The sequence below is a fragment of the Leclercia sp. UBA5958 genome, assembly GCF_002430365.1.
Classification (GTDB): domain Bacteria; phylum Pseudomonadota; class Gammaproteobacteria; order Enterobacterales; family Enterobacteriaceae; genus Enterobacter; species Enterobacter pneumoniae.
Genome location: NZ_DJCE01000006.1, coordinates 115344 through 230194, shown reverse-complemented (window position 1 = coordinate 230194; position 114851 = coordinate 115344). Strand labels below are relative to the sequence as shown.

104 protein-coding genes, 1 tRNA gene, 2 pseudogenes and 1 other annotated feature (2 of these 108 cut by a window edge) are annotated in these 114851 nt (G+C 55.3%); of the genes and pseudogenes, 69 read left to right on the top strand and 38 right to left on the bottom strand.

Annotation, left to right across the window (positions count from 1 at the left end; genetic code table 11):
• The 11 genes from mnmG to B2Q93_RS09325 all read left to right on the top strand — a co-directional run.
• A protein-coding gene (gene mnmG, locus B2Q93_RS09375; protein ID WP_046886365.1) for a tRNA uridine-5-carboxymethylaminomethyl(34) synthesis enzyme MnmG crosses the window boundary here: on the top strand, window positions 1-1481 show its 3' portion. The gene continues 409 nt to the left of window position 1, outside the view; only the last 1481 of its 1890 coding nucleotides appear in the window; its start codon lies off the left edge, out of view; its stop codon occupies window positions 1479-1481.
• 102 nt (window positions 1482-1583) lie between these two features.
• Window positions 1584-2207 carry a 16S rRNA (guanine(527)-N(7))-methyltransferase RsmG gene (gene rsmG, locus B2Q93_RS09370; protein WP_286932653.1) on the top strand — a complete coding sequence of 208 codons (624 nt, stop codon included), beginning with the start codon at window positions 1584-1586 and terminating at the stop codon, window positions 2205-2207.
• A 614-nt stretch (window positions 2208-2821) separates the two neighbouring features.
• Window positions 2822-3202, top strand: a complete 381-nt coding sequence (atpI, locus tag B2Q93_RS09365) for a F0F1 ATP synthase subunit I (protein WP_040077701.1) — start codon at window positions 2822-2824, stop codon at window positions 3200-3202.
• 8 nt (window positions 3203-3210) lie between these two features.
• Entirely contained in the window at window positions 3211-4026 is an 816-nt protein-coding gene (gene atpB / locus B2Q93_RS09360; RefSeq protein ID WP_040077702.1) for a F0F1 ATP synthase subunit A, read from the top strand.
• 50 nt (window positions 4027-4076) lie between these two features.
• A complete protein-coding gene (atpE, locus tag B2Q93_RS09355) occupies window positions 4077-4316 on the top strand; it encodes a F0F1 ATP synthase subunit C (protein WP_000429386.1) in 240 nt (79 codons plus the stop codon).
• Window positions 4317-4371: 55 nt separating this feature from the next.
• Window positions 4372-4842, top strand: a complete 471-nt coding sequence (gene atpF, locus B2Q93_RS09350) for a F0F1 ATP synthase subunit B (protein WP_040077703.1) — start codon at window positions 4372-4374, stop codon at window positions 4840-4842.
• Between the two features lie 14 nt (window positions 4843-4856).
• Window positions 4857-5390 carry a F0F1 ATP synthase subunit delta gene (atpH, locus tag B2Q93_RS09345; RefSeq protein WP_040077704.1) on the top strand — a complete coding sequence of 178 codons (534 nt, stop codon included), beginning with the start codon at window positions 4857-4859 and terminating at the stop codon, window positions 5388-5390.
• A 12-nt stretch (window positions 5391-5402) separates the two neighbouring features.
• The gene (gene atpA / locus B2Q93_RS09340; protein ID WP_040077705.1) at window positions 5403-6944 is read left to right on the top strand and encodes a F0F1 ATP synthase subunit alpha; all 1542 of its coding nucleotides are present in this window, start codon (window positions 5403-5405) and stop codon (window positions 6942-6944) included.
• A gap of 50 nt (window positions 6945-6994) precedes the next feature.
• A complete protein-coding gene (atpG, locus tag B2Q93_RS09335; protein WP_040077706.1) occupies window positions 6995-7858 on the top strand; it encodes a F0F1 ATP synthase subunit gamma in 864 nt (287 codons plus the stop codon).
• Window positions 7859-7884: 26 nt separating this feature from the next.
• The gene (gene atpD, locus B2Q93_RS09330; protein WP_040077707.1) at window positions 7885-9267 is read left to right on the top strand and encodes a F0F1 ATP synthase subunit beta; all 1383 of its coding nucleotides are present in this window, start codon (window positions 7885-7887) and stop codon (window positions 9265-9267) included.
• Window positions 9268-9287: 20 nt separating this feature from the next.
• Window positions 9288-9707 (top strand): F0F1 ATP synthase subunit epsilon, encoded by a 420-nt coding sequence (locus tag B2Q93_RS09325; protein ID WP_040077708.1) that lies wholly within the window; start codon window positions 9288-9290, stop codon window positions 9705-9707.
• 303 nt (window positions 9708-10010) lie between these two features.
• Here the strand turns inward: B2Q93_RS09325 and B2Q93_RS09320 are convergent, their stop codons facing one another.
• A complete protein-coding gene (locus tag B2Q93_RS09320; protein ID WP_286932652.1) occupies window positions 10011-12110 on the bottom strand; it encodes a right-handed parallel beta-helix repeat-containing protein in 2100 nt (699 codons plus the stop codon).
• Window positions 12111-12455: 345 nt separating this feature from the next.
• Between B2Q93_RS09320 and glmU the strand changes: the two genes are divergently transcribed.
• The 11 genes and pseudogenes from glmU (at window position 12456) to B2Q93_RS09265 (ending at window position 25863) form a co-directional block, all read left to right on the top strand.
• Window positions 12456-13826, top strand: a complete 1371-nt coding sequence (glmU, locus tag B2Q93_RS09315; RefSeq protein WP_286932651.1) for a bifunctional UDP-N-acetylglucosamine diphosphorylase/glucosamine-1-phosphate N-acetyltransferase GlmU — start codon at window positions 12456-12458, stop codon at window positions 13824-13826.
• 205 nt (window positions 13827-14031) lie between these two features.
• Window positions 14032-15861: a glutamine--fructose-6-phosphate transaminase (isomerizing) gene (glmS, locus tag B2Q93_RS09310; RefSeq protein ID WP_286776536.1), complete on the top strand. Its 1830-nt coding sequence runs from the start codon at window positions 14032-14034 to the stop codon at window positions 15859-15861.
• 299 nt (window positions 15862-16160) lie between these two features.
• Window positions 16161-17201, top strand: a complete 1041-nt coding sequence (pstS, locus tag B2Q93_RS09305; RefSeq protein ID WP_040077712.1) for a phosphate ABC transporter substrate-binding protein PstS — start codon at window positions 16161-16163, stop codon at window positions 17199-17201.
• 79 nt (window positions 17202-17280) lie between these two features.
• On the top strand, window positions 17281-18240 hold the full coding sequence (gene pstC / locus B2Q93_RS09300) for a phosphate ABC transporter permease PstC (protein ID WP_040077714.1): 960 nt from the start codon (window positions 17281-17283) through the stop codon (window positions 18238-18240).
• The gene (gene pstA / locus B2Q93_RS09295) at window positions 18240-19130 is read left to right on the top strand and encodes a phosphate ABC transporter permease PstA (RefSeq protein ID WP_040077715.1); all 891 of its coding nucleotides are present in this window, start codon (window positions 18240-18242) and stop codon (window positions 19128-19130) included. The genes pstC and pstA overlap by 1 nt, the downstream gene beginning before the upstream one ends.
• A 47-nt stretch (window positions 19131-19177) precedes the next feature.
• Window positions 19178-19951 carry a phosphate ABC transporter ATP-binding protein PstB gene (pstB, locus tag B2Q93_RS09290; protein WP_040077716.1) on the top strand — a complete coding sequence of 258 codons (774 nt, stop codon included), beginning with the start codon at window positions 19178-19180 and terminating at the stop codon, window positions 19949-19951.
• Between the two features lie 13 nt (window positions 19952-19964).
• Entirely contained in the window at window positions 19965-20690 is a 726-nt protein-coding gene (gene phoU, locus B2Q93_RS09285) for a phosphate signaling complex protein PhoU (protein WP_040077717.1), read from the top strand.
• 327 nt (window positions 20691-21017) lie between these two features.
• Window positions 21018-22358 (top strand): annotated as a pseudogene (locus B2Q93_RS09280) (PTS transporter subunit EIIC); the annotation flags it as partial.
• Between the two features lie 41 nt (window positions 22359-22399).
• Window positions 22400-23923, top strand: coding sequence for a carbohydrate porin (locus B2Q93_RS09275; RefSeq protein ID WP_286932650.1), 1524 nt, complete (start codon window positions 22400-22402; stop codon window positions 23921-23923).
• Between the two features lie 26 nt (window positions 23924-23949).
• Window positions 23950-25119, top strand: coding sequence for an alpha/beta hydrolase (locus tag B2Q93_RS09270; protein WP_207292677.1), 1170 nt, complete (start codon window positions 23950-23952; stop codon window positions 25117-25119).
• A gap of 21 nt (window positions 25120-25140) precedes the next feature.
• The gene (locus tag B2Q93_RS09265; RefSeq protein WP_286932649.1) at window positions 25141-25863 is read left to right on the top strand and encodes a glucosamine-6-phosphate deaminase; all 723 of its coding nucleotides are present in this window, start codon (window positions 25141-25143) and stop codon (window positions 25861-25863) included.
• Between the two features lie 41 nt (window positions 25864-25904).
• Here B2Q93_RS09265 and yieH read toward each other — a convergent pair whose 3' ends face one another.
• Window positions 25905-26570, bottom strand: a complete 666-nt coding sequence (yieH, locus tag B2Q93_RS09260) for a 6-phosphogluconate phosphatase (protein WP_286932647.1) — start codon at window positions 26568-26570, stop codon at window positions 25905-25907.
• 167 nt (window positions 26571-26737) lie between these two features.
• Here yieH and adeP point away from each other — a divergent pair, with 167 nt between their 5' ends.
• The gene (adeP, locus tag B2Q93_RS09255) at window positions 26738-28075 is read left to right on the top strand and encodes an adenine permease AdeP (protein ID WP_154298909.1); all 1338 of its coding nucleotides are present in this window, start codon (window positions 26738-26740) and stop codon (window positions 28073-28075) included.
• A 72-nt stretch (window positions 28076-28147) separates the two neighbouring features.
• Here adeP and B2Q93_RS09250 read toward each other — a convergent pair whose 3' ends face one another.
• The 13 genes from B2Q93_RS09250 to B2Q93_RS21330 form a co-directional block, all read right to left on the bottom strand.
• Window positions 28148-28714 (bottom strand): NADPH-dependent FMN reductase, encoded by a 567-nt coding sequence (locus B2Q93_RS09250; RefSeq protein ID WP_040077725.1) that lies wholly within the window; start codon window positions 28712-28714, stop codon window positions 28148-28150.
• A 36-nt stretch (window positions 28715-28750) separates the two neighbouring features.
• On the bottom strand, window positions 28751-29500 hold the full coding sequence (locus B2Q93_RS09245; RefSeq protein WP_046886357.1) for a 4'-phosphopantetheinyl transferase family protein: 750 nt from the start codon (window positions 29498-29500) through the stop codon (window positions 28751-28753).
• A gap of 121 nt (window positions 29501-29621) precedes the next feature.
• The gene (gene yidZ / locus B2Q93_RS09240) at window positions 29622-30605 is read right to left on the bottom strand and encodes an HTH-type transcriptional regulator YidZ (protein WP_040077727.1); all 984 of its coding nucleotides are present in this window, start codon (window positions 30603-30605) and stop codon (window positions 29622-29624) included.
• Window positions 30574-31749, bottom strand: coding sequence for an MFS transporter (locus B2Q93_RS09235; protein WP_046886356.1), 1176 nt, complete (start codon window positions 31747-31749; stop codon window positions 30574-30576). The genes yidZ and B2Q93_RS09235 overlap by 32 nt, the downstream gene beginning before the upstream one ends.
• 129 nt (window positions 31750-31878) lie before the next feature.
• Window positions 31879-33129: a low affinity tryptophan permease TnaB gene (tnaB, locus tag B2Q93_RS09230; RefSeq protein ID WP_286932644.1), complete on the bottom strand. Its 1251-nt coding sequence runs from the start codon at window positions 33127-33129 to the stop codon at window positions 31879-31881.
• 92 nt (window positions 33130-33221) lie between these two features.
• Window positions 33222-34637, bottom strand: coding sequence for a tryptophanase (gene tnaA / locus B2Q93_RS09225; RefSeq protein ID WP_286932642.1), 1416 nt, complete (start codon window positions 34635-34637; stop codon window positions 33222-33224).
• Between the two features lie 209 nt (window positions 34638-34846).
• Window positions 34847-34921 (bottom strand): tryptophanase leader peptide, encoded by a 75-nt coding sequence (gene tnaC / locus B2Q93_RS21265; RefSeq protein ID WP_103181005.1) that lies wholly within the window; start codon window positions 34919-34921, stop codon window positions 34847-34849.
• Window positions 34922-35050: 129 nt separating this feature from the next.
• A complete protein-coding gene (mnmE, locus tag B2Q93_RS09220; protein WP_286932641.1) occupies window positions 35051-36415 on the bottom strand; it encodes a tRNA uridine-5-carboxymethylaminomethyl(34) synthesis GTPase MnmE in 1365 nt (454 codons plus the stop codon).
• Between the two features lie 75 nt (window positions 36416-36490).
• Window positions 36491-38134: a membrane protein insertase YidC gene (gene yidC, locus B2Q93_RS09215; protein ID WP_040077734.1), complete on the bottom strand. Its 1644-nt coding sequence runs from the start codon at window positions 38132-38134 to the stop codon at window positions 36491-36493.
• A gap of 2 nt (window positions 38135-38136) precedes the next feature.
• On the bottom strand, window positions 38137-38394 hold the full coding sequence (yidD, locus tag B2Q93_RS09210; RefSeq protein ID WP_001307474.1) for a membrane protein insertion efficiency factor YidD: 258 nt from the start codon (window positions 38392-38394) through the stop codon (window positions 38137-38139).
• Window positions 38358-38717, bottom strand: coding sequence for a ribonuclease P protein component (rnpA, locus tag B2Q93_RS09205; RefSeq protein ID WP_014072458.1), 360 nt, complete (start codon window positions 38715-38717; stop codon window positions 38358-38360). The genes yidD and rnpA overlap by 37 nt, the downstream gene beginning before the upstream one ends.
• A 15-nt stretch (window positions 38718-38732) precedes the next feature.
• Window positions 38733-38873 (bottom strand): 50S ribosomal protein L34, encoded by a 141-nt coding sequence (gene rpmH / locus B2Q93_RS09200; protein ID WP_000831330.1) that lies wholly within the window; start codon window positions 38871-38873, stop codon window positions 38733-38735.
• Window positions 38874-39104: 231 nt separating this feature from the next.
• Window positions 39105-39197 carry a hypothetical protein gene (locus B2Q93_RS21330; protein WP_419395832.1) on the bottom strand — a complete coding sequence of 31 codons (93 nt, stop codon included), beginning with the start codon at window positions 39195-39197 and terminating at the stop codon, window positions 39105-39107.
• Between the two features lie 282 nt (window positions 39198-39479).
• Between B2Q93_RS21330 and dnaA the strand changes: the two genes are divergently transcribed.
• The 12 genes from dnaA (at window position 39480) to B2Q93_RS09140 (ending at window position 53841) form a co-directional block, all read left to right on the top strand.
• The gene (gene dnaA / locus B2Q93_RS09195; RefSeq protein ID WP_040077736.1) at window positions 39480-40877 is read left to right on the top strand and encodes a chromosomal replication initiator protein DnaA; all 1398 of its coding nucleotides are present in this window, start codon (window positions 39480-39482) and stop codon (window positions 40875-40877) included.
• 4 nt (window positions 40878-40881) lie between these two features.
• Window positions 40882-41982 (top strand): DNA polymerase III subunit beta, encoded by a 1101-nt coding sequence (dnaN, locus tag B2Q93_RS09190; protein WP_040077737.1) that lies wholly within the window; start codon window positions 40882-40884, stop codon window positions 41980-41982.
• 147 nt (window positions 41983-42129) lie between these two features.
• Window positions 42130-43203 carry a DNA replication/repair protein RecF gene (gene recF / locus B2Q93_RS09185; protein ID WP_040077739.1) on the top strand — a complete coding sequence of 358 codons (1074 nt, stop codon included), beginning with the start codon at window positions 42130-42132 and terminating at the stop codon, window positions 43201-43203.
• Between the two features lie 28 nt (window positions 43204-43231).
• Window positions 43232-45643, top strand: coding sequence for a DNA topoisomerase (ATP-hydrolyzing) subunit B (gene gyrB, locus B2Q93_RS09180; RefSeq protein ID WP_040077741.1), 2412 nt, complete (start codon window positions 43232-43234; stop codon window positions 45641-45643).
• 197 nt (window positions 45644-45840) lie between these two features.
• Complete coding sequence (gene yidA, locus B2Q93_RS09175) at window positions 45841-46653, top strand: sugar-phosphatase (protein WP_040077742.1); 813 nt, start codon at window positions 45841-45843, stop codon at window positions 46651-46653.
• Window positions 46654-46878: 225 nt separating this feature from the next.
• Entirely contained in the window at window positions 46879-47568 is a 690-nt protein-coding gene (dgoR, locus tag B2Q93_RS09170) for a D-galactonate utilization transcriptional regulator DgoR (protein ID WP_040077743.1), read from the top strand.
• Window positions 47565-48443 (top strand): 2-dehydro-3-deoxygalactonokinase, encoded by an 879-nt coding sequence (locus B2Q93_RS09165; RefSeq protein ID WP_046886351.1) that lies wholly within the window; start codon window positions 47565-47567, stop codon window positions 48441-48443. The genes dgoR and B2Q93_RS09165 overlap by 4 nt, the downstream gene beginning before the upstream one ends.
• On the top strand, window positions 48427-49044 hold the full coding sequence (locus B2Q93_RS09160; protein WP_046886350.1) for a 2-dehydro-3-deoxy-6-phosphogalactonate aldolase: 618 nt from the start codon (window positions 48427-48429) through the stop codon (window positions 49042-49044). The genes B2Q93_RS09165 and B2Q93_RS09160 overlap by 17 nt, the downstream gene beginning before the upstream one ends.
• The gene (gene dgoD, locus B2Q93_RS09155) at window positions 49041-50189 is read left to right on the top strand and encodes a galactonate dehydratase (protein ID WP_046886349.1); all 1149 of its coding nucleotides are present in this window, start codon (window positions 49041-49043) and stop codon (window positions 50187-50189) included. Before B2Q93_RS09160 ends, dgoD begins: the two co-directional genes overlap by 4 nt.
• A 95-nt stretch (window positions 50190-50284) precedes the next feature.
• Complete coding sequence (locus B2Q93_RS09150; protein ID WP_046886348.1) at window positions 50285-51595, top strand: MFS transporter; 1311 nt, start codon at window positions 50285-50287, stop codon at window positions 51593-51595.
• A gap of 14 nt (window positions 51596-51609) precedes the next feature.
• A complete protein-coding gene (locus B2Q93_RS09145) occupies window positions 51610-52554 on the top strand; it encodes a 2-hydroxyacid dehydrogenase (RefSeq protein ID WP_046886347.1) in 945 nt (314 codons plus the stop codon).
• A 60-nt stretch (window positions 52555-52614) separates the two neighbouring features.
• Window positions 52615-53841, top strand: coding sequence for a DUF3748 domain-containing protein (locus tag B2Q93_RS09140; RefSeq protein WP_286932629.1), 1227 nt, complete (start codon window positions 52615-52617; stop codon window positions 53839-53841).
• Here the strand turns inward: B2Q93_RS09140 and B2Q93_RS09135 are convergent, their stop codons facing one another.
• Window positions 53842-54174: a YceK/YidQ family lipoprotein gene (locus B2Q93_RS09135; protein WP_040077750.1), complete on the bottom strand. Its 333-nt coding sequence runs from the start codon at window positions 54172-54174 to the stop codon at window positions 53842-53844. It abuts the gene before it with no gap.
• A gap of 244 nt (window positions 54175-54418) precedes the next feature.
• Window positions 54419-54492 (top strand) — a sequence feature (ROSE (Repression Of Heat Shock gene Expression) occurs in the 5'-region of heat shock genes and acts as an RNA thermometer to modulate expression.).
• Here B2Q93_RS09135 and ibpA point away from each other — a divergent pair.
• From ibpA to B2Q93_RS09110, 5 genes are all read left to right on the top strand, one after another.
• On the top strand, window positions 54486-54896 hold the full coding sequence (gene ibpA, locus B2Q93_RS09130; protein WP_040077751.1) for a small heat shock chaperone IbpA: 411 nt from the start codon (window positions 54486-54488) through the stop codon (window positions 54894-54896). It overlaps the preceding feature by 7 nt.
• Before the next feature lie 136 nt (window positions 54897-55032).
• Window positions 55033-55461: a small heat shock chaperone IbpB gene (gene ibpB, locus B2Q93_RS09125; protein WP_040077752.1), complete on the top strand. Its 429-nt coding sequence runs from the start codon at window positions 55033-55035 to the stop codon at window positions 55459-55461.
• A gap of 177 nt (window positions 55462-55638) precedes the next feature.
• Window positions 55639-57300: a putative transporter gene (locus tag B2Q93_RS09120; RefSeq protein ID WP_286932627.1), complete on the top strand. Its 1662-nt coding sequence runs from the start codon at window positions 55639-55641 to the stop codon at window positions 57298-57300.
• Window positions 57301-57358: 58 nt separating this feature from the next.
• The gene (locus B2Q93_RS09115; protein WP_286932626.1) at window positions 57359-57706 is read left to right on the top strand and encodes a YidH family protein; all 348 of its coding nucleotides are present in this window, start codon (window positions 57359-57361) and stop codon (window positions 57704-57706) included.
• A complete protein-coding gene (locus B2Q93_RS09110; RefSeq protein WP_040077756.1) occupies window positions 57696-58043 on the top strand; it encodes a DUF202 domain-containing protein in 348 nt (115 codons plus the stop codon). Before B2Q93_RS09115 ends, B2Q93_RS09110 begins: the two co-directional genes overlap by 11 nt.
• On the opposite strand, the gene dsdA is transcribed toward B2Q93_RS09110, so the two are convergent.
• Window positions 58027-59316 carry a D-serine ammonia-lyase gene (gene dsdA, locus B2Q93_RS09105; protein ID WP_286932625.1) on the bottom strand — a complete coding sequence of 430 codons (1290 nt, stop codon included), beginning with the start codon at window positions 59314-59316 and terminating at the stop codon, window positions 58027-58029. The two genes, B2Q93_RS09110 and dsdA, sit on opposite strands and share 17 nt — an antisense overlap.
• A 98-nt stretch (window positions 59317-59414) precedes the next feature.
• Between dsdA and B2Q93_RS09100 the strand changes: the two genes are divergently transcribed.
• On the top strand, window positions 59415-60503 hold the full coding sequence (locus B2Q93_RS09100) for a cellulase family glycosylhydrolase (protein ID WP_286932623.1): 1089 nt from the start codon (window positions 59415-59417) through the stop codon (window positions 60501-60503).
• Here the strand turns inward: B2Q93_RS09100 and emrD are convergent.
• The 4 genes from emrD to tisB form a co-directional block, all read right to left on the bottom strand.
• A complete protein-coding gene (gene emrD / locus B2Q93_RS09095; protein WP_286932622.1) occupies window positions 60406-61590 on the bottom strand; it encodes a multidrug efflux MFS transporter EmrD in 1185 nt (394 codons plus the stop codon). The genes B2Q93_RS09100 and emrD overlap by 98 nt on opposite strands.
• A 174-nt stretch (window positions 61591-61764) precedes the next feature.
• A complete protein-coding gene (locus B2Q93_RS09090; protein ID WP_286932620.1) occupies window positions 61765-62598 on the bottom strand; it encodes an EamA family transporter in 834 nt (277 codons plus the stop codon).
• 62 nt (window positions 62599-62660) lie between these two features.
• The gene (locus B2Q93_RS09085) at window positions 62661-63107 is read right to left on the bottom strand and encodes a GNAT family N-acetyltransferase (RefSeq protein ID WP_040077762.1); all 447 of its coding nucleotides are present in this window, start codon (window positions 63105-63107) and stop codon (window positions 62661-62663) included.
• Between the two features lie 64 nt (window positions 63108-63171).
• Window positions 63172-63261: a type I toxin-antitoxin system toxin TisB gene (tisB, locus tag B2Q93_RS09080; RefSeq protein ID WP_040077764.1), complete on the bottom strand. Its 90-nt coding sequence runs from the start codon at window positions 63259-63261 to the stop codon at window positions 63172-63174.
• A 523-nt stretch (window positions 63262-63784) separates the two neighbouring features.
• Here tisB and ivbL point away from each other — a divergent pair.
• From ivbL to nepI, 9 genes are all read left to right on the top strand, one after another.
• Complete coding sequence (gene ivbL / locus B2Q93_RS09075; protein ID WP_088208941.1) at window positions 63785-63883, top strand: ilvB operon leader peptide IvbL; 99 nt, start codon at window positions 63785-63787, stop codon at window positions 63881-63883.
• A 114-nt stretch (window positions 63884-63997) separates the two neighbouring features.
• Window positions 63998-65686 carry an acetolactate synthase large subunit gene (gene ilvB / locus B2Q93_RS09070; RefSeq protein ID WP_040077765.1) on the top strand — a complete coding sequence of 563 codons (1689 nt, stop codon included), beginning with the start codon at window positions 63998-64000 and terminating at the stop codon, window positions 65684-65686.
• A 3-nt stretch (window positions 65687-65689) separates the two neighbouring features.
• Window positions 65690-65977, top strand: coding sequence for an acetolactate synthase small subunit (gene ilvN, locus B2Q93_RS09065; protein WP_040077766.1), 288 nt, complete (start codon window positions 65690-65692; stop codon window positions 65975-65977).
• A gap of 76 nt (window positions 65978-66053) precedes the next feature.
• On the top strand, window positions 66054-66647 hold the full coding sequence (uhpA, locus tag B2Q93_RS09060; RefSeq protein WP_286932617.1) for a transcriptional regulator UhpA: 594 nt from the start codon (window positions 66054-66056) through the stop codon (window positions 66645-66647).
• Window positions 66644-68149, top strand: coding sequence for a signal transduction histidine-protein kinase/phosphatase UhpB (gene uhpB, locus B2Q93_RS09055; protein WP_286775674.1), 1506 nt, complete (start codon window positions 66644-66646; stop codon window positions 68147-68149). The genes uhpA and uhpB overlap by 4 nt, the downstream gene beginning before the upstream one ends.
• Complete coding sequence (locus tag B2Q93_RS09050; RefSeq protein WP_040077770.1) at window positions 68142-69452, top strand: MFS transporter; 1311 nt, start codon at window positions 68142-68144, stop codon at window positions 69450-69452. The genes uhpB and B2Q93_RS09050 overlap by 8 nt, the downstream gene beginning before the upstream one ends.
• Window positions 69453-69594: 142 nt before the next feature.
• Window positions 69595-70992, top strand: coding sequence for a hexose-6-phosphate:phosphate antiporter (uhpT, locus tag B2Q93_RS09045; protein WP_286932616.1), 1398 nt, complete (start codon window positions 69595-69597; stop codon window positions 70990-70992).
• A 229-nt stretch (window positions 70993-71221) separates the two neighbouring features.
• Window positions 71222-71674: a DUF1198 domain-containing protein gene (locus B2Q93_RS09040; RefSeq protein WP_286932615.1), complete on the top strand. Its 453-nt coding sequence runs from the start codon at window positions 71222-71224 to the stop codon at window positions 71672-71674.
• Window positions 71675-71806: 132 nt separating this feature from the next.
• On the top strand, window positions 71807-72994 hold the full coding sequence (gene nepI / locus B2Q93_RS09035) for a purine ribonucleoside efflux pump NepI (RefSeq protein ID WP_286932613.1): 1188 nt from the start codon (window positions 71807-71809) through the stop codon (window positions 72992-72994).
• Between the two features lie 102 nt (window positions 72995-73096).
• Here the strand turns inward: nepI and B2Q93_RS09030 are convergent, their stop codons facing one another.
• The 6 genes from B2Q93_RS09030 to B2Q93_RS09005 all read right to left on the bottom strand — a co-directional run bounded on the left by B2Q93_RS09030 (window position 73097) and on the right by B2Q93_RS09005 (window position 79041).
• Window positions 73097-74002, bottom strand: a complete 906-nt coding sequence (locus tag B2Q93_RS09030) for an EamA family transporter (RefSeq protein ID WP_286932610.1) — start codon at window positions 74000-74002, stop codon at window positions 73097-73099.
• A 152-nt stretch (window positions 74003-74154) separates the two neighbouring features.
• Complete coding sequence (locus B2Q93_RS09025; RefSeq protein ID WP_046886332.1) at window positions 74155-75534, bottom strand: carbohydrate porin; 1380 nt, start codon at window positions 75532-75534, stop codon at window positions 74155-74157.
• A gap of 139 nt (window positions 75535-75673) precedes the next feature.
• Complete coding sequence (locus B2Q93_RS09020; RefSeq protein ID WP_040077777.1) at window positions 75674-75976, bottom strand: PTS lactose/cellobiose transporter subunit IIA; 303 nt, start codon at window positions 75974-75976, stop codon at window positions 75674-75676.
• Window positions 75977-75982: 6 nt separating this feature from the next.
• On the bottom strand, window positions 75983-77371 hold the full coding sequence (locus tag B2Q93_RS09015; RefSeq protein ID WP_286932608.1) for a glycoside hydrolase family 1 protein: 1389 nt from the start codon (window positions 77369-77371) through the stop codon (window positions 75983-75985).
• Between the two features lie 17 nt (window positions 77372-77388).
• Complete coding sequence (locus B2Q93_RS09010; protein ID WP_040077779.1) at window positions 77389-78714, bottom strand: PTS sugar transporter subunit IIC; 1326 nt, start codon at window positions 78712-78714, stop codon at window positions 77389-77391.
• A gap of 12 nt (window positions 78715-78726) precedes the next feature.
• Window positions 78727-79041 carry a PTS sugar transporter subunit IIB gene (locus B2Q93_RS09005; protein ID WP_040077780.1) on the bottom strand — a complete coding sequence of 105 codons (315 nt, stop codon included), beginning with the start codon at window positions 79039-79041 and terminating at the stop codon, window positions 78727-78729.
• Window positions 79042-79333: 292 nt separating this feature from the next.
• Between B2Q93_RS09005 and B2Q93_RS09000 the strand changes: the two genes are divergently transcribed.
• Window positions 79334-80287, top strand: a complete 954-nt coding sequence (locus tag B2Q93_RS09000) for a LacI family DNA-binding transcriptional regulator (protein ID WP_040077783.1) — start codon at window positions 79334-79336, stop codon at window positions 80285-80287.
• 27 nt (window positions 80288-80314) lie between these two features.
• Here the strand turns inward: B2Q93_RS09000 and B2Q93_RS08995 are convergent, their stop codons facing one another.
• Window positions 80315-80611 carry a YicS family protein gene (locus B2Q93_RS08995; protein ID WP_040077784.1) on the bottom strand — a complete coding sequence of 99 codons (297 nt, stop codon included), beginning with the start codon at window positions 80609-80611 and terminating at the stop codon, window positions 80315-80317.
• Between the two features lie 221 nt (window positions 80612-80832).
• On the opposite strand from B2Q93_RS08995, the gene B2Q93_RS08990 reads away from it, so the two are divergent.
• Window positions 80833-81249: a GNAT family N-acetyltransferase gene (locus B2Q93_RS08990; RefSeq protein WP_286932606.1), complete on the top strand. Its 417-nt coding sequence runs from the start codon at window positions 80833-80835 to the stop codon at window positions 81247-81249.
• Here the strand turns inward: B2Q93_RS08990 and B2Q93_RS08985 are convergent.
• Complete coding sequence (locus B2Q93_RS08985; RefSeq protein ID WP_040077788.1) at window positions 81246-81893, bottom strand: TetR/AcrR family transcriptional regulator; 648 nt, start codon at window positions 81891-81893, stop codon at window positions 81246-81248. The two genes, B2Q93_RS08990 and B2Q93_RS08985, sit on opposite strands and share 4 nt — an antisense overlap.
• A 78-nt stretch (window positions 81894-81971) precedes the next feature.
• Here B2Q93_RS08985 and B2Q93_RS08980 point away from each other — a divergent pair, with 78 nt between their 5' ends.
• From B2Q93_RS08980 to B2Q93_RS08955, 6 genes are all read left to right on the top strand, one after another.
• Entirely contained in the window at window positions 81972-83459 is a 1488-nt protein-coding gene (locus tag B2Q93_RS08980; RefSeq protein ID WP_286932604.1) for an MDR family MFS transporter, read from the top strand.
• 92 nt (window positions 83460-83551) lie between these two features.
• Window positions 83552-83734: a hypothetical protein gene (locus B2Q93_RS08975; protein ID WP_286932668.1), complete on the top strand. Its 183-nt coding sequence runs from the start codon at window positions 83552-83554 to the stop codon at window positions 83732-83734.
• A gap of 74 nt (window positions 83735-83808) precedes the next feature.
• The gene (gene nlpA / locus B2Q93_RS08970) at window positions 83809-84609 is read left to right on the top strand and encodes a lipoprotein NlpA (RefSeq protein WP_414672032.1); all 801 of its coding nucleotides are present in this window, start codon (window positions 83809-83811) and stop codon (window positions 84607-84609) included.
• A 349-nt stretch (window positions 84610-84958) separates the two neighbouring features.
• The gene (locus tag B2Q93_RS08965; RefSeq protein WP_286932665.1) at window positions 84959-86596 is read left to right on the top strand and encodes a ShlB/FhaC/HecB family hemolysin secretion/activation protein; all 1638 of its coding nucleotides are present in this window, start codon (window positions 84959-84961) and stop codon (window positions 86594-86596) included.
• Window positions 86597-86610: 14 nt separating this feature from the next.
• Window positions 86611-98901 carry a hemagglutinin repeat-containing protein gene (locus B2Q93_RS08960; protein ID WP_286932602.1) on the top strand — a complete coding sequence of 4097 codons (12291 nt, stop codon included), beginning with the start codon at window positions 86611-86613 and terminating at the stop codon, window positions 98899-98901.
• Window positions 98902-98911: 10 nt separating this feature from the next.
• The gene (locus B2Q93_RS08955; protein ID WP_207292709.1) at window positions 98912-99163 is read left to right on the top strand and encodes a MafI family immunity protein; all 252 of its coding nucleotides are present in this window, start codon (window positions 98912-98914) and stop codon (window positions 99161-99163) included.
• Between the two features lie 55 nt (window positions 99164-99218).
• Here the strand turns inward: B2Q93_RS08955 and B2Q93_RS08950 are convergent, their stop codons facing one another.
• Window positions 99219-99404, bottom strand: a complete 186-nt coding sequence (locus tag B2Q93_RS08950) for a SymE family type I addiction module toxin (protein WP_286807894.1) — start codon at window positions 99402-99404, stop codon at window positions 99219-99221.
• Between the two features lie 536 nt (window positions 99405-99940).
• On the opposite strand from B2Q93_RS08950, the gene B2Q93_RS08945 reads away from it, so the two are divergent.
• Window positions 99941-100189: a hypothetical protein gene (locus B2Q93_RS08945; RefSeq protein ID WP_212478194.1), complete on the top strand. Its 249-nt coding sequence runs from the start codon at window positions 99941-99943 to the stop codon at window positions 100187-100189.
• 352 nt (window positions 100190-100541) lie between these two features.
• Window positions 100542-101033, top strand: coding sequence for a hypothetical protein (locus B2Q93_RS08940; protein WP_286932600.1), 492 nt, complete (start codon window positions 100542-100544; stop codon window positions 101031-101033).
• Between the two features lie 79 nt (window positions 101034-101112).
• On the opposite strand, the pseudogene B2Q93_RS08935 reads toward B2Q93_RS08940, so the two are convergent.
• The 5 genes and pseudogenes from B2Q93_RS08935 to B2Q93_RS08915 form a co-directional block, all read right to left on the bottom strand.
• Window positions 101113-101832, bottom strand: a pseudogene (locus B2Q93_RS08935) (IS3 family transposase); the annotation flags it as partial.
• Between the two features lie 248 nt (window positions 101833-102080).
• On the bottom strand, window positions 102081-103169 hold the full coding sequence (locus tag B2Q93_RS08930; RefSeq protein ID WP_286932598.1) for an AAA family ATPase: 1089 nt from the start codon (window positions 103167-103169) through the stop codon (window positions 102081-102083).
• Window positions 103170-103314: 145 nt separating this feature from the next.
• Complete coding sequence (locus tag B2Q93_RS08925) at window positions 103315-104274, bottom strand: YbgA family protein (RefSeq protein ID WP_286932596.1); 960 nt, start codon at window positions 104272-104274, stop codon at window positions 103315-103317.
• Between the two features lie 126 nt (window positions 104275-104400).
• The gene (gene uraH / locus B2Q93_RS08920) at window positions 104401-104811 is read right to left on the bottom strand and encodes a hydroxyisourate hydrolase (protein WP_040077801.1); all 411 of its coding nucleotides are present in this window, start codon (window positions 104809-104811) and stop codon (window positions 104401-104403) included.
• A gap of 86 nt (window positions 104812-104897) precedes the next feature.
• On the bottom strand, window positions 104898-105623 hold the full coding sequence (locus B2Q93_RS08915; protein ID WP_040077802.1) for a MerR family transcriptional regulator: 726 nt from the start codon (window positions 105621-105623) through the stop codon (window positions 104898-104900).
• A gap of 111 nt (window positions 105624-105734) precedes the next feature.
• On the opposite strand from B2Q93_RS08915, the gene B2Q93_RS08910 reads away from it, so the two are divergent.
• The 8 genes from B2Q93_RS08910 to B2Q93_RS08875 all read left to right on the top strand — a co-directional run bounded on the left by B2Q93_RS08910 (window position 105735) and on the right by B2Q93_RS08875 (window position 113175).
• Complete coding sequence (locus B2Q93_RS08910; RefSeq protein ID WP_040077803.1) at window positions 105735-106259, top strand: lipocalin family protein; 525 nt, start codon at window positions 105735-105737, stop codon at window positions 106257-106259.
• A gap of 87 nt (window positions 106260-106346) precedes the next feature.
• The gene (locus B2Q93_RS08905) at window positions 106347-107348 is read left to right on the top strand and encodes a class I SAM-dependent methyltransferase (RefSeq protein ID WP_046886322.1); all 1002 of its coding nucleotides are present in this window, start codon (window positions 106347-106349) and stop codon (window positions 107346-107348) included.
• 201 nt (window positions 107349-107549) lie between these two features.
• Window positions 107550-108383, top strand: coding sequence for a GTPase (locus tag B2Q93_RS08900; protein WP_080346633.1), 834 nt, complete (start codon window positions 107550-107552; stop codon window positions 108381-108383).
• Window positions 108384-108394: 11 nt separating this feature from the next.
• Window positions 108395-108931: a hypothetical protein gene (locus B2Q93_RS08895; RefSeq protein WP_286932594.1), complete on the top strand. Its 537-nt coding sequence runs from the start codon at window positions 108395-108397 to the stop codon at window positions 108929-108931.
• A 16-nt stretch (window positions 108932-108947) separates the two neighbouring features.
• Window positions 108948-110777 (top strand): dynamin family protein, encoded by a 1830-nt coding sequence (locus B2Q93_RS08890; RefSeq protein WP_286932592.1) that lies wholly within the window; start codon window positions 108948-108950, stop codon window positions 110775-110777.
• 1 nt (window position 110778) lies between these two features.
• Window positions 110779-112428: a GTPase gene (locus B2Q93_RS08885; protein ID WP_286932590.1), complete on the top strand. Its 1650-nt coding sequence runs from the start codon at window positions 110779-110781 to the stop codon at window positions 112426-112428.
• Entirely contained in the window at window positions 112425-112688 is a 264-nt protein-coding gene (locus B2Q93_RS08880) for a YkgJ family cysteine cluster protein (RefSeq protein WP_286932589.1), read from the top strand. Before B2Q93_RS08885 ends, B2Q93_RS08880 begins: the two co-directional genes overlap by 4 nt.
• A gap of 46 nt (window positions 112689-112734) precedes the next feature.
• A complete protein-coding gene (locus B2Q93_RS08875) occupies window positions 112735-113175 on the top strand; it encodes a GNAT family N-acetyltransferase (protein ID WP_286932588.1) in 441 nt (146 codons plus the stop codon).
• A 14-nt stretch (window positions 113176-113189) separates the two neighbouring features.
• On the opposite strand, the gene B2Q93_RS08870 is transcribed toward B2Q93_RS08875, so the two are convergent.
• The 3 genes from B2Q93_RS08870 to B2Q93_RS08860 all read right to left on the bottom strand — a co-directional run bounded on the left by B2Q93_RS08870 (window position 113190) and on the right by B2Q93_RS08860 (window position 114231).
• On the bottom strand, window positions 113190-113489 hold the full coding sequence (locus B2Q93_RS08870) for a helix-turn-helix domain-containing protein (protein ID WP_040077811.1): 300 nt from the start codon (window positions 113487-113489) through the stop codon (window positions 113190-113192).
• A complete protein-coding gene (locus tag B2Q93_RS08865; RefSeq protein WP_207293795.1) occupies window positions 113473-113835 on the bottom strand; it encodes a type II toxin-antitoxin system RelE/ParE family toxin in 363 nt (120 codons plus the stop codon). Before B2Q93_RS08865 ends, B2Q93_RS08870 begins: the two co-directional genes overlap by 17 nt.
• 301 nt (window positions 113836-114136) lie before the next feature.
• Window positions 114137-114231 (bottom strand) — tRNA-Sec (locus B2Q93_RS08860).
• Window positions 114232-114522: 291 nt separating this feature from the next.
• On the opposite strand from B2Q93_RS08860, the gene B2Q93_RS08855 reads away from it, so the two are divergent.
• Window positions 114523-114851, top strand: partial view of a glycoside-pentoside-hexuronide family transporter gene (locus tag B2Q93_RS08855; protein WP_046886314.1) — the beginning only. 1063 nt of this gene lie beyond the right edge of the window; 329 of the gene's 1392 nt are visible here — the first part of the coding sequence; its start codon is at window positions 114523-114525; the stop codon falls past the right edge of the window.

The following is a 114851-nucleotide window of genomic DNA, read 5'->3' as shown; positions in this document are numbered from 1 at the left end:
GTGCCGTAACCCAGATGGGGCTGAAATTCCGCGCGAAATCCGTGGTACTGACCGTGGGCACCTTCCTGGATGGCAAAATTCATATTGGAATGGATAACTACAGCGGTGGCCGTGCTGGCGATCCGCCGTCCATTTCGTTGTCGCGCCGTCTGCGTGAGCTGCCGCTGCGCGTTAATCGCCTGAAAACGGGGACACCGCCGCGTATTGACGCTCGTACCATCGATTTCAGCGTACTGGCGCAACAGCATGGCGATAACCCGATGCCGGTCTTCTCGTTCATGGGCAATGCGGCTCAACACCCGCAGCAGGTGCCGTGCTATATCACGCACACCAATGAAAAAACCCACGACGTGATCCGTAATAACCTTGATCGTAGCCCGATGTATGCCGGTGTGATCGAAGGGATCGGCCCGCGCTACTGCCCGTCGATCGAAGACAAGGTCATGCGCTTCGCCGATCGTAACCAACACCAGATCTTCCTCGAACCGGAAGGGCTGACCTCCAACGAAATTTACCCGAACGGTATCTCCACCAGCCTGCCGTTCGATGTACAGATGCAGATTGTGCGCTCCATGCAGGGCATGGAAAACGCGAAGATTGTGCGTCCTGGCTACGCCATTGAGTACGATTTCTTCGATCCGCGCGACCTGAAACCTACCCTCGAGAGCAAATACATCGAGGGGCTGTTCTTTGCCGGCCAGATCAATGGGACCACCGGTTACGAAGAGGCTGCCGCTCAGGGGTTACTGGCCGGTCTCAACGCAGCCCGCTTCTCCGCCGAAAAAGAGGGCTGGGCTCCGCGTCGCGATCAGGCATACCTTGGCGTGCTGGTGGACGATCTCTGTACGCTCGGGACCAAAGAGCCGTACCGCATGTTTACCTCCCGAGCGGAATACCGCCTGATGTTGCGTGAAGACAACGCTGACCTGCGTCTGACCGAAATGGGCCGTGAACTGGGACTGGTGGATGACGAACGCTGGGCGCGCTTCAACGAGAAACTGGAGCGCATCGAAACCGAACGTCAGCGCCTGAAGTCGACCTGGGTGAATCCGCTCTCTGACTCAGCTGCTGAAGTGAACGCTCACCTAACTGCGCCACTCTCCAGAGAGGCCAGCGCAGAAGATCTGCTGCGTCGTCCAGAGATGACTTACGCACAGCTGATGCAGATGACGCCGTTCGCGCCGGGCCTGGCAGATGCCGAAGCGGCCGAGCAGGTAGAAATTCAGGTGAAATACGAAGGCTATATCGCTCGCCAGCAGGACGAGATTGAAAAACAGCAGCGCAACGAAAACACCTTGCTGCCTGCCGTCCTGGATTACCGCCAGGTTACCGGTCTTTCCAACGAAGTGATCGCCAAGCTGAACGATCACAAGCCGGTCTCAATCGGTCAGGCATCGCGTATCTCTGGCGTGACGCCGGCTGCGATCTCAATTCTGCTGGTCTGGCTGAAAAAACAGGGTATGCTGCGCCGCAGTGCTTAAGATTTGTAAAATTGCCCGGTAAGGCTACGCTTACCGGGCGGATCGAACTTTACAGCAGAGGGAACTGGTCTCCCTCTGACTGCATCTCAACAGGTATTCACCGTGCTTAACAAACTCTCTCGTCTGCTGGATGAAGCAGGTATTTCGCTCACCGATCACCAGAAAAATCAGCTGGTGGCCTATGTCGACATGCTGAACAAATGGAACAAAGCGTACAACCTGACCTCCGTACGCGACCCCAACGAGATGCTGGTACGTCATATCCTCGACAGTATCGTGGTGGCTCCCCATCTGGAAGGGGCGCGTTTTATCGATGTCGGTACCGGTCCGGGTCTGCCTGGCATTCCATTATCCATTGTGCGCCCTGAGTGCCAGTTCACGTTGCTGGATAGCCTTGGCAAGCGCGTGCGCTTCCTCAAACAGGTGCAGCATGAATTGAAGCTGGAAAACATTACTCTTGTACAGAGCAGGGTAGAGGAGTTTCCGGCCGAGCCGCCGTTCGATGGGGTGATCAGCCGTGCCTTTGCTTCCCTGAATGATATGGTGAGCTGGTGTCATCACTTGCCGGGCGAGCAGGGGCGTTTTTATGCGCTGAAAGGGGTGATGCCGGAAGAGGAGATTGCGCTGTTGCCGTCGAAATACGCTGTCGAGAAGAGTGTGAAATTAAAGGTACCGCAGCTCACCGGAGAGCGTCATTTGGTGATAATTAAGCCAAACAATATTTAAAATATTAATAAAAAATGTGGAATTTGTGCTGTTCTTTGGGTGTTAAAAAGGCAGGCGTCATTCGAGAACAGGTCTGCCTTAATTTAACCTTGCTGTTACCGTGGATTTTCTTGCCGTTAACTATGGCATGTAGTTAACCAAAAATATAATCAACAGCGAAAGTATCAGCAGGCTAAAAGTCAAAAAAGGTCACTACGCTTAATGTTAAATATTTATTAAGAATGTCAATAAAAGGTTTTTATTGTGTACTGGCCTGTTTTAAAAATAGTTGGGTAAATTCGCCTTTATTTTCAGAAAGATGAATTAAAGCGTTTTAATTGTTTGATTTAAACGACCTTATCGTAAATGTGTATTTTGTGATCCCGTGCACGCTTTATCACCAACGTTTGCGCGCTGTTTGCAGTTTTGTATCCGCACAGGCTGTTTGTGGAAAAGTTAATAAATAGCGCTGGGGAAAAATATTTAAACATTTATTCACCTTTTCGCTACTTATTGTTTGAAATCACGGGGGCGCACCGTATAATTTGTCCGCTTTTTGATGCTTGACTCTGAGCCTCAAAGGACGTTTTATACGACACGCGGCATACCTCGAAGGGAGCAGGAGTAAATACGTGATGTCTGTGTCGCTCTTGAGTCGAAACGTTGCTCGTAAGCTTCTGTTCATTCAGTTTCTGGCCGTGATAGCAAGTGGATTGCTGTTCAGCCTTAAAGACCCCTTCTGGGGCATCTCTGCGTTAAGCGGAGGTTTGGCGGTGGTTCTGCCAAACATGCTGTTTATGATTTTTGCCTGGCGTCATCAGGCGCATACACCTGCCAAAGGCCGCATGGCCTGGTCCTTCGCTCTGGGCGAAGTGTGTAAGGTGTTGCTGACCTTTGCCCTCCTGGTGGTGGCGCTGGCTGTTTTTAAAGTGGTATTTCTGCCGCTGATAGTGACGTGGGTTTTGGTGCTGGTGGTACAAATTCTGGCGCCAGCTGTAATCAATAACAAAGGGTAAAAGGCATCATGGCTTCAGAAAATATGACGCCGCAGGATTACATAGGTCACCATCTGAACAACCTTCAGATCGACCTGCGTACATTCTCGCTGGTGGATCCGCATAACCCCCCGGCCACCTTCTGGACGATTAATATCGACTCCATGTTCTTCTCGGTGGTACTGGGTCTGTTGTTCCTGGCCATTTTCCGTGGCGTAGCGAAACGCGCGACCAGCGGTGTTCCCGGGAAATTCCAGACTTTCATCGAAATGATCATTGGCTTCGTCCATGGCAGCGTCAAAGACATGTACCACGGTAAGAGCAAGGTTATTGCTCCGCTGGCACTGACTGTCTTTGTGTGGGTCTTCCTGATGAACCTGATGGACCTGCTGCCGATCGACCTGCTGCCGTTTATCGGCGAGCACATCTTCGGCCTGCCAGCCCTGCGTGTGGTTCCGTCTGCTGACGTGAACATCACCCTGTCTATGGCGCTGGGCGTGTTCATCCTGATTCTTTTCTACAGCATCAAAATGAAAGGTGTAGGCGGCTTCGTGAAAGAGCTTACCCTGCAGCCGTTCAACCACTGGGCGTTCATTCCAATCAACTTGATTCTGGAAGGCGTTAGCCTGCTGTCCAAACCGATCTCTCTCGGTCTGCGACTGTTCGGCAACATGTATGCGGGTGAGCTGATTTTCATTCTGATCGCGGGTCTTCTGCCGTGGTGGTCACAGTGGGTTCTGAATGTGCCATGGGCCATTTTCCACATCCTGATTATTACGCTGCAAGCCTTTATCTTCATGGTTCTGACGATCGTCTATCTGTCGATGGCGTCTGAAGAGCACTGATTTTTTTACCAACACTACTACGTTTTAACTGAAACAAACTGGAGACTGTCATGGAAAACCTGAATATGGATCTGCTGTACATGGCTGCCGCTGTGATGATGGGTCTGGCGGCGATCGGTGCTGCGATCGGTATCGGCATCCTCGGGGGTAAATTCCTGGAAGGCGCAGCGCGTCAGCCGGATCTGATTCCTCTGCTGCGTACTCAGTTCTTTATCGTTATGGGTCTGGTGGATGCTATCCCGATGATCGCTGTAGGTCTGGGTCTGTACGTGATGTTTGCTGTCGCGTAGTAAGCAGTATTAAACACCCTAAGCCACAGTTGTAAATTTAAAGAGGTATTGTGCTGTGAACATGAACGCAACAATCCTCGGCCAGGCCATCGCGTTTGTTATCTTTGTCTGGTTCTGCATGAAGTATGTATGGCCGCCTTTAATGGCTGCCATCGAAAAACGTCAGAAAGAAATTGCTGACGGTCTGGCTTCTGCAGAACGCGCTAAGAAAGATTTGGACCTTGCACAGGCCAACGCGACCGACCAGCTGAAAAAAGCGAAAGCGGAAGCCCAGGTAATCATCGAGCAGGCGAACAAACGTCGTTCTCAGATCCTGGACGAAGCAAAAGCTGAAGCAGAACAGGAACGCACTAAAATCGTGACGCAAGCGCAGGCTGAAATTGAAGCCGAGCGTAAACGTGCTCGCGAAGAACTGCGTAAGCAGGTTGCGATTCTGGCTGTTGCTGGCGCCGAGAAGATCATCGAACGTTCCGTGGATGAAGCTGCTAATAGCGACATCGTGGATAAACTTGTCGCTGAACTGTAAGGAGGGAGGGGCTGATGTCTGAATTTGTTACGGTAGCTCGCCCCTACGCCAAAGCAGCTTTTGACTTTGCTGTCGAACACCAAAATGTCGATCGCTGGCAGAACATGCTGGCGTTTGCCGCCGAGGTAACGAAAAACGAACAAATGGCAGAGATGCTTTCCGGGGCTATGGCACCAGAAACCCTCGCCGCGTCGTTCATCGCCGTCTGTGGTGAGCAGCTGGATGACAATGGCCAGAACCTGATTAAGGTTATGGCTGAAAACGGTCGTCTGCGTGTGCTCCCGGATGTTCTCGAGCAGTTTGTGCACTTACGTGCCCTCAGTGAAGCCACCGCCGAAGTTGAAGTCACCTCGGCGAACGAACTGAGTGAAGAACAGCTTGCGAAAATCACTGCCGCGATGGAAAAACGTCTGTCACGCAAAGTTAAGCTGAATTGCAAAATCGATAAGTCTGTAATGGCAGGCGTAATCATCCGTGCGGGTGATATGGTCATTGATGGTAGCGTACGCGGCCGTCTTGAGCGCCTTGCAGACGTCTTGCAGTCTTAAGGGGACTGGAGCATGCAACTGAATTCCACCGAAATCAGCGAACTGATCAAGCAGCGCATTGCTCAGTTCAATGTTGTGAGCGAAGCTCATAACGAAGGTACTATTGTTTCTGTAAGTGACGGTGTTATCCGCATTCACGGCCTGGCCGATTGTATGCAGGGTGAGATGATTTCCCTGCCGGGTAACCGTTACGCAATCGCACTGAACCTGGAGCGCGACTCCGTAGGTGCAGTTGTGATGGGTCCATACGCTGACCTCGCCGAAGGCATGAAGGTTAAGTGTACTGGCCGTATTCTGGAAGTGCCGGTTGGCCGTGGCATGCTGGGTCGCGTTGTAAACACCCTGGGTGCGCCAATCGACGGTAAAGGTCCGGTTGATAACGATGGCTTCTCGCCAATCGAAGTTATCGCTCCGGGCGTTATCGATCGTCAGTCTGTTGATCAGCCTGTTCAGACGGGTTACAAATCCGTTGATGCCATGATCCCAATCGGTCGTGGTCAGCGTGAACTGATCATCGGTGACCGTCAGACCGGTAAAACCGCGATGGCTATCGACGCCATCATCAACCAGCGCGATTCCGGCATCAAATGTGTGTACGTCGCTATCGGCCAGAAAGCTTCCACCATCTCTAACGTGGTGCGTAAGCTGGAAGAGCACGGTGCGCTGGCTAACACCATCGTTGTTGTTGCAACCGCGTCTGAATCCGCAGCACTGCAGTACCTGGCACCATATGCCGGTTGCGCAATGGGCGAATATTTCCGTGACCGCGGTGAAGATGCGCTGATCGTATACGATGACCTGTCTAAACAGGCTGTTGCTTACCGTCAGGTTTCCCTGCTGCTCCGTCGTCCACCAGGACGTGAAGCATTCCCGGGCGACGTGTTTTACCTCCACTCCCGTCTGCTGGAGCGCGCATCCCGCGTTAACGCGGAATACGTTGAGAACTTCACTAAAGGTGAAGTGAAAGGTCAAACCGGCTCCCTGACCGCTCTGCCGATTATCGAAACCCAGGCGGGTGACGTTTCTGCGTTCGTTCCGACCAACGTAATTTCCATTACCGATGGTCAGATCTTCCTGGAAACCAACCTGTTTAACTCCGGTATTCGTCCGGCAGTTAACCCGGGTATCTCCGTATCCCGTGTAGGTGGTGCAGCTCAGACCAAGATCATCAAGAAACTGTCCGGTGGTATCCGTACCGCGCTGGCACAGTATCGTGAACTTGCAGCGTTCTCCCAGTTTGCATCTGACCTTGACGATGCAACCCGTAAACAGCTTGACCACGGTCAGAAAGTGACCGAACTGCTGAAACAGAAACAGTATGCCCCGATGTCAGTTGCACAGCAGGGCCTGGTACTGTTCGCAGCAGAACGTGGTTATCTGGCGGATGTAGAACTGGCGAAAATCGGTAGCTTCGAAGCCGCTCTGCTGGCTTTCGCTGACCGTGACCACGCTCCGCTGATGCAAGAGATCAACCAGTCCGGTGGCTATAACGACGAAATCGAAGGCAAGCTGAAAAGCCTGCTCGATTCCTTCAAAGCAACCCAGTCCTGGTAACGTCTGGCGGTCTGTCTTAGGGCAGACCGCAAGGCATTGAGGAGAAGCTCATGGCCGGCGCAAAAGAGATACGTAGTAAGATCGCAAGCGTCCAGAACACGCAGAAGATCACTAAAGCGATGGAGATGGTCGCCGCTTCCAAAATGCGTAAATCGCAGGATCGCATGGCGGCCAGCCGTCCTTATGCAGATACCATGCGCAAAGTGATTGGTCACCTTGCAAACGGGAATCTGGAATATAAGCACCCTTACCTGGAAGAACGCGACGTTAAGCGCGTGGGCTACCTGGTGGTGTCTACCGACCGTGGTTTGTGTGGTGGCTTGAACATCAACCTGTTCAAAAAACTGCTGGCGGATATGAAAGCATGGACCGAAAAAGGCGTTCAGAGCGATATCGCGATGATCGGCTCCAAAGGTGTGTCTTTCTTTAATTCCGTGGGTGGCAATATTGTCGCTCAGGTGACCGGTATGGGTGATAACCCGTCCCTGTCCGAACTGATCGGTCCGGTAAAAGTGATGCTGCAGGCCTACGATGAAGGCCGTCTGGACAGACTGTACATCGTAAATAACAAATTTATTAACACCATGTCTCAGGTTCCAACCCTCACGCAGCTGCTGCCTTTGCCGGCATCAGAAGATGACGAGTTGAAACAAAAAGCCTGGGATTACCTGTACGAACCGGATCCGAAACCGCTGCTGGATACCCTGCTGCGTCGTTACGTTGAATCACAGGTTTATCAGGGCGTGGTAGAAAACCTGGCCAGCGAGCAGGCCGCACGTATGGTGGCGATGAAAGCCGCTACCGACAATGGCGGCAGCCTGATTAAAGAGCTGCAGTTGGTTTACAACAAAGCTCGTCAGGCCAGCATTACTCAGGAACTCACCGAGATCGTCGGTGGTGCATCCGCGGTATAACCAGGTTAATTCGTAGAGGATTCAAGATGGCTACTGGAAAAATTGTCCAGGTAATCGGCGCCGTAGTTGACGTCGAATTCCCTCAGGATGCCGTACCGCGCGTGTACGATGCTCTTGAGGTTCAGAATGGTAACGAGAGCCTGGTGCTGGAAGTTCAGCAGCAGCTCGGCGGCGGTATCGTACGTACCATCGCCATGGGTTCTTCTGACGGTCTGCGTCGTGGTCTGGAAGTGAAAGACCTTGAGCACCCGATCGAAGTCCCGGTAGGTAAAGCTACACTGGGTCGTATCATGAACGTATTGGGTCAACCAATCGACATGAAAGGCGACATCGGTGAAGAAGAGCGTTGGGCTATCCACCGCGCAGCACCTTCCTACGAAGAGCTGTCCAGCTCTCAGGAACTGCTGGAAACCGGTATCAAAGTTATCGACCTGATGTGTCCGTTTGCGAAGGGCGGTAAAGTTGGTCTGTTCGGTGGTGCGGGTGTAGGTAAAACCGTAAACATGATGGAGCTGATCCGTAACATCGCGATCGAACACTCCGGTTACTCCGTGTTTGCGGGTGTAGGTGAGCGTACTCGTGAGGGTAACGACTTCTACCACGAAATGACCGACTCCAACGTTCTGGACAAAGTATCCCTGGTTTATGGCCAGATGAACGAGCCACCAGGAAACCGTCTGCGCGTTGCGCTGACCGGCCTGACCATGGCTGAGAAGTTCCGTGACGAAGGTCGTGACGTTCTGCTGTTCGTAGACAACATCTACCGTTACACCCTGGCCGGTACTGAAGTATCTGCACTGCTGGGTCGTATGCCATCAGCGGTAGGCTACCAGCCAACCCTGGCGGAAGAGATGGGTGTTCTGCAGGAACGTATCACCTCTACCAAAACCGGTTCTATCACCTCCGTTCAGGCGGTATACGTACCAGCGGATGACTTGACTGACCCATCCCCAGCCACCACCTTTGCGCACTTAGATGCAACCGTGGTACTGAGCCGTCAGATCGCGTCTCTGGGTATCTACCCGGCCGTTGACCCGCTGGACTCCACTAGCCGTCAATTGGATCCACTGGTTGTTGGCCAGGAACACTACGACACCGCGCGTGGCGTACAGTCCCTGCTGCAGCGTTACCAGGAACTGAAAGACATCATCGCCATCCTCGGTATGGATGAACTGTCTGAAGAAGACAAACTGGTGGTAGCACGTGCGCGTAAGATCCAGCGCTTCCTGTCCCAGCCGTTCTTCGTAGCAGAAGTATTCACCGGTTCTCCGGGTAAATACGTTCCGCTGAAAGATACCATCCGTGGCTTTAAAGGCATCATGGAAGGCGAATACGATCACCTGCCGGAGCAGGCGTTCTACATGGTTGGTTCCATCGACGAAGCCGTGGAAAAAGCCAAAAAACTTTAACGCCTTAATCGGAGGGTGATATGGCAATGACTTACCACCTGGACGTCGTCAGCGCAGAGCAACAAATGTTCTCTGGTCTGGTCGAGAAAATCCAGGTAACGGGCAGTGAAGGTGAACTGGGTATTTTCCCGGGTCACGCACCGCTGCTCACCGCCATTAAGCCTGGTATGATCCGCATCGTTAAACAGTTCGGTCATGAAGAGTTTATCTATCTGTCCGGCGGCATTCTTGAAGTGCAGCCTGGTAGCGTGACCGTTCTGGCTGATACCGCTATTCGTGGCCAGGATCTCGACGAAGCGCGAGCTCTGGAATCGAAACGTAAAGCGGAAGAGCACATTAAGAGCTCTCATGGTGACGTGGATTACGCACAGGCATCTGCGGAGCTGGCCAAAGCGATCGCGAAACTGCGTGTTATCGAGTTGACCAAAAAAGCGATGTAACACCGGCTTGAAAAGTGAAAAGCCAGTCTGGAATCCAGGCTGGCTTTTTTTTATGGTTTCGTTTCGGTAAAAATGAAACTGAAATGTCGTTTTATTATTTTGTGATTTACATCACAAAAATGTTGATCGGTTAAAAAATGAGGCGTAGACTCCTTTTTTGTGAAGTGTGTCACAAAATAAACCTCAATAATTCAGGATGCCATCATGAAACTGATCAACAAAATCATCGCTCTCTTCAGCAACATGAACGTCTCTTTCGGTACGTTCAACCACTAATCTGCTGAATGCCGAGTGGCGCTGCGCTTACCGTTGTGTGATAAGCGATGCGCCATCTGGCAGCGCCTCACCCACGCTGTTCACGCTTTTTCCTTTCTCAATAAAGTAGTTCGTCTCATCGATATTACCCACCACTGCATCGTCATACTGCCCCGGCTGTGTGCGCACTGACTTGTTACCTTTGAATACTCCCTGTGTTGACGCATCGCCGTAAGGACTTGGGCGGAAGATAAAGTTGAATCGGTGGTTATCAACGGCCAGGTTATTCTCTACCACTAACTGGCCCGGGTTAAAGTTATCGGTAAATCCATCCAGATGATTCCCTTCCGCTTTACTGTTACGAATCTCGTGTGCCACCGGCTGCCCTTCCCCGCCGAGCTTAAAGCCATTGCTGGTGTTATTGCGGGCAATTGAATTCTCGATCACCACAACGCCATTAGCACCGTCTTCGATTTTATTAAACAGGTCAAAGCCGTCGTCGATATTGTCGTGGGAATAGCAGTTTTCCAGGCGGTTCCCCTCTCCGACCCGCATTTTCACGGCAAAGCCATCAGCATTGATTTTGCCAGGATCTTCATTGGCAAAAGATTCCGCGTTGACGACCCGGTTATAGCTGGCCCAAAGCGGACGGCCAATCTTTTCCGGGGAAGAGATTTGAATGCCGGTGTCGTCGTTACGGTATGCCGTGACCCCTTCAATCAGGTTGTGGCTACCCTGTATGCGCAGGCTTTTAGCGGTAACATCAATCCCTTTGATATGCCAGTAGCTGGCGTCTACAAGCAGCCCGTGCAGAACGGCTTTACCCTCCGCCTCGAGCGCCTTCACCTGCCCAGCGCTGCCGCTGGCGGAGAGTGGAATTTCACTACGGGGGTAGTCACCCGCGGCAAGCGTAATCTTGCCGCCAGGGGCGAGCAGGCTGATGGCGGTGGCGAAATCCATTGGCGAGGCAAGCGTCCCTTTCCCGTCAGCTTTGCCCTCCGGTGCGACATAGAGATGTGAAGCCTCGATGCCGGTGACCTTCTCAACGGAGAAGCGCTGCTCTACGGCTTCGCCGCGGGTGGGGGTGAAGGTGAGGCTGAATAGGTTATTCTCTTTTAGAGTCGCTGGCGCGGAGTACATCTCTCCGGCTTTAACCGGTTTTTCGTTACCGATCACCACTTCGTTCTGGCGCAGGGTAAAAGCACCGTCATAGTTGGCTCGGGCCTGCACCTGATAGGGCTCTTGTACGCTTTTGCTGGCCGAAAGGATCTGCACGACTACCGGCTGCGCTTTGGCCTGCCAGGGCTTACTGGCGACGCTATGCGCAGCGGAAGTGGTCAGCGAGGCATTGGATACGGTAATTTTGGCATTACGCGAGGCAAAAAAGCCGACGTAATAGTGGTCCTGATTCTGTACCGAGATCAGGTCTGCGCGCGGAACACTTTTACTCACCCATTCGTCGCTACCGACAGGTGACCAGGCGGTGATAAAGCCGTCGTTAGTACGTTGTAGCTTCAGGCGAAACTCTGGCGTCTGGTTGAGATCGACCTCCTCTTTATAGCTCTGTTTCACAATGGCCGCACCGGCATTTCCCCAGGGCTGCGAGATCCCCTCGCGGGTGATTGCCTGAAGCTTTATCCGATGATGATCTTTTTTATCCTGCGTCATAATGGCATTCATGACCAGGTTCGAGGCGGCTGGAAATTCTTCATAGCCCTCTTTCAGCGGTTGCTGGCGGGGCACACCAATAACATCACGCACCAGCAGGCCAGCACCCTCCTGCGCGGCGGGTTTTGCGCCATTCTCCGGCCCAAATTGATCAACTCTCACCGTCGCCTGCAGAGTAAAGTTTTCGCTGGTGGGAAGCTCAGTGTAGAAAAAGGTGAGTCCATCATGGGAATTGGCAATTTTGCCGCCCCGGCTCTCAATCACAACGGGTTTAGACAGATCAGCAGCATCCTCCGGCTCGAGAATTTTACCATCGATAGTGACATCATTAACGCCCACCTTTTCCGGCAAAACATTCGAGGAGAAATTGACGTCTGTGGACTGGCCGAACGCAATTGCTCGCCAGACCTGCGGCTGCTCCGCCGCGTTAACAGCACAGGCGCTGCAGATCATTAAGGCCAGAGGTAATTTATAATTCATTTTTATTCTCCTGAGTGATAATTGAGCGCCATTATCATCAGGATGAAACACCGTTTCTTTTTTCTTTGTCACATTATTGGATAATTAAAACGATGTTTTGTTTTTGACTGATCTTTATTTTTGCGGCGAAAAAATAGCTAACCTGTTGTGTGAACAAGAGAGTTCCAGCAATGACGCTATTTTCCGGACGAAAAGTGATTTACTCTGCCCTGAAAAGTATCTTCAAATAGCCCGTATTGACTGATGTTGTGCGTTTTACCGCCGCTCCATTTTTTGGCGCAAAATATGTAGAATTTTCAACGTCAAAGGGTTTTACTTCTCACTCAAATTACAGTCAGGACGTGTATGTTGAACAATGCGATGAGCGTGGTCATCCTTGCCGCTGGTAAAGGCACCCGCATGTATTCCGATCTTCCGAAGGTGCTGCATACCCTTGCAGGGAAAGCGATGGTGCAGCATGTCATTGATGCCGCTAACGAAATGGGTGCCGACCAGGTTCATCTTGTTTACGGTCACGGCGCCGATATGCTGAAACAGACCCTCAGTGACGACAAACTGAACTGGGTGCTGCAGGCAGAGCAGCTGGGAACCGGCCATGCGATGCAGCAGGCTGCGCCGTTCTTTGCTGACGACGAAGATATCCTGATGCTTTACGGCGACGTGCCGCTGATTTCCGTTGAGACTCTTACCCGCCTGCGTGATGCTAAACCGCAGGGCGGCATTGGCCTCCTTACCGTTAAGCTTGATGATCCAACTGGCTACGGCCGCATCACCCGAGAAAACGACACTGTCACCGGTATTGTTGAACATAAAGATGCCACAGAAGCGCAGCGTAAAATTCAGGAAATCAATACCGGTATCCTGATTGCCAACGGCGCGGATATGAAGCGCTGGCTATCGAAGCTGAACAATAATAACGCCCAGGGTGAGTTCTACATCACCGATATCATTGCGCTGGCGCATCAGGAAGGCCGCGAAATCGCCGCCGTCCACCCGGATCGTTTAAGTGAAGTGGAGGGCGTGAACAACCGCCTGCAACTCTCCCGCCTGGAACGCGTTTATCAGGCTGAGCAGGCTGAAAAGCTGCTGCTCGCAGGCGTTATGCTGCGTGACCCTTCGCGTTTCGATCTGCGTGGTGAACTGAACCACGGGCGCGACGTTGAAATTGATACTAACGTTATTCTGGAAGGGAAGGTCACTCTCGGCCATCGCGTTAAGATCGGCGCAGGCTGCGTGATCAAAAACAGCGTGATCGGCGACGACTGTGAAATCAGCCCGTACAGCGTGGTGGAAGATGCCAACCTGGCCGCTGCCTGCACCATCGGGCCGTTTGCACGTCTGCGCCCTGGTGCGGAGCTGCTGGAAGGTGCCCACGTGGGTAACTTCGTTGAAATGAAAAAGGCGCGCCTGGGCAAAGGCTCCAAGGCGGGCCATTTGACCTATCTGGGCGATGCGGAAATTGGCGATAACGTCAATATCGGCGCGGGCACCATCACCTGTAACTACGATGGCGCCAATAAATTCAAAACCATCATCGGCGACGACGTATTTGTAGGCTCGGATTCACAGCTGGTCGCGCCGGTGACCATTGGCAAAGGCGTGACCATTGCCGCCGGTACCACGGTAACCCGCGATGTAGCGGATGACGAACTGGTATTAAGCCGCGTGCCACAGGTGCACAAAAAGGGCTGGAAACGCCCGGTGAAGAAAAAGTAATTACTCCGCATTTTAACCCTCTCTCCTCAGGGGAGAGGGATGATTCGATGCGGTGTGTCGGGTGAGGAGATAAATATATATCCCCCCCAATAGCAGTACCTATAACAATAACCCCACTCTCTACAAGGCTCGGGGCGCCCGTAAAACGGGCAACAACAGGTCAGCGACAACGCATGGCATAACGCCATAATCAGGAAATTTAACTATGTGTGGAATTGTTGGCGCAGTCGCGCAGCGTGATATTGCTGAAATCCTTCTCGAAGGATTACGTCGTCTGGAATACCGTGGTTACGACTCTGCCGGTCTGGCGGTGGTCGATGCAGAAGGTCACATGACCCGTCTGCGCCGCCTCGGTAAAGTACAAATGCTGGCACAGGCCGCGGAAGAACATCCGCTGCATGGCGGCACAGGCATTGCTCACACCCGTTGGGCGACCCACGGCGAGCCCTCTGAAGGCAATGCGCACCCGCATGTCTCTGAACATATCGTGGTGGTGCATAACGGCATCATAGAAAACCACGAACCGCTGCGTGAAGAGCTGAAAGCGCGCGGTTATACCTTCGTCTCTGAAACTGACACCGAAGTCATTGCCCACCTGGTACATTGGGAACTGGCACAGGGCGGTACGCTGCGTGAAGCGGTACTGCGGGCTATTCCTCAACTGCGTGGCGCTTACGGCACGGTGATCATGGATTCCCGCGATCCGTCCACGCTGCTGGCGGCTCGCTCCGGCAGCCCGATGGTTATCGGCCTGGGCATGGGTGAAAACTTCATTGCTTCCGACCAGCTGGCCCTGTTGCCGGTGACACGTCGCTTTATCTTCCTCGAAGAGGGTGACATCGCGGAAGTGACACGCCGTAGCGTGACCGTATTCGATACTAAAGGCGTACAGGTTAAACGTGCTGAGATCGAATCTAACCTGCAGTATGACGCGGGCGACAAGGGCGCGTATCGTCACTACATGCAGAAAGAGATCTACGAGCAGCCAAACGCCATTAAAAACACTCTGACCGGGCGTATCAGCCACGGTGAAGTGGATCTGAGCGAACTGGGAGCCAATGCCAATGAGATGCTGGCGAAAGTTGAGCATATCCAGATCGTGGCCTGCGGGACCTCTTACAACTCCGGTATGGTTTCTCGCTACTGGTTCGAATCGCTGGCCGGTGTGCCTTGTGATGTGGAGATCGCTTCCGAATTCCGCTATCGCAAATCGGCCGTACGCAAAAACAGCCTGATGATCACCCTGTCTCAGTCCGGTGAGACCGCCGATACACTCGCGGCGCTGCGCCTGTCGAAAGAGCTGGGCTATCTCGGTTCGCTGGCAATCTGCAACGTTCCGGGCTCGTCCCTGGTGCGTGAATCCGATCTGGCGCTGATGACCAAAGCGGGCACCGAAATCGGCGTGGCCTCTACCAAGGCCTTTACCACCCAACTGACCGTTCTGCTGATGCTGGTGGCGAAACTGGCGCGTCTGAAAGGCCAGGATGCTTCTGTTGAGCACGACATCGTTCACGGTCTGCAGGCGTTGCCGAGCCGTATCGAGCAGATGCTGTCGCAGGACAAGCGTATCGAAGCGCTGGCTGAAGATTTCTCCGACAAACATCACGCACTGTTCCTGGGGCGTGGCGATCAGTATCCCATTGCGCTGGAAGGTGCATTGAAGCTGAAAGAGATCTCCTACATCCACGCAGAAGCCTACGCAGCAGGCGAGCTGAAACACGGTCCGCTGGCGCTGATTGATGCTGATATGCCGGTTATCGTTGTCGCACCTAACAATGAACTGCTGGAAAAACTGAAGTCCAACATCGAAGAAGTGCGCGCCCGTGGTGGCCAGCTGTATGTCTTCGCCGATCAGGATGCCGGTTTTGTGAGTAACGACAACATGCACATCATTGAGATGCCGCATGTGGAAGAGGTCATTGCACCTATCTTCTACACCGTGCCGCTGCAGCTTCTGTCTTATCACGTCGCGCTGATTAAAGGCACCGACGTTGACCAGCCACGTAACCTGGCGAAGTCGGTTACTGTCGAGTAATACCTCCAGGCTCCACCTTCGGGTGGAGCTTTTCTCCCCGTTTTTTTCTTCTTGTGATGATGACAACCTGTCATCTTCAGCTATTTTTTGAGTGTCATAGAAAGAAAATTTTTCTGCAATCTTACTGTCAAAAAACCCGTCAAATTACTGATAATAAAGAGTTATCTGTTTTAGATTAAAGTGAAATTTTCACTGTAATAAAACTGTCATAATTCGGACATTTATCTGTCACCTGTTTGTCCTATTTTGCTCCTCGTAGCCACTAAACAACGATTTACCAAAATCTTGCAGGAGACATTATGAAAGTTATGCGTACCACTGTCGCAACTGTTGTCGCCGCGACCTTATCGATGAGCGCGTTCTCTGTGTTCGCAGAGGCAAGCCTGACTGGTGCTGGTGCAACCTTCCCTGCGCCGGTGTATGCCAAATGGGCTGATACTTACCAGAAAGAGACTGGTAACAAGGTGAACTACCAGGGTATCGGCTCCTCCGGTGGCGTTAAACAAATTACCGCGAATACCGTTGATTTCGGCGCATCAGACGCTCCGCTGTCTGATGAGAAACTGAACCAGGAAGGTCTGTTCCAGTTCCCGACCGTTATCGGCGGTGTTGTGCTGGCCGTGAATATCCCGGGCCTGAAGTCTGGCGAGCTGGTGCTGGATGGTAAAACGCTGGGTGATATCTACCTCGGCAAAATCAAAAAATGGGATGACGAAGCCATCACTAAACTGAACCCAGGCGTGAAGCTGCCTTCGCAGAACATCGCTGTGGTTCGTCGTGCTGACGGTTCCGGTACCTCCTTCGTCTTCACCAGCTACCTGGCGAAAGTGAACGAAGAGTGGAAATCCAAAGTAGGTTCTGGCTCTACCGTGAACTGGCCGACCGGTCTGGGCGGTAAAGGTAACGACGGTATCGCCGCGTTCGTACAGCGTCTGCCAGGCTCAATCGGCTACGTAGAGTACGCTTACGCGAAGCAGAACAACCTGGCTTACACCAAGCTGGTTTCTGCTGACGGCAAACCGGTGAGCCCGACCGAAGAGACCTTTGCTAACGCAGCAAAAGGCGCTGACTGGAGCAAATCCTTCGCACAGGATCTGACAAACCAGAAAGGTGACGAAGCCTGGCCAATCACCTCCACGACCTTCATCCTGGTTCATAAAGATCAGAAGAAACCTGAACAAGGCACAGAAGTGCTGAAGTTCTTCGACTGGGCATACAAAAACGGCGGCAAACAGGCTAATGACCTGGATTACGCCAGCCTGCCGGACAGCGTGGTTGAGCAGATTCGTGCTGCATGGAAAACTAACGTGAAAGATAGCAGCGGTAAAGCGCTGTACTAACAGGATATTTTTGACGAAGATGGCGGGGGCGCAAGCGCCCGCCACCTTTCGTGAAACGACGTTAACAGAAGAGTAATTTATGGCTGCAACCAAGCCTGCTTTTAATCCTCCGGGAAAAAAAGGCGACATGATCTTCAGCGCGCTAGTAAAACTGGCTGCGCTGATTGTGCTATTGCTGCTGGGCGGCATTATCGTGTCTCTGATTTTCTCCTCCTGGCCGAGCATTCAGAAATTCGGTTTCTCCTTCCTGTGGACCAAAGAGTGGGATGCGCCAAACGAAGTCTTTGGTGCGCTGGTACCCATTTACGGTACCCTGGTGACCTCGCTCATTGCCCTGCTGATTGCGGTTCCGGTGAGTTTTGGTATCGCCCTGTTCCTGACGGAGCTGGCACCAGGCTGGCTGCGACGTCCGCTTGGTATCGCCATTGAACTGCTGGCGGCCATTCCGAGTATCGTATACGGCATGTGGGGCCTGTTTATCTTTGCGCCGCTGTTCGCCACATACTTCCAGGAGCCGGTTGGGAATGTGCTCTCTGCCATTCCGTTTGTGGGCGCGCTGTTCTCAGGCCCGGCGTTCGGTATCGGTATTCTGGCTGCAGGCGTGATCCTCGCCATCATGATTATTCCGTACATTGCGGCGGTTATGCGCGATGTCTTCGAACAAACCCCGGTGATGATGAAAGAGTCGGCCTACGGGATCGGCTGTACCACCTGGGAAGTTATCTGGCGCATCGTTCTTCCGTTCACCAAAAATGGGGTGATCGGGGGCATCATGTTGGGCCTGGGGCGTGCGCTGGGCGAAACCATGGCGGTGACCTTTATCATTGGTAACACCTACCAGCTCGATAGCGTCTCACTTTATATGCCGGGTAACAGCATTACTTCTGCGCTGGCGAACGAATTCGCCGAAGCGGAATCGGGGCTGCACGTTGCGGCGCTGATGGAACTGGGTCTGATTCTGTTTGTTATCACCTTCATTGTTCTGGCGATTTCTAAGCTGATGATTATGCGTCTCGCTAAAAATGAGGGGGCACGCTAATGGCGACTCTCGAAATGCAAAACACCGCTGAGCTGGCGGAATCCCGCCGCAAAATGCAGGCCAGACGCCGCACGAAGAACCGCATTGCGCTGACGCTCTCCATGGGGACGATGGCATTCGGTCTGTTCTGGCTGGTCTGGATTCTTTTCTCCACCGTGGTACGCGGTATCGATGGAATGTCGCTGGCGCTATTCACCGAGATGACGCCGCCGCCGAATACGGCGGGCGGGGGGCTGGCAAACGCCCTGGCGGGCAGTGGCCTGCTGATCCTCTGGGCGACGGTCTTTGGTACGCCGCTGGGCATCATGGCGGGGATTTATCTGGCGGAGTACGGCCGTAAATCCTGGCTGGCTGAAGTCATTCGCTTCATCAATGACATCCTGCTGTCTGCGCCCTCTATCGTCGTCGGTCTGTTTGTTTATACCGTGGTGGTGGCACAGATGGAGCACTTCTCCGGCTGGGCTGGCGTGATTGCGCTGGCGCTGCTTCAGGTGCCTATCGTCATTCGAACTACCGAGAATATGTTGAAACTGGTGCCGGACAGCCTGCGTGAAGCGGCTTACGCGCTGGGAACGCCAAAGTGGAAAATGATCTCCGCGATTACGTTGAAAGCGTCTGTCTCCGGGATCATGACCGGTATCCTGCTGGCCGTTGCCCGTATCGCCGGTGAAACCGCCCCGCTGCTGTTTACGTCTCTCTCCAACCAGTTCTGGAGCACGGACATGATGCAGCCGATCGCCAACCTGCCGGTGACGATCTTTAAATTTGCGATGAGCCCATTCGTAGAATGGCAGCAGCTGGCCTGGGCCGGGGTGCTGATCATCACGCTTTGCGTACTGTTGCTGAACATTCTGGCGCGCGTCATTTTCGCGAAGAAGAAACACGGTTAATTTTTTACGGCGCGGCACATCGCGGCGCCGAATGAGGAAAAGAGTCAATGAGTATGGTTGATACTGCCCCGGGTAAGATTCAGGTTCGTGATTTGAACTTCTACTACGGTAAATTCCATGCACTGAAGAATATCAACCTGGATATCGCCAAGAACCAGGTTACGGCATTCATCGGTCCGTCTGGCTGTGGGAAATCCACGTTGCTGCGTACCTTTAACAAGATGTATTCGCTCTACCCAGAGCAGCGCGCTGAAGGCGAAATCATCCTGGACGGCGAAAACATCCTGACGCATGCCCAGGATATCGCCCTGCTGCGCGCGAAAGTGGGCATGGTATTCCAGAAGCCGACCCCGTTCCCGATGTCGATTTATGACAACATCGCCTTTGGCGTGCGTCTGTTTGAGAAACTCTCCCGTGCCGATATGGACGAGCGTGTGCAGTGGGCCTTGACCAAGGCCGCATTGTGGAACGAAACCAAAGATAAGTTGCACCAGAGCGGGTACTCTCTCTCCGGTGGTCAGCAGCAGCGTCTGTGCATCGCCCGCGGTATCGCTATTCGCCCGGATGTATTGCTGCTGGACGAGCCGTGCTCGGCGCTGGACCCTATTTCAACCGGGCGCATTGAAGAGCTGATCACCGAGTTGAAGCAGGATTACACCGTGGTGATCGTGACCCACAACATGCAGCAGGCTGCGCGTTGTTCCGACCATACGGCGTTTATGTACCTGGGCGAGTTGATTGAGTTCAGCGATACGGACGCGCTGTTCACCCGCCCCGCGAAGAAACAAACTGAAGATTATATTACTGGCCGCTACGGTTGATTTGGAGTGAACCATGGACAACCTCAATCTTAATAAACATATTTCCGGCCAGTTCAACGCAGAGCTGGAAAGCATCCGCACCCAGGTGATGACCATGGGCGGTATGGTGGAACAGCAGCTGACCGATGCCATCACGGCGATGCACAACCAGGACAGCGAGCTGGCGAAGCGCGTTATTGCTGGCGATCAGAACGTCAACATGATGGAAGTGGCCATCGACGAGGCCTGCGTGCGCATTATTGCCAAGCGTCAGCCAACGGCGAGCGACCTGCGTCTGGTGATGGCGATCATCAAAACTATTGCCGAGCTGGAACGTATTGGCGACGTGGCGGATAAAATCTGCCGCACCGCGCTGGAGAAGTTCTCCCAGCAGCATCAGCCGCTGCTGGTGAGCCTGGAGTCGCTGGGCCGCCACACCGTGCAGATGCTGCACGACGTGCTGGACGCCTTTGCACGTATGGATCTGGACGAAGCAGTACGTATCTACCGCGAAGATAAGAAAGTCGACCAGGAGTATGAGGGCATTGTGCGTCAGCTGATGACCTACATGATGGAAGACTCCCGCACCATTCCCAGCGTTCTGACCGCGCTGTTCTGTGCTCGCTCTATTGAGCGTATCGGCGACCGTTGTCAGAACATCTGTGAATACATCTTCTACTTCGTGAAGGGGCAGGACTTCCGTCACGTAGGCGGAGATGAGCTGGATAAGATGCTGGCGGGTAAAGATCCGAAAGAGTAATATTATTAACGCCAGCAAAGCTGGCGTTATATTTTTATAGAATCCATTCCCCATATAAATAACACCTGATGTATTTTTTGCCGGTGCGCGAATTAATTAGGCGTTAGTCACATTTTATCCTCCACTGAATTGTTTTTATTTTTGCTCTGGAATAAAAAAGAGCGGCGCAGTTGTGTCATCAGACGCTATTTTTAGTTAATACCTTAAACATTGATAACTGGATTGTTACCGTCAACGTACGGGCAAAACCTGAAAGAGGTCCTCTCTGCATAGAGGTGCCTTTTTCAGGTTTTTTTTATTTCCCGGCGGCGGTTAAAGGATGAACAAATGGAATTAGCCGAAAAAATTGTCACAGGCGTAGGGGGCAAAGAAAATATTCTGAGCTTGCTTCATTGTGCAACCCGCCTGCGTTTCAGATTAAAAGAGAGAGATAAAGCTACGCCTGAGATCTTAAAAAATACGCCGGGTATCATCATGGTCGTTGAAAGCGCCGGTCAGTTTCAGGTCGTGATTGGCAATCATGTTCATGATGTTTATAACGCTATCAATGCCCTTATCGGGGAGAAAGCACCTGCCAGTATGGACACGGCGACGGGCAACCTTATTAATCGTTTTATTTATACGGTATCCAGTATTTTTACCCCGTTAATAGGCGTGATGGCGGCAACCGGCATACTGAAAGGGGCCCTGGCAGCCGGGGTGGTCTTTGATGTGTTAACAGAGCAGAGCGGGACTTATCGCATTCTGTTCAGCGCCAGCGATGCCCTGTTCTACTTTTTCCCGGTTATTCTGGGCTATACGGCCGGTAAACAATTTGGCGGTAATCCTTTTGTCTCGATGGCCATTGGTGGCGCATTAATACATCCCACCATCATTCAGTCTCTGGGAAGTGCGGCTACGCCACATGAATTTATGGGTTTACCCGTTACGTTTATCAATTATAGCGCTTCCGTCATCCCGATAATCTTCTCTGCCTGGTTTTGTGGCGTCGTAGAGAAACGCCTTAATAACTGGCTCCCTTCATCAATGAAAAATTTCGTCACGCCGCTTCTTTGTCTGATGGTGACGACCCCTCTGGCCTTTCTGGTTATTGGGCCACTCGCCACCTGGATAAGTAAAGGCATTGCACAGGGTTATTTGGCGCTCTACGGCTTTGCTCCGGGGGTTGCTGGCATCGTTATGGGCGGATTATGGCAAGTGTTTGTCATGTTTGGCCTGCACTGGGGGCTGGTGCCGTTATGCATTAATAACTTCACGGTGCTGGGATATGACTCGCTCCTGCCTTTGCTGGTGCCTGCCATTCTGGCGCAGGTTGGCGCTGCGCTGGCCATGTTCTGCTTTGAACGCGACCCGCAAAAGAGAGTGGTTGCCGGATCGGCTGCAATCACCGGGCTCTTTGGTATCACCGAACCGGCCGTTTATGGCGTTAATTTACCGCGCAAATATCCCTTTTATATCGCCTGTATCAGTGGCGCCTGCGGAGGGCTGTTGGTCGGCCTCGCGCAAACCAAAGCCTGGTCTTTTGGGATGCCAGGCATCTTCACCTTTATGCAAATTCTTCCCCCCGGCGGGGTGGATTATAGCGTCTGGGCTTGTTTGTTGGGTTCAGCCCTCGCTCTCGCCGCGGCTTTTATTGCCTCTTTGCTCTTTTGCTATTTCGCGGATAAGGCATCCGCCGTCGCTTAATTCATTTGAAAAAGGAATTCATTATGTTCAGGAGAAATATCATAGCCTCTGCGCTTGTCATGATACTGCCGGGTGCGAGCTGGGCGGGCTCATTGACGGTCGAACAACGCCTGGAGATGCTTGAAAAAGCGTTAAAGGAGACGCAGGCCGAATTACAGCATTACAAAAATCAGGCCGTCCCCGTTCAGGTCGCCGATAAACCGGCGAAAAAGCCGGCCACCGTGCTGGTGAAAAATGAGAGCAAAGATGTATCTGCTATCACAATGAAGGATTTCAGTAAGTTTGTTAAAGATGAGATTGGCTTTAGCTATAACGGCTATTTCCGTTCCGGCTGGGGCAGTGCGTCTCACGGCTCGCCCAAATCCTGGGCCATTGGCTCTCTCGGGCGACTGGGTAATGAATATACCGGCTGGTTTGATTTACAGCTGAAACAGCGTGTCTGGCATGAGGGCAACAAACGTGTCGATGCGATCGTTATGCTGGATGGCAACGTCAGTCAGCAGTACTCCACCGGCTGGTTTGGTGACAATGCGGGTGGCGAAAACTATTTACAGTTCTCCGACATGTACGTCACCACGCAGGGTTTCCTGCCATTTGCGCCGGAAGCCGACTTCTGGGTGGGTAAACATGGCGCACCGAAAATCGAAATCCAGATGCTGGACTGGAAAACACAGCGTACGGATGCTGCCGCAGGGGTGGGGCTGGAAAACTGGAAAGTGGGCCCCGGCAAGGTGGATATTGCGCTGGTGCGTGAAGATGTGGATGACTACGACCGCGATCTGAATAACAAACAGCAAATCAATACCAATACCGTCGATCTTCGCTATAAAGAGCTCCCTCTGTGGGATGACGCCACGCTGATGCTCAGCGGGCGCTATGTGGCGGGTAATCAGAGCGCCAGCGAGAAAAGTAATCAGGATAATAATGGCTATTACCGCTGGAAAGACACCTGGATGGTGGGCAGTACCCTCACGCAGAAACTCTCTGACGGCGGCTTTAATGAGTTTTCGCTGCTGGTTGCGAATAACTCCATAGCCAGCAGTTTTTCACGTTATGCGGGCTCCAGCCCGTTCACCACAAATAATGGCCGTTACTATGGTGACCATACTAACGGGACAGCTGTCCGTCTGGCCTCACAGGGAGAGATGTATCTCGGCGATAAGGTGATTGTCGCCAATGCGCTGGTCTACTCCTTCGGCAACGACGTCTACAGCTATGAAACGGGTGCCCACAGCGATTTTGATTCGATACGTGCCGTTGTCCGTCCGGCCTGGATCTGGGATAACTTCAACCAGACCGGCGTAGAGCTCGGTTACTTCAGACAGAAAAATACCGATCTGAGCGGCAAGAACTATTACGAGTCGGGTTATAAAACCACGCTGTTCCACACCTTTAAAGTCAACACCAGCATGTTGACCTCCCGTCCCGAAATCCGTTTTTACGGCACCTACATTAAAGCGGATGAGACCGATTTAGATCACTTCACTTTCGAAGACCAAAAACAGGACCAGTTTGCGCTCGGTGCGCAGGCTGAAATCTGGTGGTAACAGGCTACTTAACAAGGATGAAACTGATGAACAAAATGAAGACCGCTTTATCCATCATTACGCTTTCAGTTTGCTTCGCTCAGCAACTTTACGCGATGCCGCTACCTGCGATGCCGGATCCCGCGCAGCCCGTGAACCGGTTTGTTACGCAGGTGAATGCGGATAATTCCATTACCTTTCGCTATTTTGCACCACAGGCAAAAAGCGTCTCTGTGGTGGTGGGCATACCTACGCCAGAGAGCATCCACCCCATGACCAAAGACAGTACCGGTTTATGGAGCTGGCGCGGGCCGGTGATGGAGCCCAATTTGTATGAGTATTTTTTCAACGTTGACGGCGTGCGCAGTATCGATACCGGCACGGCGATGACCAAGCCGCAGCGCCAGGTTAACACCAGCATGGTGCTGGTGCCTGGTAGCATGCTGGATACCAATCCGGTACCGCATGGTGATCTGATAACGCTGACCTACCACTCGGATGCGTTGAAATCAGAACGGCAGCTCTTTGTCTGGACGCCGCCAGGCTACAGCGGACAGGGTGATCCGCTACCGGTGCTCTATTTTTATCACGGGTTTGGCGATACGGTACGTTCCGCGGTCGACCAGGGGCGTATCGCGCAGATCATGGACAATTTGTTAGCGAAAGGGGCAATTAAACCGATGCTGGTGGTGGTACCGGATACCGAAACGGACGCAGAGGGCATCGTTCCTGAAACCTTTGTGCCCGCTGAACGGCGGAAAGTGTTCTACCCCCTGAATGCTAAAGCCGCTGACCAGGAGCTGATGACCGACATCATTCCATTAATCAGTAAGCGCTTTCATGTACGAAACGATGCCGAAGGGCGCGCGCTCGCCGGGCTCTCCCAGGGAGGATACCAGGCGCTCGTCTCTGCCCTTAACCACCCCGAAAGTTTCGGCTGGCTTGCATCTTTTAGTGGCGTGACCACCACCACGGTGCCTGATGCAGGCGTTAGCGCACGCCTGGATGACCCGACCTCGATTAATCAACAGCTACATAATTTTACCCTGGCGGTGGGCAGCAAGGATGACGTGACCGGGAAGGATATCGCCGGGCTGAAGGCCGAGCTGGAAAAGCGGAATATCCGTTTTGAATACCATGAGTATCCGGGGCTTAACCATGAAATGGATGTCTGGCGCCCGGCCTACGCGCAATTCGTGCAGACAGTATTCAAATAACTTTTGGATCAGGATGATCACATGAAACTTATATTGACCGACGATTACGAACAGATGAGCCAGGCAGCCGCGCAACATCTCCTGAGCTATATGACCAGACCGGGCCGGGTGAATCTGGCCATCACCGCCGGGAAGACCCCGAAACGCATGTATGAGTTGTTAATCCCGATGATGAAGAGCAAGCAGGGGATAAATAGCCATTTTTACAACTTCGACGAGATCCCTTTTCGCGGCAAAACAGGCGATGGCGTGACAATCACCAATCTGCGTCGTCTCTTTTTTACCCCGGCGCAGATAGAGGAATTCCGCATACACCCGCTGACGGTTGAAAACTATCAGCAGCACGACGCCACTCTGGCCGCAGAGGGGGGGCTTGATCTGGTGGTGATGGGGCTGGGGGCTGACGGCCATTTTTGCGGGAACCTCCCCGGGACCACCCACTTCCATGAGATGACCACCAAAGTGGCGATTGAAGGGGAGATGGTCGCGATGGTGGCTCATGGTGAACTGGGGGGCGATTTTTCGCTGGTACCGGATTGCTATGTCACGATGGGGCCAAAAAGCATTATGGCCGCGAGAAATTTACTGCTTATCGTCAATGGCGCAGCGAAGGCGCAGGCGTTAAAAGGGGCGCTGGAAGGGCCAGTGAGCGAGCGCCTGCCTGCATCGGTGTTGCAGCTTCACCCCTCGCTGACGGTCATTGCAGACAATGCCGCCGCCGCGGCGCTCTCGTCCAACGCCTGAGCAACGCTAAAGCCCCGCCGCGGCCTGCGGCGGAGCTGATCTTAACGGGTAATATTCCAGCCGCGCGCTTTCCACAGGCCGGGCAATTCTGCCAGATCGGTAAAGGTGGTCACCTTAGGATGGTGGATCGGCTTGTTATGCGGGTCGGCACAGAAGTAAAACACCTCCATCCCCGCATCAATCCCCGATTGCGCGCCCGCGGAGGAGTCATCCACCAGAATGCAATTTTCCACGTTTACATTCATCGCTTTTGCCGCGTGAAACATCAGGGCCGGATCGGGCTTCCAGCGCTGAATATCGTAACCGCTGAACAGTTTTTCCGGGAAGTGGTGCAGCATCTCTAGCTTACCGAGTGAATGCTGCATTTTGCTGACCGGGCCGTTAGAAACCACGCACATTGGCACGGTCATCGCCTCCAGCAAGGCGTTTGCGCCTGCGATCACCTCAAGTTCCGCATCGAAAAGGCGTGCGACCTCGGCGCGGTAAACCGGTTCGAGATCGGCTTTCGCCAGATCAACGCCGTGCTCAGTATTAATAATGTCGATAATTTCGTAGAGCTTAACGCCTTTAAAGCGTTTAAAAATCTCGTCGAGATCGAGCGTAATGCCAAACTCCTGGAACATGGCGACATACGCACAGGCGCAAATGACCTCACTGTCGACCAGCGTACCGTCGCAGTCGAAAAATACCGCTTCAATCTGAGACATGCCTTTCCCTTTTTAACAGGTTTAACGTTTACGTACTGATTGTTTGTGGCACGCAATCGTTGCCGTATAAGCAAAATCAATGAAAAAAAGTACGCCACAAACACCCCTATTGTCGCATTTTGGTATAGGATAGCGACGGATTTTCCCTCCCTGTTCGGAAATAGATGATGAGTCAACAACATACTACCCAGGCATCTGGCAAGGGTCTGCTTGAGCGCGTGTTTAAACTGCGCGAGCACGGTACAACGGCGCGCACCGAAGTGATCGCGGGTTTTACCACCTTCCTGACAATGGTCTATATCGTTTTTGTTAACCCGCAAATTCTGGGCGTGGCTGGCATGGATACCAGCGCCGTCTTCGTTACCACCTGTCTGATCGCCGCGTTCGGCAGCATTTTAATGGGGCTGTTCGCCAACCTGCCGGTTGCGCTGGCTCCGGCGATGGGTCTGAACGCATTCTTCGCCTTCGTCGTGGTTCAGGCCATGGGCTTGCCATGGCAGGTCGGTATGGGTGCGATTTTCTGGGGCGCAGTCGGTCTGTTGCTGCTGACCATTTTCCGCGTACGTTACTGGATGATTGCCAATATCCCGGTGAGCCTGCGCGTGGGCATCACCAGCGGTATCGGTCTGTTTATCGGGATGATGGGGCTGAAAAATGCTGGCGTGATTGTGGCGAACCCGGAAACCCTGGTCAGCATCGGTAACCTGACCTCCCACAGCGTGCTGCTGGGCATCCTGGGCTTCTTTATCATCGCTATTCTGGCGTCCCGTAACATTCATGCTGCGGTACTGGTGTCGATCATCGTAACCACGCTGCTGGGCTGGATGCTGGGCGACGTCCACTACAGCGGCATCATCTCTGCGCCGCCGAGCGTCAGCACCGTGGTCGGTCACGTGGATCTGGCCGGCTCCCTCAATCTGGGTCTGGCAGGCGTGATCTTCTCCTTTATGCTGGTGAACCTGTTCGACTCCTCCGGTACCCTGATTGGCGTGACCGATAAAGCGGGCCTGGCAGATGAGAAAGGCAAATTCCCGCGCATGAAGCAGGCACTGTTCGTGGATAGCGTCTCCTCGGTAACCGGCTCTTTTATCGGTACCTCTTCTGTTACCGCTTACATTGAGTCCTCTTCAGGCGTGTCTGTGGGCGGTCGTACCGGCCTGACAGCGGTTGTTGTGGGTCTGCTGTTCCTGCTGGTTATCTTCCTTTCGCCGCTGGCGGGGATGGTGCCACCGTATGCGGCCGCAGGTGCGCTGATTTACGTGGGCGTACTGATGACCTCCAGCCTGTCGCGCGTGAAGTGGGACGACCTTACCGAAGCAGTACCGGCGTTTATTACCGCGGTGATGATGCCGTTCAGCTTCTCGATTACCGAAGGTATCGCGCTGGGCTTTATCTCTTACTGCGTGATGAAGGCGGGCACCGGACGTTTCCGTGAAATTAGCCCGTGTGTGATCGTGGTAGCGCTGCTGTTCGTGCTGAAGATTGTCTTTATCGATGCAAAATAAACAGCAAGCCCTTTTCTAAACGGGCTTGCTGGTTTGTGTCCTCTCCCGGCGGGAGAGGACATCAGGCTGTGCTTACGCCTTCACCCGCTTGATGTAATCACCAAACGCGGTCAACTGCCCTGAGAGATGGTCCAGCGTGCTCTGGTCAATCACTTCACCTGTTTGTGGATCGACCTTGTTCTGAATCACGCCGCCCATAAATTCCGGTTTGTTCATGACCATCGCGTCGAGGAACACCAGGATCTGACGCAGATGGTACTGGCAGCGCGCGCCGCCGATGGCACCCATGGAGCTGGTCTGAATCAGCACCGGTTTACCCGCCAGCGGCTGTTCCGGCAGACGAGAGAGCCAGTCGATCGCATTTTTTAATCCACCCGGTACCGAGTAGTTATATTCCGGGGTCACAATCACCACCCCATCTGCCTGGCGAATCTGTTCAGCCAGCGCTTCAACGCTTTGCGGGAACCCCTCTTCTTGCTGCACATCGGCATCGTACAGCGGGATATCCCCAATAGACGGCAGGGCGTCGACCGTCATCCCCTCTGGCGCCAGTTTCGGCAGCGTACGGGCAACCATCCCGTTAAATGAACCTTTGCGCAGGCTTCCCAGTAACGTAACAACTTTCAACGTATCAGACATGATTACTCCTGTTTCATCATGATGGCCCTGGACGGGTCAGCTAAGGGTAAATGCTTTCTCTGCGGGTAAACTGGTTAATCTCATCAGACGCGTGGCGGGTTCGTTGGCACGCTCGGGAACGTCCGCCAGGCTATTCCAGCCATGCTTGCTGTCAAATTCCCAGATATTCAAACGCTCAATCGCGGGCGTAACGGCGAGAGACCAGATCAGCACATCTTCTGCGTCGCTGAGGGCCTCTACAAGCGTTGCCTGGGTGGCGCGAAGTCGTCCGGAACCTGGAAGCAATTGTAGCAGCCGGGCATCGTCAGAGGCGCATCCGCAGAGTTTACGGATACTTTGGCGCAGGGTAATAAGCTGCGCCTTGGCTTCATTGGGATCGTTTTGATTACGCACCCACAGCAGTTCATTGCTGGATAACGGATAGGTGTCGTGGGCATGCGGCCCGCCGTGGAAGCCACGAATAGCGCGCTGCAGTTCCATATCCAGACCACAATCGCCCTCTGTCGTGAGCGCTACACCGACAATATTCCCGGTATAGGCGATGGAAAAACGAGGCAGTTCAGGGTTGGCAAATACAGGGCGCCCCTCCGGCAGGGTGATGATATCCGGTAGCTCAGTGGTGCCGTAAAGCATAAACAGCAGTTCGGCGAGCAGGGCTCTTGAGGCGATAAAACGTGAGCGGCGATGTTCCGGCAGTATCCGTGCTTCATCATGACAGGCGGGGGAGAGCCTGGTAGAGACAAGATGTCCCTGGGTAAGTATCCCTCTAGCAAAGTGCGTTGCCATTTTTCGCTCCGTGATAATGGTTTGTGCCTGGTTAAACGGTTACATCATTATCGCTTAACTCTTCCTCAGTTTTAATCCGTAAAGTTGATTATTAGAAGTCCCGACACCGAACTTTACATTTTCAGATATAAAAATCGGATTCCTCGCGCAGTGAATCGCGATAGAGGGCCTTGATCGTCTCTTTAAGCCAGATGATTTTCGGGTTATGGCTGTTACGTTTGTGCCAGATTAGCGTAAAGGGCACGGTAAGTTTTTCCGCCATCGCTTCGTCGATAGGGATCGGACGCGTCACCAGCTTACGCTGGTGGAGATGATTATAGTGCCGGCAGTAGTGCGGCGCGGTCGCAATGTAGTCATGGTGCGGCTGCGCAGCCATAAACATCGACTGCTCAAACCCCGGCAGGCTCATAGCGATATTGCGCGTCAGCCCCATCTCATTTAACACCTCGTCCAGCGCCCAGGTGTCGCTACGCTCCCAAAAGATACTGATATGGGGATAGCGGAGAAACGTCTCGAGATTCCACTCCTCCTGAAGCGCCGGATGGCCCTCACGCAGGTAGACGCAGGGACGGTCGGAAAAGAGAATTTCATGGTCGATAAACCACGGCAGCAATTTCAACAGTTCGCGGGAGCGAGGATGGGTTTCGCGACCGGTAAAGCCGATATCCACTTCACCCCGGGTTATGGCATCCAGCGAGTCGTAGTCCCAGTGGCGCATACGCACCGAGGCCTGGGGGTAGCGCTGGTTTATCCTGTCCAGTAGCGCGTTAAAGCGGATCAACATTAACGGCGTTTCTGCCGCCAGTTCAAACTTCATCCCCCCCGGGGAGTCATTGTGTGACTTGTCGAGGATCTGATTGCCTATCTGCATCCAGTCGGCAAGATCGTGCTCCAGGCTTACCGTCAGCGGCGTTGGCAGTAACCCGAGCGGGGTTTTCACAAATAACGGATCATCGAACCAGGCGCGCAGCTTTGCCAGCGCTTTGCTGACCGCGGACGGCGTGATGTTCATTCGCTTCGCCGCCCGGGTAACGCTTCGCTCCTGCAACAACAGTTGCAGGGTGAGTAACAGATTAAGATCCAGACTGCTGAGGGGCTTCTTCATAATGGGCTATGGGCCGAATCGCCAGAAGGAGAACAATGCAGAGAATGCTACAGCCAATCAGAATCCCGATCAGCATATTCAGCGCATTAAGGCCGAGCACGGCGGCGAGCCAAATCCACAGCGACGAACCGCATACCTGCGCGATACCCAATACTGAACTGGCCACGCCTGCCCGCAACGAAAAGGGTCCTAACGCCTGACTCATCGCTACGCCAAAGCCGACGGAGAAACCTGCGCAAATCAGCGTAATGCCCGCCAACATCAAAGAGTGCGAACTTGCCGATGCGAGCAGCACGCCTGCGGCCAGGAACAGTACCTGTGAGGTCAGCATCAGGGTGCGCTGGCTAAAGATATTTAGCGCAAAAGGAGTAGAGAAGGAGACGGCCATACTTACCAGCGCGGTAGAGGCCATCACTGTAGAGTATTCGCCGCGATCAAAGCCCATGGTTTCCATCAGTAATACCGGGGAAACGTTTACATAGGTCAGGATCACCGCCACGCTGAGGGTCGTGACCAGCAGTCTGCTAATAAAAAATCGGTTTAGCAGTTTTTCCGCCGGATGGAAGGTAGTCCCCGTCCGGGAGTGTTGTGAACCCGGGTGGGTCTCTTTCAATACCGCAATAGAGAGGAGGAAGACCAACATCCCCATTACCGCCATGGTCCAGAACAGGCTTTGCCAGGGCAATTTGAGCATAATCAGATAACCGATGACCGGCGCCAGTACCGGAATAATGCAGGTAATGCCGTTAAGCATCGAGAGCACTTTCGCACGGCGTTGGGCGCTTAACGTATCGCGCAGAATAGCAAACGCCACCACGTAGCAGCCGCCAGCGCCAACGCCCTGAATGAAGCGTCCTATCAGGAAGAGGGTGCTTTCTTGCGCTTGTGAACAGAGTACTGACGCGAGGGCAAAAATCACGGCGCCGGTAATCGCCACGGGCTGACGTCCTGCTTTATCGGCAATTTTCCCGGCAAACACCATTGAGGAGGCCATTCCCGCGAGGTAGGCCGAAAAGGCAATGTGCAACTGCGCTTCACTGGCCCCCAGGTCGCGGGCGATATGCGGCAAACCGACCAGATACATATCAATGCCAGACGGATAAAGCAGAACCAGTGCAAAGCTACAAAACAGAAAACGAGCCATAGATCCCCCATAGATGCAGGCAAGCAGAATAGGGGTTGGGAAGGGGATAAGCGAGTTGCCATTTGGACAAAGGTGATTTCCTGTCAGGAAAGCCACCCGGGCGGGTGGCGTAGACAACGAGCGCGGACGTTAACCGAAGCGTGGCAAAACGTTAAAGGTGCTGCCGAACCAGCAGAGAATAACCGCAATACCAAACAGAATGACCAGGCCCGGAATAAACAGCCCTCCCCAGACGGTGAAGGTTTTTTCGGGAAACTTTTTTCTCGCTTTTAATGCCAGCACGGCAGGAACAATCACGGCCCAGATGGTTGCGCACAATCCCGCACCGCCAATGCCATAGATAAAGCCATTCGGGAAGATGAGATAGAGAATGGCGGGTGGCAGAAAGGTTAACAAAACCGTTTTCAGGCGTCCGACAGGAGAGTTATCGATGTTAAAGAGATCGGCAAGATAGTCGAACAGCCCCAGGGTGACGCCGAAGAAAGAGCTGGCGACCGCAAGGTTAGAGAAGACCAGCAGGCAAAATTCGATCACGCCGTGCTGTCGGGTGCCGAGGAATGATTTCACCAGCGAATCGACATTGCCGCCTGAAGAGATGATCTCGTTAAAGCTCTCGCGGGTAATATTGCCCATCGTGCAGTACAACCAGAACAGATAAATGAACAGGGCCAGCAGCGAGCCAAAGACAATGCTTTTAATCAGCTTATCTTTTCGTTTGCCGTAGCAGATGATTAAGCTGGGGATGTTGCCATGAAAACCAAACGACGCCAGACAGACCGGCAAGGCCATAAAAATATAGGGGAAATAGGCTGTGTTGCTGGTGGTACTGACATTAATGTCCCGTAAAATGGCGTAGTCCACCTGGAAGAAAAACGACCCAAAAACAATAATAAACGCAATGATCTTAACTCCCAGGAAAAGCGAGGTAATACGGCTGGCCGCCAGGGAACTGACCCATAATACCGCCGCAACAAAGATCGCTGTACCTATCCCTACGAGGCGCGGATTAACATGCGTTCCCTGGTTCATGGCAATGGTTTCGCTAATGATCGCGCCATTGGCAGAGATATACGCATAAGTAAGAATATACAGAACAAAGGCGACCGTGAAGCCACTCACCACATTCCATTTATTGCCAATCAGATCTTTGGTGATGGTATTAAAGCTGGAACCGACAGGATAATTTAAATTGGCCTCTAACAGTAATAATCCTGAGTGAAGCATTGAAAACCAGGCGATGATTAAAATAAATGCGCCCCAAAAAAACCACGAGCCTGCTAAATCCACGGGTAAAGCAAACATTCCCCCGCCAATAACCGTACCTGCTATTACCATGACACCCCAAAACGAGGAGTGTTTAGTCTTTAAACTGTTATCCATGGTGCACCCATTAATTATGGTTAGCCTGATATTGTTGGTGTGTAATGAATTCCGGGTGACTAACAGGGTGTTAGTCACCCGGAAGGTGCGGGTTAAACTTCTTTCAGTTTGGCAGTGAAGTGACGTAAAACTTTCGGTTCGTAGGTGAAGGTTAACCCCTTAATATTGCTGGCGTTCTCTTTCACATGTTTAAAGGCTTCGACAATAAAGTCCATGTGCGTCTGCGTGTAGGTCGCGCGTGGAATGGTTAAACGCAGTAACTCCGCCGGGCAGGGCAGCTGTTTGCCGGTTTTAGGATCGCGGCCTAACAAGAACGACCCGATTTCTACCGCCCGAATGCCCGCCACCTTATAGAGCTCGCAGGCTAACGCCTGTGCCGGGAACTGATCAGCCGGAATATGCGGCAGTAGTTTTCCTGCATCAACAAATGCCGCATGCCCTCCCGCCTGCTGACACACTACACCGATGGCTTCCAGGCCATCGACCAGGTATTGCACCTGATTGATACGGTACGCCAGCCAGTCCGGATTCATGCCATCATGCAGACCGACGGCCAGGCGCTCCATCGCACCGCCTTCAAGGCCACCGTAGGTCGGGAAGCCTTCCTGCACCACGCAAAGGGTTCGGCATTCGGTATAGACGTCGAAGAAGCGGTCATCCTTAATACACAGCAGGCCGCCCATGGGTACCATCGCGTCTTTTTTGGCCGACATCGCCAGCATATCGGCGTATTTATAGGTTTCACGGGTGATGTCTGAAATGCTCCAGTCGCGGTATTCCGCTTCACGCTTCTGGATAAAGTAGGCGTTCTCCGCGAAGCGCGCGGAGTCCATTACCACCGGAATGTCATATTTTTGCGCGATGGCGTACATCCCCTTCAGGTTGGCCAGCGAGACCGGCTGGCCGCCGGCGGAGTTGCTGGTAATGGTTGCGACGATATAAGGCACATTATTGGCGCCCACCTCCTGAATGCCGCGCTCCAGTCCTTCGAGGTCAAAGTTGCCTTTAAAATCGTAACGAATACCGGTATCAAACGCCTCTTTGATATAGACGTTACGCACCGTGCAGCCATTAATCTGGCTATGGCCCTGAGTCGTATCAAAGAAATAGTTGGAGAACGCGACCATTTTGCTGCGGTCCAGCCCTTTTTCCTGCTCGCGTTTTTTGATCAAGACCGGAATGTAAATCTGTTCAGCGCCCCGCCCCTGGTGAGTCGGGATAGTGTATTGATAGCCAAAAATGGTTTTCACCGCATCGGAGAGCGCGTAATAACTGCGGCTGCCGCTGTAGGCTTCGTCCCCACGCAACATAGCGGCCTGCATATTTTGTGTGACTGCCCCGGTACCGCTGTCGGTCAGCAGGTCAATAAAGACATCTTCGCTATCAAGCAGAAACGGGTTCATGCCCGATTCAACAATGGCATTTTCCCGGTGCTCGCGGGTGGTGCGTTTCACTGGCTCAATAACACGAATACGGAAAGGCTCAGGTAAATGTTTGAAGTTTTCCATTTGTTCATCCTTTTTGCACGCAGCGGTGCTGAGGGCTATTTAATAACCCTAAGTACAGAGATGTATATGCCAGCCATCATTTAATGCCGCCTGTGGAAATAAACCATGCAGACGATCGGAGCTGGCAAGAATATATTGCAGACATACCAAATAAGCAGATTAATAAACCTGGTTAGTTAGCATTTAGCAAAGGACGAGCAAAGGGGGGATTATGGGTGGTGATTGACAATTTTATTGTCAATATTAAACCACTTAGAAGTGATGTATGTATTTAAGATAATCATCATTGATTTATCCTCATTAGACACTCAGCTACATTATTATAATGAGAATTACGGGTCTATCTGCAGGATAATTAATTGTGAGTGTAATCACAGCCACAATAACCTGACGATTACTGTGGCTGTGCAGGGTTATTTCCCGATACAGAAGCTCGAGAAGATGCGGCCCAGCAGATCGTCCGAGGAAAACTCCCCGGTGATCTCACTCAGATTCTGCTGCGCCAGGCGCAGCTCTTCCGCCAGCAGCTCACCCGCCCAGGCGCCAATCAGCTGCGCTTTCCCCTGAACAAGATGGTTCGCCGCCTCTTCCAGCGCCTGCAGGTGACGACGGCGCGCCAGGAAGCCGCCCTCCATGCTGGTATCAAAGCCCATGCTCTGTTTGAGGTGGTTACGCAGGTCATCCACGCCTTCGCCGGTACGTGCCGAGAGGCGAATAAGTGAGTGACCATTTACTTCACTCATACCCAGCGTCTCGCCCGTCACATCGGCTTTGTTACGCACAACGGTGATCGGCAGTTTAGCGGGCAGACGGGCGATAAAGTCCGGCCAGATATCTGCGGGATCCACCGCGTCAGTGGTGGTGCCGTCTACCATAAATAGCACGCGGTCAGCCTGCTCAATCTCCTGCCAGGCGCGCTCGATACCGATACGCTCTACTTCGTCGCTGGCATCGCGCAGACCCGCGGTGTCGATAATATGCAGAGGCATGCCGTCGATGTGGATATGCTCGCGCAGTACGTCGCGGGTGGTGCCGGCGATATCAGTAACGATGGCAGCCTCACGGCCCGCCAGGGCGTTCAGCAGGCTCGATTTACCGGCATTAGGGCGGCCGGCAATCACCACCTTCATCCCTTCACGCAGCAGGCTGCCCTGGCGCGCTTCGGCACGCACCGCGTCGAGATCGGTCATCACGCTGTTGAGCTGGGCTTCGATTTTGCCATCGGAAAGGAAGTCGATCTCCTCATCCGGGAAATCAATCGCCGCCTCCACGTAGATCCTGAGGTGAGTAAGTGCTTCCACCAGATGGTTTACGCGGGCAGAAAATGCCCCCTGCAGCGAGTTGAGCGCAGAGCGGGCCGCCTGCTCAGAGCTGGCGTCGATCAGGTCAGCAATCGCCTCGGCCTGCGCCAGATCGAGTTTATCGTTCAGGAAGGCACGCTCAGAAAACTCACCCGGCTTCGCAATGCGCAGGCCCGGCAAGGTCAGAATACGTTTTAACAGTAAATCGAGGATCACCGGGCCGCCGTGGCCCTGAAGTTCGAGCACATCTTCGCCGGTAAAGGAGTTTGGCCCCGGAAACCACAGCGCAATGCCCTGATCCAGCGCGGTACCGTCGCTGTCTTTAAACGGCAAATAATCGGCGTAGCGCGGCTTCGGCAGTTTCCCCAGTACGGCTTCTGCTACCTCGTGCGCCTTCTGGCCGGAGATGCGCAGTATGCCCACACCACCGCGTCCCGGTGGGGTTGCCTGGGCGACGATAGTGTCGTTATGGCTCATGGTTTTTCTCAACTGTGTTGCAATAAAAAAAGGCGGTCATTTGACCGCCCTTATTCTAGCTACTGCTCAACCGAATCAGGAACTTTTCTTTTCGCGGCTATGCAGGCCACGTTTTTCCAGACCACGGTAAATCAGCTGCTGCTGGATAATGGTCACCAGGTTGCTGACGATGTAGTACAGCACCAGACCTGACGGGAACCACAGGAAGAACACGGTGAAGATGACCGGCATGAAGGTCATGATCTTCTGCTGCATCGGGTCGGTCACGGTGGTCGGCGACATCTTCTGGATGAAGAACATCGTCACGCCCATCAGGATCGGCAGGATGTAGTACGGGTCCTGTGCAGACAGGTCATGGATCCACAGGGCGAACGGCGCATGGCGCAGCTCAACGGAACCCATCAGCATGTAGTACAGCGCAAGGAAGATTGGCATCTGAATCAGCAGCGGGAAGCAACCACCCAGTGGGTTCACTTTCTCTGCTTTATACAGGGCCATCATCTCCTGGCTCTGACGCTGTTTGTCATCGCCCAGACGCTCACGCATCGCCGCAATCTTCGGCTGCAGCATGCGCATCTTCGCCATGGAGGTGTACTGCGCTTTAGTCAGCGGGTACATGATGCCACGAACGATAAAGGTGATAACGATGATGGAGAAGCCCCAGTTACCCAGGAAGCTATGGATCCACTTCAGCAGCTTAAACAGCGGCTGAGAGATGAACCACAACCAGCCGTAATCCACGGTCAGATCCAGGTGCGGCGCTACTGCAGCCATTTTGTCCTGAATTTCCGGGCCGACCCACAGGGTGCTCGCCAGCTTACCGGTTTGACCCGGCTGCACCAGAACCGGCTGAGATTTGTAGCCGATAGCTGCAATACCGTTGCCGAGGTTCGCGGTGTAGAAGTTGTTGGTACCGTCGTTATTAGGCACCCACGCCGTTGCGAAATACTGTTGCAGCATCGCGACCCAACCGCCTTTAGCGCTGACGTTCAGGTTTTCGTTATCCGCGATAGTATCGAATTTATATTTCTCATACTTCGAATCTGGCGTGGAGTACGCTGCGCCACGGAAGGTATGCAGCGCGAAGTTGCTGCTTCCGGTGTCACGATGAGACGGCAGATCGATGGATTGCTTCAGCTGACCAAAGGTCGAGATTTCCAGCGGTTTCTCGCTGGCGTTCTGCACGCTGTAGCCAACGTTCACCGCATATTCACCGCGTTTCAGGGTGAAGGTTTTGGTGAAGGTGTTGCCTGCGGCGTCGGTATAAGTCATCGGGATAGCCAGCTCGTTCTGACCATCAGCCAGCACAAAGGTATCACTCTCGACGTTATACAGTGGACGCGCACCGTTAGCCGGGTTATCCGGGCCATCACGACCGGTCAGACCGCTCTGCGCCTGATAAAGGAACTGCGGTGTGGTTTCCAGTAACTGGAACGGTTCGGTAGACTTCAGCTCTTTTGGGTAGGTCAACAGCAGCGCCTGCTCAACATCACCACCACGGGTGTTGATAGTCAGCTCAAGCACATCGGTCTTAACCGTAATCTGTTTCCCCTGGCCACTGGCCGGTACGCCCTGGTCGGCGGCGCTACCCGCTGCGGTGGTCGTGGTCTGCGTGGTCTGCTGCTGGGGTTGAGGATTTTTATCCTGCTCCCATGCCTGCCAGATCATGAAAGACACGAACAACAAAGCGATGATAAGAAGATTGCGTTGCGAATCCATCGTTAGTGTTCTCTGGTATCAAAGGGTCCGGGGGGGACGGGATCGTCTCCACCTGGGTGTAAAGGGTGGCATTTTAATACGCGTTTCACCGTCAACCAACTGCCTTTTATCACTCCAAACCTGCGCAATGCCTCAATTCCATAGCTTGAGCATGTCGGTGTGAAACGGCAGTGCGGCCCGAGTAGCGGACTAATCAGGCGTTGATAGACCCTAATGAGGGCTATCAGGACCCGTGAGCCAGGCGACAGTGGCGGCGCCATAATTTTTCCAACGCTTCCGAGAGAGCACGGTTATCGAGGTCGGCAACCCCTTTTTTCGCCACCACCACAAAATCCATCGAAGGGAGTTCATGTTGACGTAAACGGAAGCTTTCACGCGTCAGACGTTTAATCCGGTTGCGTTCATGCGCACGCTTAACGTTTTTCTTGGCGACAGTAAGACCGATACGGGGATGCCCCAGCGAATTTTGGCGGCCGAGGATGGTGATTTGCGGCGTGCCAGCCCGTTGTGGCTGCTGGAAGACGAAAGTGAAATGAGTGGGAGTTAACAAACGTAACTCCCTGGGAAATGCGAGCTTAACCACCAGGGGTTAGCTTTATTACTTGGAAACGGTCAGACGAGCGCGGCCTTTAGCACGACGACGTGCCAGAACCTGACGACCATTTTTAGTAGCCATACGAGCACGGAAGCCGTGAGAACGGTTGCGCTTCAGTACAGACGGTTGAAAAGTGCGTTTCATGGCGATTTCTACCTAAACTTGAATAAATTCAATGGCTTTTTACGATGCCCGAACGAATATCGCACGACGGACGCCGAAGCCATGGGTGATTAAAGAGGCCGGATTGTAATAATTGTACACTCCGGAGTCAATTCTCTTTCCTTATTTCCCGCGTAAATTCACACGATTTCGCATGCAAAATGAACAGCGTTAAACGCGCGGGAAGCCGAGCATTACGCGACGGGTGGAGGATTATACGACCTCACCGGTAAAGCGCAAGGATCGTCCAGGATCTTCGTTAGATCTTTTAAGCAAAAATTTGTCACGACTCAGTAATTTTTCCAATATGCGGCCTAAATCCCGGGGCAGGCTAACCAGGATCGATTACACTTACCCGGTTTCGGATCTTCCTGTGGATAAATCGGGAAGAATCTGTGAGAAACAGAAGATCTCTGGCTCAGTTTAGGCTATGATCCGCGGTCCCGATCGGGATCCCAGCGGTTACGATCGGGTATAAAACCGCAGACAGCGGTTCGCACGTCCCCCTTATGCGCAGGGCTTTTCGACGTGCGTCTACAATCATGACTATTCAATAGCTTTCTTTTTATTGTTCGAGTGGAGTCCGCCGTGTCACTTTCGCTTTGGCAGCAATGTCTTGCCCGATTGCAGGATGAGTTACCAGCCACAGAATTCAGTATGTGGATCCGCCCGTTGCAGGCGGAACTGAGCGATAACACGCTGGCTTTGTATGCGCCAAACCGTTTTGTGCTCGATTGGGTAAGGGACAAGTACCTTAATAATATCAATGGACTGCTAAACGATTTTTGCGGTACCGATGCCCCACAGCTGCGTTTTGAAGTGGGCACCAAGCCGGTCACCCAAACCCTTAAAGAGACCGTTAACGTTGCCGCCCCTGCGCAGGCGACACAGGTCCATCAGCCGCGCGTCGTACCTGCGGCACGCTCAGGCTGGGATAACGTTCCGGCCCCGGCGGAGCCGACCTACCGTTCCAACGTTAACGTGAAACATACCTTCGATAACTTCGTAGAAGGTAAATCAAACCAGCTGGCCCGTGCGGCAGCCCGTCAGGTAGCGGATAACCCCGGCGGGGCGTATAACCCCCTGTTTTTATATGGCGGTACCGGTCTGGGTAAAACGCACCTGCTGCATGCCGTGGGCAATGGCATCATGGCGCGCAAGCCAAACGCCAAAGTGGTGTATATGCACTCCGAGCGCTTCGTTCAGGACATGGTAAAAGCCCTGCAAAACAATGCGATCGAAGAGTTTAAACGCTACTACCGTTCCGTTGATGCCCTGCTGATCGATGACATTCAGTTCTTCGCTAATAAAGAACGATCCCAGGAAGAGTTTTTCCACACCTTCAACGCTCTGCTGGAAGGTAATCAACAGATCATTTTGACCTCGGATCGTTATCCAAAAGAGATCAACGGCGTTGAAGATCGTCTTAAGTCCCGCTTCGGCTGGGGGCTGACCGTGGCGATCGAACCGCCGGAGCTGGAAACCCGTGTGGCGATCCTGATGAAAAAGGCAGATGAAAACGACATTCGCCTGCCGGGTGAAGTGGCATTCTTCATCGCCAAGCGCCTACGCTCTAATGTGCGTGAGCTGGAAGGGGCACTGAACCGCGTCATCGCCAACGCCAACTTTACCGGCCGGGCCATCACCATTGATTTCGTGCGTGAAGCGCTGCGCGATCTGCTGGCGTTGCAGGAAAAACTGGTCACCATCGACAATATTCAGAAGACGGTGGCGGAGTACTACAAAATTAAAGTGGCCGACTTATTGTCGAAACGCCGTTCACGCTCGGTAGCCCGACCTCGCCAGATGGCGATGGCGCTGGCAAAGGAGTTAACCAACCACAGTCTGCCGGAGATCGGCGATGCGTTTGGTGGCCGTGACCACACCACCGTGCTGCACGCTTGTCGTAAAATCGAGCAGCTGCGGGAAGAAAGCCACGACATAAAAGAAGACTTCTCCAATTTAATCAGAACATTATCATCGTGACGCTATGAAATTTACCGTTGAACGTGAACATTTATTAAAGCCGCTACAACAGGTGAGTGGCCCATTAGGCGGCCGCCCGACGCTGCCTATTCTTGGTAACCTGCTGCTGCAGGTCGCAGACGGTACGCTGTCGCTGACCGGCACCGATCTGGAAATGGAGATGGTTGCGCGGGTGACGCTGACTCAGCCGCACGACGCAGGCGCCACCACGGTTCCGGCCCGTAAATTCTTTGATATTTGCCGTGGCTTGCCTGAAGGGGCAGAGATCGCCGTGCAGCTCGAGGGCGACCGCATGCTGGTCCGCTCTGGCCGCAGCCGTTTCTCTCTCTCTACCCTGCCAGCCGCGGACTTCCCGAACCTGGATGACTGGCAGAGCGAAGTGGAATTCACCCTGCCACAGGCGACGATGAAGCGTCTGATTGAAGCCACGCAGTTTTCTATGGCGCATCAGGATGTTCGCTACTACTTAAACGGCATGCTGTTTGAAACCGAAGGGGAAGAGCTGCGTACCGTTGCCACCGACGGACACCGCCTGGCGGTCTGCTCTATGCCAATTGGCGTTAGCCTGCCAAACCATTCGGTGATCGTGCCGCGTAAAGGGGTGATTGAGCTGATGCGCATGCTTGACGGCGGTGATACTCCGCTGCGCGTGCAAATTGGCAGCAATAACATTCGCGCCCACGTGGGGGATTTCGTCTTCACCTCGAAGCTGGTTGACGGGCGTTTCCCGGATTATCGTCGCGTATTGCCGAAGAATCCCGACAAGACGCTGGAAGCGGGCTGCGACAGCCTTAAGCAGGCATTTGCCCGTGCGGCCATTCTCTCCAACGAGAAGTTCCGCGGCGTGCGTCTGTATGTGAGTGAAAACCAGATCAAAATCACCGCGAATAACCCGGAGCAGGAAGAGGCAGAAGAGATTCTGGACGTCACCTACGCCGGCGCAGAGATGGAAATCGGCTTTAACGTTAGCTACGTGCTGGACGTACTGAATGCACTGAAATGCGAGAACGTTCGCATTCTGCTGACCGACTCTGTATCGAGCGTACAGATTGAAGATGCTGCATCCCAGTCCGCTGCTTATGTTGTTATGCCAATGAGACTGTAGTGATAACTATCGGGCTATCTTACTTGCCATTTTCAACCTGGGCTGTGCTCGCCCCTGTCACGTACTGCGTGTACGCGCCAGGGTCTGCGCGCAGTCCGCGTTGATACTGGCTGCGCCGATTACGCCCTGGCCCGAAGAAATTCAGATATGTCACTGACGCGCCTTTTAATCAAAGATTTCCGTAATATTGAAAATGCGGATCTCGCTTTATCCCCCGGCTTTAACTTCCTGGTTGGCGCAAACGGCAGCGGCAAAACCAGCGTGCTGGAAGCCATCTATACGCTTGGCCACGGTCGGGCGTTTCGCAGCTTGCAAATTGGCCGCGTCATTCGCCACGAGCAAGAGTCCTTTGTTCTGCATGGGCGTCTTCAGGGCGCAGAGCGTGAAACCGCCGTCGGCCTGACCAAAGACAAGCAGGGTGACAGTAAAGTCCGCATTGATGGTACCGACGGGCATAAGGTGGCCGAACTGGCGCTCTTGATGCCGATGCAGCTGATTACGCCCGAGGGGTTTACTTTACTCAACGGCGGCCCCAAATACAGAAGAGCGTTCCTTGACTGGGGATGCTTTCACAATGAAGCGGGATTCTTTAACGCCTGGAGCAACCTCAAGCGTTTGCTCAAGCAGCGCAATGCCGCGCTGCGCCAGGTAACGCGCTACGCCCAACTGCGCCCGTGGGACAAAGAGTTGGTCCCGCTGGCGGAACAAATCAGCACCTGGCGTGCCGAATACAGCGCAGGTATCGCCGAAGATATGGCCGACACCTGCAAACAGTTTTTACCGGAGTTCTCTCTCACCTTCTCCTTCCAGCGTGGCTGGGAGAAAGAGACGGATTATGCCGAGGTGCTGGAGAGAAGCTTCGAGCGCGACCGCCTGCTGACCTATACCGCGCATGGCCCGCATAAAGCGGATTTCCGCATTCGTGCTGACGGTGCGCCGGTAGAAGATACATTATCGCGTGGGCAGCTTAAGCTCCTGATGTGCGCGCTACGGCTGGCACAGGGGGAGTTTCTCACCCGCGAGAGCGGCCGACGCTGCCTGTATCTGATAGATGATTTTGCCTCGGAACTCGACGACGCGCGGCGAGGGCTGCTAGCCAGCCGCTTAAAAGCCACGCAGTCGCAGGTTTTCGTCAGCGCGATTAGCGCTGAACACGTTATGGACATGTCGGACAAAAATTCGAAGATGTTCACCGTGGAAAAGGGTAAAATAACGGATTAACCCAAGAATAAATGAGCGAGAAACGTTGATGTCGAATTCTTATGACTCCTCCAGTATCAAAGTCCTGAAAGGGCTGGATGCGGTGCGTAAGCGCCCGGGTATGTATATCGGCGACACGGATGACGGCACCGGTCTGCACCACATGGTATTCGAGGTGGTAGATAACGCTATCGACGAAGCGCTCGCGGGTCACTGTAAAGACATCGTGGTGACGATCCATGCGGACAACTCCGTATCCGTCACCGATGATGGTCGTGGCATCCCAACCGGTATTCACCCGGAAGAGGGCGTATCTGCTGCGGAAGTTATCATGACCGTTCTGCACGCAGGCGGTAAATTCGATGATAACTCCTATAAAGTCTCCGGCGGCCTGCACGGCGTAGGCGTCTCCGTGGTTAACGCCCTGTCGCAGAAGCTGGAGCTGGTTATCCAGCGTGAAGGCAAAGTTCACCGCCAGATCTATCAGCATGGTGTGCCGGAAGCGCCGCTGGCTGTCACTGGCGATACCGAAAAAACCGGTACCCTGGTGCGTTTCTGGCCGAGCCTGGAAACCTTCACCAACGTCACCGAATTCGAATATGAAATTCTGGCCAAACGCCTGCGTGAGCTGTCGTTCCTGAACTCCGGCGTCTCTATTCGTCTGCGCGACAAACGCGACGGCAAAGAAGACCACTTCCACTATGAAGGCGGTATCAAGGCGTTCGTTGAGTATCTGAACAAGAACAAAACGCCTATTCACCCGAATATCTTCTACTTCTCTACCGAAAAAGACGGTATCGGCGTGGAAGTGGCGCTGCAGTGGAACGACGGTTTCCAGGAAAACATCTACTGCTTCACCAACAACATTCCACAGCGTGACGGCGGTACGCACCTGGCGGGCTTCCGCGCGGCGATGACCCGTACCCTGAACGCCTACATGGACAAAGAAGGCTACAGCAAGAAAGCGAAAGTCAGCGCCACCGGCGACGATGCTCGTGAAGGCCTGATTGCCGTGGTCTCTGTTAAGGTGCCGGATCCGAAGTTCTCCTCTCAGACCAAAGACAAGCTGGTCTCCTCTGAGGTGAAATCGGCGGTTGAACAGCAGATGAACGAACTGCTGAGCGACTACCTGCAAGAAAACCCGTCTGATGCGAAAATCGTGGTCGGCAAAATTATCGATGCGGCACGTGCCCGTGAAGCGGCGCGTAAAGCCCGTGAAATGACCCGCCGCAAAGGCGCACTCGACTTAGCAGGCCTGCCGGGCAAACTGGCAGACTGTCAGGAGCGCGACCCGGCGCTGTCCGAACTGTACCTGGTGGAAGGGGACTCCGCGGGCGGTTCTGCGAAGCAGGGCCGTAACCGTAAGAACCAGGCGATCCTGCCGTTGAAGGGGAAAATCCTCAACGTCGAGAAAGCGCGTTTCGACAAGATGCTCTCTTCGCAGGAAGTGGCAACGCTGATTACCGCGCTCGGCTGCGGCATTGGTCGCGACGAATACAACCCGGACAAGCTGCGTTATCACAGCATCATCATCATGACCGATGCGGACGTCGACGGCTCGCACATCCGTACGCTGCTGTTGACCTTCTTCTATCGTCAGATGCCGGAAATCGTTGAACGTGGCCATGTCTACATTGCGCAGCCGCCGCTGTACAAAGTGAAGAAAGGCAAACAGGAACAGTACATCAAAGACGACGAAGCGATGGATCAGTACCAGATCTCTATCGCTCTGGATGGCGCAACGCTGCATGCGAACGCCAGCGCTCCGGCCCTGGCCGGCGAGCCGCTGGAACGTCTGGTGTCCGAGTTCAACGCTGCGCAGAAGATGATTGGCCGTATGGAGCGTCGTTATCCGAAAGCGCTGCTGAAAGAGCTGGTGTATCAGCCAACGCTGACCGAAGCCGATCTGAGCAGCGAGCAGACGGTCAGCCGCTGGGTCAACGCGCTGGTAAGCGAGCTGAACGAGAACGAACAGCACGGTAGCCTGTGGAAATGCGATGTTCAGCAGAACGCTGACCAGCTGTTCGAGCCGATCGTTCGCGTGCGTACCCACGGTGTGGATACCGACTATCCGCTGGAGCACGAGTTTGTGACCGGACCGGAATACCGTCGCCTCTGCACGCTCGGCGAAAAGCTGCGCGGTCTGATCGAAGACGATGCCTACATCGAACGTGGCGAACGCCGTCAGCCGGTTGCCAGCTTCGAGCAGGCGCTGGAGTGGCTGGTGAAAGAGTCCCGTCGTGGTCTGGCAATTCAGCGTTATAAAGGCCTGGGCGAAATGAACCCGGATCAGCTGTGGGAAACCACTATGGATCCGGAAAGCCGCCGTATGCTGCGCGTTACCGTAAAAGACGCGATTGCAGCGGATCAGCTGTTCACCACCCTGATGGGCGATGCGGTTGAACCCCGTCGTGCCTTTATCGAAGAAAACGCGCTGAAAGCGGCGAATATCGATATCTAAGCTGTTATCCCCCTCACCCCAGCCCTCTCCCACAGGGAGAGGGTGCACGGTTCCCTCTCCCTGTGGGAGAGGGTTAGGGTGAGGGTAAACCTGTGCAAAAGAGGAATCCCCTCCTCATATCCAATCCCCTTTCTTACCGTGTTTTTTGAGCGGAATCGCGTTAGCATGAGTGCAGACTCATTCAATCCGGGGATCCCATGGCCATCAAACTCATTGCAATCGATATGGACGGCACGCTGCTGCTGCCAGATCACACCATCTCTCCAGCCGTTAAAAATGCGATTGCCGCCGCCCGTGCAAAAGGGGTGAATGTGGTACTGACGACCGGTCGCCCCTATGCCGGTGTGCATAATTACCTGAAAGAGTTGCACATGGATAAACCGGGTGATTACTGCATTACGTATAACGGCGCCCTGGTCCAGAAGGCCGCCGACGGCAGCACCGTCGCCCAGACCGCGTTGAATTATGACGATTACCTCTATCTCGAAAAACTCTCCCGCGAGGTGGGTTCACATTTCCACGCGCTCGATCGCAACACGCTCTACACGGCCAACCGCGATATCAGCTACTACACCGTACACGAATCCTATGTCGCCACTATTCCACTGGTATTCTGCGAAGCAGAAAAAATGGATCCGCAAACGCAGTTCCTGAAGGTGATGATGATTGATGAGCCAGCCATTCTCGATAAAGCCATCGCCCGCATTCCGGCTGAGGTAAAAGAGAAATACACTGTGCTAAAGAGCGCGCCGTACTTCCTCGAAATCCTCGATAAACGCGTCAATAAAGGCACCGGCGTGAAATCGCTGGCCGATACGCTGGGCATCAAGCCTGAAGAGATCATGACCCTGGGCGATCAGGAAAACGATATTGCGATGATCGAATATGCGGGCATGGGCGTGGCGATGGATAACGCGATCCCATCGGTGAAAGAAGTGGCCAATTTCGTCACCAAATCTAACCTGGAAGACGGCGTTGCCTACGCGATCGAGAAATTTGTCCTGAACTAAGCGTGGCTAAACACATCGGCCCTGGTTATCAACCGGGGCTTTTTTTTGCCCTTAACTTATCGAATTGTTCTTTTTGTGATCCAGATTGTAGTACAACATAAACATATTGTACTACATTGCAACCACGGTCTTAACGAATTGCATCACGTTTGTACTGCAAAAGTGAGGCGGAATTCAGCGGTCGCGGTAAAGTAGTGATGGACACAAAAATCATAAGGACCCTCCATGACTCTCAATAAAACCGACCGCATTGTCATCACGCTGGGCAGCCAGATTGTGGGTGGCAAATACGTACCCGGCTCGCCGCTTCCTGCAGAGGCGGAGCTATGCGAAGAGTTTGAAACCTCGCGCAACATCATCCGGGAAGTGTTCCGCTCGCTGATGGCGAAGCGGCTAATTGAAATGAAGCGTTATCGCGGAGCCTTTGTCGCCCCACGTAGTCAGTGGAACTACCTCGATACCGATGTTCTGCAGTGGGTACTGGAAAACGATTATGACCCGCGACTGATTGGTGCCATGAGCGAGGTACGAAACCTCGTAGAACCGGCGATAGCCCGCTGGGCCGCCGAACGCGCCACCTCGGGCGACCTGGCGCAGATTGAGTCGGCGCTGAACGACATGATCGCCAATAACCAGGATCGGGACGCCTTCAACGAAGCGGATATTCGCTACCACGAGGCGGTGCTCCAGTCGGTGCATAACCCGGTGCTACAGCAGCTTAGCGTGGCGATCAGCTCGCTACAGCGCGCGGTATTTGAACGGACCTGGATGGGCGATGAGGCCAACATGCCGAAAACGCTCCAGGAACATAAAGCGCTGTTCGATGCGATACGGCATCAGGACGGCGATGCGGCAGAGCAGGCGGCACTCACGATGATCGCCAGCTCGACACGAAGGTTAAAGGAAATCACATGACATCTCGCTACATCGCTATTGACTGGGGATCGACCAATCTGCGCGCCTGGCTTTATCAGGGTGAGCAGTGCCTGGAAAGCAGGCAATCAGAAGCAGGTGTTACGCGCCTGAACGGTAAATCCCCCGAGGCGGTGTTAGCAGAGGTGACACAAAACTGGCGCGACGGCGCCACGCCAGTGGTAATGGCGGGCATGGTGGGCAGTAACGTAGGCTGGAAAATTGCGCCTTATCTGCCCGTACCGGCTCGTTTCTCCGCCATTGGCGAACAGTTAACGTCCGTTGGCGACAAGATCTGGATTATTCCCGGCTTGTGCGTCTCTCGCGACGATAACCACAACGTCATGCGCGGCGAAGAGACGCAGCTGCTCGGCGCGCGCACGCTTTCTCCTTCTTCTGTCTACGTTATGCCCGGTACCCACTGCAAGTGGGTACAAACCGATGCAGAGCAGATCCACGATTTTCGCACCGTGATGACCGGTGAATTACACCATTTGCTCCTTAAGCATTCGCTGGTGGGGGCGGGTTTGCCGGAGCAAGCCCCCTCGCCGGAGGCATTTGCCGCCGGGCTTGCGCGCGGGATCGCTTCTCCTGCCGTTTTGCCGCAACTTTTTGAGGTTCGCGCCTCGCACGTGCTGGGACAACTCCCGCGCGAGCAGGTCAGCGAGTTTCTGTCCGGCCTGCTGATTGGCGCCGAAGTCGCCAGCCTGAGTGAACGCTTCGCCGGGCAGCAGGCCATTACTCTGGTCGCAGGCTCATCGCTGAGCTCACGTTATCGCCAGGCGTTTCACGCCATCGGCCGGGACGTGGCGGTGGTAGAGGGCGACACGGCATTTCAGGCTGGAATAAGGAGCATCGCTTATGCAGTGGCAAACTAACCTTCCCCTTATCGCGATATTGCGCGGCATCACCCCCGACGAGGCGCTGGCGCACGTAGGCGCGGTGATTGAGGCCGGGTTCGACGCGGTGGAAATCCCGCTCAACTCCCCGGAGTGGGAAAAGAGCATCCCGGCCGTCGTCGATGCGTTTGGTGATAACGCGCTGATTGGCGCAGGCACGGTGCTACAGCCGGAGCAGGTCGACAGGCTGGCGAAAATGGGCTGCAAACTTATCGTCACGCCCAACATCAACCCCGAGGTGATCCGCCGCGCGGTGGGCTACGGCATGACCGTCTGCCCGGGATGTGCAACGGCAACCGAAGCCTTTACCGCTCTCGATGCGGGCGCGCAGGCGCTGAAAATTTTCCCGTCATCGGCTTTTGGCCCGGAATACATCAAGGCGCTGAAAGCGGTCTTACCCGCCAGCGTACCGGTCCTGGCCGTAGGCGGCGTGACGCCAGAAAACCTGGCGCAGTGGATGAAAGCTGGCTGTGCAGGCGCCGGGCTGGGTAGCGATCTCTATCGCGCCGGACAGACCGTAGAGCGCACCGCACAGCAGGCGGCAGCATTTGTGAAAGCGTATCGAGAGGCAGTGAAATGAAAATAACTAAACTCACCACGTACCGTTTACCGCCGCGCTGGATGTTCCTGAAAATCGAAACCGACGAAGGGGTAGTGGGCTGGGGCGAGCCGGTGATTGAGGGCCGTGTGCGCACCGTCGAGGCCGCTGTGCACGAGCTGGGTGAATACCTGATTGGTCAGGATCCCGCGCGCATTAACGATCTGTGGCAAGTGATGTACCGCGGGGGCTTCTATCGCGGCGGCCCCATTCTGATGAGCGCCATCGCCGGTATCGACCAGGCGCTATGGGATATCAAAGGGAAAGTGCTGAACGCTCCGGTCTGGCAGCTGATGGGCGGCCTGGTGCGCGACAAAATTAAGGCCTACAGCTGGGTGGGCGGCGACCGTCCTGCCGAAGTCATTGATGGCATCAGAAAGCTGCGCGGGATTGGTTTTGATACCTTCAAGCTCAACGGCTGTGAAGAGATGGGAGTCATCGACAATTCACGTGCGGTAGACCGGGCGGTAAACACCGTGGCGCAGATCCGCGAAGCCTTTGGCAACGACATTGAGTTTGGTCTGGACTTCCACGGCCGCGTCAGCGCGCCAATGGCGAAAATATTAATTAAAGAGCTGGAGCCGTACCGCCCGCTCTTTATTGAAGAGCCGGTGCTGGCGGAGCAGGCAGAATATTATCCACGGCTGGCGGCGCAAACCGCTATTCCTATCGCTGCAGGGGAACGTATGTTCTCGCGCTTCGAGTTTAAACGCGTACTGGAGGCGGGCGGAATCGCGATCCTGCAGCCGGATCTCTCCCACGCGGGGGGCATCACCGAATGCTACAAAATCGCCGGTATGGCAGAAGCCTACGACGTGGCGCTGGCTCCGCACTGCCCGCTGGGGCCGATTGCGCTGGCAGCCTGTCTGCACGTGGACTTTGTCTCCCGCAATGCCGTGTTCCAGGAGCAGAGCATGGGGATTCACTATAACAAGGGCGCGGAGCTGCTCGACTTTGTGAAAAATAAAGAAGATTTCAACATGGAAGGCGGCTTCTTCAAACCGTTAATGAAGCCTGGGCTTGGCGTAGAAATAGATGAGGCGCGGGTCAGCGAATTAAGCCGAAATAGCGCAGACTGGCGCAATCCTCTGTGGCGTCAGGAAGATGGTGCGGTTGCCGAATGGTAACTCCCTAATAAGTTAATGCGTTTCTCTATATCAATCTTTGCCTTCTGATGGCCGCGATTTGGCCTGAAGAGGGCAAGATGAAGAGGTAATAATCGATGAGCATTGCACTCTATACTTCTACACTCAAAAAACTAAATAGCAAAATAATTCCCTTCGTCATCATTTGTTATTTTGTCGCCAATCTTGATAAAACGAATATTTCTATTGCCGCCTTACAAATGAATGCGGATTTAGGTCTCACAGCCAGTATGTATGGCCTTGGCGTGGGCATGTTCTATATCTCCTACATTATTTTTGAAATTCCCAGTAACATTATTATGACGCGCGTCGGGGCGCGTATCTGGATCGCCAGGATAATGATCACCTGGGGTATTATCAGCGCCGGGATGTCGCTGGTACAAACACCTACTCAGCTCTATGTCATGCGTTTTCTGTTGGGCATGGCGGAGGCAGGGTTTACGCCCGGTATTATTTACTATATCTCCTGCTGGTTCCCTAAGAGCAACCGCGCCCGCGCGATGTCATTCTTCTATATGGGCTCCGTACTGGCCTCCATCATCGGCCTGCCTATCTCGGGATCCATTCTCAATATGCACGGCATTGCTGACATCGCCGGCTGGCGTTGGTTGTTCGCCATTGAAGGCATTCCGGCCATTATCCTGGGGGTGATGGTTTTAGGGTTACTGCCCTCTACGCCTGAGAAAGCCCACTGGTTATCGGGGTCTGAAAAGGAGTGGTTAATTGCTCAGTTAGCGGAAGATAACCGAAGTGTGACGGTGAATGAAAACCACTCCTGGCTGAGCGCGCTAAAAAACAAAGTGGTGCTGTTACTGAGTCTGGTTTGGTTTTTACAGGCCTTCGGCTCTATCGGTATTACGCTATTTTTACCGCTGATTCTTAAAAGTATTGCCAGCGAGCAAAGTAATTTTGTAATCAGCTTGCTCTCTGCGGTGCCGTTTATTTTTGCCTGCCTGTTTATGTATTTGAATGGTCGCCATTCCGATGTAACGAAAGAGCGATCCTTACATATGGGGTTACCTTTAATTCTCGCCGGAATATCGCTCGGGGCCGCTATTTATTCGGGTAACCTGCTGGTCTCCTATATTCTGCTGGTGCTGACGGTCGGTTTTAACTTTGCCCTAACCCCTGTTTTCTGGGCAGTGACAACAGAAAAACTGGCCGGCGTTGCCGCGGCTGCCTCTATTGCATTTATTAATACGATTGCCAATTTCGTTGGATTAGGCCTGCCGCCTGTTTTAGGCAAGATTAAGGATCTGACCAACAGCTATCACTACGGCCTGCTGATTGTGGCCATTGCGCTGATACTAGGGGGGATTATCGGTATCGCCGTCTCTCGCCCGGGTAAAAGCACATCGCTCAAGCAGTCAGCCTCCTCTTCTTTATAAGTGAACGGATAACGATGAAATTGAAAGTTTTGAAACAAGCCTCCCTGCCTGACCAGCTAACGGCAGAACTGGAAAAACGTTACGACGTTTATGAATATGCGGCGCTTAGCGAGGAGGCATTCGCGGACCTGGCCGGACAATTTACCGTGATGATTACTAACGGTGAGGCCGTCGTCACGCGCCAGTTGATCGCAAGCCTGCCTTCTCTGGAACTGATTGCTGTTTTTGGCGTGGGATACGACGGTGTCGATGTGGCGGCTGCGGCGGATCATCATGTGGCCGTCAGCCATACGCCGGGCGTGTTAACGGACGATGTTGCCGATTTGGCGATGGGGCTCATGCTGGCGACATCGCGTCAGATCGTTTCTGCTCAGAAGTTTATTGAGGCGGGAAGCTGGCATCAGGGAGGATATCCGTGGACACACAAGGTCTCGGGGGCGCGAGTCGGCATTGTGGGTATGGGGAGAATTGGCCAGGCCATCGCACAACGTTGTGAAGGCTTTGCCATGCAAATTGCTTATAGCGATAGCAAAGTTATCCCGGGGCTAAATTATACCCGAATTGAGGACATTGCCTCCCTGGCGGCAGAAAGTGATTTCTTGATGATATGTACGCCGGGTAGTGCAAAAAACCAGGCGCTGATTGATGGCCGGGTTCTCGCGGCGCTGGGTGAGAAAGGAATATTGATCAACATTTCGCGTGGTAGCGTAGTGGATGAGCCCGCGCTGATTAACGCGATTGAACAGGGCACCATCGCCGGGGCCGGACTGGATGTGTTCAGTCGCGAGCCGGACGTTCCGCAAGCGTTGCTCCAGCGCGCTAACGTGGTGGTGACGCCACATATGGCCAGCGCGACCTGGAGCACCAGAGAGGCGATGTCCCGGTTAGTGCTGGAAAATGTTTCGGGTTGGGCTAGCAATAAGCGTCTGGTAACCCCCATCCCTGAGCTGGACGCGTAGTCATTTTCCGGCAGATCCATTACTCTGAAGCGCAACTGTCGCTTCAGAGTTTATTCGTTCATGAAACAAGTCACCTTCGCTTCCCGCCATCACCAGCTCACCAATATCAACACCTGGACGCCAGATAGCCAGTGGCTGGCCTTTGACGTACGCCCATCCGGCGCATCGTTCACCGGTGAAACCATCGAGCGGGTAAATATCAGTACGGGCGAGGTTGAGGTGATTTATCGCGCCACAAACGGCGCGCATGCCGGGGTGGTGACCGTTCATCCTGCAGAAGACAAATATGTCTTTATCCATGGCCCGGAAAACCCGGATGCCGACTGGCAGTACGATTTCCACCATCGCCAGGGCGTGGTTGCGCACAATGATCGGGTGGTTAATCTCGATGCGATGGATATCACCGCCCCCTACACGCCCGGCGCACTGCGCGGCGGCAGCCATGTCCATGTCTTTAGCCCGAACGGGCAGTTCGTCAGCTTCACCTATAACGACCATGTTCTGCACGAGCGCGACCCAGCGCTTGATTTGCGCAACGTGGGGGTCGCCGCGCCTTTCGGTCCCGTGAACCCACCGGCTACGCATCCCCGGGAATATGCGGGCACCTTCTGGAGCGTGCTGGTCACTCGCACGACGCCGAACCCGCCGCCAGGCAGCGATGCGATCAATCGCGCCTATGAAGAGGGCTGGGTTGGGAACCATGCGCTGGCGTTTATTGGCGATACCCTGTCTGAGAAAGGCGACAAGGTGCCGGAGCTCTTTATTATTGATTTACCGAAAGATGAGCAGGGCTGGAAGCACGCCGGGGATGCACCGCTACAGGGTACGCCAGAGACCCTGCCGGCACCTCCGGCGGGCGTGGTGCAGCGTCGGTTAACCTTTACGCATCAGAACGCGTACCCGGGGCTTGTGAACGCGCCGCGCCACTGGGTGCGTAGCAATCCGCAAGGTACGCAGATTGCCTTTTTAATGCGCGATAACCAGGGAGTGGTGCAACTCTGGCTTCTCTCACCCGAGGGCGGCGAGCCGCGCCAGTTAACCGCTAACCGCAGCGATATTCAGTCGGCCTTCAACTGGCACCCGTCCGGCAACGGGCTGGGATTTGTACTGGAAAATCGTCTTGCATACTGCGATGCGGCGACGGGGAGCGTGACGTTTTTGACGTCCGATCACGGCAATCCGCCTTCTGCGGATGCCGTGGTCTTTTCACCGAATGGGCATTATATCGCCTGGATGGAAGAGGCGGAGGGCTTCCGCCAGCTGTGGATCACTGAAACCGGGCGCTGATCAGCGCACGGGCATGGCCGCAGGGGGAATAACCGAGTTGGTGGCCAGCGTCTCCTGCTCGCTTTTTTCAACGCGCGAGCGCACGGAGCTGTCCGTACGGAAGAAATCCCAGGGCAGCAGAAGCGTATCGAATACCGCCGTAAATGGCATATCCAGAATCACCAGAGATTTGGTGCCCCAGTTGGTGTCATCATCTGACAACATTGTGGCACTGGCTCGCGTGCCGGGATAGGTCCCTTCTTTACCGCCGGTGTGCGACATCACGCTTGAACATCCGCAAAGCAACACCACCGCGCTGAACGTCGTCAACTTTATCAGAACATTTTTCATCATCAGTTTGTCATCATCAATGGCGCGATATGAACCAGCAACCCGGTTTATAACGGGCCATATGCAAATTGAACAGTTGAAAAGCGCCGCTCTGTGGCAGCCATCGCAATTTAACCCTTTGTGCTGCCATCCCAGTCTAAGCCAGTGACAGTAAAGTGCAAAAAAAACTGTTCAGGATCCGCTTGAAATGATCGAAATCAGACCCATTTTAGAGATGTGTCCATGAACAAACGCGCCTGATGGGTGTTTGGGATACCGCAGCCTGTCCATGGTGGAAGGCTACAATTTCTCGCTGATTTCAGGAGTTTTAACTTATGCGTAATTTCGATCTCTCCCCGCTATACCGTTCTGCAATTGGTTTTGACCGCCTGTTCAACCATTTAGAAAATAACCAGAGCCAGAGCAACGGCTACCCTCCTTACAATGTTGAACTGGTTGACGAAAACCACTACCGCATCGCCATTGCCGTCGCCGGTTTTGCAGAGAGCGAACTGGAGATCACCGCCCAGGATAATCTGCTGCTGGTGAAAGGCTCGCATGCGGCCGAACAGAAAGAGCGTACCTACCTCTATCAGGGCATCGCCGAGCGTAACTTTGAACGCAAGTTCCAGCTTGCTGAGAACATTCACGTTAAAGGCGCAAATCTGGTCAACGGCCTGCTGTTTATCGAACTGGAACGTGTGATTCCGGAAGAGAAAAAACCGCGTCGTATCGAAATCAACTAATTAGACGGGTCGCCATCGCGGCCCACTCAGAATTGCTTGCCGAACCGGGAGCATAGGCGAATCCGTAAGGATTTGCAGGAACAACTGCGCACAAAATTAGACTGTGCCGAACTCGCTTCTCAGAAGGAGATTTAGTATGCGTAACTACGATTTATCCCCCCTGCTGCGTCAGTGGATTGGTTTTGACAAACTGGCTAACGCCCTGCAAAGCACCACCGAGCAACAGACATTTCCGCCGTACAATATCGAAAAAAGCGACGATAACCACTATCGCATCACCCTTGCGGTAGCCGGATTCCGCCAGGACGATCTGGATATCCAGCTTGAAGGAACGCGCCTGACGGTGAAAGGTACCCCGGAAAAACAAGAAACCGAGACGAAGTGGCTGCATCAGGGTCTGGTGACGCAGCCGTTCAGCCTGAGCTTTACGCTGGCGGACCATATGGAAGTCTCTGGTGCGACCTATACCAACGGTCTGCTGCATATCGACCTGACCCGCAACGTGCCGGAAGCAATCGCTCCGCAGCGTATCGCCATTAGCGAACGCCCTGCGTTAAACAGCTAACAGTATGCGGGCTGATGCCTTCTCCCACAGGGGGAGGGCGCAAACACTAAAAACGGTCACCTTCGGGTGACCGTTTTGCTTTTACCTTCGGTTTTTTTGTGCGCCATCGCCCATACAACCGCCACCGGCTCTGAGAGAATCCCCACCATAACTAAGGTTATGCACAGGGAGTGGATCATGAGTGATATCGCGTTAACCGTCAGCGTGTTGGCCCTGGTCGCAGTAGTAGGACTGTGGATTGGCAACATCAAAATCCGTGGCGTCGGGTTTGGGATTGGCGGGGTCCTGTTCGGCGGCATTTTTGTTGGCCATTTTGCCGACCAGTTTGGCCTGGTGCTCAGCGCCGATATGCTCCACTTCATCCAGGAGTTCGGCCTGATCCTCTTCGTCTACACCATCGGTATTCAGGTCGGTCCGGGATTTTTCGCCTCCCTGCGCGTCTCCGGGCTACGGCTAAACCTCTTTGCCCTTGGTATCGTGGTGATGGGCGGGCTGGTTACCGCCATACTGCACAAAATCTTTGCTATCCCTCTGCCGGTGGTACTGGGTATTTTCTCCGGCGCGGTCACCAATACGCCGGCGCTCGGGGCGGGCCAGCAAATTCTGCGTGATTTGGGGATCGAGCCCGGCATTGTCGACCAGATGGGGATGAGTTACGCCATGGCTTATCCGTTTGGCATCTGCGGTATTCTGCTCTCTATGTGGCTGGTACGGGTGCTGTTTCGTATCAACGTCGAAGAGGAGGCGAAGGCGCACGAAACCGCGCATACCAACGGCCATATGCCCATCAAAACCATCAATATTCGTGTCGACAACCCCAATCTCAATAAGCTGGCGATTCAGGATGTGCCGATTCTGAACAGCGTAAATGTGGTCTGCTCGCGCCTGAAGCGGGAAGAGATACTGATGGTGCCGTCACCGGGCACGGTGATCCATACCGGAGATTTGCTGCACCTGGTTGGTCAGCCTGACGATCTGCACAATGCGCAGCTGGTCATTGGCAAGGAGGTCGATACCTCGCTTTCCACCCGCGGCACCGATATGCGCGTAGAGCGCGTCGTCGTCACCAACGAGCATGTTCTTGGAAAGAAAATCCGCGATCTGCAGGTAAAAGAGCGGTATGACGTGGTGATCTCGCGGCTTAATCGCGCCGGGGTTGAGCTGGTTGCCAGCCAGGACGCCAGCCTGCAGTTTGGGGATATCCTCAACCTGGTTGGGCGCCCATCCTCTATCGATGCCGTGGCGGATATGGTGGGCAACGCCCAGCAAAAACTGCAGCAGGTACAGATGCTACCGGTCTTTATCGGTATTGGCCTGGGCGTGCTGCTGGGCTCCATTCCGCTGTACGTGCCGGGCTTCCCGGTAGCGCTCAAGCTGGGGCTGGCGGGCGGGCCGCTGATTATGGCGCTGATCCTCGGGCGCATCGGTTGTATCGGCAAGCTTTACTGGTTTATGCCGCCGAGCGCCAACCTGGCGCTGCGCGAGCTGGGGATCGTGCTCTTTCTGGCCGTGGTCGGGCTGAAATCCGGTGGGGATTTTATCGCTACCCTGGTCAAGGGCGAAGGGATGAGCTGGATTGGCTACGGGATCGTTATCACGGCTATCCCGCTTCTCACCATGGGGATCCTGGCGCGAATGTTCGCCAGAATGAACTACCTGACGGTCTGCGGTATGTTGGCTGGCTCCATGACCGATCCCCCTGCGCTGGCCTTTGCTAACAACCTGCATGCCACCAGCGGCGCGGCGGCGCTGTCTTACGCCACGGTCTATCCGCTGGTGATGTTCCTGCGCATTATCACCCCGCAGCTACTGGCGGTGCTGTTCTGGGGAGCGGGTTAACAACGCTGCCCGCATTAGGCTATGCTGAAGCCAGGCCGTAGCACGACAAGGACTCTTGATGAAAATTTCCCGCCTCGGCGAAGCGCCGGACTACCGCTTCTCTCTGGCTAATGAACGCACTTTCTTAGCGTGGATCCGTACCGCACTGGGCTTTCTGGCCGCCGGGGTGGGTCTTGACCAGCTGGCGCCTGATTTTGCCACGCCGCTGATCCGTGAAGTGCTGGCGCTGCTGCTGTGCCTGCTCGCGGGCGTGCTGGCCATCTACGGCTACCTGCGCTGGCTGCGTAATGAGAAGGCGATGCGACTCAAGCAGGATCTGCCCTATACGCGCGGGTTATTCATCATCAGCGCGATTCTGCTGACGGTGGCAGGCGTCGTGATGGTGCTGGTTTTCTATGGCGGATAGCCGCAAAGCGCGACGCGAAGCGGACCCCGGCCTGCAGCCGGAGCGGACATCACTCGCCTGGCTGCGAACGCTGCTGGGGTACGGCGCTCTGATTGCGCTGGCGATTAAACACAACTGGCACCGTACCGGCCTGCCGTTCTGGATCTCACTGGTGGTGCTGGCGCTGGTGGCCCTTATGTTATGGCGTTATACCCGCAGCCGTAACCTGATGGACGTCACGCAGGATGAATTCGTACAGCCGAAAGCCGTCCGGGATAAACTCTTGATCGCGCTTGCGGTGCTGTCGCTCTCTCTGCTGTTTGCGGTGACGCACCTGGAGGTTATTTTTTCCCTTTAGCCAGATATGTCGCCATCTCCTCTTCCGGGACCATGCCGCCGCCAGTCGCCCAGACCAGATGGGTGGCCTGTGCATCGGCTTTGAAACGCACCGGGCCGGCCATACCCGCCAGCGCCGACGGCTCCAGACGAATATTTTCCGCCTGCGCCAGCCAGCCGAGCATGTCATACATGCTCTGATCGGACAGGGTATAGAATCCGTCCAGTAACCGCTCCATCGCGCGCCCTACGAAGCCAGAGGCCCGACCTACCGCCAGTCCGTCTGCCGCCGTCACGTTATCGATACCGAGATCCTGCACCGCAATGTCGTCGTGCAGTCCGGTGTAGACCCCCAGCAGCATGCACGGGGAGTGCGTCGGCTCGGCGAAGAAGCAGTGGACGTTATCACCAAAAGCCAGCTTCAGACCAAACGCCACGCCGCCGGGGCCCCCGCCAACGCCGCACGGCAGGTAAACATACAGCGGATGTTGAGCATCGACCACGCGGCCCTGTTCGGCAAACTGGGCCTTCAGGCGCTCGCCCGCTACCGCATAGCCCAGGAACAGGGTGCGGGAGTTTTCATCGTCAATAAAGAAACAGTTTGGGTCGTTTTCGGCCGCTTTTCGTCCCTGTTCAACCGCCACGCCGTAGTCCTGCTCATATTCCACAACGATCACGCCGTGGCTGCGTAGTTTGGCTTTCTTCCATTCGCGGGCATCGGCAGACATATGCACCGTCACCTTAAAACCGAGGCGGGCGCTCATCATGCCGATGGACATCCCGAGGTTGCCGGTGGAGCCCACCGCAATGCTGTACTGACTAAAGAACGCCTTAAAGCGGGGCTCCAGCAAGATGCTGTAGTCGTCATTGAGGTTCAGCAAGCCTGCTTCCAGCGCCAGTTTTTCCGCATGCGTCAGCACCTCATAGATGCCGCCGCGGGCTTTAATGGAGCCGGAGATGGGCAGATGGCTGTCTTTTTTTAGCAGCAGCGTGCCGGGGATCCCGACACCCGTTTCGCTCGCCAGCCGCGTTTGCATCGCCGGGATCGCGACCAGCTCGGATTCGATAATTCCGCCCGCTGCTGCCGTTTCCGGGAAGGCTTTCGCCAGATATGGCGCGAAGCGGCAAAGGCGGGCATGCGCGTCGTTGACGTCGTCCTGGGTCAGCCCGACATAAGGCAAGCCTTGCGCAAGGGTTGTGGCGCGCGGGTTAAGCCAGGTGAGCTCTTTTAGGGCGATCAGATCGGCAACCAGGGGGAATTTGGCGGTCAGCGTGTTAACGGCGTCGTTATTCATAATCTGTCTCAGAAATTAGTTCATTCTGACTCTACACGAAATGGCAAAAAGCGTGCTAAATACGGCTTATTACTTTCGATTTTTTCGCAAGGTTGATCGTGTTAAGACCCTTAATGGCCACCCTCTTATTGTGCGCTTCTGGCTGGGCCGCCGCCGCGGAGCCGCCGCTGACGGCGGCACGTTATGCTCAGCAGTTGGGCGTGGGAATGGATGTTGACTGGGCGCGTACCGAGCGTGGTATACGCGAATTTGACCCGCTGGTGGTGCGTGACTTTCACGCTAAAGGACTAAGCCATGTGCGTATCCGCGTTGCAGGGGCACCCACCGAGGCGCGGCTGATTCATCTGCGTAAGCTGGTGGAGGCGTGCGAGCAGTACGGCGTGATCCCGATTATCACTTATCAGGTGGATGCCTGGAAAAGCGACCCCAAGCCGGAAAATGAGAAAGCGGTAGTGAACTGGTGGATAGCGGTAGCCCGCTATTTCGGCCAGAGTTCTCCGCTGCTGGGTTTTGATCTGATTTATGAGCCTGCCGAAAAGCTCAACCATAACCTCACTGCGCTTAATCGTGTCTACGAAAAAACCATCAAAGCCATTCATGGCATCGACCCGCAGCGGATGATTTTTATCGCCCCGCGTCTGCGGGCCGCGCCTGAGGATCTTCCCGGCCTGAAATTACCGGCCCACAGCCAGGGCTATGTACTGGCAGAGTGGCACATCTTTCCCTGGGGGCCGCTGAAGAGTAACGGCAAATACCCCTGGACCTCCGGCACGGCGGCCGAAAAGGCGGCGATTCATGGGCGGATAAGCGCGGCCCTGCGCTGGCAGCAAAAAACCGGGCACAGCAGCTGGGTAGGGGGCTGGACGGTAGGGGAGACCATCAACTCTACGCCGACGGCCTCGCAGCTGGCCTTTGCTACCTTTATGGCCTGTGAACTGCAAAAGGCAAAAATACCCTATGCCATAAATGCGGATAATCAATTCTACGACGGAGAAGAGGGGGCGTGGCGACCCTCATCAGAGCCGTTATTGCAAACGATGATAGCCCCGCGCTGTGAAAAGCCCGACGAGAAGTCGGGCCATCATGGGGTTAAACCGGCTGCTCGTGATGCGGCACGCGCGACGCCAGCGGCAGCCAGCACAGCAAAATCAGCAGCCCCATCAGCGTCATCAGCAAACCTAAACTAGCCTGTCCGGTTTGCGGCATCATGGCGGAAAGCCAGGCCAGCACGCCAGAACCGATGTTCTGCAAGCCGCCGACCAGCGCGCCGGCGGTGCCTGCCAGAAACGGAAACGGCTCCATCGCGCCGCTGGTGGCGAGCGGGAACAGCATTCCCGCCCCGAAGAAGAACAGCGCCGCCGGGATGAGTAGCGTCCAGACGGTCATCACGCCAAACAGCCCTGGGATCCACATCATCAGCCCCGCCAGCAGACAGCTGATAACGGACTGCCACATCAGCGTGGAGAAACGCTTGTTGGGGCGACCCGCGAACCAGGCGCCGAAGAACGCCGCCGGGATCGGCAAAATAAACAGAATACTTACCAACATGCTGCTCAGGCCAAGCCCCGCACCCAGCAGCACCCCGGAACAGGCTTCAAACACCGCGATACCCGCCAGGCCACCGATCAGCATCAGCAGATAGCAAGTAAACGCGCCGTTGCCGAACAGCGTCTTATAGCTGGTGAGAAGTTTGGTGCGTGGCGCATCCACTGGACGCGTTTCCGGCATCCAGCGCGCCATGCTGAAGGTGACTATCACGCACAGCACCAGCAAGAAGGCGTAGCAGGCGCGCCAGGACCACACCGTATCCAGCAGGCCGCCAATCAGCGGTGCCAGTAGCGGACTGACCAGAATGCCCATATTCAGCAGGCTGTTAGCATGACGTAGCTGGGTGCCCTGATACATATCGCGCGGTAAGGTGCGCGCCATCACTCCACCGACGCCGGTTCCGACACCCTGCAGGGCGCTGGCGGCGATCAGGACGGTCAGGCTATGGGTCGCGATCGCTATCACGGTCGCGACCATAAAAATGGTCATGCCCACCAGGATCACCGGACGACGCCCGACCCGATCAGAGAGCGGCCCGTAGAAGAGCTGCGATACGCCATAGGTCAGCAGGTAGGCCGCCATTACGCTCTGTACTGCGCCCTCGCGGACATTCAGTTCCTTTGCCATATCGGCAATCGCCGGTATGTAGATGGTTTGCGCCATCTGCCCGACGGCCACCAGTAACACCAGCATCAACAATAAATTAACGTTCCGTTGCTTTTTCATGTCGCTGAATATGTTTGCTTAAAGATAAAAGAAAGAATAAGTGACTGCGCATTCCCATAAATGCGCGAGGAATCTACCACAATGAGATGACAATTTAAGCATTGCGATAAGGAATGGAAAAACCGGGTCAGGCAGGATTTGTAAACATGGGCGGCAACGAATGTTGCCATGAATTTATGCCAGGCGAAGCAGCATGGCTCCGCCTGCTATACCCAGCGCCGCAGCGATGCGTAAACCGGCAACCTTTTCTTTTAAAAGCACAAAGGCGATAAGCGCCCCGAAGAGTATCGAGGTTTCGCGCAGGGCAGCAACGACGGCAAGCGGTGCCTGGGTCATCGCCCATAACGCCAGACCGTAGGATCCCAGCGTGCCCACGCCACCGAGCAACCCTTTTTTCCAGTGCAGGCACAGATAACGGGTGGCTTCCCGGCGGCGGGCCACCATCGCCCAGGCGAGCAGGCAGAAGCCGTTCATCAGAAAGGTCCAGAGCGTATAGCCCAGCGCGGTATCAGACAGACGCACGCCGGTGCCGTCCACCAGGGTGTAACCGGCAATAAAACAGGCATTCAGCAACGCCAGCCCGATCCCTGTACGCGACCGCATGCGACCGTTCATCGCCATGGCAAGAATCGACAGGCAGATCACCCCGATGCCGGACCAGGCCAGCCCTGAGAGGCTATCCCTCAGCGCCAGCACGCTGATTAGCGCCACCAGCAGCGGCGCCGTGCCGCGCATAAGCGGGTAGGTCTGGCTCATATCAGAGACCTGATAGGTCTTGGCTACCAACACCGTGTACACCACCTGCAGCGCGCAAGAGACGACCAAAAACGGCCAGCTGGCAGCAGAGGGTTGCGGAGAGAAAGGGAGTATTACCAGAGCGATAAGCGCGGCAGAGCCGCTCACGCCGATCGCGGAGTAGAGTTTGTCCGTTCCGGCTTTGACGATGGCATTCCAGCTGGCATGCAGCAGAGCGGCAAACAACAGAATGCAGAAAACGGTGAGGGTCATAGCGTATCGGGTGATGAATTGTCATCTAACTGTAACATTCACACCCTGAGCCTGCCAGGCGGTTATACCGCACAGAAAAGGCGGTGCGTCACCCGGGGTTCGTCGCAGACCAGCGTAAAACCAGCCCGATGATAAAATCCGTACGCGGTGTCCGGTGCATGGGTATTCAGAAAATCAAACCAGATGCTGGCATCGGCCATTACGACGGTCAAAAGCTGCTTCCCGATACCCAGCCCCCGGCACTTCTCGCTGACGTAAAGGTGGCGAATACGCCCCGCACGGGGCTGCTGGCTAAAGGGATCGCGGTTTAAGCCGCACACGCCCACCAACTTGCCGTTAAGAAACGCACCCAGCAGCTTTTCGCCCGGTGCGTTAAAGCGATTCTCACCCCGCTGCCAGTTCTCTTCCAGCCTGCGCAGCATATTGAAACGTAGCGCAATACTCTCCGCCTTCAGGGCGATATATCCCGGTTCGTCCGGGGTGACAGGCTCAATTAACAGACGCGACATAGCATTCCCTCGTTATTAAAGAGGGGCGGTTTCCCGCCCCTCTCAGGTGCGACTTGAACCTGAATTACCGAGTGTATTTCAGGACAGCATCAAGCAGTTGCAGTGCTGCAACAATGAGTTTGAGGATAAGTACAACCATATCCACTACGCTCATACGCGTCTCCTTTTGGTAAAAAGGAGCACGATGCTGGCGTACCTTTCCGCCGCCTGTTACCAGCACCTGGATTGACGTAACACAGTGTGCTCACTTCAGGGGGTTAAGGCACTGACGGCACCACCCGTTTCAGCCAGGACGTCGTTGCGCCGGTAGAACTGCGGCCCCCTCGCTCACTGCGAACAGACTCAGTATAGATAAATACTGTATGTATGAACAGTATTTTATGGACAAAAATCAGAAGGCGGTCCATACTCAAAAACGTCAAAATCCGTGCCAGAAATTGCGCGTTCGTCTTCGATCGCGTATACTTTTGCCGTTGACGTAACACAGTGTGTTCTGCGGAAACCAACCGCAAAACCCTGATAAAAACCTCGCTTAGGCGGGGTTTTTTGTTTTCACGGCGCAACAAACGAAACGTGATCCCTGACGCATTTTTATGCGGATATCTATTTTTCCATTGTCACGCCTTAAAACCTGTGGTTGTATAAATTCTATCAATGATTCCAAACACAGGTTCCTCATGACTCCATCCCTGTTCACCGCGACCCTACTAAAAACTGCGCAACCCGCCGCAGTGGTCGTCGTGCGTGTGGTGGTCGTCGTCGGCAATGCGCCGTAGGGACTGGATCAACACACGAATCCAAAACCCCGCCGGCGCAAACCGGGCGGGGTTTTTCGTTTTAGCGACCCTCTCCCGGAAAGTCGGCTCAGATCAGAATAAAAGGACTGGAGCATGGCAAGTTCGGGCACAACATCCAACAAGACGCGTTTTACGGGCGCGCAGTTAATCGTTCATTTACTGGAACGGCAGGGCATCACCACGGTAGCGGGTATCCCTGGCGGCACGGTACTCCCGCTGTATGATGCGTTAAGCCAGAGCAGCAAAATCCGCCACGTGCTGGCACGCCACGAACAGGGTGCGGGTTTTATCGCCCAGGGCATGGCGCGTACCCAGGGTAAACCGGCGGTCTGTATGGCCTGTAGCGGCCCGGGGGCCACTAACCTGGTCACCGCCATCGCCGATGCGCGTCTCGATTCTATCCCCCTGATCTGCATTACTGGCCAGGTCCCCTCGTCCATGATCGGCACCGACGCCTTTCAGGAGGTAGATACCTACGGCATCTCTATCCCCATCACCAAACATAACTACTTAGTTCGCGATATCGCCGAGCTTCCACAGGTTATCAGCGATGCGTTCCGCATTGCGCAGTCCGGCCGCCCAGGCCCGGTGTGGATAGACATTCCTAAGGATGTCCAGACCGCAGAGATCGACATCGATGTCCTGCCAGAGCCGGGCGATCGCGCCCCTGCGCCAGAATTCAGCGCAGAGAGCGTGCGTGATGCCGCGGCCATGATTAACGCCGCCAAACGCCCGGTACTCTATCTGGGCGGCGGGGTGATCAACGCGCCGGAGGCGGTGCGCGAGCTGGCCGAAAAGGCGCAATTACCCACCACCATGACGCTGATGGCGCTGGGTATGTTGCCAAAAGCGCACCCGCTGTCGCTGGGCATGCTGGGGATGCACGGCGCGCGCAGTACCAACTACATCCTGCAAGAGGCGGATTTACTGATTGTGCTCGGGGCCCGTTTTGATGACCGGGCGATTGGTAAAACCGAGCAGTTCTGCCCGAACGCGAAAATCATTCACGTGGATATCGACCGCGCCGAGCTGGGTAAAATTAAGCAGCCGCACGTGGCCATTCAGGGGGATGTGGGTGAGGTGCTGGCCCAGTTGACGCCGCAAATTGAGGCGGCCCCGCGTGCGGAGTGGCACCAGCTGGTGGCCGATTTACAACAGGAGTTCCCGGGTGCCATCCCAACCGGCGGCGATCCGCTGAGCCACTATGGCCTGATCAATGCCGTGGCCGCCTGCGTGGACGACAGCGCCATTATCACCACCGACGTGGGCCAGCATCAGATGTGGACTGCGCAAGCCTATCCATTGAACCGTCCCCGTCAGTGGCTCACCTCTGGCGGCCTGGGCACCATGGGCTTTGGCCTGCCTGCGGCGGTGGGGGCGGCGCTGGCCAACCCGGATCGCAAAGTGATCTGCTTCTCCGGCGATGGCAGCCTGATGATGAATATTCAGGAGATGGCGACCGCGGCGGAAAACCAGTTAGACGTGAAAATTATTCTGATGAATAACGAAGCGCTGGGGCTGGTACACCAACAGCAGAGTCTGTTTTACAAGCAGGGCGTCTTTGCGGCGACCTATCCGGGGATGATTAATTTTATGCAGATTGCCGCCGGGTTTGGTCTGCACACTTGCGATTTGAATGCCGAAGCCGATGCGCACGCCGCCCTGCAGGAGGCGATTTCCCGCCCTGGCCCGGCGCTGATCCACGTGCGTATCGACGCGCAACAAAAAGTCTATCCGATGGTCCCACCCGGTGCGGCCAATACAGAAATGGTGGGGGAATAAGCCATGCAGAAACAACACGACAACGTCATTCTCGAACTTACCGTCCGCAACCACCCGGGGGTGATGACCCACGTCTGCGGGCTGTTTGCCCGCCGCGCATTCAACGTGGAAGGCATTCTTTGTTTGCCAATTCTGGGCAGTGAACACAGCCGCATCTGGCTACTGGTCAACGATGACCAGCGCCTGGAGCAGATGATGGCGCAGATTGATAAGCTGGAAGATGTGACCAAAGTGGTGCGTAACCAGTCCGATCCCACCATGTTTAACAAAATTGCGGTCTTCTTCGAATAAATCGCTCATTGCTTGAACGCCCGCGCGCTTATCGTTAAGGTAAGCGCGTTTTTTTATCCGCCCGCCAGGAACGCACATGACCACCATTGCCCTCATCGACGACCATCTTATCGTCCGCTCCGGCTTCGCCCAGTTGCTGAGTCTGGAGGCCGATTTCCAGGTTGTTGCGGAATTTGGCTCTGGCCGTGAGGCGCTGGCAGGCCTGCCGGGGCGCGGGGTGCAGGTCTGTATCTGCGATATCTCCATGCCGGATCTCTCCGGTCTTGAACTGTTAAGCCAACTGCCGAAAGGGATGGCGACCATCATGCTGTCGGTTCACGACAGCCCGGCGCTGGTGGAGCAGGCGCTTAACGCGGGGGCGCGTGGGTTCCTCTCAAAACGCTGTAGTCCGGACGAACTGATTGCCGCCGTACGCACCGTTGCCGCCGGCGGCTGTTATTTAACCCCGGATATCGCCGTCAAGCTGGCGACCGGACGCCAGGATCCGCTCACAAAGCGTGAACGCCAGGTGGCAGAGAAACTCGCCCAGGGAATGTCGGTTAAAGAAATTGCCGCTGAATTGGATCTATCGCCAAAGACCGTGCACGTTCACCGGGCAAACCTGATGGAAAAACTGGGCGTCAGTAACGACGTTGAGCTGGCCCGGCGTATGTTTGATAACTGGCAATGAACCCGGTGTTTTCGCGGCTGATCGCCGTCGTTGCCAGCTTTTTTATCTTCTCCGCCGCCTGGTTCTGCCTGTGGAGTATTAGCCTGCATCTGGTTGAACGCCCCGAACTGGCAGTGCTGCTGTTCCCGTTCGGCCTGCGTCTTGGACTGATGCTGCAATGCCCGCGCGGCTACTGGCCGGTGCTGCTGGGCGCGGAGTGGCTGATGCTGTTCTGGCTGGCGCAGGAAGTGGCGCTGGCCCATCTGCCATTATTGATGATCGGGAGTGTGCTGACGCTTCTTCCAGTCACGCTGATCTCGCGCTATCGCCATCAGCGGGACTGGCGCACGCTGCTGTGGCAAGGCACGGCGCTGATGGCCGCCGCGCTGTTACAGTCATTGCCGTGGCTCGGCGAGCAAGAGATGCTGAACGCTCTGCTGTTGACCCTCACCGGCGGCCTGACGCTGGCCCCCACCTGTCTGGTTATCTGGCATTACCTCACCAGCACCGTCTGGCAGCCGCTCGGCCCGGCGCTGGTCTCCCAGCCGGTAAACTGGCGCGCCCGGCATCTTATCTGGTATCTGCTGCTGTTTGTTCTGAGCCTGTGGCTGCAGCTTGGCCTGCCCGCCGAGCTTTCCCGCTTTACGCCGTTTTGTCTGGCGCTGCCGATTATCGCCCTCGCCTGGCACTATGGCTGGCAGGGGGCGCTGATCGCGACCCTGATGAACGCCATCGCGCTGATCGCCAGCCAGACATGGCACGATCACCCCGTTGATTTGCTGCTCTCGCTGCTGGCCCAGAGCCTGACCGGGCTGCTGCTGGGGGCGGGTATCCAGCGTCTGCGCGAACTGAATCAGTCCCTGCAAACCGAGCTGGCGCGCAACCGGCTTCTGGCAGAGCGTCTGCTGGAGACCGAAGAGAGCGTGCGCCAGGAAGTGGCCCGCGAGCTGCACGATGACATCGGCCAGACCATCACCGCTATCCGCACCCAGGCGGGCATTGTCCAGCGTCTGGCGGCGGAAAACGCAGGCGTGAAGCAGGGCGGGGCGCATATCGAGCAGTTGTCGCTGGGGGTGTACGATTCCGTGCGCCGCCTGCTCGGCAGACTGCGCCCGCGCCAGCTCGACGACCTTTCGCTTGAGCAGGCGGTGCGCTCCCTGATGCGCGAAATGGAGCTGGAAAGCCGGGGCATCGTCAGCCATCTCGACTGGAATATTGATGAACGGACGCTGAGCGAAGGCCAGCGCGTCACGCTGTTCCGCGTCTGCCAGGAGGGGCTAAACAACGTGGTGAAACACGCCAACGCCAGCGCGGTTACGCTGCAGGGCTGGCAGCAGGAAGACCGCCTGATGTTGATTATTGAAGACGATGGCTGCGGCCTGCCGCCGGGCTCCGGCCAGCAGGGCTTTGGCCTGGCGGGGATGCGCGAGCGCGTCGTGGCGCTGGGCGGTACCCTGACCCTCTCCTGCACGCACGGCACGCGCGTCAGCGCCAGTTTGCCGCTACGGAGTCACCATGTTTAACACCCCCGCCAATGCCGCGCCCGTCGGCAACCAGGCCGACATCGACGCCCGGTACCGCTACTGGCGGCGCCATATCCTGATCACTATCTGGCTCGGCTATGCGCTGTTTTACTTCACCCGCAAAAGCTTTAACGCCGCCGCGCCGGAAATCCTCGCCAGCGGCGTGATGACCCGCACCGATATCGGCCTGCTGGCGACGCTGTTTTACATCAGCTACGGCCTGTCGAAGTTCTTCTCCGGTATCGTCAGCGACCGCTCTAACGCCCGCTACTTCATGGGCACGGGGCTGATCGCCACCGGCGTGGTGAACATCCTGTTCGGCTTCTCCACCTCCCTGTGGGCGTTTGCCCTGCTGTGGGCCCTGAACGCCTTTTTCCAGGGCTGGGGGGCACCGGTGTGCGCCCGCCTGCTCACCACCTGGTACTCACGCAATGAGCGCGGCGGCTGGTGGGCAATCTGGAACACGGCGCATAACGTCGGCGGGGCGCTGATCCCCATCGTGGTGGGCGCGGCGGCGCTGCACTACGGCTGGCGTGCGGGAATGATGATTGCGGGCGGGCTTGCCATCCTTGCCGGGCTGTTCCTCTGCTGGCGCCTGCGCGATAAGCCCCAGACCGTCGGGCTTCCCCCCGTTGGCGACTGGCGGCATGACGAGATGGAGATCGCCCAGCAGCAGGAGGGGGCGGGGCTGACGCACAAAGCGATTCTGACGAAATATGTGCTGAAAAATCCCTACATCTGGCTGTTATCGCTGTGCTACGTGCTGGTGTATGTGGTGCGCGCGGCGATCAACGACTGGGGCAACCTGTACATGTCCGAGACGCTCGGCGTCGATCTGGTCACCGCCAACTCGGCGGTCACCATGTTCGAACTGGGCGGGTTTATCGGCGCGCTGGTGGCGGGCTGGGGATCGGACAAGCTATTTAATGGCAACCGCGGGCCGATGAACCTGATTTTCGCCGCTGGCATTTTGCTCTCCGTTGGCTCGCTGTGGCTGATGCCTTTTGCCAGCTATGTGATGCAGGCGGCGTGCTTCTTCACCATCGGCTTCTTCGTCTTTGGCCCACAGATGCTGATCGGCATGGCGGCGGCGGAGTGCTCGCATAAAGAGGCGGCAGGCGCGGCGACGGGCTTCGTCGGACTCTTTGCCTACCTCGGCGCATCGCTCTCTGGCTGGCCGCTGGCATGGGTGATCGACGTCTGGCACTGGAGCGGCTTCTTCGCGGTGATCGCCATCGCGGCGGGGATCTCTGCTCTGTTGTTGCTGCCGTTTTTGCACGCCCAGGCTCCGCGCGAAGCGTGACGCGCCTCACCTTTTGGCACCGAGTGGCGCAAAACTAAGAAATTTTCCCGGTTTCACCTGGACGCTGTCTCAGGCGTCGCGCCCGGCTGATTTTTACAATGCCTGCCATTCGCAGGTATAAAAATCAGCTCAGGAGCAACCCATGCTGGCCTTCCTTAACCAGGTGCGCAAGCCGACCCTGGATCTGCCGCTCGATGTGCGGCGCAAAATGTGGTTCAAACCCTTCATGCAGTCTTACCTGGTGGTCTTTATCGGCTACCTGACCATGTACCTGATCCGCAAGAACTTTAACATCGCGCAGAACGACATGATCTCAACCTACGGGCTGAGCATGACGCAGCTGGGGATGATTGGCCTGGGCTTCTCCATCACCTACGGCGTGGGGAAAACGCTGGTGTCGTACTACGCGGACGGCAAAAACACCAAGCAGTTCCTGCCGTTTATGCTGATCCTCTCCGCCATCTGTATGCTTGGCTTCAGCGCCAGCATGGGTTCAGGCTCCATCAGCCTGTTCCTGATGATCGCTTTCTACGCCCTGAGCGGCTTCTTCCAGAGTACCGGCGGGTCGTGCAGCTACTCGACCATCACCAAATGGACCCCGCGCCGCAAGCGTGGCTCGTACCTCGGCATGTGGAACATCTCCCACAACCTCGGCGGAGCGGGCGCGGCAGGCGTGGCGCTGTTCGGCGCCAACTATCTGTTCGACGGTCACGTCATCGGTATGTTTATCTTCCCGTCGATTATCGCCCTGATCGTCGGCTTTATCGGCCTGCGCTTCGGCAGCGACTCCCCGGAATCCTACGGCCTCGGCAAAGCCGAAGAGCTGTTCGGTGAGGAGATCAGCGAAGAGGATAAAGAGACCGAAGAAAACGAGATGACCAAATGGCAGATCTTTGTTGAGTACGTGTTGAAAAACAAGGTGATCTGGCTGCTATGCTTCTCGAACATCTTCCTGTACGTGGTGCGCATCGGTATCGACCAGTGGTCAACCGTGTACGCCTTCCAGGAGCTGAAACTCTCGAAAGAAGTGGCGATTCAGGGCTTTACCCTGTTTGAAGTGGGTGCGCTGGTCGGCACGCTGCTGTGGGGCTGGCTCTCTGACCTCGCCAATGGGCGTCGTGCGCTGGTGGCCTGCGTTGCGCTGGCGTTGATTATCGCCACGCTCGGCGTATACCAGCACGCCAGCAACCAGTATGTGTACCTTGCCTCTCTGTTCGCGCTCGGCTTCCTGGTGTTTGGTCCGCAGCTGCTGATTGGCGTGGCGGCGGTCGGTTTTGTGCCGAAAAAAGCGATCGGCGCCGCCGATGGGATTAAGGGCACCTTCGCTTACCTGATCGGCGACAGCTTCGCCAAGCTCGGTCTGGGGATGATTGCCGACGGCACGCCGGTCTTTGGCCTCACCGGCTGGGCAGGCACCTTCGCCGCGCTGGACGCCGCCGCCATCGGCTGTATCGTCCTGATGGCGATGGTCGCGGTGCTGGAAGAACGTAAGATCCGCCGTGAGAATCGTGCGCAGAAACAGAAATTGAAAGCAGCCTGAGTGTGCAGGTGACCTCTTTGCCCGGTGTGATGCCGGGCTTTTTTGGTTTGTCGGTAAGGCTGTAGCGCCTCTGGTGTGCAATTTGACCCCATGCTCGCCTCGCCCGGTGCGAAGCGCGATCGAAGGGCCGCGGTTTTCTACGTAATTTCAGTTCACTTATATGACGTTGTCTGCTGGCGACCACGCTGCTTTTCCCGATATTATGAGCGGCTGTTACTTAGGAGAACTCATGATCTGGATAATGCTGGCGACCCTCATAGTCGTGTTTGTCATAGGATTTCGTATCCTGACCTCCGATTCTCGCCGCGCCATCAAACGTTTAAGTGAACGTCTGGGCATTTCGCTGGTGACGGTCGAGTCGATGATTGACCAGTTTGGTAAAACGTCCGGAAATGAGTTTATCCGCTACCTCGAGCGCCCGGACGAGGCGCATCTGCAAAACGCGGCCCAGGTGCTGTTGATCTGGCAGGTGTGTATTATTGATGGCAGTGAACAAAATCTGCTCAGCTGGCACCGTCTGCTGCGTAAAGCCCGTCTCGCCGCACCGCTCACCGATGCGCAGGTCCGCCTGGCCCTTGGCTTTATGCGCGAAATGGACCCCGATCCGCAGGAGCTGAACGCCTTCCAGCTGCGCTATAACCAACTTTTCCTGCCGGAAGAGGGCGTGTTTTATCTTCACTGAGGCCTTGCAGGCCGTTGCCAGCACCACGTCATCCGGCAAACCCCGGCAAAAGTTGTCGAAACGTTAAATTCGTCACACTTTTGATGATAAACTGCGCGACTTTTCCGCACATTTTTATCTTCAGGTGACGTCATGACAGAACATATTCAGCCCGCTCCCCATGCTAAAGAGGTCGCCCGGCCTAACTGGTCGGCGGTTTTCTCGGTGGCGTTCTGCGTGGCCTGCCTGATTACCGTTGAGTTTCTGCCGGTCAGCCTGCTGACGCCGATGGCGCAGGATCTGGGTATTTCGGAAGGTGTGGCGGGGCAGTCCGTTACCGTCACCGCCTTTGTGGCGATGTTCGCCAGCCTCTTTATTACCCAGGCAATTGGCACCATCGACCGCCGCAAAGTGGTCATTCTCTTCAGTGTGCTGCTGACGGCATCCTGCCTGCTGGTCTCCTTCGCCAATAGCTTTAGCCTGCTTTTGCTCGGGCGCGCCTGTCTGGGGTTAGGGCTCGGCGGCTTCTGGGCGATGTCCGCTTCGCTCACCATGCGCCTGGTGCCCGCCCGCACGGTGCCTAAAGCGCTGTCGGTGATTTTCGGCGCGGTCTCCATCGCGCTGGTGATTGCCGCGCCGCTGGGCAGTTTTCTCGGCGGGATCATCGGCTGGCGTAATGTCTTTAACGCCGCGGCGGTGATGGGTCTGCTCTGCATTGTCTGGGTATGGAAAGCGCTACCGTCGCTGCCGGGTGAAGCGGCGCATCACAAACAGAACATGTTTACGCTGTTGAAACGTCCGGGCGTGCTGGCGGGGATGACCGCTATCTTTATGGCTTTTGCCGGGCAGTTTGCCTTCTTCACCTACATCCGTCCGGTGTTTATGACCATGGCCGGCTTTGACGTGGATGGCCTGACGCTGGTGCTGCTGAGCTTCGGTATTGCCAGCTTTGTCGGCACCTCGCTGTCGGCGCAGTTCCTGAAACGCTCCCTCAAAGTGGCGCTGGCCGGTGCGCCGCTGGTGCTGGCGATCAGCGCCGCCGTGCTGATTCTGTGGGGCAGCGACAAGTGGGTCGCCTCGGCGATCGCCATTATCTGGGGCTTCGCCTTTGCGCTGGTGCCGGTGGGCTGGTCGACGTGGATCACCCGCTCGCTGGCCGATCAGGCGGAAAAAGCGGGGTCGATTCAGGTAGCGGTGATCCAGCTGGCGAACACCTGCGGCGCGGCGGTGGGCGGGGTGGCGCTCGACCATCTGGGGCTGACCTCACCGCTGGTAATTTCCGGTACGCTGATGCTGTTGACGGCGCTGCTGGTGGCAGCGAAGGTGAGGGCAAAGTCGTAAATTACCCCTCACCCCGGCCCTCTCCCCAAAGGGGCGAGGGTGAAAAGACCGCACCGGGTAATCCCCTCGCCCCTCTGGGGAGAGGGTTAGGGTGACGGGATATCAGGCTGATGTCTGAACCCGTCTTCTCGAATCCATCGAAATCAGCACCACCGACGAGACAATCAGCAGCGTGCCCAGCCAGTCCGGCAGGGTGAAGGCCACGCCCAGCAGGATCACCGACAGCAATGCACTACTCAGCGGTTCGGCACAGCTCAGGATGCTCGCCTTTGGCCCGCCGATCATCTGTGCCCCTTTCAGATACAGGCTGAACGTCAGCGCCGTACCGATCACCACCAGATAGAAGAACGCCAGCAGCAGGCTACCGTCGAACGCAAAGGTGGTGCCGCGCCCCGCGTAGAACGGCGTCAGCATCAGTCCCGCAATCAACATACTCCAGCCGACGATCGGCAGCGTACCGTAGCGGGCGATCAGCGTTGACGGGTAGGTGGTATAGAACGCCGCAGCAAAGGCCGAGGCGATGCCGAAGAACAGCGCGGCAGGCGAGATTGAGAGCGACGTCGGGTCGCCGTGCGTCACCAGCAGGAAGGTGCCGACAAGCGACGTGAATATCGCGGATAACACAAACAGGCCGGGGCGCTTTTTCCGCGCCAGCGCGAACCACGCCACGATAATTGTTGGCGACAGGAACTGCAGCACGGTGGCGGTGGCAGCGTTGGATTTTTCAATCGTCAGCAGGAAGGTGAGCTGCACGGTGAGCGCGCCGACCAGCGAGAAAAATAGCAGGCTGATGGCGTCCTTGCGGTTTTTGATGACCGAGAAAATTTTGTCGCCGTGAACGAAGGAGAGCGTCAGCAGGATCACCCCGGTAAACAGCAGGCGAACCATGGTCAGATAAGGTGAAGAGATGTGGCTTTTCTCCATGATGTACTGCGCGCAAACGCCTGAACTTCCCCATAAAACGGCGGCGATCAGGACGTTGAGCATCCCTTTACGTGTGGAACCCATGTTCTCCCCTGTTATGTTGGTTTTTTTGTAGCATAACATGAGGATTGGTGGGTTTGGTGCGGTCTGATGCCCTCACCCCGGCCCNNCTCTCCCACAGGGAGAGGGGGCAAAGACTAAAAACGGCAACATGGCGTTGCCGTTTTGCATTTACCTTAGAACCAGGCTTCCCACATGGCGCCGACGTTGAAATCGTCAAGCGTCTCGTCCTGGGTACCGTTCACGCGGGCGGTACGTTCGTTATCCACCTTGCCGCCGGTGACGTAGAAGCGCAGCATCGGACGGAACTCTGGCCCCATGGCGATAGACATGTTCTGCGACAGGGTCAGTTTCCAGCCTTTGTTATCACCGCCGTTGTCGTAATCAACGTGCTGCCAGCCCGCTTCCAGCCAGGTCGAGTGGACGTCGTTCCACCAGTGCATTGGTCGGACAATGGCGTTGTAGTTCTTGCGGTTATCGGTGCCGTCGCGGCTATTGTCATAGTCGTGGAAGGCGAGGATGTACTCCACCTGGGTGGCCTGGGTGAATTTATGCAGCCCTTCGAAGCTGGCGTAGACCGTGGTCAGATCCTCGGTCTTGTTGAAGACGCTGTTATCCGAGTTATCAGAGTAACGGGCAATCACTTTGTTCACGCCGCTGTCGTTGGTGTGGCTCAGCACCACGCCACCCTGCCAGGCCTTCAGACGCTCTTCACTGTCGATCGCTTTCGAGTCAAAGCCGTAGTTGGCATACAGCTCCAGGTCGATCGGGCCGAGCTTCATGCCGTGGATTTTAGAGGTGGCCGCGTAGTTACCTTTGTCGCCCGTGCCGGAACCGCCGGTACAGGTGATGCGCGATGGGTTCGCTTCGTCTTCCATTACTTCCGGGCTACAGGATTCCACGGCCGCCACGGTCGCCACGTCAAACTGCACGCCGCCAATGTCGAAGTTCTTCACCCCGGCGCCCTGGCCATCGTGGTTCATCCAGAAGTAGTCGTTGATACCCTGCTGCGGACGCTGGTGGAAGTCACGACCGGCCCAGAAGTAGGCGTTCGGGTTGGACGCCATGATGTTGGTGACGCCCGCATAGGCTTTTTTCAGGTTAACTTCGTCGCCCCAGTGGTCGATCATCACGTTGATGTCCCAGATGGCGCCGTTATCGCCTTTAAAGGCTTTGGAGAGCTGGAATTCACCGCCGTTGCCTTCGTTACCCAGACGACCAATCGCCGACGCACCGTTATAGGAGCCATCCACCGCTACGTATTTTTGATCGGCGGCCTGGAAATGGGCGCCATAGCGGGCATAACCGGTAAATTTAACCCCGAACGGAATAGCCATATCCGGCGACTGCGCCGCGCTTTGCGGCTCGGTGACCACGTCGGCTTTTTTCGCCACCGCAGCATCCATTTTTGCCTGACGTTCTGCCAGGGCTTTATCCACCGCTTTGGCCACAATGGCGTCGATTTGCTCTTGAGTGAACTCCTGTGCGAGTACAGAAATTGGGCAAAGCGCGGCGATAACCGCCATTGTTAATGGAAGTTTTTTAATTGTGTTCATGGTTATCTCAATATAGTTTAATTTTATTCAGACAATAACCATCCCGCTCCGATCTGACAGAATATGTCGCTATCATCAGAACAAGTGGATTTCTATTATTAGGTACAGAGGTATTACATTACCGTTTTTTCGCCATAGATTATCTCTGATATAAATGAATAATTTCTTCGGATAATTCACGCGCCAGTAGCGAGTTCATTAAATGATCCTGGGCATGCACCATAATTAACGTCATCGGCTGACGGGCTTCGCCTGCATCCTGCTCAATGAGTTTGGTCTGCATATGGTGCGCCTGACGCGCGTAGCCATCGGCTTCGCGCAGTAGGCTTTTGGCTTCATCAATATCGCCATTACGCGCGGCGTGCAGCGCTTCAAAGCACAGACTGCGCGACTGACCGGCGTTAACGATAATTTCCATTACGGCTTCTTCTAATGCGATCATGAGTGATTACTCTTTTTCAAAACCATTATCCAGAGAGGTAGCGGCAAACCACTCTCCACTTTTCTTTATCGTGCGTTGCTGCGTCGTTAAATCCAGCTGAATAAAGCCGTAGCGGTTTTTATACGCATTGCACCATGACCAGTTATCGATAAATGTCCACATATGGTAGCCAAGGCAGTTTGCCCCTTCGCTAATACCTTTATGCAGCCATTTAAGGTGTTCGGAAATAAACTCGATACGATACTGGTCGTTTATTTGTCCGGCTTCGATAAATCGTTGCTCGTTTTCTACGCCCATGCCGTTTTCCGAAATAAAGCAGCGCGGGTTGTCATAATTATCACGCAGATTAACAAGAATATCGTAAATACCCGGTTCATAGATTTCCCAACCGCGATACGGGTTCATCTTCCGACCGGGCATTTCGTAGTTATCAAAGAACCATTCCGGCATAAACGGCGCCTGAGGGTTCACCGCACTGTCACGACACTTCACGCGACGCGGTTGATAGTAGTTAATGCCCAGCAGATCGATACGCCCGTCGGCAATCAGGTTGCTGTCCTCAGGCTGGCAGGCAGGCAGCTGATCGTAAGACTTCAGCAGCGCCACCAGGTCGGCCGGGTATTTCCCGCGCAGCACCGGGTCGAGGAAGCTCCGGTTAAACATCAGGTCGGCAATATGCGCCGCTTTCACATCCGCCGGATGCTGTGAACGGGGATATGACGGGGTCAGGTTGAGTACGATCCCAATCTCACCGGCATGGTTTCCGGCGCGGAAGGCGCGCACCGCGTGGGCGTGGGCCAGCACGGTGTGATACGCCACGGTCGCCGCACGACGGAAATCCACCACGTTGGGATAGTGGAAATCGTACAGATAGCCCCCTTCAACCGGCACAATCGGCTCGTTGAAGGTAAACCAGTGCAACACCCGGTCGCCAAACAGTTTGAAACAGGTCTGCGCATAGCGGCCATAGGCGGCCACCACATCGCGGTTCTCCCAGCCGCCAATCTCCTGCATCGCCATCGGCATGTCGAAGTGGAACAGGCAGATAAACGGCGTGATGCCCTGCTCAATCAGTTCATCGATTACCTGATTGTAAAACGTGACCGCCTCAGGATTCACTTCACCGATGCCATCAGGGATCAAACGCGCCCAGCTAATCGAGGTGCGAAAGCTGTTGTGGTTCAACGTTTTCAGCAGCTGAATATCCGCTTTCCAGTTCTGATAAAAGGTCGACGTCTGTTGCGGCCCTACCCCCTGATGGAAACGGTTTGGTTGCTGGCTAAACCAGTGATCCCAGGTGGTCAATCCCTTGCCGCCGCCCTGGCTCTCCCCTTCGGTTTGCAGCGCGGAGCTTGCGCTACCCCACCAAAAGTTCTCGGGAAATGAGTAGTTCATAATGCTTCCTCTTTAACTTAGTTACTGGCCGGCTCAGCGCCTACAACAGCCGCCTGGGCTTTTTGCTCTTCGTTTTTCACCAACGTACGCTCATAAGCGCGCAGGAAAGGCAGGTACATCAGCGCCGACATCACCATGCACACCACGCACATCACCACCGGGCTCAATGCCCAGTTGGCCGCCCATGAGGCGCCAATCGGTGCCGGCGTGGTCCATGGGGTTAACGACACCACCTGCGCCAGCCAGCCGAGCTTAGTAGCACCGTAGGCCAGACACGCATTCACCAGCGGCACAAACACGAACGGGATAAACAGCATCGGGTTCATGATGATCGGCGCACCGAACAGGATCGGTTCGTTGATGTTAAAGAAGCTTGGTACCACGCCCATTTTGCCAATGGTACGCAGATGGGTGACGCGGCTGCGCAGCAGCAGGAACGCCAGCGGAAGGGTAGAACCGACGCCGCCAATCAGCAGGTAGTGATCCCAGAATCCCTGCAAGTATACGTGCGGCAGGGCAGCCCCTGCGGCCAGTGCGGCCTGGTTTGCAGAGAGGTTTGCCATCCAGAACGGGTTCATGATGCCGGTCACAATCAGCGAGCCGTGGATGCCCGCGAACCAGAAGATCTGGCACAGCAGCACAGAGAGCAGAATGGCAGGCAAGGAGTCAGACGCCGAAACCAGCGGCTCCAGCAGGTGCATAATCGCCTGGGGAATGATCATGCCGGTCTGCGCTTCAATGAACAGGTTCAGCGGGTGCAGCGTACCGATCACCACCATCACCGGGATCAGGATCTCAAACGAACGGGCCACCCCGGTCGGCACCTCTTTTGGCAGGCGGATGGTGACGTTGTTCTGCTTCAGCCACGCATAGACGCGGGTGGAGTAGATGGCGGTGATCAGCGCGGTGAAGATCCCCTGGCCCGACAGATACTGGGTGGAGATTTTGCCATCGGCATAGGGCGCAGCCACCAGCAAGAATGCCATAAACGCCAGCAGGCCAGACATCACCGGGTCGAGGTTAAACTGACGACCCAGGCTTGCGCCGATACCCACCGAGATAAAGAAAGTCATTACGCCCATGCTGAGGTTGAAGGGCAGCATCAGCTGTTCGCGGTAGGTCTGGGAGAAATCCAGCCAGCCGCGGGCAAAGCTGTTGGTGGTGTCCGCTGAGAACGGCGGGAAGATAAACACCAGCATAAACGAGCCGATGATCATGAACGGCAGCGCGGCGGTAAAGCCGTCGCGGATGGCAATCACATACTTCTGCTGGCCAAGCTTCGCCGCCAGCGGGGTAATGGACTGCTCAATGACGGCAACCATAGACTGATATAACGAACTCATGAGAACACCTTCTTAGTGTGCCGCTTCAATGAGCGACAGAGCGTAATCCAGCACCTTATCACCACGCTGCATGCCGTAGTCCATCATATCGATGGCCTGCACCGGAATGCCTTGCGTAGCAGCCTTGTCTGACAGCGTCTTTATCATGTATTTCACTTGTGGTCCGAGAAGTACCACCTGGTATTGCGGAAACTGCGTATCAAATTCGGCCACGCCGTACGCATCAATCTTCACCGGCAGACCTCGCTCATCCGCCGCTTCAACCATTTTCCTGACCAGCAGGCTGGTGGACATTCCGGCAGAACAACACAGCATTATCTTGAACATCGACGACCATCCTCTAAATGTAAAAAGTTATTGCGGGTCTGATTGGACATCATGCGGAAACCGGTTTCCATTTATAAAAGACAGAAGTGTGACAGCTATCAATATCCGTTACTTATGGCGCTAATTATCACGATCGGTGTCACACTATTTGGCGTGTTTTGCATCAAAATGAGTGGAAACGGAAAATCGGTTTCCATAGAAAACGGAAACGGATATACTTCTTTTTGGCTAAAATGTGAGCCAATGCGGTAATGGAATTTGCAGGGCGGGGCCGTCCTGTCAGGGGAGAAAGATGTCTACAATCAACGATGTATCACGTCTGGCCGGGGTGTCCAAAGCCACGGTATCACGGGTGTTGAGCGGGTCGCGCGGTGTAAAGGAAGCCAGCCGTCAGGCCGTTTTGAAAGCGGTGGATGAGCTGAACTATCGACCCAATGTGATTGCGCAGTCGCTGCTGAGCCAGTCAACCGGCTGTATCGGCGTGATCTGTGCGCAGGATAATATCAACCAGAGCACCGGTTACCTGTACGCGCTGGAAAAACAGCTTAGTCAGCATCAAAAGCATCTGCTATTGCGTTTTGCCAACACCAAAGCCGAGGTGATGAATGCGCTTGAAGAGCTTTCGTGTGGGTTGTGCGACGACATTCTCATTATTGGCGCCCGTTTTCCGCTGAGTGTCGATCAGGAAAATGTCATTCTGGTGGACTGCATGCAGGCGGCGGATAACGTCAACAGCATTCAGTTCGATCACGCGTTCGCCGCAGAAACCGCCTGTAATTTCCTCACCAGCCAGGGGCGCCGCCAGATAGCGCTGATCCATCCGCAGGGTAGCGGCTTTGCCGATCAGGTGCTGCTGGGCTACAAGCACGCGCTGGAGAAAAACTTCCTGCCCTTTAATCGCAACCTGGTCTTTATGGAGGCCACCTCGTCATCCGTGGCGTTGCAGGAGTTGCTGAATAATGCGAGCACGCTGAACTTCAACGCCTTACTGGTTGCTGATGAGCAAGAGGCGCAGCGGGTGATCCCGCAGCTGCAGGCGTTTAACAAGTCCGTACCGGGTGACATCATGGTCTTCAGTCTGGCCGGCTCCCTGCATTTACCGGGTATCCCAACCATTCCGGCGATTGAATACTCGATGGATGCGATGGCTGCACGCATTGTGAGCTGGCTGAACGAAAAAACCCAGATGCTGGAATCCTGGGTTCTGCGGGGCGATTTAATTATTCCTGAAATACGTAAACGCTAATCAGCAAGCGTGAAGCCCGCTTCACGCTTAATAATCCTCCATGCAGTCCATGCGGCTGACGGCGTCCCAGTAGGCCTCCTGGTTGTTACGATCTACCGCCAGCATGGCGTTGCGCATCAAGAGCTTATTCGCCTCTGAAGACATAATCATCGCCTGCCACTCCGAGTCAGACTGTTTACGCTGCGGGGCGCAGGCTTTTTTCACATCTTTCAAAATCAGCTGTTTTTTCTGTTCGAGTTTGGCGGGATCGTCGTTGTCTTGCGCATGGGCGAAGGCGGCAAAAAGCAGACAGACTATCAGGCAAAACAGGTGTGCTGACTTCATGTTGACCTCCGGTTGATAACCACGGCATTCCATTTGAAATATATCGTTACATTCGCCGATGCGATCCAGGTGGAAAGTATGAATTTGCACATTCCGGCGACTAAACGTTAAAAGCGTAGCCGCACTTTTTGCCAAATTCTTGGGCGCCAATAAAAATTTATTGTCTCCTTTCTGCCGTTGCGCGAACTTAGGGTAACGATAAAAAAATGAGGGAAAACAGGATGCAGCTAGACATTGTCGATACCATCACCGCCGACGATCAGGAAGCGTTATTAACCGGGTTGCGCGCCTATAACCAGCAGTTTGTCGATACCCGCACCTGGGGCGATCTGGCGGTCTTTGCCCGCGATGACGACGGTACCCTCATCGGCGGGGTTATTGGGCGTCGCAAAGGGGAGTGGCTGGATATCAGCTATGTGTGGGTGAGCAGCGCGGTGCGTGGCAGTGGTGTAGGCAGCCAGATCATGCTGGCCGCCGAAGAAGAGGCGAAGCGCAAAGGGTGCCTGAATGCGCTGGTGGATACCGTCAGTTTCCAGGCGCGGCCCTTCTACGAAAAGCTGGGCTATCAACTCCAGATGACGTTGCCCGATTTCCCGAACCAGGGGATGCAGCGCCACTATCTGACCAAAGCGCTTTAAGCGCCAATGCCTTGGCCCATCACCGCTAAGGCGTGGCGCACAATCTGTGCAGACGAGAGAGCGCTTAGCCTCTCGTCATTACGCCTTCTCGCGAAGGGCACCAGCACCAGGCTTAACAGCGTGGTAAACAGCAGCTCCGGAGCCAGCTCGCGGTTCAGTTTCCCCTCCTGCTGCCAGCGCTTCAGCGTGGCAAGCGTCACGGAGTAGTTATCTTCACCCACCCGATTTCGTAAATGGGCGCGTAAGACCGGCATTTCACCGATCACCTCCTGCATCCACAGCGGCGCAAACCAGTGATGCTGCCCGGCGAGGCTCGCCAGCGTTTGGACCATCAGGGTCAGGGAAGCCACCGGATCGTCGGGATGGGCGCTAAAGGTGGCGGCGATGGTGCTGCGCAGCGGCAGAAAACGCTCCTCAATCATCGCATCCAGCAGCTGTTCGCGTGAGTTAAAATAGTAATGCAGCATCGCCGGCGTTACGCCCGCCTCTTTGGCGATGGCGTTTAGAGAGGTGTTGGCGATCCCCTGACGAGAAAAGAGATCCAGCGCAATGTCCAGCAACTGCTCGCGGCTGGTGGTGGCGCGTTTGCCCCCGCGGGGACGACCGGGGCGGCGCGGTTCAGAATTATCTTTATGTGCTGACATGCTGGAGCGATCCCTTGACCGTATTCATAACTTCATTGAATATTAATTATCTCATTAATTAATTTCAAGCGGTCTCTTATGATGCCTGACGCGCAAAAGCCCCCTTCGATAAAGCTCTTGTTCAGCGCGCTGCTGCTGGTGATGCTGCTGTCTGCCCTCGATCAGACCATCGTCTCCACGGCGCTACCCACTATCGTGGGTGAGCTGGGCGGGCTGGATAAACTCTCCTGGGTCGTGACGGCCTATATTCTGAGCTCCACCATCGTGGTCCCGTTATACGGGAAATTTGGCGATCTGTTTGGCCGTAAAATCGTGCTGCAAATCGCGATCGTGCTGTTCCTTGCGGGGTCCGTACTCTGCGGGCTGGCGCAAAACATGACCCAGCTGGTGCTGATGCGTGCCCTGCAGGGGCTGGGCGGTGGCGGGCTGATGGTGATCAGCATGGCCGCCGTGGCGGATGTTATCCCGCCTGCGGAACGTGGCCGCTATCAGGGGCTGTTTGGCGGCGTGTTTGGCCTGGCGACGGTCATCGGGCCGCTGATCGGCGGGTTTATCGTGCAGCATGCCTCGTGGCGCTGGATCTTCTACATTAATCTGCCGCTGGGGCTGTTTGCCCTGCTGGTGATCGGCGCGGTGTTCCACAGCAATACCAAACGAAACAAACATGAAATCGACTATCTCGGGGCGATTTACCTCAGCATGGCGCTGCTCTGTATCATCCTCTTCACCAGCGAAGGGGGGACGGTACGCCCCTGGAGCGATCCGCAGCTGTGGTGCATTCTGGCCTTTGGCCTGACGGGGATTGCCGGATTTATCTATGAAGAGCGTCTGGCCTGGGAGCCGATTATCCCGCTCTCGCTCTTTCGCGATCGCAGCTTCCTGCTGTGTAGCCTGATTGGCTTCATCATCGGGATGTCGCTGTTCGGTTCAGTGACCTTCCTGCCGCTGTATCTGCAAATTGTGAAAGAGGCCACGCCAACCCAGGCCGGATTACAGCTGATCCCGCTGATGGGCGGTCTGCTGCTGACCTCCATCATCAGCGGGCGCATTATCAGCCGCACCGGCAAGTACCGCCTGTTCCCGATCCTCGGTACCCTGCTGGGGGTGATCGGTATGGCGCTGCTCACGCGGATCACCATCGACTCCCCCACCTGGCAGCTGTATCTCTTCACCGGCGTGCTGGGGATGGGTCTGGGGCTGGTGATGCAGGTGTTGGTGCTGGCGGTGCAGAACAGCGTCTCGTCCAGCCAGTATGGTGTGGCGACGTCGGGCGTCACCTTGTTCCGCTCCATCGGCGGGGCGATTGGTGTGGCGCTGTTTGGCGCGGTATTTACCCATCAACTGCAATCAGGGCTAATGGCACGCATCCCCGAAGGCAGTGAACTGCCGCGAGGGCTGGATCCTGACGCTATCCACCATCTGCCGGATGCCCTCAGGGCGGACTATCTGGATGCCTTTGGCTCCGCCATTCACGCGGTATTTATCATGGCGGCAGGGATTATGGTGCTGGCGTTTGTGCTGTCATGGTTCTTGCGCGAAGCGCCGTTACGCAAAAGTCAGGCGTAAGCGAGCGCAAAAAAATGGTCGTCCATTTTTCGGTTGTGAGCACAGAGGTGAAAACGCCACTCTGGACTCACTGCTCACAACCGGAGAGACCCATGAACTTTACGACCCAGGATACGCCGGGCAGCCTGTTTCAGCAGGCCGTCTGGCAAGGGATTGCCCGCGTCGGCTACGGTGAGACGTCGCATTACCAGGCGCTGGCGTTGCCCGCAAAGCGTGGCTGCTTGCCCATGAGAAAAAGCACCGCTGAGCGGCATATATCTTTTTCTTCTGTTTGATTCCTTTTCGTTTTTTAGCCTGCCGCTGGGTTACCGATATAGTCGGGTAAACATTTATCAAAAGGAACCGGCTGGTGAAACGTCGATTGGGTGCACTTCTTCTTGCGGGCCTGCTGCTGGCGGGCTGCGATCAGGGCGGCAGTAATGCTAAACACATTAAAGTCGGCGTGATTAACGGCGCCGAGCAGGAAGTGGCAGAGGTCGCCAAAAAGGTGGCAAAAGAGAAATACGGCCTGGATGTGGAGCTGGTCGGCTTTAGCGGCTCGCTGCTGCCGAACGATGCAACTGACCACGGCGAGCTGGATGCCAACGTCTTCCAGCATCGTCCGTTCCTTGCGGAAGATAATAAAGCGCACGGTTATAAGCTGGTGGCGGTGGGAAATACCTTTGTCTTCCCAATGGCAGGCTATTCCCGCAAGATCACATCGGTGGCTGAACTGAAAGATGGCGCCACCATCGCGATTCCCAACGACCCAACCAACCTGGGGCGTGCCCTGTTGCTGCTGCAAAAAGAGAAGCTGATTACCCTTAAACCGGACATCGGCCTGCTGCCCACCGCGCTGGACATTACGGCTAACCCGAAGCAGTTGAACATCATGGAGCTGGAAGGGGCGCAACTGCCTCGCGTGCTGGACGATCCTAAAGTCGATGTGGCCATTATCAGCACCACCTATCTGCAACAAACCGGGCTGTCGCCGGTGCATGATGGGATATTTATTGAAGACAAAAACTCGCCCTATGTGAATATCGTGGTCGCACGGGAAGATAATAAAGACGCTGAGAACGTCAAAGCATTTATTCACTCTTACCAGTCGCCGGAAGTGGCGAAAGCGGCGGAGAAGATCTTTAATGGTGGCGCGGTGCCCGGCTGGTAATCACGGGAATAACCCGCTGCTGAATTTAGCGGGTGTTAGCATGACTAAAGTATCAATAAAGCGAATCTGAATAATTCAGGAGGGTGATTTTACTCTCCTCCTGAAAATACTTCATTCAGAAAGAATGAAGCGAGAATATATTACCTGTTCTTTACGGACCTTATTGAAACAAGACATAATTCACATAATTAATTTTAGATTGAGACATAAGTTAAATTTCCTATAATTCAATTTAGATTCGTCATATATTAATAAGTCTTTTTTTATAGGGTTTATTTTCAGGGCACGGATGAGCACCCTCATGCACAAAGGTGGAATAATTTCCGCCAGTAACTATATCCTTATCTTGATGGTCGCACTTTTATCTCTCCCGGTGAAAGCGGCCCCGCTGTCGCCTGCCGATCGCGATACCATTCAGCAGCAACAACAACAGCTTTTAATACAAAATCAGCAGCAGCGAGATGAACTGGAACGCAGTATCCCCCTTCCAGCCCCCACCCGGCCGCAGCCCGCCGCGCAAGGCTCCGGGCCTTGCTTCACCATCCATACGATTACTCTTTCAGGCGCTACCGTAATCGCTGAAAAAGCCCGTAAGCGGCTGGTAGAGCCCTGGCTAAATCGCTGTCTGGATCAGGTGAAAATAAACGAATTAACCACCCATATTTCTGATTGGTATATTAGCCGCGGCTATATCACCAGCCGGGCATTTTTGACCGAACAAGATCTCTCCCACGGTCAGTTAAATATTGTAGTGCTGGAAGGGAAGCTGGAAGCGATTCGCCTTGAGGGCAAAACCCCGCTAATGCTAAAGATGGCTTTTCCGGGTCGGACAGGGCGCATTCTCAATTTACGCGATATCGAACAAGGCATGGAGCAAATTAACCGTTTGCGTGCCGAACCGGTGCAGATTGATATATTACCCGGATCGCAACCGGAATATTCAGTGGTAAATCTTACGGCGAAACCCGAATTTCCGTTAAGGGCAACTATCAGTCTGGATAATAGCGGGCAAGAGAGTACCGGAGAGAATCAGCTGAATGGTGCGCTGTATGCCAATAATATATTAGGTCTGGCGGACCAGTGGTTTATCAGCGGCGGTCGAAGCAGTGATTTTGCCACCCGCTACGACGCGCAAAATTTCCAGGCGGGAGTAAGCCTGCCGTTCGGCTACGGGCTGCTGGATTACAGCTACGCGTGGAGCAACTACCGCACCACCATCGATAATATGGGGTTTGACTGGATCTCGACCGGCGATACCAAAACTCACCGTGTTAATGCCTCCTGGGTCGTCTATCGCAATGGCGATATTAAAACCGGTCTCGCGGCGGGCATGGTGCAGCGCTCAAGCCGCAACTGGCTGAATGACGCCCCGCTGCAAAGCAGTACCCGCAATCTTTCCAGCCTGATCCTTGGCATCACTCACACGCAAAAACTGGCGGGCGGCGTCGCCACCTTCAACCCCACCTGGAGCCACGGCATGCCCTGGTTCAACGCCGAAACGGACGAAGACAAAACCGGTGATGAACCGCGCGCCGAGTTTCGCAAATGGAGCCTGAACGCCAGCTTCCAGCGTCCGCTCACCAATAACTTGTGGTGGTTGACCAGCGCCTACGGTCAGTGGTCGCCGGATCGCCTCTACGGCGCCGAGCGGCTCACGCTGGGGGGAGAAAGCTCAGTGCGTGGGTTTAAAGAGCAGTACCTCTCTGGTGATAACGGCGGCTACTGGCGTAATGAACTGGGCTACTCGCTGTTTACCCTGCCGTTTATCGGCCAGGTGAACGCCACCCTGGCGGTGGATGGCGGCTGGCTGGAAAAAGATCGCGAAGACCGTTTTGCTTCCGGCACCTTGTGGGGCGCGTCTGTGGGCTTAAGCAGCGCCGGACGCGGGTACAGCAGCCAGATCTCAGTGGGCACACCGCTGCACTACCCCGACTGGCTGGGCCCGGATCATGTGACTGTTAACTGGCGTATCGCCTTTATGCTTTAAGAGAATTTACGACTATGGAAACCCGTCATCCTCCCGTTCGTTTCTCACAGCGCCTGATTAGCTGGGCTGTCTGCGGCTTAATGGTCTGGCAGCCGATGGCGCCCGCCATGGCGGCGGTGATGACGCCGACCGGCAACACCACGATGGACAAAGCCGGTAACGGGGTGCCCATCGTCAACATCGCCACGCCAAACGGGGCGGGTATTTCGCATAACCAGTTCAACCAGTACAACGTAGGCAAAGAGGGGCTGATCCTTAATAACGCCACCAATAGCCTGAATCAGACCCAGCTTGGTGGGCTAATCCAGAATAACCCGCATCTGCAGGCAGGACGTGAAGCGAAGGGGATCATCAACGAGGTGACGGGCGGCAGCCGGTCGCAACTTCAGGGCTATACCGAGGTGGTCGGGAAAGCGGCCAACGTTATGGTGGCGAACCCTTACGGCATCACCTGTAACGGCTGCGGATTTATCAATACGCCCAATGTGACCCTGACCACCGGCAAGCCACAGCTTGATGCCAACGGCAACCTGCTGGCGCTGGATGTGACGAAAGGGGCCATCACCATTGAGGGGCAGGGGCTGGATGCCAGCAAAAACGACGCCCTCTCTCTGATTGCGCGCGCCACCGAGGTGAACGCCGCGATCCACGCCAACGATCTTACCGTGACCGTCGGGGCCAACCGCGTTGCTGCGGATGGGCGTGTCAAATCCCTTACCGGCGAGGGCGCAGCGCCCAAAATCGCCGTGGATACCGGCGCGCTGGGCGGTATGTATGCCAACCGCATCCGTCTGGTCTCCAGCGAGAAGGGGGTGGGTGTAAACCTGGGCAACCTGAATGCCCGCCAGGGCGATATTCAGCTCGATGCCAACGGCAAGCTGACGGTCAACAACAGCCTGGCCAGCGGGGCGATTACCGCGAAGGGTGCGGGCGTGACGCTCAACGGCAGCCATCAGGCGGGTGGGGCACTTGATGTGACCAGCTCGCAGGGAATGACGCTTAACAACAGCACCCTCGCCAGCGGCGGCGAGATGCGCCTCACCAGTGACGGAAAACTGCAGATCACTGGCGGCGGTACCGACAGCAAACGGGGCCTGACGATAAACAGCGGGCAGGATATGGTTCTGCAGGAGACCTCGCTGGTTGCCGCCAACAGCGCCACGCTGAACAGCCAGGGCAAGCTGACCCAGACCGGGGGCGGCGTCTCTGGCAAAGGCGGGGCATTAAGCGTGACGGGTAAAGCGGGAGTCGCCCTCTCGGATGCCACGCTGGTCGGGCAGGGAAATACCACTCTGGCCACCGACGGCGCGCTGTCGGTGAAAGGCAGTTCGCTGACCAGCAAAGGGGAAATGAACGTGCGCGGCGGGCAGGATATGACCCTGACCCACGCCACCGTCGGCAGCGATGCCCGCACCACCGTCACCAGCGGTGGCACGCTTACGGCCTCTGACAGTGCGATCGCCGCCGGCGGTGATTTGACCCTGAGCGGCGCAGGACTGACGCTGAACGGTCAAAGCCGGGCGGATGCCAGCGGCAATATTGCCCTGAGCGGGAATACGATGACGCATCAGGGCCAGGTTAATGCCGGGAAAGACATCACGATCACCGGTAAAAATGTAGCGAACAGCGGCCAGTTAGCGGCGAAAGGGAAACTCTCTACGCAGACGAACTCCTTGACGAACAGCGGCACGCTGCAGGGGAATGACGTCACGCTTCAGGGGCGCACGCTGACTAACAGCGGGGCAGTACAAAGCGGCGGCCAGCTAACCGTAAACGCAGATACCCTGAACCAGCACGGCACGCTAAGTGCCAAAGGCGATGCCAGCCTGGCGGTTAACGATGGGCTGACCAACACTGGCTCTACCCTTGCCGAAGGCACGCTAAACCTGAAAGCGGCCACGCTTACTCAACAGGGCACGCTGTCCGGGACGAAGGGACTGACGGCAGAGACCGGGGTGCTCACCAGCGGGAAAGCGTCCCTCACCACCAGCCAGGGCGATATACAGCTCACCGCCGGCCAGCGTGCGGATCTGAATGGCCTGACAGATGCCGCAGGCAACCTTGATCTCAACGCCGCAACGCTGACCACGCAGCAACAGGCGCGGCTGCAAAGCGGCCAGCGACTGAGAGTGCAGGCAGACAGCGCGACGCTGAACGGCATTCAGGCCGCGAAGGGCGAGCTGGACCTCTCTGCCGACACTCTGGTTCACGGCGGCAAATCCACCGGGCAGACGCTGGATTTTCGCGCCGCGCAGGCGCTCACCAGCAGCGGCGAGTTAACCGCCGATACGATAACGCTTAGCGGACAACAACTCTCGCAGAGCGGGATCGCGAAGGCAGACAGCCTGACCCTGACGGCCCCCGAGTGGATCGCCAACAGCGGTACGCTGGTGGCCAATACCCTGTCGTTAGAAAGCCGCGCCATCAGCAACGGCGGGCTGTTGCAGGGCAACACACGGTTTACCCTGCAGGCCGACACGCTCACCAACCTCGCCCAGGGCTCGCTCTACGGCGTGAATGACCTGACGCTGAACATCCCCACTTTTACTAACAGCGGCCTGATCACCACCGACGGTACGCTGCGGCTGAAGGGAACCTCCCTGGTCAACCGGGGCGAGATCAACGGCGCCAGTCTGGAGAGCGATTACGCCAGCCTGAGCAACCTCGGAGCAGGGCGACTGCTGGCCGACGACCAGCTCACCCTCAACGGGACGACGCTGACCAACGAAGGGAGTATTGCGGCGAATAACCTGCATCTTGCAGGGAATAGCCTGCAAAACGGGGGATTGCTGCAGGGCGATAACGGCATCACGCTGGAGGTCGCCGACACCACCAACAGCGGCACCCTGCAAAGTGGTGATGCGCTGAAACTGGACGGCAACACCCTGACCAACAGCGGCGAACTGAGCGCAACAACGCTCCTGCTCACCCTGACGCAGCAGGTCGCTAACGACGCGACCGGGCGGGCGATTGCCCGGGACGGGTTAACTCTTACCACGGCGGCACTGACCAATGGCGGACTGCTGGCGGGCAAAAATACGCAGCTCAACAGCGAGGCCCTCACCAACAGCGGCACGTTACAGGGCACGGCGACGCTGACGGCGATCGGTAACCAGTTGAATAACCTGCAGACCGGAAAAATGCTCGCAGGCGGCGGGCTGGATCTGCAACAGGTTACGCTCAACAACGCCGGTTTGTTGCAGGGTAAAACGCTGAATCTGGCGACCGGGGAGTGGATTAACAGCGGTAATGCGCTCGGTGAAGCGGGCGTCACCGCGAAGGTAACAGGTCAGTTCACCAACCAGGGCAAGGTACTGAGCCAGCAAAACCAGGAGGTGGACGCTGCCAGTATCGACAACCGCGGACAGCTGATGGCCAAAGTGCTGGCCCTGCATGGCGATCTGCAAAACAGCGGCCTGCTGCAGGGGAGCAGCGATTTGCGCTGGCGCGGTAATGCCTTCACTAACCAGAGCCAGGGCCAGGTGACGGGCGGCGACACGCTGAGCCTGACCGGGAAAACCCTCACCAATCAGGGGCAAATGCAGGCGCAGCGTGCGACGCTGAGCGCCGATAACCTGACCAACAGCGGCGCGGTGCAGACCCTGGATAACCTGACGCTCACCCTTACGGGTAAGGCAGAGAACCAGGGGGCATTACTCAGCCAGAATCTCTTTGACCTGACGGCGGCGCAGCTCTTCAACGACGGACAGCTGGCCGGAAAGGCGCTCTCTCTTCATACTCCTGAGATCACCAACACCGGCATTTTGCAGGGCAATGAGCGTCTGCAGCTCACCACCCGGACATTGCTGAATGACCAGCGCGGACAGCTGGTGAGCGGTAGCGGACTGGATCTGAACCTCGACAGGCTGGATAACGCCGGGCTGATGCTGGTGGGCGATGACTTTACTCTGCAGGGTAACGCGCTGACCAACCGGGGCGATATTCAGGCCGAGAACCTGAACCTGCGCCTGACCAACACCTTTACTAATCAGGGCAACACCCTGGCCAGCAACGCGGCCACCCTCGCTGCGGCGAACCTGACCAACAGCGGTACCGTGGCGGCTAAAACCCTGGATCTGACGGCGACCGAGCTACGCAACAGCGGTCTGATGCAGGGCACTAACGCCATCGACGCCGCCGCTACGCGCTTTATTAACGAGACGAGCGGGAAAGGGCTCTCCGGCGGGGCATTCACCCTGCAGGGCGGACAATTCAGCAACGCGGGGATCCTGCAGGGCGATACGCTGGCAGTGAACGGCGGTGCGCTGACCAACAGCGGCACCCTGAATGGCCTGTCGGGGCTGACAGGCACCTTTACCGGCACGCTGACCAACACCGGGCTGGTGCAGAGCGCGGGCGCCACGACGCTGACGGCGGATGCGTTGCTCAACCCTGGACGCATGATGGGCGGCACCCTGGCGATCAGTGGCCGGGATCTGAATAACGGCGGGCTCTGGCAGGGGGCTAACGGCCTGACCCTCACCGGGGATACGCTCACCACCGGGGCGGCGTCACGCACTCTGACCAGCGGGCAATTAACCCTGGATGCGGGGAAACTGACCACCCAGGGCACACAGCAGGGGAACGGCATAGAGGTAAGCGCCGCGGAGTGGACGCACAGCGGGTCGCTACTAAGCAAGGGGACACTCACCGCGAACATCGGTGGAACCCTGACCTCCAGCGGATCGCTAATGAGCCAGGACAATACGACCCTCACGGCCCAGACGCTGGATAACCGTGGGCAGATCCTCAGCGAAGGCGACGTCACGCTCGGCGGCGGCGCGCTTAAAAATAGCGGCACGGTACAGGGTAAAACCCTCGCGCTTCAGCAGCGCAGCATTAATAACCAGGGCACCCTTACCGGCCTGCAAAGCCTGACGCTGCAGGCGCAGCAGCGGCTGATGGCACGTATGGCGATGGCTGCGCCGCAGCAGGAGCTGATCAACGGCGCGAACGGCAAGTTGCTCACCCAGGGTACGCTGAACATCACCTCCGGTGCGGTGAACAACGCCGGCAGCTGGCAGGCGCAAAACATCCTGCTAAACGCGCAGTCGCTCAGCAACAGCGGCGCCGTGCAGAGCGCAGACGGGCTGCAACTGACGCTGGCGGATACACTCACCGCCACAACAGGCAGCAAGATCACCGCCCTGGGGGCGGCGACGCTGCAGGCCGCCTCACTTACCAACCAGGGGCAGTGGGTCGCAAAAAACCTGATCCTGAAGGGCGGCTCGCTGAGTAACAGCGGGGCGGTGAGCGGGGTGAATGGTCTGACGCTGAGCCAGACGGGAGCGGTTAATCAGCTCGCCGGCGGCACCATGCTGACCGGCGGGGCGCTAAATCTCAATGCCGCCTCCGTCGCTAACGCAGGCAAGATCCAGGGGGCCACGCTCGGTATCACCACCGGCGCGTTGACTAACAGCGGGCGTCTGCAGGGGGATAACGGCGCGACCTTCACGCTGGGCGGCACACTCACCAACAATGCAGGTGGGGAGATTGTCAGCCGTCAGGGGCTGACAGTGACGACCCCGACGCTTCTGAATGACGGGCTGATTCAGGGGGGCGGCGAGACCCTCCTGAAGGCCACCAGCCAGGCGCGTAACGACGGTAAACTACTCTCTGGCGCGCGTCTCACGCTGAATACGCCGCAGTACACCGGCAGTGGCTGGCTGCAGGCCACCGATCTGATCCTCAACGCCGCCAACGCCGCCAACGGCGGCGGCACCTGGATTGCCGACCGCGCCACGCTGACCGGCACCACCTTCACCAACCAGGGCACCACTCAGGCGGGCACCCTGGAGGTAAATTACGGCCAGCTTACGAATGGCGGGACGCTGCTCGGCAATTCTCAACTGAATATCGACGCGGATTCGGTGACGCAAAGCGCCAGCGGCAAGCTGTTCAGCGGCGGCGACCTGTGGCTGGAGAGTAAAGGGCTGGATCTGGTGGGGCAACTGGTGTCGCTGGGTAATCTGACCCTGAAGCTGACCAACGCCTTCACCAGTAAAACCGCCATTGCGGCGGGGAAAACCCTCGCCATCACCAGCAATGGGGGGATCGATAACCGCAGCGTACTGCAGGGCCAGGCCGTCAACCTGACGGCGGGCGGGCAGCTTAGCAATAACGGACAGATCACCACCGGCAGCGGTTCCAGCACGCTCTCTGGTAGCAGTGTGGCGCTGAATAGCACCGGATCGGTTCAGGGCGGCGGGGATATTACCGTTGCCAGCCGTGGCAATATGACGGTGGACGGTTTCACCGGCACGCGCGGCTCGCTCACCCTGAGCGCACCGGGCTCTATCATCAATACTGCCCTGCTGTATGCGGCCAATAACCTGGCACTCTATGCCGACAGCATCACCAACCAGCGCGGCGACATCATGGCGGGCAATAACCTGTCGATGCAGAAAGATGTGGCCGGGAATGCCAGCGCCCAGATCGTGAATACGTCGGGGAATATTGAGACGCAGAACGGTGATATTACGATTAAGGCGGGGCAATTATTAAATCAACGTGATGGCTTGAACGTAATCACAGAGCAGCACCCCGTACCGACAGAAAGTTGGATGACGGGTCAGGCCAATATTGATGTTCCGGTATCAGCCTTACCTGAGGGGAGTTATGGCTATTATTCTCAACTGGCGCGTTGGGAGACTGGAAGCTGTGGTGGAGGAAAAAACGGAGGATGCAACTATCACGAAGAAATGCGTTATTACTACGCTCCGTTTGAGGAATTTGCTACTCAAAAGTTTGTTCTAAGTAACACGGTAACTACCGTTACTGGAGGCAACAATCCCGCTGGGCGTATTGTATCTGGGCGAGATCTTACTCTTAATACTAATATATTGGAAAACCAGGCTAGTAATATTTTGGCAGAGAAAAATATTACGCTAACGGGGAAGACTCTTAATAATAAAAGTTGGCAAGACGGGGTGCAAAATGAATATTTAGTTTATGAGTATGCCCATAAAAATCCAGCAGTGAAGGTAAAATATGCATCGTATGAGTTGTCATCAGCGAAAAATATCCAATTTGCTAACGACGCTGTTACTTTCGCTTTAACCGGACATGACTCTTCATTCCAGGCGGGCACTATCTATCGCGCCGTCATCCAGGCCGGTGGCAATGTTACCGCCAACTTCGCCAATAACATCAGCAATACCAATACCACTGCCAACGCGGGCGGCGTCAGCAACGTTATCTCTACGCCTTCGCTGAACACCCTCAGCAACCAGACCATCGCCAGCGGAGCGCAAAAGCAAAATCTGACGAACACCGGCACCGTGGCGGTCGGCTCGCCCCAGTGGCAAGATCAGCTGCAGGGCGCCCTGCAACAGATTAACGGCGGCGGTGCGCTGGACAATAACAGTGCCGGCAGCACGCCTCTCAGCAACATCGGCACCACCCAAAAAGGTAACGCCAACCTGGGGCAGCTGGGTGCGCTGGCAGACGCGGGCGTAACCACTGCCGACCTCAATATCCCCAAAGGCAGCGCCAGTGGGCAGTACCAGGGCCAGCGCGTCGATACCAGCGCGTACCCGCTGCCGTCGGGTAACAACGGCTATTTCGTTATTTCAGATAATCCAAAAAGCCCCTATCTCATCAGCGTTAACCCCAAACTCAACGAGCTGGGGCAGCTAGACCCTGCTCTGTTTGCCGATCTGAACGCGATGTTAGGCAATAAGCCTGCCTCCAGCGCCCCGCAGGAGACCCGGGCGCTCTTTACCGATGAGAAGCAGTTCCTCGGCTCCTCTTACATGCTCGGCAGGCTGGATCTGAACCCGGACTACGATTACCGCTTCCTGGGCGATGCGGCCTTCGATACCCGGTACGTCTCAAATGCACTCCTGAACCAGACCGGTAACCGCTACCTGAACGGCATCGGCTCCGATCTGGAACAGATGCGCTACCTGATGGACAACGCCGCAGCGGCGCAGCAATCGCTGGGGCTGCAATTTGGCGTCTCGCTGACGGCGGAGCAGATTGCCGCCCTCGACCACAGTATTTTGTGGTGGGAAAAAGCCGTCATCAACGGCGAAACGGTGATGGTGCCGAAGCTCTACCTCTCACCGAAGGATGTCAGCGTCAATAACGGCAGCGTCATCGCCGGTAATAACGTCACCCTGAAGGGCGGCAACATCACCAACAGCGGCAGTACGCTGCTGGCGGGCAATAACCTGACGCTCGACAGCCAGAACAGCATCAGCAACCTCAACGACAGCCTGATAAAAGCCGGAGGCGATCTCAACCTGAGCGCCATTGGCGATATCAACAACATCAGCTCCACCATCAGCGGCAAAACGGTGGCGCTGGAGAGCACGGATGGCAGCATCAACAACCTGACGCTGGCCGAGCAGATCGATATCAACGCCAAAGGCAAATACAACAACGTCAGCATTAAAGACACCGTTCTGGGCAGCACAGCGTCAATTACGGCGCAGGATTCCTTGTCTCTGGAGGCGGGGAAAAACATCACCGTTACTGGCGCGAGCCTGGCAGCAGGCGGCGATATGCTGCTGAACGCGTGGGGCGATATCGCCGTGAATGCCAATCAGGTGAACGACGCGTACAGCTCAAATCGGGCAAATACCGCACGCTCATCCGTCTCTTATGCGGGTAGCAGCCTCAGTGCGGGCGGTAATCTGGTGGCCAACGCCGGGAACAACGTCGATATGACCGCCAGCGACCTGAAAGCGGGCGGCGGTCTGGGGCTGAGCGCAGGTCATGACCTTAATCTGAACGCAGGGCAGACCAGCGGAAGCAACCGCAGCGGCAAGAGTGAAACTCATAGCACCGGGCTCGATCGCACCACCCTGGCGGCGGGCGATAATCTGGTGTTGAAAGCCGGGCAGGATATCAACGCGCAGGCCGCAGCGCTGGCCGCCGGGAAGAGCGTCGGCCTGCAGGCGGGCCGCGACGTAAATCTAAACGCAGAGGCCACCACAGAGGGCGACAGCTACAAAGCCAGCAAGAAAACGGTCATTAACGAGTCGGTGCGTCAACAAGGTACCGAGATTGCCAGCGGCGGCGATACGGCGATTATTGCCGGACGTGACGTGACAGCCGAAGCCGCTCAGGTGACGGCGAAGGGCGATATTGCGGTGGCAGCGGGTCGCGATGTCGATCTTAATACTGCTACCGAGAGCGATTACTACTACAAAGAGCAGACCAAAACCAAAAGCGGGTTCCTCAGTAAAAAAACCACCCACACCATTGAGGAGAGCAGCGCAACGCGTGAAGCGGGCACGCTGCTCAGCGGAGACAACGTACAGGTGACGGCAGGTAACAACCTGCTGGTGCAGGGGTCGTCCGTGGTGGGCGACGGAGCGGTCGGCCTGACGGCGGGCAACAATGTCGACATCGTTGCCGCCACCAACAGCAATACCGACTGGCGCTTCAAAGAGACCAAAAAGAGCGGCCTGATGGGCACCGGCGGCATCGGCTTTACCATCGGCAGCAGTAAATCTACCCATGATCTGCGTGAAAGCGGCACTACCCAGAGCCAGAGTTTTAGCACCATAGGCTCCACGGGCGGAGATGTGAGCATCACGGCGGGTAATCAGCTGCATGTGGGCGGCGCGGATCTGGTGGCGGGCAAAGATATGTCGCTCACCGGCGATAGCGTGATGATCGAGCCGGGTCATGATAAACGCACCCGGGATGAGACCTTTGAACAAAAATCCAGTGGCCTGACGGTCGCGCTATCTGGCGTCGTTGGTAGCGCGATCAACAGCGCGGTGACCACGGCGCAGGAGGCAACCAAAGAGAGCGACGGTCGACTGGCCGCGCTTCAGGCAACGAAAGCTGCACTTTCCGGCGTACAGGCGGGGCAGGGTGCAGTGGTGGCCCAGCAGACGGGCGATCCTTCCAACGGATTTGGCGTCAGCCTTTCCCTGACCACGCAAAAATCCAAATCGCAGCAGCATGCCGAGAGCGACACGGTGGCGGGCAGTACGCTGAATGCCGGGGACGATCTGACAATCACTGCGACGGGGAAAGGCACCAGCGCCAACAGTGGTGACATTTTGATCGGCGGCAGTCAGATGAAGGCGGGAGGCGATACGACGCTGAATGCCGAAAACGACATCCTGCTGACGGGTGCGGCGAACACGCAAAAAACGACCGGTAAAAATAGCAGCAGCGGCGGTGGCGTAGGCGTCAGCATTGGTGCCGGTAGCGGGGGGGCGGGCATCAGCGTCTTTGCCAACGTGAATGCCGCTAAAGGTAATGAAAAAGGCAATGGCACCGCCTGGACCGAAACCACGATCGACAGCGGCGGCAAGGTCTCTATGACCAGCGGGCGCGACGCCATACTGAACGGCGCACAGGTCAACGGCGAGAAGATTGTGGCCGACATAGGCCGCGATCTCTGGCTGAGCAGTCAGCAGGATAGCAACGATTACAACTCGAAGCAGACCAGCGTGGCGGCGGGCGGCAGCTTTACCTTTGGCAGTATGACCGGCTCCGGCTACATCAGCGCCAGCCAGGACAAGATGAAAAGCACCTTCGACTCGGTGCAAGAGCAGACCGGACTGTTTGCTGGCGACGGCGGCTTTGACGTGACCGTAGGGCGGCATACCCAACTGGACGGCGCGGTGATCGCCTCGACGGCGACGGCGGATAAAAACAGTCTCGATACCGGCACGCTCGGCTTTAGCGATCTGCATAACGAAGCGGATTACAAAGTCAGCCATACGGGGGTGAGCCTGAGCGGCGGCGGCAGCTTTGGCGATACCTTTAAAGGCAATTTGCCTGGCGGCATGATCGCGGCGGCAGGCAGCAGCGGCCATGCGGAAGGTACCACCCAGGCGGCAGTGGCGGATGGCACCATTACCGTTCGTGATAAGGCTAACCAGCAGCAGGACCTGGCGAACCTGAGTCGGGATACGGTGAATGCTAACGACAGCATTAGCCCAATCTTCGATAAGGAGAAAGAGCAGAATCGCCTGAAAGCGGTGGGGCTGATCAGCGACATTGGCAGCCAGGCGGCAGATATCGCCCGCACTCAGGGTGACATCTACGCCCTCGAGGCTGCGAAGAAAAAGATGGCGCCGCTGAAGGCCAACGCCACGGAGAAAGAGCGCCAGGATTACGTTGCTGCCCTGCGTAATTCCCCGACATACCAGAAAGAGATGAAGAGTTTCGGTACCGGCAGCGAACTTCAGCGCGGTATTCAGGCCGCGACGGCGGCGCTGCAGGGGTTAGCGGGCGGTAACGTGGCCGGCGCGCTGGCCGGCGCATCGGCACCGGAACTGGCGCATCTTATCAAATCCACCGAAGAAGACCCGGCGGTGAACACCCTCGCACACGCCATTCTCGGCGGGGCGGTGGCGGCACTGCAGGGCAATAACGCAGCGGCGGGTGCGATGGGGGCGGCTGCGGGTGAGCTCGCGGCAAAAGCGATAATTGCGACGATGTATCCGGGTAAATCGGTCAATGACCTGAATGAATCAGAAATGCAGACCGTCAGTACCCTGGCATCGATATCCGCAGGCATGGCTGGTGGGCTGGTGGGAAACAGCACGGCCTCGGTGGGTGCGGGGGCACAGGCCGGGAAGAATGCGGTTGAGAATAACTCGCTGAGTCCTGAAAGCTTCGGAAAAGGCATGGCTGATATGGGGTTATCCCAGCAGTCGCTTGCTGTCAGTATGATCCAGAATGGCGCTACAGCAGATGAGTTAACAGAAGCGCTGATTAAAAACTCACAGGGTCAGATACCTGAAGGGCAGGATGCAGTTAAAGGTCTGTTAACCGCCTGGGGCGAGTTCTTTGGGGTTCCGGTCAGTGCGTTGACGGCTGATGGAGAAATGACGCCGCAACGGGCAGCGGAAATCCTGGCGAGTGGTGTGCCGACCAGTGAAGCAAAACTGATTCAGTATGTAGCAGCTAAAGCGTTTTTATCTGTTGCGAAAAGCTCCGATCTTGGATTATCACCTACAAACCAGAAATATGTGGATATCCTTTCGCCGGAAGCGAAACAGCATATTTTATATGGGGATAGCCCTACACAAGGTGGACATCTGTATCCCGGAAATCCAGGAAAAACAGTTTTCCCTCAAAGTTGGTCAGCAGACAAGGTTGTTCATACTGTGGGTGATATAGCTACTTCACCCGATACCAAATGGTTTGCCCAGACCGGAACGGGCGGGACGTATACAAATGCAGGGAGACCAGCAAGATGGGTTGCCTGGGAAGAGCGAGAGGGTGTTAGAGTTCGTGTGGTATACGAGCCAGCTAGTGGGAAAATAGTAACAGCGTTCCCGGATAATAATCCGGCTCCTCCAGCTTTAAAGGCAATTAAGAAATAGTGTGGGCGCGATGGATATTAATGACAAAATTAGATCATTAGGTGAAAGGTTAAAGGATCGGTTGGATCCTTCGCTAGTTGACTTTGCCCTAGATTATATTGGGTTCTCAGAGAACGTATTAGCATTCGAAACGCTATGTGATCACATCGCTGATCATGATGTTGTGATTAGCAAAGATGAATACACACAAGTGCTTAAAATAGCTAATGATCTTGGACTAGAAATAAATAGTAGATATACATATATCAATCCAGAGAAATAACATCCTGATAGCTATGACTAATCCCGGCCTCAGGCCGGGATCTTCTTCTTAACCATCAGCCCTTAACCGGCTCGATCACCAGTCGTCCCGGTTCCACGCTGACCGTAACCGCCCTGTCGGTGCTGAATCCCGCATCTGCCAGCCAGTTACCGTTCAGGCGCAGGCTGGGGCTGCGGGAATACCAGGTGGCCAGGAGGTTGTGGTGATAAAAATGCCGGATGCTGACATAACCGATCTTCATCCGCCGCTGCGCTTTGGAAAGGTTCTCTGTGACGTAGAATCGCGTCTAGCCATAATGACGACCTCTGACTAGTTGTTGTTGAGAATAATGCGCTCAGTGATATTGCGCAGGCACAGTCTGAAGGTAAGACGTAGGAGCAAAAAGCCGAAGAGCACGTAAAACCGAAAACGAACGCTATAAGCAGGAAAACTATGCCGGAATGAGTTCAAGAGCTGGAGACTATAATGATTCTGCTTCTGGTGCTCGTTCAAATATTGACACCTAAAAAGGACAGGCTCCAACGATCGATCGAATTGATGACGCTGGAAAAAACAGACCAGTTCGATTTGATGGTGTTGATGGTAATGTTGTGATTGTCAGAAAAATATCAGTTGTAACAACACCAAAAGCTAAAATTCAGGCGATAAGGCAGTCTGAGGCCTTGAAAAGTAATGGAATAACTGGACGTTGGGAAGTCCCAAATTAAGCTCAGGCTAATCGAGCTCAAAAAATGTTTGATGAATTAGGTATCAAAAATATAGAGGTGAAAATTGTCCATGAATAGTGATGCTCGCTTGGTGAAGATAATAGCTGACATGGCTATTTTTCTTGAGTTCTCTGATGAAGAGTCTTTAGATCCTGATATTGCAGTAGGAATGATGGAAAGTATTGCGGCTGAACTACAACTTTTAAGTCTTGATGATAAAATGAAAGTAGCAAATGCTTTTGACTTGATATCAAAAGAATATCAAGGAGATCATGCAATCTATATAAAAGAGCTTCCTGAATCACTTGGCTTGATATAGTTGTATGGTAATTGTTCCCGCCCATAGCTGGCGGGATTTTTTGCCCTGAATCCCTTTGCCAGCAGACAAAACAATCTCGTCAGGGCGCTGCCCTGATACCCACAAACTATCAGTCACATACAGACGCTTCCGGGCGTTGTATGGTAGGTTCTGCTGTACGTGGCTGATATGATGGTGCCGGCGCTACAATCGCAAATGTTCCTTCCAGTGATAAGTTGGCTGGAAGCCAGATGGAAGGGAGTAACCTCCTGGAGGTTCCACCTCAGATGAAACCAATTCCACAATCAGTTATTAATGCGGCTAAGCAAGCTGATGTCATTATCCGAGATACTAATGGGAAGGTTTACAAATAATGGACAAGGTTTTTTTTTGTAAAAAATGGTCCTTTGGTTATAAAGAATCAATGAATCCTCTGAGCGAGAATGAAGCCAAAAAAAAGCATTCTCGCGGGATGCCATATACTGCACTTATCGGTTCTGATGTAAAACCATCACATGTTATTCAGGTCACAAAAAATGCTGGCTGGATTAGTGTCGGTTTTTTAGATGAAGAACTAAGAGAATATCTTCTTTATAGCTTTAAAGTTCTGGATAATGAGCGACTTTTTCTTTCAATGGCAGTTCACCGAGAGTTTGCCGGGAGCGAAGGTGAAGGCGCTAGTTTTATGAATTTTTCTAATGGTACGACTTATCTTTTTAAAGAAGATGGTCATACCGTTATCAGAGAAGAACGTTTTAACCCACATCTTTTGGATGAAAGTGAAACAAAAGTGGATGTTTCCGGGAATTATGAAAATTTCCCTGTATTTGGAAATTACCAATCGATTATAAGAAAAGAACGATAGTTTGAATGTTAACCATCTCCACTACCTCGCGAGTGAGATAGCAATGATGTGGGAGAGGGCCTGAATCGCCACGGATAATTTAGACACTTCTGAGCCGTTGGTAATATAGGTTTTTATATTCAGCCGGTGGCATCTGCTCGCTCGAACCATGCCGACGCTTACTGTTATAAATCATTTCGATGTAATCAAAAATATCGCTTCTGGCTTCGTCCCTTGTTTCGTAGATCTTTTTCTTAATCCGTTCGCGTTTCAGTAGCAGGAAAAAGCTTTCCGCAACCGCATTGTCGTCGCAGTTACCGCGACAACTTATGCTGCCCTCCAGATCATGTGATTTCAGGAACGACTGCCACTCATGGCTCGTGTACTGACAGCCCAGAACAGAGTGAACCAATACCTGTTTTTGAGAATTATGCTTCCATACCGCCATAAGTAATGCGTTCAGGACAATCTCTTTTGTCATGCGGGATTGCATTGACCAGCCGATAACCTTACGTGAGAACAGGTCAACAACCACGGCCAGATACCGCCAGCCTTCGTTATCCCTTATGTAGGTTATGTCCGTTACCCAACGCTCATCCGGAGCATCCGGATTGAACTGTCGCTGGAGCCTGTTGGGCGACACGATGCTGGCTGCGCCTTTACATGCCCGTGGGCTACAGTACCCAACCTGAGCTTTTATTCCGGCACGCTTCATCAGCCGCCAGACCCGGTTCACTCCGCACTGTTGCCCGGTATTACGCAGAACCAGATGGATCTTGCCATAACCATAGACGCAGCCAGACTCAAGCCAGAACTGTTTGTCTACTTGTTTATCTGCTGCCTGATATTTTTCTCTCTGGCCCTGATTGTCATTAAATTCATTATCCACCATGAGGTTGTGATTTAACGGGCAGATATTAAGCAGGTGGCTGTCGTAAGCGCGATTGCAGCAACCGCGGCAGCCTTCAGATCGTGGTTATTCGCCCTCCTCGATGAGCGGAAGAGGCGTAAAAAACCGCCTGAGTAACGGACCAGAAGGCAGCTATTTCGCTATTGAGAATAAGGTTCCTAACCCAGCCTCTCCATCCGCGTCTCGCCCTCCGCCATCGACAGCTGGTACAGCGAAAACGAACGGTGCTTCTTAATTAAGGTCGCCAGCTCTGGCGAGTGGCTGGTCAGCCAGATCTGCGAATAGCGGCTGGCTTCGGCGATCAGGCTTGCCAGCGCAGGCAGCATCTGCGGGTGCAGGCTATTTTCCGGTTCGTTGAGGGCGATAAACGCTGGCGGACGCGGGCTGAGCAGCGCCACCGCCAGGCAGAGAAAGCGTAGCGTACCATCAGAAAACTCAGCAGGCTCCAGCGGGCGACTTAGCCCCTCGCGCTGCATCATCATCCGGAAACGGCCGTCGCGGTTGTCGCTGTAAAACACGCAGCCGGGGAAGGCCTGATCGAGAATTCGCATCAGTAGCAGCTCGTCGCCAATCTCCACAATGGTCTGAAAGGCCGCCGCCAGGTTTGCGCCGTCGCTCGCCAGCACCGGGGAGCGGAACCCCACCTGCGGGGCGCGCATCGCCGAGCCAGAAGCCACCGAAAACTCATGATAAAAACGCCAGTTGCGTAGCGATTCACGCATCTGCGATACCTCAGGGTACAGATGCGGCTCCCCCAGTTGACCAAACACCGACTCGTTCTCATACAGCGTGCCGCTGTGGGTCACTTTTTCGTGATGCACGTTGTTCAGGAACACAGTCTGGTTTTTACGCTGCATCAGCCGCGACGAGGGGCGGCGGTGCTGCTGGCTCAACCAGATAGTCTCCTCTTTTATCACCGGATCCAGCTGAAACTGCGACGGATACGGCAGTCTCTCAACAAACCCCACCTGCAGCTCGTATTCGTACGTTTCGGTCTCTACCGCCAGATTCATCCGCCGCAGCTGGTCGCTACGCGTCTTGCCGGCCCAGAACACCTTTAAAATCCCGCCCTCGTTCGCCAGCGCCTGAGAAAATTGCCCCTGCGCCGCGCTGTGCATCAGATGGATAGCTTTATAGATGTTTGATTTACCGGTGCCGTTTGGCCCGAAAACGATATTAAGCTGCTCCAGATCCAGCGACAGGCGGCGGATGGAGCGGTAGTTTTCGATATGCAGCGTCTTGATCATGGGCATTCCCGAAGCGGCGAAAAGGCCTGTATATATTGCCAGTATTCTTGCGCAAAATGCAAAAAAAAGACGACAGTGAGGGTGTCGTCTAAAGGGGTACAGTATGGGCCTCTGCGGGTCAACGGGGCCTTCGCTTCATTGATATTTAGCCAGTAGCAAGACGTAAACCTAAATGATTAGGGTAGGGATCAAAGTAGTTTTGCGTCAGCAGATAACTGTGTGGGTGTTCCGCAAGATAATGTTTCAACAGCGTCAGCGGGGCGAGGATCGGTAACAGACCGGCGCGGTAGTTAAGGATCACTTCGCGTAACTCGTCGCGCTGGCGGGCGTTAAGCTGATTACGGAAATAGCCCTGCACGTGCATCAGCACGTTAGTGTGATTCTTGCGCGAGGCGGGTTGCTTCAGGATCGCCATCAGCTTATCCCGGTAAACCTCGAAAAAGGCGTTCAGGTCGTCCCACTCATACAGCGAGGCGACAAAAGGCCCGATAGCGCGATATCCCGCCTGATGGTGGGACAACAGCTGCAGTTTATAGCGGCTGTGAAAATCCAGCAGGGCGCGGCGGCTCAGGCCGTTTGCGCGCAGGGTATTCAGTTCATGCAGGGCAAAGACCCGCTCGACAAAGTTCTCGCGCAGTACGGGATCGTGCAGGCGACCGTCTTCCTCGACGGGCAGCCATGGATACTTATCCATCAGGGCGGCGGTGAACAGCCCGGTGCCAGCTTTCGCCCCCCGGTTGCCTTGCTCATCGTATAACCGTACGCGTTCCATGCCGCAGCTTGGGGATTTGGCGCAGACGATAAACCCGGCAAAGTCGCTGATGCCCGGCAGGTAGCTGGCGGCAAAGCTCGCCATTTTCTCTGATACGTCTTCGGTGCTGTCCTTGCTAAAACGCATACGCGTTTCACCGTCGGTGGTCTGGACCAGCCTCAGCGCCGGGCGCGGTACCGGCAGGCCAATCGCCATTTCAGGGCAAACCGGTTTAAAGCTTACCCACTGGGCCAGCTCGTTCATCACAAAGCCCATGCGTTTATGACCGCCGTCGAAGCGCACGGCGGACCCGGTTAAACATCCGCTAATTCCGAGTACGGGTTTCGTATTCATGGTGTGCTACCTCCTAAGCCTTTCTTAAAACTTACACACCATGAATAATTTGTCCAAGTATTCGCAGAATTATTTTGTTATAACTTGCGATATCAGAAGGTTACGAAACCACTTTTTTGTAAGCGATCAGCTGCCTTTGTAGGTTGAATAGCCATACTGGCTAAGCAGCAGTGGGATGTGCAGTTTTTCGTTGGTGCGGGTAACGGTGAAGAGCACCGGGATCTCAGGGAAGAAGCTGTCGGCCTTCTGGCTTTTGAAATAGTCGCCCGTTTTGAAGACGACGCGATAAACGCCCGGCTCCATCTCCTTGTCCTGCGGATAGAGTGATTTGATGCGGCCATCCTGGTCCGTTTTACCGCTGGCAAGCTGAGCCCAGTTACCCTGCTGCTCTTTTTCCAGGGTAACGGTCACGTCAGACGAGGGGACACCTGTCTGCTGATTAAGAATATGCACGCTAAGCGTACCGACCGGGGCGCTAAAGGCGGCAGGGGCGAAAGCGAGGGAGGACAACATCAGCAGTGCGGCACTTTTTTTCATCATGAATTCCTGTGTTTTGATAAGTAACAGGAAAACGTTAGCACTCTGGCGAAAAGAAAATATTCAACTTTTCGTGATAACTGACGCTAGAGGATGACCACCTCAAGCGCGACCGCCTGCTGCCACTGCTCTATCTGTTTTTTTCGGGCGGCGCTCAGTTTGCCGCTGGCGATCAGCAGCCATTTGCGCTCCGGGAATATCTCGGGTGCCAGGGCGGCTGGCGGGATGGGCAGCACATCGATACGGTGACCCTGCCCGGTGCGTTTTAAGGCTTCGAGCCAAATTTCACAGGGATCGCTCAGGTGCCAGCCGGTGATTAAATAGTTATCGCCAGGGGCTTTTTTATCCCCTTCAAGGCAGAACGAGGTGTAGGCAATGATAATGCCGTCGAGGATCTCACGCAGGGTCATCATCGCCGGCACGCGCGCCGAGACCTGGCTGCGCAGCGGACGCAATACTTCGGTGACCAGCTCTGGTCTGGGGTATTCCCGGCCGGCGTTGTACACCAGCTGGCGCAGGGCGTCGATTTTGCCCTCTTTCAGACGCTGCAGCATGTTCTCCTGGAGCGTCTGCCAGTTGTTGGTACGCCGCGCGGTAGGGCGCTCGAGCAGGGGTTTAACCTGGCCAATCGGCACCCCTTTTTTTACCCAGTCGAGTATTTTAAGCGCTTGCTGAACATCCTCTTCGCTGTACTGACGGTGGCCGCCATCGGTACGCAGCGGTTTAAGCAAACCGTAGCGGCGCTGCCACGCGCGCAGCGTGGTGGCTGTAATGCCACAAAGTTTGGCGAATTCGCCAATGGAGTAAGCCATGCGCCTGTCCGGTGAGAAAGAATAATCTCAATATACTACGAATATTTGCATCCGGAATGAAGCAGTCGACCTCTGCACTACACTTACATCACGCAAACGAAAGGAGCTCACATGAAATTATGGCCAGTTGTGACCGGTGTGGCGATCGCGCTGACGCTGGTAGCGTGCAAAACGCCTACCCCGCCGAAAGGGGTGCAGCCCATTACCCATTTTGATGCCTCGCGCTATCTCGGCAAATGGTATGAAATCGCCCGCCTGGAAAACCGCTTCGAACGCGGACTGGAGCAGGTGACTGCCACCTACGGCCAGCGCAGCGACGGCGGTATTAGCGTGCTGAACCGGGGTTACGATCCACGTAAACAAAAATGGAACGAAAGCGAAGGCAAAGCGTACTTTACCGGTGCGCCGACCACCGCCGCCCTGAAGGTGTCGTTCTTTGGGCCTTTCTACGGCGGGTATAACGTGATTGCCCTGGATGATGAGTATAAATATGCGCTGGTAAGCGGCCCGAACCGTGATTACCTGTGGATCCTGGCGCGTACGCCAACCATCCCGGATAAGGTGAAAGACGATTACGTGCGCATCGCCCGTAGCCTCGGCTTCCGCGTCGATCAGTTGGTCTGGGTGAAACACTAACCCTGGCGGGAATTCGTGCTTTCTTCGTAGGGTAATGCTGCCAGGCATGAATACACTTCCGTTATCGGCCAAACGGGAGACAACGACATGACCTGGCAAGCCTATCGCGGTAAAGCACCTGCAAACATGACCATTTACAGCGCCTCGTTTCCTGATGTCAGTGATAAATGGCCGATGAAAGACGAAACGACCCGGGAAATTAACGCCATCGATCGGGCGCTGAAGGCCGACCCCTCCCTGCAGCCGCCGCTGATTGAGCAGGGAGACCGCGGTGAGTTAACGCTGATCGCCCAACATGCCTGGTCGCAAGAGGCATTCCGTCATCGCCCGGCGCTGGCGGCCTGGCGCGTGCGGTTGGTGCCCTCGGCGCTGGCGTTGTTTGCGGTGCAAAACCCTCTGGAGGATAAACTGCCGGAAGGGACGGTGATGGACAGCGCCAGCCGCCAGTGGTTTATCCACGCCAACGATGCCATTGGCGTGCGTTCCCGCGCCCAGGTGCTGGCGACGCTGGTAGACAAATACATCCATAACGATATCGAGAGCGACTGGGTGAGCCTGGCCAGCGGCGCGGCCATCCCGGTGCTGGAGGCGCTGTGTGCCGCGAAGCTTGATGGACAGAAGGTGCATCTTTCGCTGGTTGATGACGACCCCGTCGCCCTGCGCTGGGCCGAGACCATGGCGGCTCAGCAGGGGCTGGTCGTGGGCGAGCAGATCACCCTGCTGCGCCGGAATCTGGTGTATCACCTGATCCGTAACGACGATCTGGTGCTGGAGCTGGGTGAGCAGCAGGCCGAGCTGGTGGATGCTTTGGGCATCTTCGAATACTTTAACCATGACGATGCCGTGACCTTCCTAAAACGCGCTCTGCGGCTGGTGAAGCCCGGCGGAGCGGTGATCCTGTCAAACATGCTGGACACCAGCCCACAGATCGACTTTGCCCTGCGCTGCATTGGCTGGCAGCACCTCTTCCCACGTTCCTTAGACGAGCTGCAGGAGATCCATCTCGCTGCCGGCGTGCCGGTAGAAAATGTCACCGTGGTCGTGCCTGAAGATGGGGTCTATGCGGTGATGGAGGTGCGGGTGCCCTGAGCCGCGCGCAGATAATCGCTGTTTCGTTGCCTAAAATTCCCTTTGCACTGACATGGACTGTCAGCGGCCTGTCTTACTCTTCTCGCTATCGTTACCACCAAAATTCGCAGGGTTACTGCAGTTTTCGGATGGTATGCCGTTAATAACTCTTAATACGCAACGTCCTCAAAAATAACTCATTAACGTAGCGAGATATTTATCATGGCTGATGTCAGTACCTCTCCACACGCCTCGTTATTACACAAGGCGGATGCCTTGCTGGAACAGCAACTCGCCCCCGGAAAACCGGTTGTCGCCGCCTGGGGATTAATGAATGCCGGTAAAAGCTTCCTGTTGAATATGTTAACGAACCATATTCAGACGGAATGTTTTCGCACTAACGACATTCGTGAAACGGCGGAACTCAAAGAGTGTGAGACCGAAGATTTTATCTTTCTGGACACCCCAGGCCTGGATGCCAACAACGCCGACGATCTGATTGCCCTGCAGGGGGCGGCAAAGGCCGACATCGTGCTATTTGTCCACCAGCCCCAGGGTGAGCTGGAGAAGATTGAGATCGATTTTTTGCGCCAGTTAAAAGACTCGTTTGGCCAGTATGCCGAGCAAAACATCATCCTTGTACTCAGCAAAGCGGACGTAGAAAGCGCCGAAAGCATTGCGGCGATTGAAAAACGCATGCTGGAACAGTGCCGCGACGATCTCGGTTTTACGCCGCGCTGCTATGCCCTGTCTGGCTCCCGTTTTCAGGCCGGGGTGACGCAGAAACAAGACGGCCTGATCCGCGCCAGCCACCTTTTCGATCTCGCTCAGCATCTGGATGCGCTGAACACTGACGCCTACGCCGTAAAACGCGAGCGCCAGCGGGTGGCGATTGAAGAGATCCTCGCCGAGTTTATGCAGGCCGAGCACGCGCTGCAGGAGAAGCAGGCGCAAATCCATCAGCAAATCAACAGCGGTTTCCAGCCCTTCAATACGATCATGACCGATTTCCGCGGCTGGATGAAAAACACCCTCAAAAAATTCCCGGCTGTCTAAGGAGCGCGAAAATGGCATTACCCTGGTTAATTGGTGCAGCGGTACTGGGCGTGGGCGCATTAATCGCCTCTTCCTCCAGCGATGATGACAGCTCGAATGGCAATGGCGACGACGAAGAGCGCAAACGCCGGGAACGAGCAGAACGTGAGCGCCGCGAACGCGAGCAAAAAGAGGAGCGCGAAACCATTAAGGCCTCGCTTCAAAACGTCGGCACGCTGCGCGCTGAAGACTTAAAGCAGGCGCTCTCCGGCTGGGTTGAGGTGCACTACCAGAGCACATCGCCCTTTAAAGCCAACGTACTGGCAACGGGTAAGCAGTATCAGCGCGTGGTGGCAGAACATTTCACCGAAAGCCATGAGCTAACCTTCCTGGACGCCAAAACGCGCCAGAACCTGAATGCGCTGGAATCCTGCTACGACGTGGAACTGACCATGACCGAAGACTTTTATGACGTGGTTGATACCCTGATAGATTGCCAGGTCCAGCTGGAGACGCTGCAAGTTTATCGCGAACAATTTGAACGTATTCGCCAGCATTTGCGCGGCTAAGCAGACAGGAATAAAGATGAGTAACGAGATGCTTCGCGAGGATCTTCTAACCTCTTTCGAAACGCTGGAGATGCAGTTCGCCTCTTCATTAGAGCAGGCTAAAGAGCTGGATAAAGCCTTTGCGGCTCACTACAGCCAGTTTCATTCTAACCTTGCCGGGCTGCTGGCCGACGCGCAGGAGAAATTACCTGAGACCAGCCCGTTAAGCCAGTCGCTGGCGGGGTTTATCAACGGCCTGAAAGAGATCGACAGCGGCTGGAAAGCAAAGCTGGATAATCAGAACAAGGGGCTGAGTTTCCGGAAAAACTTTGAAGATTCACTGCTGGTCTATGTCTACGGCAAGGTGAAGTCGGGTAAAAGCTCGCTGGGCAATTATATGGCCTGGGGCCATACCAACCCGACTCCGGCCCAGCAGGCCGGGAATACCACGCTGAAGTATGACTCCCACGTCAATACGGACGCAGAGAACGGTGATGCGCATAACGAAGCGGCGCTGCAGGGCAAATTTCGCGTGGATGCCACCGAGGCGACCAGCTCGATTCAGAGCTTCCGTCTGCCGGGGCTGACTTGGGTGGACTCCCCTGGCCTGCACTCGGTGCGTTCGCAAAACGGCGAACTGGCGAAAGCGCACGCCGACCATGCTGACCTGATCCTCTACACCATGAAATCGGATGCGCCGGGACGCGCCAGCGATTTAAACGAGATCCGTCAACTGCTGGGGAAAGAGAAGGAGATCATGTTGCTGCTGACGGGCAGCGATAAAAAGCAGCATGGCTGGGATGAGGTCAACGAGGTGCCTGTCGATATCTGCGTGATGAAATCAGCGCAGGATCGCCAGATGCAGCAGGATTTCGTAAAGCGCGAGCTGGAGGCAGAGGGCGTTGATACCGGGCGTGTGCAAGTACTGTCCCTTTCCGCCCGCTATGCCGAACTGCACGGGAATGATCCGGCGGCCATCGCCGACAGCGGCATGGGGCAGCTATTTACCCGCCTGAAGCAAATCTCGCAGGAAGAGGGCGTCCGCATGAAGCGTGCGGTGCCGATGACGAATTTCAAAAACTTCCTCTCCGGCTGCCTGGCGGAAATGGAGAAATATCAGGCGTTGACGGCATCCCTGGCTACGATGATTGCGACGGTCGACCAGGATGTAAAAAAACAGATTACCCCGGCCGTACGCCTTGCCCAGTCTGAATTACGTCAAACCATTCAGGCCAGTTTTAACGAGCTGGCCGCCAGCCGCAACGACGAAGCCGGGCTGAATAGCGCCCTGCTAGCCGCGCAAAAAAGATGGGACAGCCGGATGGCGGCCCTCACCGGGGATGCGCTGGAGGCGATCCTGAACAAGGCGATGAAGGCCTTTAAATCAGCGGTTGTCACCACCTGGACCTCCTCCTCGCTCACGCTGCCTGCCTTCTCGGTAGAAAAAGTGACCGAGCAGATCCCTGAAGGCTACACCAAAAGCACGCGTAGCCGTAACGGTGGGCTGGGGGCATTGATCGGCGGCGGCATTGGGATGCTGCTGGGGCCTGCGGGCGCGGCCATAGGCGCCACTCTCGGGGCCGGGCTGGGATCGATGACCGGAGACAGCGCCCAACAAACCACCCGCACCATTGAAATGGTGGTGGGAGATAACCTCAGCGAAGTCCGTAACCGGATCCTGAGCCTTTACCTGGACGGTATTGAAAACGAGATCACCACTCAGGTTGGTACGCTCTTAAGCACCTTACTCAACGAGATGGAGGAGGACTGTAGCCGGCTAAATTATGAAGTGGAACAGTTTAAGCGTGCGATTGGCAGACTGAAGCAGCAAGCAGAGCAGCAATTAACGAGTGAGGGGAACGCGTAACATGGCGATGTCAGCGGCAGAACTTTTTGAAACTTACGACCTGACGGCGAAACTGGCAAGCCAGTATCCTGCGCTGGCGGCAGAATTTGCGCCTGTGCAGAAACAGTTTGAAGACAAGCGCAACCAGCCGGATGCCAGCATTATGGTCTACGGCGTGTATAACGCCGGCAAAAGCACGCTCATCAACGCTCTGGTTGGCGAATGCGTGGCAGCGACCGGCGATGTTCCGTTAACCGCCTCTGTTGACTCCTACTGCTGGAATAACAGCACCATTCTGGACACCCCGGGCGTGGATGCGCCGCTGGATCATGAAGCGGTCACCCGGGAACAGATGCTGAAAGCGGATGCGGTGATTTTTGTGGTAAACCCGTCCGGTGCCGCCGAAGAGGAGAAGACACTCAAGGTGCTGGTCGAGATTTTACAGGCCCGCAAAAAGCTGTTCCTGGTGCTCAACGATAAAGATCGCATGGACGTCGAGACCTTAACCCGCCTCAAAAACGACATTCGTATTCGTCTGCAAAGCCTGGCGGAAGCGCAGGGTCTGCAGGATGTGCTGCAGGATATCCCTATCCTGCGCGTCAATGCGGAGATGGCGCTGCAGGCGAAGCTGAACAATGTGCCGGGGCTACTGCGCGCCAGTGAGTTCCCGATCTTCGAAGAGGCGCTGACCACCTTTATCGCCAGCATTGATAGCCAGCATATCTACCGTCGACTGGGCGCGACGCTGAACGGCTTCCTCGACAAGTTGCTGCACACGTTAGAGCAGCAGACCACCAGTGACACCGTGCGCAGTTTCGATACCCTTTTGAAAAATATCGTTGCGCAGCAGCAGCTTTGCCGTAACGCGGTGATCGATGAGGTGAAGAACCAGCGTGAGGTCATGTACCGGGGCAGCAAGGCGGCATTGCGCCAGGATCCTGAACACGCGCAGGCAAACATCGAGGCGCTGTTCCGGCAGGCCAGCGGTGAGGTGGAAGCGGCGCAAAACCGTGAGATGACCTATCTGGTGCAGCGTTTTGCCGACGATGTCGACAGCCTGCAAGCGGCGATCGCCCGACAGGCAGAACAGGGTGCCTCACAGTCGATTCCGCACATGCCGGGTGCGCAGGCAACTCAGGAGCAGGGGGTATCGCCAGAGTCCGGGGGCATTAACGCCGAGATGATGAACCACGCGGTCAATACGCTGGGTTCGATGGCAAAACCGGAACACGTGGTCAGCGGCCTGAAAGTGGTGAAAGAGTGGCTACCGTCTCTGATGAAGGGCATCGGCCCAAAAACCATGGAGAAGTGGGGTACGCTGGTGGTGGGCAAATGGCTGCCGTACGTAGGGCCAGCCATTACTGTGTTCAGTTCGCTGTGGGATATCTTCGCAGAAGATCGCGAAACCAAACAGGCGCGTGAACAAAGCGAGCAACAACGCCGCGAATGGGAGCGTTATCAGCAAGAGATCGACGATTTTGCCTTCACGACGGCCGCACAGTTTGAATCCGGTGCGTTACGGCTGGTGGATGAGTCGCTGGAGCCCTGGTTCGCAGAGTTACTGGACAAAGTGAAAGCCGCGCGGGATATCGCCAGCCAGCAGGATCGTGAGCTGAGCGATCGCATCATAGAAGTACAGCGCCTCGCTTCGTCGTTATGTACGCAGGCATGAGTGACGACGCGTTAACGCCTTTCCCCTGCAATGCCTGCGGCAAGTGCTGCCGCAGGGTCAACGCCAGCCCCGAAACCGCGTTTCTCGATCGCGGCGACGGGGTGTGCGGCCATTTCGATGAAACAACCCACCTGTGCGCCATCTACGCCACCCGGCCGCTGGTCTGTCGCGTAGAGGACTACTACCGCGCCAGGCTGAGCGAGGTCATTGCCTGGGAGGACTTTGTCCGGCTGAACGTGGCGATTTGCGAGAGATTGTAAGGGGCAGGAGGTTGATTTTATGGCGGCTGACACGCATCGTTAGCGGATGAAAATCGAAACCGCACTGCCCTCACACTTCGAGCGTCTGGCCGCGATCTGGGAATCCTCCGTTCGTGCCACGCACCATTTCTTGCAGGAAAGCGACATTGCGACGTTACGCCCGCTCCTGCTCAATGTGTATCTGCCGAATTTACAGGTGATCATTGCCCGCGATGAGCAGGGCAGTATTCACGGCTTTTTAGGCGTGGACGAGAACCGCATCGAAATGCTGTTTGTGGATGCTGCGAGCCGGGGGAAAGGCGTCGGCAAACTGTTACTGACCTGTGCAGTTAACCATTTCGGCGTCAACGAAGTGGATGTGAACGAGCAAAACCCGCAAGGGGTGGCGTTTTATCAACACATGGGGTTCGTGCAGGTGGGGCGCTCGGCCCTGGACGGGCAGGGGAACCCGTTTCCGCTGCTGAATATGCGGCTGGCTGCTCCCTGATTTAACCGTTCTTCTCAAATATGAAAGGCAATACGTTTTCCGGTCGGTAGTTCAACGTCGATACTCAGTTTTCCACCCATCGCTTCGATATAGCGTTTGAGCGTTGCGATTTTGAGTTCGTTACCTCGTTGCTCCAGTTGCGTAATGGCAGGCTGACTGATACCCATTAATTCAGCAAGCTGCTTCTGTGACAAATTGAGTTCCTCCCTCACCAGTTGCAAACCGGTTTCGAGGATCATTTCATCAGCTGTCTGTTGAATACGCTGTTGGCTTTCAGGCGAACGAGATGCAATCGCTTCATTTAGGGTTTTCATTTAACGTCTCCAGGACAGTTATGTGAAGAGAAAAGGCTTCATCTGCAATGCGAATAAGGTTGTCATAGAATCTTTTGTCATTACTTTTATCCCCTGCGCACAGCACGATGGCCCGGCGTAGTGGATCGAAAGCAAAAAGCGCGCGCACCGGACGGCCAGCATACTGAATTCGCAGCTCCTTCATATTTTTATGCTGTGATCCCTTAACCGTGTCGGCATAGGGCCGGGGAAGACGCGGCCCGTAAACTTGCAAGTTAAGCAAAGCAGCCAGGACTTTTTCCTGTAGCCCTTCATCTTGCGCATTCAGCCATTGTTCGAAATGCGCTCCCAACAGAATCGTCCACATGCTTTCGTCCATGATAAGCTGTAGCTTATATACCAGTCAATATAAGCTGTAGTTTATAATTGTAATGAATGCCGTTGGCAGCCATTTTTCTGGTGAAGCGAGTATGGCAAAGAGCGCAATGGAAGCAGATTGCGTCTTTATGACCGTGCGAGCACGCTTCAAGAATTTATCATTTGGCGAGCTTTAGCTTTGGCTGAATGAGGGAACGATCGGAAAGGCAGAGGTGCTTTTAATCAGGGAAAGTAGTAAAGAGGCGGAGCACTAAAAATTATCTTCATAAACAAGTGTTTATCAAGCATTTTGGCGGAAGATCACAGGAGTCGAACCTGCCCGGGAACGCTGGCGTCCCCAACTGGATTTGAAGTCCAGCCACCTCACCGGAGATGACGATCTTCCGCGCCTCGATTGCTACATGGAGGCGGGGCGCATTATAGCTACTTTCAGACATTAACCACATACCCTGACACACTTATTTTCACCCCTGACAGGGCCTGCATTGATCCATTTCAGGTAAATCTCAACGAATTCCTCAGCTTAGCATTTTGTGCTCATCGAATTTTACCGCGATCACAAAAAAGAAGAATCGTAATCTGCTAACCAGAAAACAGAATACCCGCTTCATCGCCAATGGTTTACAACCTCTGTAACCGGTCTCAGCGCCCCCTACAGCGTGAAGGATAAAAAAAGATGAGCGAAGTACTGTCTGTAAAAGAGAAAATTGGTTACGGCATGGGTGACGCCGCCAGCCATATTATTTTTGATAACGTCATGCTTTACATGATGTTTTTTTATACCGATATCTTCGGCATCCCCGCCGGGTTTGTCGGCACCATGTTCCTGCTGGCACGCGCGCTGGATGCGATTTCTGACCCCTGCATGGGATTGATTGCTGACCGCACCCGCAGCCGCTGGGGCAAGTTCCGGCCGTGGATCCTGTTCGGGGCTATTCCGTTTGGCCTGGTCTGCGTGCTGGCCTACACCACGCCGGATCTCAGCCTCAACGGCAAAATGATCTA

What these genes read in the sequence shown, in the direction of transcription:
- atpI (WP_040077701.1), top strand. Translation starts at nt 2,822, where the DNA reads ATGTCTGTGTCGCTCTTGAGTCGAAACGTTGCTCGTAAGCTTCTGTTC.
- atpB (WP_040077702.1), top strand. Translation starts at nt 3,211, where the DNA reads ATGGCTTCAGAAAATATGACGCCGCAGGATTACATAGGTCACCATCTG.
- atpE (WP_000429386.1), top strand. Translation starts at nt 4,077, where the DNA reads ATGGAAAACCTGAATATGGATCTGCTGTACATGGCTGCCGCTGTGATG.
- atpH (WP_040077704.1), top strand. Translation starts at nt 4,857, where the DNA reads ATGTCTGAATTTGTTACGGTAGCTCGCCCCTACGCCAAAGCAGCTTTT.
- atpA (WP_040077705.1), top strand. Translation starts at nt 5,403, where the DNA reads ATGCAACTGAATTCCACCGAAATCAGCGAACTGATCAAGCAGCGCATT.
- atpG (WP_040077706.1), top strand. Translation starts at nt 6,995, where the DNA reads ATGGCCGGCGCAAAAGAGATACGTAGTAAGATCGCAAGCGTCCAGAAC.
- atpD (WP_040077707.1), top strand. Translation starts at nt 7,885, where the DNA reads ATGGCTACTGGAAAAATTGTCCAGGTAATCGGCGCCGTAGTTGACGTC.
- B2Q93_RS09325 (WP_040077708.1), top strand. Translation starts at nt 9,288, where the DNA reads ATGGCAATGACTTACCACCTGGACGTCGTCAGCGCAGAGCAACAAATG.
- B2Q93_RS09320 (WP_286932652.1), bottom strand. Translation starts at nt 12,110, where the DNA reads ATGAATTATAAATTACCTCTGGCCTTAATGATCTGCAGCGCCTGTGCT.
- glmU (WP_286932651.1), top strand. Translation starts at nt 12,456, where the DNA reads ATGTTGAACAATGCGATGAGCGTGGTCATCCTTGCCGCTGGTAAAGGC.
- glmS (WP_286776536.1), top strand. Translation starts at nt 14,032, where the DNA reads ATGTGTGGAATTGTTGGCGCAGTCGCGCAGCGTGATATTGCTGAAATC.
- pstS (WP_040077712.1), top strand. Translation starts at nt 16,161, where the DNA reads ATGAAAGTTATGCGTACCACTGTCGCAACTGTTGTCGCCGCGACCTTA.
- pstC (WP_040077714.1), top strand. Translation starts at nt 17,281, where the DNA reads ATGGCTGCAACCAAGCCTGCTTTTAATCCTCCGGGAAAAAAAGGCGAC.
- pstA (WP_040077715.1), top strand. Translation starts at nt 18,240, where the DNA reads ATGGCGACTCTCGAAATGCAAAACACCGCTGAGCTGGCGGAATCCCGC.
- pstB (WP_040077716.1), top strand. Translation starts at nt 19,178, where the DNA reads ATGAGTATGGTTGATACTGCCCCGGGTAAGATTCAGGTTCGTGATTTG.
- phoU (WP_040077717.1), top strand. Translation starts at nt 19,965, where the DNA reads ATGGACAACCTCAATCTTAATAAACATATTTCCGGCCAGTTCAACGCA.
- B2Q93_RS09275 (WP_286932650.1), top strand. Translation starts at nt 22,400, where the DNA reads ATGTTCAGGAGAAATATCATAGCCTCTGCGCTTGTCATGATACTGCCG.
- B2Q93_RS09270 (WP_207292677.1), top strand. Translation starts at nt 23,950, where the DNA reads ATGAACAAAATGAAGACCGCTTTATCCATCATTACGCTTTCAGTTTGC.
- B2Q93_RS09265 (WP_286932649.1), top strand. Translation starts at nt 25,141, where the DNA reads ATGAAACTTATATTGACCGACGATTACGAACAGATGAGCCAGGCAGCC.
- yieH (WP_286932647.1), bottom strand. Translation starts at nt 26,570, where the DNA reads ATGTCTCAGATTGAAGCGGTATTTTTCGACTGCGACGGTACGCTGGTC.
- adeP (WP_154298909.1), top strand. Translation starts at nt 26,738, where the DNA reads ATGAGTCAACAACATACTACCCAGGCATCTGGCAAGGGTCTGCTTGAG.
- B2Q93_RS09250 (WP_040077725.1), bottom strand. Translation starts at nt 28,714, where the DNA reads ATGTCTGATACGTTGAAAGTTGTTACGTTACTGGGAAGCCTGCGCAAA.
- B2Q93_RS09245 (WP_046886357.1), bottom strand. Translation starts at nt 29,500, where the DNA reads ATGGCAACGCACTTTGCTAGAGGGATACTTACCCAGGGACATCTTGTC.
- yidZ (WP_040077727.1), bottom strand. Translation starts at nt 30,605, where the DNA reads ATGAAGAAGCCCCTCAGCAGTCTGGATCTTAATCTGTTACTCACCCTG.
- B2Q93_RS09235 (WP_046886356.1), bottom strand. Translation starts at nt 31,749, where the DNA reads ATGGCTCGTTTTCTGTTTTGTAGCTTTGCACTGGTTCTGCTTTATCCG.
- tnaB (WP_286932644.1), bottom strand. Translation starts at nt 33,129, where the DNA reads ATGGATAACAGTTTAAAGACTAAACACTCCTCGTTTTGGGGTGTCATG.
- tnaA (WP_286932642.1), bottom strand. Translation starts at nt 34,637, where the DNA reads ATGGAAAACTTCAAACATTTACCTGAGCCTTTCCGTATTCGTGTTATT.
- mnmE (WP_286932641.1), bottom strand. Translation starts at nt 36,415, where the DNA reads ATGAGCCATAACGACACTATCGTCGCCCAGGCAACCCCACCGGGACGC.
- yidC (WP_040077734.1), bottom strand. Translation starts at nt 38,134, where the DNA reads ATGGATTCGCAACGCAATCTTCTTATCATCGCTTTGTTGTTCGTGTCT.
- yidD (WP_001307474.1), bottom strand. Translation starts at nt 38,394, where the DNA reads ATGGCGCCGCCACTGTCGCCTGGCTCACGGGTCCTGATAGCCCTCATT.
- rpmH (WP_000831330.1), bottom strand. Translation starts at nt 38,873, where the DNA reads ATGAAACGCACTTTTCAACCGTCTGTACTGAAGCGCAACCGTTCTCAC.
- dnaN (WP_040077737.1), top strand. Translation starts at nt 40,882, where the DNA reads ATGAAATTTACCGTTGAACGTGAACATTTATTAAAGCCGCTACAACAG.
- recF (WP_040077739.1), top strand. Translation starts at nt 42,130, where the DNA reads ATGTCACTGACGCGCCTTTTAATCAAAGATTTCCGTAATATTGAAAAT.
- gyrB (WP_040077741.1), top strand. Translation starts at nt 43,232, where the DNA reads ATGTCGAATTCTTATGACTCCTCCAGTATCAAAGTCCTGAAAGGGCTG.
- yidA (WP_040077742.1), top strand. Translation starts at nt 45,841, where the DNA reads ATGGCCATCAAACTCATTGCAATCGATATGGACGGCACGCTGCTGCTG.
- dgoR (WP_040077743.1), top strand. Translation starts at nt 46,879, where the DNA reads ATGACTCTCAATAAAACCGACCGCATTGTCATCACGCTGGGCAGCCAG.
- B2Q93_RS09165 (WP_046886351.1), top strand. Translation starts at nt 47,565, where the DNA reads ATGACATCTCGCTACATCGCTATTGACTGGGGATCGACCAATCTGCGC.
- B2Q93_RS09160 (WP_046886350.1), top strand. Translation starts at nt 48,427, where the DNA reads ATGCAGTGGCAAACTAACCTTCCCCTTATCGCGATATTGCGCGGCATC.
- dgoD (WP_046886349.1), top strand. Translation starts at nt 49,041, where the DNA reads ATGAAAATAACTAAACTCACCACGTACCGTTTACCGCCGCGCTGGATG.
- B2Q93_RS09150 (WP_046886348.1), top strand. Translation starts at nt 50,285, where the DNA reads ATGAGCATTGCACTCTATACTTCTACACTCAAAAAACTAAATAGCAAA.
- B2Q93_RS09145 (WP_046886347.1), top strand. Translation starts at nt 51,610, where the DNA reads ATGAAATTGAAAGTTTTGAAACAAGCCTCCCTGCCTGACCAGCTAACG.
- B2Q93_RS09140 (WP_286932629.1), top strand. Translation starts at nt 52,615, where the DNA reads ATGAAACAAGTCACCTTCGCTTCCCGCCATCACCAGCTCACCAATATC.
- B2Q93_RS09135 (WP_040077750.1), bottom strand. Translation starts at nt 54,174, where the DNA reads ATGATGAAAAATGTTCTGATAAAGTTGACGACGTTCAGCGCGGTGGTG.
- ibpA (WP_040077751.1), top strand. Translation starts at nt 54,486, where the DNA reads ATGCGTAATTTCGATCTCTCCCCGCTATACCGTTCTGCAATTGGTTTT.
- ibpB (WP_040077752.1), top strand. Translation starts at nt 55,033, where the DNA reads ATGCGTAACTACGATTTATCCCCCCTGCTGCGTCAGTGGATTGGTTTT.
- B2Q93_RS09120 (WP_286932627.1), top strand. Translation starts at nt 55,639, where the DNA reads ATGAGTGATATCGCGTTAACCGTCAGCGTGTTGGCCCTGGTCGCAGTA.
- B2Q93_RS09115 (WP_286932626.1), top strand. Translation starts at nt 57,359, where the DNA reads ATGAAAATTTCCCGCCTCGGCGAAGCGCCGGACTACCGCTTCTCTCTG.
- B2Q93_RS09110 (WP_040077756.1), top strand. Translation starts at nt 57,696, where the DNA reads ATGGCGGATAGCCGCAAAGCGCGACGCGAAGCGGACCCCGGCCTGCAG.
- dsdA (WP_286932625.1), bottom strand. Translation starts at nt 59,316, where the DNA reads ATGAATAACGACGCCGTTAACACGCTGACCGCCAAATTCCCCCTGGTT.
- emrD (WP_286932622.1), bottom strand. Translation starts at nt 61,590, where the DNA reads ATGAAAAAGCAACGGAACGTTAATTTATTGTTGATGCTGGTGTTACTG.
- B2Q93_RS09090 (WP_286932620.1), bottom strand. Translation starts at nt 62,598, where the DNA reads ATGACCCTCACCGTTTTCTGCATTCTGTTGTTTGCCGCTCTGCTGCAT.
- B2Q93_RS09085 (WP_040077762.1), bottom strand. Translation starts at nt 63,107, where the DNA reads ATGTCGCGTCTGTTAATTGAGCCTGTCACCCCGGACGAACCGGGATAT.
- tisB (WP_040077764.1), bottom strand. Translation starts at nt 63,261, where the DNA reads ATGAGCGTAGTGGATATGGTTGTACTTATCCTCAAACTCATTGTTGCA.
- ivbL (WP_088208941.1), top strand. Translation starts at nt 63,785, where the DNA reads ATGACTCCATCCCTGTTCACCGCGACCCTACTAAAAACTGCGCAACCC.
- ilvB (WP_040077765.1), top strand. Translation starts at nt 63,998, where the DNA reads ATGGCAAGTTCGGGCACAACATCCAACAAGACGCGTTTTACGGGCGCG.
- ilvN (WP_040077766.1), top strand. Translation starts at nt 65,690, where the DNA reads ATGCAGAAACAACACGACAACGTCATTCTCGAACTTACCGTCCGCAAC.
- uhpA (WP_286932617.1), top strand. Translation starts at nt 66,054, where the DNA reads ATGACCACCATTGCCCTCATCGACGACCATCTTATCGTCCGCTCCGGC.
- uhpB (WP_286775674.1), top strand. Translation starts at nt 66,644, where the DNA reads ATGAACCCGGTGTTTTCGCGGCTGATCGCCGTCGTTGCCAGCTTTTTT.
- B2Q93_RS09050 (WP_040077770.1), top strand. Translation starts at nt 68,142, where the DNA reads ATGTTTAACACCCCCGCCAATGCCGCGCCCGTCGGCAACCAGGCCGAC.
- uhpT (WP_286932616.1), top strand. Translation starts at nt 69,595, where the DNA reads ATGCTGGCCTTCCTTAACCAGGTGCGCAAGCCGACCCTGGATCTGCCG.
- B2Q93_RS09040 (WP_286932615.1), top strand. Translation starts at nt 71,222, where the DNA reads ATGATCTGGATAATGCTGGCGACCCTCATAGTCGTGTTTGTCATAGGA.
- nepI (WP_286932613.1), top strand. Translation starts at nt 71,807, where the DNA reads ATGACAGAACATATTCAGCCCGCTCCCCATGCTAAAGAGGTCGCCCGG.
- B2Q93_RS09030 (WP_286932610.1), bottom strand. Translation starts at nt 74,002, where the DNA reads ATGGGTTCCACACGTAAAGGGATGCTCAACGTCCTGATCGCCGCCGTT.
- B2Q93_RS09025 (WP_046886332.1), bottom strand. Translation starts at nt 75,534, where the DNA reads ATGAACACAATTAAAAAACTTCCATTAACAATGGCGGTTATCGCCGCG.
- B2Q93_RS09020 (WP_040077777.1), bottom strand. Translation starts at nt 75,976, where the DNA reads ATGATCGCATTAGAAGAAGCCGTAATGGAAATTATCGTTAACGCCGGT.
- B2Q93_RS09015 (WP_286932608.1), bottom strand. Translation starts at nt 77,371, where the DNA reads ATGAACTACTCATTTCCCGAGAACTTTTGGTGGGGTAGCGCAAGCTCC.
- B2Q93_RS09010 (WP_040077779.1), bottom strand. Translation starts at nt 78,714, where the DNA reads ATGAGTTCGTTATATCAGTCTATGGTTGCCGTCATTGAGCAGTCCATT.
- B2Q93_RS09005 (WP_040077780.1), bottom strand. Translation starts at nt 79,041, where the DNA reads ATGTTCAAGATAATGCTGTGTTGTTCTGCCGGAATGTCCACCAGCCTG.
- B2Q93_RS09000 (WP_040077783.1), top strand. Translation starts at nt 79,334, where the DNA reads ATGTCTACAATCAACGATGTATCACGTCTGGCCGGGGTGTCCAAAGCC.
- B2Q93_RS08995 (WP_040077784.1), bottom strand. Translation starts at nt 80,611, where the DNA reads ATGAAGTCAGCACACCTGTTTTGCCTGATAGTCTGTCTGCTTTTTGCC.
- B2Q93_RS08990 (WP_286932606.1), top strand. Translation starts at nt 80,833, where the DNA reads ATGCAGCTAGACATTGTCGATACCATCACCGCCGACGATCAGGAAGCG.
- B2Q93_RS08985 (WP_040077788.1), bottom strand. Translation starts at nt 81,893, where the DNA reads ATGTCAGCACATAAAGATAATTCTGAACCGCGCCGCCCCGGTCGTCCC.
- B2Q93_RS08980 (WP_286932604.1), top strand. Translation starts at nt 81,972, where the DNA reads ATGATGCCTGACGCGCAAAAGCCCCCTTCGATAAAGCTCTTGTTCAGC.
- B2Q93_RS08975 (WP_286932668.1), top strand. Translation starts at nt 83,552, where the DNA reads ATGAACTTTACGACCCAGGATACGCCGGGCAGCCTGTTTCAGCAGGCC.
- B2Q93_RS08965 (WP_286932665.1), top strand. Translation starts at nt 84,959, where the DNA reads ATGGTCGCACTTTTATCTCTCCCGGTGAAAGCGGCCCCGCTGTCGCCT.
- B2Q93_RS08960 (WP_286932602.1), top strand. Translation starts at nt 86,611, where the DNA reads ATGGAAACCCGTCATCCTCCCGTTCGTTTCTCACAGCGCCTGATTAGC.
- B2Q93_RS08955 (WP_207292709.1), top strand. Translation starts at nt 98,912, where the DNA reads ATGGATATTAATGACAAAATTAGATCATTAGGTGAAAGGTTAAAGGAT.
- B2Q93_RS08950 (WP_286807894.1), bottom strand. Translation starts at nt 99,404, where the DNA reads ATGAAGATCGGTTATGTCAGCATCCGGCATTTTTATCACCACAACCTC.
- B2Q93_RS08945 (WP_212478194.1), top strand. Translation starts at nt 99,941, where the DNA reads ATGAATAGTGATGCTCGCTTGGTGAAGATAATAGCTGACATGGCTATT.
- B2Q93_RS08940 (WP_286932600.1), top strand. Translation starts at nt 100,542, where the DNA reads ATGGACAAGGTTTTTTTTTGTAAAAAATGGTCCTTTGGTTATAAAGAA.
- B2Q93_RS08930 (WP_286932598.1), bottom strand. Translation starts at nt 103,169, where the DNA reads ATGATCAAGACGCTGCATATCGAAAACTACCGCTCCATCCGCCGCCTG.
- B2Q93_RS08925 (WP_286932596.1), bottom strand. Translation starts at nt 104,274, where the DNA reads ATGAATACGAAACCCGTACTCGGAATTAGCGGATGTTTAACCGGGTCC.
- uraH (WP_040077801.1), bottom strand. Translation starts at nt 104,811, where the DNA reads ATGAAAAAAAGTGCCGCACTGCTGATGTTGTCCTCCCTCGCTTTCGCC.
- B2Q93_RS08915 (WP_040077802.1), bottom strand. Translation starts at nt 105,623, where the DNA reads ATGGCTTACTCCATTGGCGAATTCGCCAAACTTTGTGGCATTACAGCC.
- B2Q93_RS08910 (WP_040077803.1), top strand. Translation starts at nt 105,735, where the DNA reads ATGAAATTATGGCCAGTTGTGACCGGTGTGGCGATCGCGCTGACGCTG.
- B2Q93_RS08905 (WP_046886322.1), top strand. Translation starts at nt 106,347, where the DNA reads ATGACCTGGCAAGCCTATCGCGGTAAAGCACCTGCAAACATGACCATT.
- B2Q93_RS08900 (WP_080346633.1), top strand. Translation starts at nt 107,550, where the DNA reads ATGGCTGATGTCAGTACCTCTCCACACGCCTCGTTATTACACAAGGCG.
- B2Q93_RS08895 (WP_286932594.1), top strand. Translation starts at nt 108,395, where the DNA reads ATGGCATTACCCTGGTTAATTGGTGCAGCGGTACTGGGCGTGGGCGCA.
- B2Q93_RS08890 (WP_286932592.1), top strand. Translation starts at nt 108,948, where the DNA reads ATGAGTAACGAGATGCTTCGCGAGGATCTTCTAACCTCTTTCGAAACG.
- B2Q93_RS08885 (WP_286932590.1), top strand. Translation starts at nt 110,779, where the DNA reads ATGGCGATGTCAGCGGCAGAACTTTTTGAAACTTACGACCTGACGGCG.
- B2Q93_RS08880 (WP_286932589.1), top strand. Translation starts at nt 112,425, where the DNA reads ATGAGTGACGACGCGTTAACGCCTTTCCCCTGCAATGCCTGCGGCAAG.
- B2Q93_RS08875 (WP_286932588.1), top strand. Translation starts at nt 112,735, where the DNA reads ATGAAAATCGAAACCGCACTGCCCTCACACTTCGAGCGTCTGGCCGCG.
- B2Q93_RS08870 (WP_040077811.1), bottom strand. Translation starts at nt 113,489, where the DNA reads ATGAAAACCCTAAATGAAGCGATTGCATCTCGTTCGCCTGAAAGCCAA.
- B2Q93_RS08865 (WP_207293795.1), bottom strand. Translation starts at nt 113,835, where the DNA reads ATGTGGACGATTCTGTTGGGAGCGCATTTCGAACAATGGCTGAATGCG.